Genomic DNA, 115,343 nt, shown 5'->3' on the forward strand with positions numbered 1-115,343 from the left:
ATAAAGATTGAAATGTTGAAACACGATACCGATATCACGACGGAAATAATTAATATCAATTTTCTTGTCGTGTAGAGGAACCTCATTGACGACCAATTCACCATCTGATATCGTCTCAAGTCGATTAATACATCGAAGTAGGGTGCTTTTTCCTGAACCGGATGGACCGATGATGACCACAACTTCGCCTTCTTTGATCTGGAGGTCAATGTTCTTAAGTACGTGAAAAGGCCCGAAGTACTTATTTACCTTTTTGAATTCAATCAGTGTTAAGCCCCCTCGCCAATTAGAATTGAAATAAAAGTAGGATAAGCGTGTATTTTCATATTATATGAGGAAGGAAATAATACCATGCCACATTGTTATAAATCAGAATAAAGTGGGTATAATATATAGAGTGAGAGTGAATGCCTCGTTAGTCGCATGCCATTTTTATGCAATATCGAAAAAAAATACCTTGAATTTAGCAAATGCTTTTAGCACAGCCTTGCGTTTAGTATATCCGTGTGGTACACTTATCTCAGTTAGAAAATATTGATGACTTTCACTTATTGAAAAGTTGATTCAACCATAGGTCATTGGAACACTTTTCAATGTGTGAAACTTTTTTATATGTAAGTGTAAAAAAAGATCAGCATTAAATTATATTTTTTGGAGGAATTACAAATGCAAACAGGTACAGTAAAATGGTTTAACGCAGACAAAGGTTTCGGTTTCATCGAAGTTGAAGGTGGAAGCGACGTTTTCGTTCACTTCTCCGCTATCACTGGCGACGGATTCAAAACTTTGGACGAAGGCCAACGCGTACAGTTCAACGTAGTTGAAGGAAACCGTGGACCACAAGCAGAAAACGTAGTAAAACTTTAATTAACACAAGACTGCCCTTAACGTCTGTTAAGGGCAGTTTTTTCTATACTATAAGTTTAGAACGTAAAGGTATGATCTATCTTGCGGATGCCGCTTTTCTAGGTTGGGTATCCGTCTATACTTGTTGGTTTTTAAAGTCTTTTAAGGAGGTTGAGTATGAACTATCGCAAAAAATCGTTAGAGGAAATTCCAGAGGAAAATACTTCGATTTGGTCCTGTACGGATGAGGGCTGTAAGGGATGGATGCGTGATAACTTCGCGTTTGAACATGAACCGACTTGTCGGTTATGCAATGCCCCTATGGTTCGTGCTACCAAGATGCTTCCTATACTTAACAATTCCAATGGTGACTTGAAGGCAATCAAGAAGGGCGTTCAAATTGACTAAGTAATACGTCTAGGGAGACTTCATTAGTGAATGTGACCCTTCTGATATGTAAAGAAAGAGACCGTAATCTTTAAGATTACGGTCTCTTTCTTTTGCGTAATAAGGATGAACTAGAGTTTTCTTCGATTATTTAGGGCTATGATGAGTGCAATTACAGAAAGGATTAAAGCTACAATAGATATGATCATAGTGACAATATTTAAGGTTGGGGAAGTTTCGCTTGATTCGGAATGACCCGATGTATTAGTTGGCTGATTCTCTACAGATGGTGTACCTGTTGAAGTGTCATGATCCCCATGTGCTTCATTATTCACAGCTCCACCTTCAGAGGGTAATGGTGCGGGTGCAGTGGTAATCTGGGTAATAGAATGAGGGGTTGCGGAGTCCTCGGCTCCCGTCCATTCTACAATGCTTCCATCATTATAGTATTGGTAAGCGTCCCAAGCTAAAGATGCATCTTCTTTGGGATTCTGGACTACGAAGTTAAATATTTGGAATTCTCCAGCAGAGATTCCTTCCCCTACCGCCGTCCACGTAATAGAGCTGACTTTATCTGAACTATCTTTCTCTGTACTGACCTGCCAATCAGGTACAGGTTGATATTGCTTGAAGTCTACAACATCCGGGATTTTTAAAGAAACTTTCGTGGTGGGAATGTCTTTTTCAACCGGTACTTTAATCGTATATGTCTCCCAAGCTCCCGGAGTAGATGTGGATGGATTGACGGATACATGAGCACTTGCGATGCCGGAGAAGAGTAATAAGCTTGTAGCGGCTGACATGAATAGGATGGTTAATTTGGACTTTTTAAACAAAGTAATACCTCTTTTCAATGGTGATTTGTATTTTCTTTTGCTAAGCGATGGTTACTTGGTTCCCACCCTGATCTTAAATTCCGTATCCCAACTATCAAGTGTAGAAGTTAAGATATGGACTTGAACATTCCACTGTCCAGCCATGCTGATGAGATCTTCGGCTATAAAGTTGGAATCTGCTTGATGTGGAATAAGGATTTCGTATGGGTTCATGTCCATATCTAAGTTAATTAGAGTAAGTTTAATTTGGTCAATATTAGTAATGTCATAGCCACTAGGATCTTGTACATGGATTTCAAATTGATTATTACCGATTACATTTGGGCTAATTTGTAGTGAAATGGTGTTCCCGTTCTCTAAAGTTTGACTAAGGTCAACGGGACCTGGCGATGACATGGCTGTTGGTATATTGGTAAGGATTGCAGCAAGGACAAGGGTAACCACACCGATACTTAATTCAATCCATACACTCTTACCCAGTAGTTTGTTGCGTCTTCCGCGTAAGGTGTTGTTGGCAGCGAAACCTAGCATGATGAGTACAAGACCACATTTAGTCAGTAGTATTTGCCCATATAACGTATTAAATAAGGAATACATTGTGGGTACATACTTCAGACTGGCATACGTCCCACTAAGTATAAGAATGGCCACAAGGCCGGTTCCCCAGATGGAGAACGTACGAATGACACCAAAGATAGTCCTCTTTCGATCCTCTGGTTCAGAAGGGAGTGAGGCTTCACCTGGAAGAATAGCAGCTATTACAAGTAATGAACCGATCCAGATACATATAGCAGTTAGGTGAAGAAAGTTCATCGTTATAGATAATACTTCGGATTCAGAAGCAGCTGCATGACCAATGAATGACTTCGTTAAGAGAATGCCAAGACCTAGGATTAATGAGATATAGTAATAGATATTTCCAGCATAGCTCTGTTTCTTTGAAGTACGATTAGCTATATACAAGAAGCCACCTAGTACAATCACTATAATGAACTGAATTAACCATATCGTACCAAAGTTTGTATTCATCAATGGAGAGAACCATGGTGTTGACCCTAACTTAGTCCAAGGTAAACGTGCATCAATGGTAGCCTGTAATGGTAGGCTTAGGATAATGCTTGTAGCTATACCACCGTAAGATATCCAACATAACGTACGACTACGTGGTGACAAGGGGGATATCCCCTTTTTGCTCGAATCTGGGCGATACATAAAGAGGTAGAAACAGAGAATACCGATAAACAAAGACATGCTTAAGTACAGTAACCATCGGGTAACAATCAGATCTAGTCCAGGTAATCTATCTGAAGAACTAGCAGGCGGTGCGTTAATGGAGCTGCTGGACTGTCCAATTTGAAAAGAAAAACTTCCATCAATCGGATGGCCATCTCCTGAAATGATGTACCATGAAATAGTGTAGAGCCCATCGGGTAGATTAGGTCTGACGCTACCTTCAAGTGTCTTCGGTTGTTGATCAGGTATATAGCTGTCATCTAGATCCACTCGTTCTCCTGAAGCATTCATGACCTGAATCGAATGGAAAGCAGGCTGAATGGTCTCATTGAACTGAAGGGTAATCTTTGTTGGAGATTGTGTAAGGATATCGTTCGCAGAGGGCGTAGACTGCTGAAGATATGCATGTGCATAACTAAATGAAGGAAATAACATACATACCAATGTTAATGCCAAACCAAGTCCCCATACTCTTTTATAAAAGTGCACTGTTTTCACCTACTCGCTTGATGTATAGATCTATTCTATCGTGCTGTTCATGGAATTGTAATGACTCTAATGGGCTATACAGGTGAAATAAGTTGTTGTAGGTCCCTGTAATGAATGTTATTATAGGCGGCGAACGTCTAAGCTGTGGTTAGAGAAATTCGTTCAATTGACATTTAGGAGTAGAGATATTTGACATCTTTAAGATCGAAGGACACCTATTCTCTGTACAACTTAGCATGGCCAATTATGCTGGAAATGTCTCTGCAATTTATGATTGGGACTGTCGATACAATCATGGTTAGTAAGATATCAGATGAGGCAGTGGCGGCTGTGGGGATATGTAATCAATTTTTTGCGGCTTTGTTTGTATTATTTACGATGATTAGCGGTGGGGCGGGGATATTAGTAGCTCAGAAACTTGGAGCAGGTAATGAACTAGAAGCACGTAAAGCGGCATCTCTAGCGTTCTCCTTTAATGTAGTTATTGGGGTTGGAGTCAGCATCGGACTTCACTTCTATACGGACGCCATACTCACTTTAATGCATGTGCCGATGGAGATCCGTCCTTTGGCTCAACAGTATCTTCAGATTGTGGGTAGTGGTGCAATAATGATGGCGCTTCTTCAGGCGTGTAGTACGATTATCAGGAATACGGGGAATACAAAAGCTACGATGATGATTGCTATAGGCATGAACTTCATTCATATTTTGTTTAATTACATATTTATTTTTGGGAAGCTTGGTTTCCCGGAAATGGGCATGGTAGGAGTAAGTATCTCAACCGTTCTAAGCAGATCGATTGCTACAGCAGTGCTATTCGTAATTCTGCTTAATAGCTTTAGTTCAAGACTGACCTTTGGAGAGTTTGTGAGATGGAATAAGAAAATCGTTAAGGAAATCGCAAAGATTGGTATTCCGCTTTCGCTAAGTGGTGGATCCTATTCGATTACGCAGTTAGTGATCGTATCACTTATTGGGACTATGGGTGCCGTAGAATTAGCAACGCGTTCCTATATGACGACCGTGGAATCCTTTGCCTTTCTACTTGGGATGTCGGTTGCGATGGCAGTGCAGATTCGTACAGCACATTTATATGGATCTGGGAAACGCATGGATGCATACTCAGGTGCATGGAAGGCTCTGAAGTGGGGGGTTATCCTTGTAGAAGTAAACACAATTATTCTCGTTATATTTGGTAAATATATATTGAATTGGTTTACAAGCGATGAATCAATTATAGCTATGGGAGTCTTCCTATTGCTCGTAAATATCGTTCTTCAACCCGGTAAAATGATTAATATGACAATGGGTAATGCTCTGAATGCGATTGGACAGACGAAGTATGTTATGACGACTAGTATTATTTCGATGTGGATTGTGTCGGTAGGATTAGCGTACCTATTAGGAATTGTGCTGGATATGGGACTGTTTGGTGTGTATATTGCCATGATTGTAGATGAATATCTGCGTGGAGTTCTTGTTTCCTTAAGATGGCGAAAATGGAGGGGACATATGAAGGATGTCCAATTGCAAAGTGCAGATGGCGTAGTTATGTAAGGAAGATGGAGCATGAGGGAGGATATCTATGACTCAGTTTGGTCAGGGACTCTCTTCCTTGCTGACCCTGATTTTCAAGTAATGAATCATTTTCAGTAAGTTTTCACTATCCTTGAATGTTCTTTATAATAAAGGGAGAACTTTTAACTGCAAGTTCAAAAACAAGTCTGGAGTGATTTAGTTAATGAACCATGCTATGTTGGAACGTCGAAGTGAAATATTGAAGAAGAATATTCACCAATTGCTCATTCGGGATAACCAGTTCGGTATTAGTAATCAGCAAAATATGTTAATGCAACATATGATTAAAGAGCTTCACCAAACTTCTCATGAAATGAATTCAGAAAAAGCTTGAGATAACAACTGATTACACATTACAATAATAATAACCCGTTGCTCGGAGCTATCCGTACAACGGGTTATTTATTATTTATGAGAGTGAAATCGTTCTTACTTTCAATGTAACCGATGAATAGCTCCGTCAGAACAGGATCGAATTGAGAACCAGCACACATACGAAGTTCTGAGATAGCTTCTGGTATGGTCTTCGTTCTTTGGTATGGTCTTTCGGATGTCATCGCATCAAAGGAATCTATAATGGTTAACATACGGCATAACCAAGGAATCTCCTCATTTTTAAACCCGTGGGGGTAACCTTTACCATCGTAATGCTCATGGTGAAGGTCTGCAAATGGGGCTAAATCTTTGAATTTCTCTTGGCTTAATATGATTTCTTTCCCCCAAGTGACATGGCTTTTAATTTGGTTCCATTCATTTGAAGTGAGTTTCTCCGCTCTGTGAAGCAATTCGCGAGGAATTTCTATTTTGCCAATATCATGAATGAGGGCACCTAATACAAATTTTCTATAAAGGGTGGAATCAAGCTGTAGAATGTCACTCATATCGATGGCATATTGGAACACACGCTTAGAATGAGTATACGTTGTAATATCTTTGTACATAAAAAGACTCAGCTGCTGTTCGATATCTCGTACATCTTGAGAAATATCGATTTCAGTTTTCATTTTCGGTATATTACCATGGATGTGGATGCTGTTCTTACCTTGATTCTTTGCATAGACTAGAGCTTGTACAGCTCGATCAACGAGATCAGATTTATGATGTATATCCATGTGGACAGAGGCGATACCCGCAGAGAAAGAGAGACAATGATGAGGGAGTAACTCAACACCTTCGATATAAATATCGTTTAACTTTTTACGAAGACTGTTGATAAAGAGGAAGGCTCGATGTGAATCATAACCTGGCAAAAGAATGGTGAATTCCTCACCTCCATAACGAGAAGCTATAGCGGAGACGGCGTTACATTCTTTTTTCAGATATTGTCCAACAAAAGCGAGTAACTTATCGCCAATAAGATGCCCGTAATGATTGTTATATATTTTGAAATCATCGATGTCGATCATGGCGATGGAAAGGATTGTATCATTCTTGATGGAATGGGCTAGTTCCTTCTCGAGACTGTCCTCAAAAAAGCTATGGTTATAAAGCCCTGTGCGTTGATCTTGATGGGTTCGTTCCTCTGTTTGAAGATAGAGATTGAACATTTGAATATATGAACGTGAGAGGAGTATACTTAGACCAGTAAATAATAATAGTCCTATAATGCCGTTATGGACAACCAGTACGGTAAGGACGACAGATAGAATCATCGTGCAAGCATATACTTTTAACGATTCTTTAAACAGACTCTTGAGGGTGATCCGAAGATGGATTCCGCGTTGCAGATAATAGTACATACCAATACTCAAAGTGTTTACCGTGAAGTAGATCGTTAGTGAGAGTGCATAAGCAAATAAATGTCGGTTCTCAAAAGCTCCAGTGGTCCCGCCTGCCCAGTAATATACGGACGAAGAACAGATGAGCGTAATAGCGTATATCGAGAAATTAATTAGATGTTTCTTAAGCGTTAATTCTCGTTCGCAGATTGCAAAGAATAATGTATTAACAAGTAACACGGATAAAGCAAATGAAATGTCATACATAAATACACATGCCAAATATACTGCTGAATCCATGGACTGTTTGCTTCCTGTGGGTGGTAATTGAAAAGTGAAGAAATCAAGAACAAAGGTTGTACCCACCATAGATAGTAATAAGACCCAAGTAGATATGGAGTGCTGGAAAGGTGTTGGTCTGTAGGTTGTAATGAATAGATAAATGCTAGCGAGGAATAGTAAACAGGTAAAGATCTGACTCCATGTCATACCTTTAATCCATAAGCGAGGGGTAAACATGGTTAACCTTCTTCCTAATTAAGGTGTCATAATCTTGCAAATGAAATATGACCATAATATATAAATTCGGCAATTAATTGGTAATTCCTGCTATCATAAATGATATTTATGAAAATAATCATCATGGAAGAAAAAAGTGATCGGGCAATCTTATTATACCTATTGAATACCCAAGGGGGGTATGGTATTGTTAAGGGGTAGAAGAAATACAGATATTTTCGAAAGAAGTAGGAGGAAAGCCTATGGAAGATCACAAGTCAGACCGCCTTATAGAAGGACTGAAAACTTCTGAGGCAGGACCTGATGTATGTCATACGGATTCAAATACACGAAAAAGTCATCACTCTGAACAGACAAAGAGTAAGTTGGTCGCGCGATTGAATCGTATTGAAGGTCAGATCCGAGGCGTTAAAGGGATGATCGAGAAAGATATATATTGCGACGACGTGTTAAATCAGATCGCAGCAATTCAGTCAGCTATGAATGGTGTAGGGAAATTGTTGTTAGAAGGACATATGAGAAGTTGTGTAGTGGAACGCATTGAAGCAGGAGATCATGAAGTTATTGATGAATTATTAGTTACCGTGAACAAATTAATGAGATAAAGTCAAAATAAGCTTAACCAATAGGAGGAATATAACATGCAACATGTAACATTAAACGTAGAAGGTATGTCTTGTAATCATTGTTTGAACGCTGTCGAAGGTGCAGTTAAGAGTGTAGGAGCAACAGGCAAGGTAGATCTGCCAACAAAGAAGGTTACCGTTGATTTCGATGAGAACAAGGTTAGTCTAGAAGCAATTAAACAAGCTATTGTTGATCAAGGTTACGACATCGTATAAAAGGATTTCATATTTTTAAATAACGGAATGAAAAGCTATGGTTCACAAGAGCTTCTGTCAGAACGTTAAATGAGGAGCGGGGCAGGGGATAGGTCATTTCCACGCCTCGCATTTTTTTGAAGTAATCGATACCCTACCTGGGTATAGAAAATGATGAATAAACGAAAGGGAGGTGACCATGTTGTCATCTAATACCTCTGGAGAACAGCAAACAACGTTACAGATTACCGGTATGACGTGCTCTGCATGTGCTACACGGATTGAAAAGGGACTATCACGGTTGGAAGGTGTAACCAAGGCCAATGTTAATCTTGCCTTGGAGCAGGCATCTGTTACCTATGACCCAATGCAGATGAATGTGGATACAATTGAACAAAAGATTACATCTCTTGGTTACGGGACAGTGAAACAATCCATGGACTTTGAGATTACAGGAATGACATGTGCCGCTTGTTCTACACGCATTGAAAAAGGGTTAAATAGGTTAGAGGGAATTTCTCATGCAAATGTAAATCTTGCTCTGGAGACAGCTCATGTGGAATATTCTCCAATGCACACGAATGTAAAGGAGATTATTCGAAAAGTAGAGCAACTTGGCTATAAAGCTATACCGAAGCAGGAAGCACAAGATACAGCTGATCTTCGAAAACGAGAAATTGATCGAAAAAAATGGATGTGGGTGATCTCCGCTATTCTTTCTCTGCCCCTTCTATGGGCGATGGTAGGACACTTCTCCTTTACCTCGTGGATTCCTGTTCCAGTTTTGTTTATGAACCCATGGTTTCAACTGATCTTAGCGACGCCAGTACAGTTTATTATTGGGGGACAATTCTACGTTGGAGCCTATAAAGCATTGCGTAATGGTAGCGCCAATATGGATGTGCTGGTCGCGTTAGGAACATCAGCAGCGTATTTTTACAGTGTATATCTCACGATTCAGTCTCTGGGTATGGGTAATATGGAACATACGGTTGAGATGTACTACGAGACAAGTAGCGTATTGATCACATTAATCCTTGTGGGTAAATGGTTTGAGGCTCTGGCAAAAGGGCGTTCGTCAGAAGCTATCAAAAGTTTAATGGGACTACAAGCCAAAACTGCACTTGTCGTGCGTAATGGAGAAGAAGTTAGTATCCCGATGGAAGAGGTCATCGTTGGGGAGATCATTATTGTCAAACCAGGGGAGAAGATCCCTGTGGACGGCCGAGTTCTTGAAGGAATATCTTCTGTAGATGAGTCCATGTTGACAGGGGAGAGTATTCCCATTGAGAAACATGAGGGCGATAAGGTTATTGGGGCAACTCTGAACAAGAATGGTGTTCTTCGTATCGAAGCGACGAAGATTGGTAAAGATACAACATTAGCACAGATTATACAAGTGGTAGAAGCTGCACAAGGATCCAAAGCACCCATTCAACGAATTGCAGATGTGATCTCAGGGATCTTTGTTCCTGTCGTAGTAGGGATTGCTCTCATCACATTCTTAGTATGGTATTTTGGAATAGAACAGGGGCAATTTGCTAGTGCATTGGAAAAAGCTATTGCTGTACTCGTTATTGCGTGTCCTTGTGCACTTGGTCTTGCGACACCTACGTCTATTATGGCAGGGTCAGGTCGTGCCGCTGAATTCGGAATTCTGTTCAAAGGCGGAGAACATTTAGAATCGGCACAGCGAATAGGTGTTGTAGTCTTAGATAAGACAGGTACAGTGACGAACGGTAAGCCAGTATTGACCGATGTTCTTCCGATTGCGCCAATGACGGAAAGTTCATTGTTGCGAATGACAGCTGCTGTTGAGAAGCACTCCGAGCATCCACTAGCAGATGCTATTGTGAGTGAGGCGATTGATCGAAGTAAGGGATTACCCCTTCCTGTTGCGAAACAGTTCGAGAATATACCAGGTTATGGTGTAACAGCTTGGGTAGATGGTAGAAAAATGCTGGTGGGTACACGAAAGCTGATGTCTGAGAATGGACTTGATATTGGTACAGCCCATGAGGACATGAATCAACTTGAGGAATCCGGTAAAACGGCTATGCTTGTTGCTGTTGATGGAAAATATGCAGGAATTGTGGCTGTTGCAGATACCATTAAGGAAACATCTAAAGAAGCCGTTAATCGTTTGATAAATATGGGCATTGACGTCGTTATGATTACAGGAGATAACGAACGCACAGCTAAAGCGATTGCTAAGCAGGCGGGGATCACTACAGTGTTAGCTGAAGTTCTTCCTGAAGGTAAAGCGGAAGAAGTGAAGAAGTTACAGCAATCTGGAAAAGTCATTGCTATGGTAGGTGATGGCATTAATGATGCACCTGCTTTAGCCACTGCAGATATCGGTATGGCGGTTGGAACTGGAACAGATGTTGCTATGGAAGCAGCCGACGTTACTTTGATGAGAGGCGATCTGAACGCTGTTGCGGACGCTGTTATGATGAGTCGAAGAACGATGAGTAACATCAAACAGAATCTATTCTGGGCGCTAGCATACAACGCTATAGGTATTCCAATAGCTGCTTCAGGTTTCTTAGCTCCTTGGGTTGCCGGGGCAGCGATGGCTTTCAGTTCTGTTTCCGTTGTGCTAAACGCCTTACGTCTACAACGGGTGAAGCTATGAGTTTCTTCGAATACTAATCAAAAAATCTAACGAGATATCCAAAAAGATTAGGAGTGGTAGTGCTATGAACAATACAACAAACGAAACCATTTCACTATTAATGAATCATCGATCTGTCCGCTCTTTTAAAGATACACAAGTTAGCGATGATCAGCTTGCTTCAATTATAGCTGCGGGACAAATGGCTTCAACCTCTAGTAATGTGCAAGCTTACAGTGTTATAGCTATAACGGAACCAGAACTCAGAGGAAAGTTAGCTGTACTCGCCGGAAATCAGGCTTACGTAGAACAATGCTCCGTTTTCCTAGTCTGGTGTGCGGATTTATACCGTCTGCAGCAAGTAACTACACCCCATTTGGGGGATCAGCCTTCCTATGAGGATACGATGGAGAACTTCATCGTTGCGACAACAGATGTAGCTCTAGCAGCTCAGAATACAGCGATAGCTGCGGAATCGTTAGGTCTTGGCATTGTATATATTGGTGGCATTCGCAATCGTATTGCAGAGGTCTCCGAACTCCTTGAGTTACCGGAATTAGTCTATCCCGTATTCGGTATGTGTGTTGGATACCCCGATCAGGAGAACGGTCTAAGACCTCGATTACCAATGGAAGCAGTACTCCACAAGAATAGTTACAATAAGGAACAGAGCGTAGAACAAGCTGGAAAGTACGACGTTACGACGAAACAATATATGCTGGAACGAACAGAGGGAAAGAAAGATAACCCATGGTCAGAGATCATGGCTACTCGCTTATCCCAACCTACTCGTCTTCACATGAAGGAGTTTCTAGATCGCAAAGGATTTATGAAAAAGTAATTCATAAAGGTTCATTTAATTCCATAGAATCTTTGAGTATTGTCGTAGATCAATTCACGAGCTTCCTCTACACTCATATGGTGTATTCTACTCCATTCTTCTATCACATCTGAGATCATGCGGGGATGGGTCATCTGTCCAGTAAAGGGTCCTTCAAAAGGCCATGGACCATCCGTCTCCACCATGATCTGATGTGTAGGATAAATACGGGCTAGCTCTTGAATCTCGGCTTCATATAGAAGATCAGGTGTGAAAGAGATATAATATCCATTACGGGCCATTCTTTCAATGGTATCTGGAGAACCCTTAAACCAATGAAAATGTGCACGTGTTACGTGATATTGTTCAAGTAAGTTACATACGATGTTGGCGTCTTGATACACAGCATGGAGTACGATAGGCTTATTATGGATAGCTGCAAAAGAAATAAACTTCTCCAGTAGGTTAATATAAGGTGTTTGGTCAAATGAAAAATCATTCTCTTCTGCCTCAAGTTGAGAGTAATAGGGTAGTCCTACCTCACCAACAGCAACCATGTCTTGAATATGGAGCTCCATCCAGGAGAATAATTGCTGGGTCTCCTCTTCTGTCGGCAAGGGTTGTTCAGGATGATAACCGAAGGCAGGGTGAACGAGTTTGGGATACAATTGTGACAACGCTAGGTTCGTTTTACTCGATGCAAGGTTCATGGATACAGCAATGACTCCCGTTATGCCTTCGCTGGGCAAATGTTCAATGTGCAACGGTGAGTTATAAGTATCAAGATGGATATGGGCATCAATTAGTGGTATGTTTATGGAATTGTTCATAGGTGACGTTTACTCCTATTCTGGATTCGGTAGAACCTTGTACACTTTTTTAGGAAGTATTGAAATGGAGTCGGTTGGGATATATGACAAATATGATAGACCAAGCCATTGAATGGCTTTTGAATTTTACTGGATTGGAAGGTATTTCAATTCTATTTCTTACGACTTTCTTGGCGATTATTCAAGGTATTCTAGGATTCTTTCCATTTGCAACATTAATAGTACTGCACATTTCCACTTTAGGATTAACGGTTGGATTAATAGCTAGCTGGTTTGTAGCAACCGTAGCTTCCATTGTAGTGTTTACCATTTGTAGATATTTCTTTTACGAATGGTTCAATCGAAGATGGGGTAAAAAATTAGAACGTTATGAGAAATGGCAACATGGCATGGACAAATACGGCGCATGGTCGATTATATTTCTACGAACCTTACCCATTATGCCTAATAATCTAATCTCCTTTATGTCTGCTTTATCTCCAATAAAGAATTCAACATATGCATGGGCATCGATTATAGGTACACTATCACACATTTGGTTGTTTGGTATTATAAGTTCGTCCATCATTATGCCGGATATGAACATCAAGGGACTGACAATATCATATATCTTGTTTTGTATTGCTCTTATTGTCATGTTCGGAGCGAGTCAATATAGAGGTTATCGTAAAAGCCACGGCTAAATGGTATATCATTAGCGTCCTTATTTAGCTTGAACTTGGGTTTTGCGCTGTTCTTCTTTCATCCATTCCGATAGTTCACGTCTTAATCTTAAGAAGGTAGGATCCTCCGTTATCTCCTCTTTACGTGGTCGAGGAAAAGGCACATCAATGACCTCTAATACTGAACCAGGCCGGCTTGAGAACACATAGATCCGATTGGAGAGCAGTAATGCTTCTTCAATATTATGTGTGATTAGTAAGATAGAGCGTCGGTTTTCTTCCCAAATATCGAGTAACCAGCGTTGCATATCACTTCTTGTGAGTGTATCTAGTGCACTGAAAGGCTCGTCTAGGCACATCAATTCCTCAGGACTGAGTAGGGCGCGCAGGAAAGCAGCTCGCTGTTGCATCCCACCGGATAACATATGTGGGTAAGCTTGCTCAAATCCAGATAGACCAACTCTAGTGATCCACTCTCGAGCCTCTGCTCGAGCTTCTCTTTTGGACATTCCCTTCACTTCCTGCGCGAGAATCACATTATCCTCAATAGTCCGCCATGGAAACAGTGCCGGTTGTTGAGGCATGAAGCTTATATGACCTCTCTCACCCGTTACTTGTTGTCCATTCATCCATACTTCCCCTGCATCGGGTTGGACTAATCCACCAACAATTTGGAATAGTGTGCTTTTTCCACACCCAGAAGGTCCCACGATCGAGACAAACTCTCCTTGCTCCACCGTGAGTGAGACCCCATCCAGTACAGGTAGACTTTGGCGTCCCCTTTTAAAACTCTTATGAATATCGGTAACCTTTAATACAGGATATGTCGAGGTAACTTCATGTTGAGAGTTACGTTCTTCTTGCTGTATAAGGGATTTCAACAATAGTAACACGCCCTTTATGATGTCATAGGATTATCTTTGTTGCTGTCGATTCCACCGAACAAGCCATTTCTCAATCAGAGCAATGATGGCAAACATGATAAGACTAAGAATAACAATGATGGAAATCGCAATAAACATACGGTCCGTACGATAACTAGCTTTTTGAAGCATCATATAATAACCAATACCTTTATCCGAACCGATCCATTCAGCAATGACGGCACCCATCACGCTATAGGTAGCTGCAATCTTAATTCCTGAGAAGAGTGAGGGTAGGGCATGAGGAAGCTCTAATTTAATAAAAATTTGTCTCTTACTTGCTCCAATCATGTGCATATAGTTAAGCATCATACGGTCCGTCTGTCTGAGTCCTCCCATCATAGCAACAGCTACCGGAAAGAAACAAACAAGGGTAATGACGATGATTTTAGGCAAAAGACCGAAACCGAACCAGATCATAAGGAGTGGTGCAAGAGCTATGGTAGGTATATTTTGACTGAGAATCAGTAGGGGGTACAAGGCCGATTTAAGAAAAGGAATAAGGTGTAACACAACGGCGATCATAAGGCCTACGGAGGTTCCAATGATGAATCCGACACCTGTTAATTCTACTGTAGCCAAAGTATGTTCCCATAATCCAGATGATTGAGCTGAAGCTTCACGAGTAATATCTATCGGAGAGGGTAGAATCCACTTCTCAATCTCAAAAAGTGAAGTACATAGTTGCCATAACCCTAACAAACAGATGACCGCCACAAGGGGCGGCCAGATTTTGTTCCACCCCAATCTCATGGACGATATTTCTCCGTTAACTTATCCATGCTGATCCCGTTTGGATTGTGGGCGATTTTGATCTGAGAAATAACACTTGGACTCCCTGCTTCAACAAGAGCCTTATGCATGTTCTTTACGATGTCTAGTAACTGACTAAGCTCACCTTCCATGGTGGTCTCAAGGGAATGAACCTCGTGTTTCACACCGGATTGTTGGATAACCTCAATAGCACGATCTACATAAGGAATAGAATCCTCATTTCCAGGGGTCTTCGGAATAACTTGAATACTTAATAGTGTGTTTGCCATAATTCATAATTCACCCTTTCAATATTTAATATGGGATTAACGGTTGATATATATCACTCAGCTAAAAAATCATTAGTATATGCTTGCTTCATATCCATTTGTTTATCAAGAAGCTTATGGCTGAACATCCAATCGGCATAACCTTGCCATACTTCTTCCTTTTGTTCACCCCAACGAGGTGCGTCGTCGGTATAGCGGGGACTAAGCCACTTTTGGCTTGCTAGAACTAAACCTTTATCCAGCTCAGGAACTGATTTACTAAGGATCCCAGCAGCTTCTTCAGGGTTATCAATGGCAAGTTGGTATCCTTTGGCTGTAGCTTTAAGGAAAGCTTTTACTAGCTCAGGGTCGTCTTTGATCTGCTGCTCATTGGTCACAATAACAGGTGTGTAATAGTCTAACTCTGGAGCATAATCCTTCACATATAACATATCGAGCGGCTCTTTACGTAGTTCAGCTTCTATACCGGTCCATGCATAGAATATCCATGCGAAATCGATGTCACGCTTAACTGCCGTAAAGTAATCAGCATCACCCATATTGATACTCTTCACTTTCTTAACATCCGAATTTTCTTTCTCCATGATTGAACTCATGATGGCTTCTTCTACAGGAGAACCCCATCCGCCGTATGATTTACCTTCGAAATCCTTCGGTGATGTAATGTTCCGATCTACAGGTGCAGCGAAGCCTGAGGTATTGTGTTGGATCACTGCCGCAATAGACACGAGAGGTACATCCTGCGTTCTTGCTTGCGTTACGCTCTCTTGGTAGCTAATTCCAAAAGGAACTGCGCCTGATGCAACCATCGTATCGGCACCACCCGATCCTGGTTGGACAATATCTACGTTCAGACCCTCTTCTTCATAGTAGCCTTGATCCTTCGCAACGTAGAGCCCGGTATGATTGGTGTTAGGAGTCCAGTCCAGCACAATCTTTACATCTCTTAATTTCTTAGGTTCTGTTGATGATCCGTCATTAGGTGATTCTGTAGACTGATTACTTGCTTGTGTTGTTGGATCATTCTTGTTACCTCCGCAGCCAGCTATTACGATCAATAGTAGGCACATTAGAAGTAGTGTCAGGGGGTGTTTCTTTCTCATCTGATTTCTCTCCTCTGTTGAGCTTGGTATGTTCCAAGTCCCGTTAGTATTCAACAAAAAAGCGCCCCGTAATCGGGACGCATGTGGGCGCAAGATAGATATGATAGATCACATATCGGGTTACGTTCCTACGCTGGCATTACCCAGATCAGGTATAAGGGTCAGTGTCTTGTGGGACACACTCTCAGCCGGCCAATTCCAGCACCCCTGTACATATGAAGTTAGGGTATTTCTACAAGAATTATAATCCAATACGGTATAAGTGTCCAGTAACCTAGAGAATAAATGGATATTGTGAATTGTGTACATGGTTGCGGTTCTTATGTTTAAAAGGTGGGTACAATAAGCATATGTGAGTCTTTTTCATACAACATGAGGAAAGGGAATGATTTTCTATGGAAAGAACCTTAACTGAGCAGGAAATATCGAAAGCACTAGACCATAATAAGATTTGTTCTCTCGCAACAATAGAAGGCAATAAGCCAAAGCAGAGATATATGGTGTTATATAATGAAGGATTGAGTATTCATTTAGCTACCAACAAAAAAACACATAAAGTTGAAGAGTTGAAGGAAAACCCTTACGTTTCATTGCTTATTGGATATGAGATAGGTGGAAGTAAAGAGGTTATTGAAATAGAGGGAACTTGTACCATCTGCACGGACGAAAGTCTAAAAGAGAAAGTATGGAATGATGATTTGAAAAAGTGGTTTGATGGTCCTGAAGATCCTAATTATGTCATTCTTGATATCTTCCCTAAACATATTTATTACACGGATAAGGATGACAAACAAAGACAATGGTTTGCATAGAGGGGAGAGTCGTGTGGTCTGAGACAAGGTCTCAGGCCATTTTTTGTCGATAGCAAGAGTTCGTGATAACAAATGTATCATCTAATAACAGATTAGCGTGGTATAATTAACTCAACATTTTTCGCCAATATATGTAAGGAGGAAATTCATGAGTTGCAGCGGATGTTCTGTCATACGACCAATAGAAGACCAAGGAATTGTACGTATCAAGCCCCTTAATAACTCACTGACACATATGCTACTACAACAAGGAATAGGTGCCGAAGTGATCGCTGATTGTACAGTTGTTCCTTACAACCAGAAAGAAGAGATATTCGACCTGTTGCATGTCTTGAAGACGCTTCCTCAAGAAGAGCGTACGCATATAAAAATCTTCATCACAGGACTGGGAATACATACGGAAGACAAGCATAGCTGGATTCCATTAGTTCAGTTGGAAGCAAGATTAGAGAATCAAAGCGTTGTAGATATGATTAGTCATGATAAATTTGCAAGCCATATGCAACCTATTGTAGATACAAATGAACAGATTATAGGTTTTGAGTTCTTGTTACGATCGGCACCAGGGTATCAATCATTCCAGCCTTATCAGTTATTTGAGGTAGCAAGACAAACGGGGTTACATTCCTTTCTTGATCGCGTAGCACGAATTACCGCTATTGAGACGAGTGCACAGTGGGTCCCTAATGGACTTAAGAGATTTATTAACTTTCTGCCGTCATCTATATACAACCCTAAACATTGTCTTAGTCATACATTTCAGGCGATTGATCGTTTGAATTTAATTCCTGGGGACTTTGTTTTTGAAGTTGTAGAGACGGAGAATATAGAACATTTACCACAGTTATTACATATATTTGATCTGTATCGAGAAAAGGGCATGTCCGTTGCATTAGATGATGTAGGATCAGGGTATTCTACAATTGAACTCATGTCGGAATTAAAGCCTGATTATGTGAAGATCGACCGTAGTTTAGTTGATCACTGTGATCAAGATCCAGTAAAACAGCGGGAAATCAATAGAATAACCGAAGCTGCATTACAGTTCAAAGGTCAAGTATTAGCAGAGGGAATAGAACGATATGAAGACTTCCAATTCTGTAAGGACGTAGGTATTAATCTGGCCCAAGGATACCTGTTTGGTAAACCTGCTGAGCGGCCACCACTTGATATGATGATATAAATTATGTTCTAGAATGATGGAATACCTATATAAGAAAGGGGCTTATCCCACAGGTCAAATGTTGACCTTCTGGGAGAGCCCCTTTGTATAAATATAAGACAATGGTGCCGTCTTTGAGAGAGGACGGCACCCGTTCTATTTGTGTGTAATTACAGACTAACTTTAATGTGACTTAATCCACCAACAGTATAATCATTGCCGTATACATTCACGTTAACAGATGCTTCAGTCTCATTACTAACGGTTACATCGTGTTCACCAACCGTAACTTTAAGACGAGAATTACGGAACATGACTTTGAAGGAGAATGAATTCCAGTGTCCAGGGTTGAATGGGTTCAAGCATAACACGCCATTCTTCACTCGAAGTCCTCCAAATCCGTGTACAACCGACATCCAAGTTCCTGCCATACTCGTTGTGTGACAGCCGTCTTCTGTATCATTGTTATAATTGTCGAGATCTAGACGAGAAGTACGTAGATACATCTCATAAGCTTTCTCTTTATATCCCAATTCACAAGCTAGAATGGAATGGACACATGGTGAAAGGGATGACTCATGTACTGTAAGTGGCTCATAAAAGTCGAAGTTACGCTTAACTGTATCTAGGTCGAACTGATCTCTTAATGTAAATATGCCTTGCAATACATCCGCTTGCTTAATGTAAGCAGAACGAAGGATACGATCCCAGGACCATTGTTGATTCAAAGGTAAGTTGGAAGGATCTAGTTCTTTCACTGGGGTTAGATCTTTATCTAAGAATCCATCTTGTTGTAAGAACACTTGACGTTCTTCATCGTAAGGATAGTACATTTTAGCAATGATATCTTTCCATTTGGATGTTTCTTCTTCCGTAAGATGTAACTTCACGATAAGTTCTTCGTATACACTTGTTTCATTCTTCTGTAGAAGATCAAGTACTTCCAAAGTGTACTTCATAGTCCATACCGCCATACTATTTGTATACCAGTTGTTATTTACGTTGTTCTCGTATTCATTAGGCCCGGTGACACCTAGCATCATATATTGATCTTTGGCAGGAACATAATTAACGCGCTCTTCCCAGAATCGTGAAATTTCTGCGAGAACTTCAAGGCCATATTGACCCAGATAAGCTGAATCCCCTGTATAATTAACATAGTTATAAATGGCATAAGCAATGGCACCGTTACGGTGAATTTCTTCAAACGTAATTTCCCATTCGTTATGACATTCTTCCCCATTCATCGTAACCATTGGATATAATGCGCCTTTGCTAAATCCAAGCTTCTTAGCATTTTCCTTCGCTTTTTCAAGGTGCTTATAACGATAGATTAAGAGGTTGCGTGCAATGGATGCATCCGCTGTACTTAAATAGAAGGGTAGGCAATAGGCCTCTGTATCCCAATAAGTACTTCCGCCGTATTTCTCTCCTGTAAACCCTTTAGGTCCGATATTAAGACGGTCATCCTCACCCGTATAGGTCTGATCAAGTTGGAAAATGTTGAAACGAATCGCCTGTTGTGCGGCTACATCGCCTTCAATGACGATATCACTTTCACGCCATTTCTCAGCCCATGCCGTAACATGTTCTTTAAGTAGCTCTTGGAAACCTAGTTCCATAGCTGATGTAAGAAGTGTACGTCCTGCCGCTAATAATTGCCCAAAACCATGATCACGTGATGTCACATTCGCAACATATTTGTACAGAACAACCTGTTCCTTTTCTTGAACATCAAGTTGGATCTGATGAGCGACATATTTATCCTCATGGATTAATTCAGGTGTTACTGTGACAGGTTCGCCATTCTTAAGCAGCGTGTAAGCCATAACAGATGTAACGTGGAAGTCTAGCTTCTTTGTCTTGATCGTTAGAGCAGCATCTTCAGGAGTAGCTTCTTTCAACACTTCTAACCAGAACTTCTCATCATAGTTGGAATCTTTATTAGATACATCGCCATCCAAGTACGGAGTCAAAGAAATGGAACCACTGAAGTTCAGTGGTGTTACTGCGTATCGAATTGCGCCGATCTCTTTCTGTGCAATGCTGATGAAGCGTAAAGCCTCAATCTTTACTTCTTTACCTTCAGGAGTCTCAGCGATAAAGCTCCGTGAAAGGGTTCCTTCTTTCATATTAAGGACACGTACGAAATCCTTAACCTTGCACACAGCTAGATCAAGTGTTTCACCGTCAATAACAACATCTATACCAATCCAGTTGGTTGAATTCAACACTTTTGCGAAGTATTCTGGGTAACCGTTCTTCCACCAGCCTACACGTGTTTTATCTGGATAATATACACCAGCCATGTAACTACCTTGAAGTGAGCTACCGCTGTATGCTTCTTCGAAATTAGCACGTTGTCCCATATATCCATTACCAATACTGAAAATACTTTCTGATATTTCATGATTATGAGGATCGAATCCTTCTTCAATAATGCTCCACGGATCTAACTTTAAATATTGCTTCACATGAATCGTCTCCTTCAGAAGTTGTGATATAAGTATGATTAATACATTTCTAGAAAAAAAGATAGAATAAGTGTTTAAACGACTATTGTGCTGACATCATACGTTGTAATTTCTCAACAGACATTTCTTTAAGTGAAGATACGACAAGTTCTGCTTGAGTCAGTGTACCAGGAGATCCAATACCAATCGAACGCATTCCTGCACGAACCGCTGCTTCTATACCAGCTTCAGCATCCTCGAATACGACACAATGTTCAGGTGCTACTTGAACAGCTTCTGCACCGAGTAAGAACACTTCGGGATCAGGTTTGGCATTGGATGTCTTGGTTCCATCAATGATGGCATCGAAATAAGGAACGATGTTAGCATTATTCAGTATAGTCATAGCATTTTTGCTAGCAGATCCTAAGGCTACTTTAATTCCGTGTTGCTTCAATTCTTTCAGAAAGGAGAGTGAGCCAGGTAAGATCTCTGATTCATCCATGGATGAAATGTAGTCGACGTACCAAGCATTCTTCTTCTCAGCGAGCGCAATCTTTGTATCATCATCGAGTTGAACGTTACCAACCTCAAGTAGAATGTCTAAGGAAGCCATACGGCTGACGCCTTTTAGTCTTTCATTGTCTTGCTCCGTAAACTCAAATCCTAGCTCATCAGCTAGACGTTTCCATGCTAAAAAGTGATATTTCGCAGTGTCAACAAGCACACCATCTAAGTCGAATAAGCAAGCTTGAATAGGGGAATTTGTAGCGTTCATTATAGGGTTCCTCCTTATTGTGCAAACGTTTGTATCATGAGTAAAAATATAATGAAGCAGTAGCTGCTTCATTTATCTCTAATATGAGGGAATATCTACTTAAAAGTCAATGCAGAAAGACCCATATGTTAGTTTTGATGGCTTTTATCCGTTACGGAGATCATAGAGGATTCCCTTACCATAAGGCGATGCGGGATAATATGTCTCTTCTGAAACTGCTTTTCTCCGTCGTGTTGAATACATTGAATTAAAGCTTGTGAAGCGGTATAGCCTAGATTATAAATACCAATATCGATGCTACTTATCGGTGGTGTTGAGAGTTCAGCAATTGATATATTATTAAAGCTGACGATACTTAGATCATCAGGAACTTTATATCCCAGTTCATGTAAACCACGTAGTACACCAAACGATACAAGATCATCCACCACAACTAAGGCTGTCGGACGCTCAGGCAAGTTCATGAAGAACGACATTGCTCGGTATCCACTTTCTTGTAAGAATTCTCCTTCAACAATCCAGTCCTTGCGCATTTCAAGACCACTTTCTTCAAGAGCTCTTTGGTAACCCTTAAGTCGATCCAATGAAACGACGTGATTCGGAGGTCCACTGACAAATCCAATTCTTCTATGTCCAAAGGAAATCAAATGCTTGGTAGCATCATATGCGGCTTGAGCATTATCATTATCGACGGATAGTAGGTCGGGATATTTCTCACTGCGCCCAATTAAGACAAAGGGGTGATTATTGGAATGTAGAAATTCGACCACAGGATCATCTTTACGCGAATAGAGTAGAATAGCACCGTCGACTCTTTTCCCGTTAATTAAACGAGATACAACATCGACTTCTTCTTGCTCACTACCTCCAGAACTAAGTACAACATCATAGCCGGAACGGTTAGCTTGTGTCACAATCCCACGTACTAACTCCATGAAAAATGAATTCAAGAATAGTTCTTCAGCAGATTTAGGAAGTATAACGCAAATGCTGTTCGTTGTCTTAGACACGAGGCTCTGAGCCATGATATTGGGGTGATATCCCATTTCCTCTAGAATGACCTTTACCTTCCGAGAAGTTTCACGGCTAATTCTTGGGTGATTTGATAGCACTCGGGATACCGTGGAGGGAGATACGCCAGCTTTTTTAGCAACATCTTTAATCGTTACAGACATAATGACCTCCCGGATGATACCGTTTGCGTAAATAAGTTAAATCAAACAAACGAGAAATTCATTTTTACACTTGATATCTTAATCTAATGTCTACGGCTTGTAAATAACAAACCTTTCATAATGATAGTAAGTATACCATAAATAATAGAAAATTAGATCATTCGTGAGAAAAACGGAGAAATAAATAGATCTAATCTGTTTATATTCACTAAGTCAATGAATATAAGGATATATAACGCTACCATCGTTTTGACTTCAGGTGTTCCTCCGTTATGATGGTACCCATAAACGACTATAAAAAGTCAATTAAGGGAGGGATAATTTGAAAGTTATAAAACCAGGAAAGGCAGATATTCGTGTGAAGCATCTAGCTCTTGGATTAATAGGAGTTTCGATGCTAAGTACATTATTGGTAGGCTGTACTTCTAAAGATAACACTCATGTGACACAAACAGAACAGAATAAACAAAATACGACCACATCTACGACAAGTTCACAGAAGAAAGCACCATCTGTTTCGAAATCAAGTCAACTAATTGATGAACAGCACTCAACCGTCTATTACGAGATTTTTGTGCGTTCTTTCTATGATTCAGACGGAGATGGTATTGGTGATATACGTGGCATAATGGAGAAATTGGATTACTTGAATGATGGAAATGAAGCGACGACAAATGATCTGGGTATAGGTGGAATCTGGCTCATGCCCATTCAACCTTCGCCAAGCTATCATGGATATGATGTAACAGATTATAGAAGCGTGAATCCTGATTATGGGACTATGGAAGATATGGAGATGTTGATCGAAGAGGCTCATAAACGTGGTATTAAAATTATTATGGATTTGGTTGTTAATCATTCGAGTAATGAACATCCGTGGTTCATGGAGTCCGCTCAAGATAAGGAGAGTCCTTATCGGGATTGGTACGTATGGGCAGAAGATCACGGAAGAGATACAAGTGGGACTAGTGCCGCATCAGGTGAAAACCCTTGGTATCCAATGAAGGATACTCATTATCTAGGTACATTTTGGGAAGGAATGCCTGATCTTAATTTCGATAATGTAGCGGTGCGAACAGAAATGAAAGATATTGGGCGATTCTGGTTATCCCTAGGAATGGATGGGTTTCGGTTAGATGCAGCCAAACACATATACGAGGATTTACAATCAGATCGTAATAAGGAGACGGAAGATAAGAATATAGCATGGTGGCAGGAATTCCGAAGTGGTATGAATGAGATTAATCCAGAAGCTTATATTGTCGGGGAAGTGTGGGAGAATTCGGCTGCTTCTGTGGCTCCTTATCTGAATAAGGCATTTGACTCTACTTTTAATTTTGGTCTAGCGGAATCCATCATAGGTAGTGTTATGACGGAGAGAGACAACAATATGGCATTTACGCTAGAACGAACCTATAAGTTATTCAATGATAAATCTGAAGGGAATTATGTTGATGCCATATTCTTAACGAATCATGACCAGAATCGGGTGATGAGTCAATTAAATGGCAATGTAGATCATGCGAAGATGGCGGCTTCTATTCTTCTCACGTTACCAGGGAACCCATTCATTTATTACGGAGAAGAGATTGGAATGTTAGGTGCGAAGCCGGATGAACAGATCCGTGAACCTATGATCTGGTATGAAGGTGGAACGCAAGGAACGGGACAGACGACATGGGAAGAACCTACTCTAAATCGTGGAGAAGAGGTAGCGAATGTGGAGGAACAAATCAACAAGCAAGATTCCTTGTTCTCTCATTATCGGGAGTGGGTGAGATGGAGAACTGAAATTGTAGCGCTTCATGATGGGGATATCCAATATTATGATACGGGGATTGCACAAATTTTATCCTATGTTCGTCGTACGCAATCAGAACAAGTGTTGGTTGTACATAATTTATCCGATCAAGTGCAACATGTGGCACTTGAAGGAACGGAGTATGAATACACAAGTATTTTAAAAACAACAAATAAAAATACAAATCTCACTCCGGGTTTATTGGTAATCCACCCATATTCCTCAACAGTTTTGAAGTAAGTGGAAGTAATGGGGAGACATATTGTGAAAATGGAAGATTGAGATAGATTATATTTATAAAACGGTAAAATTTAGGCATAATCTCCATGTGCAAACGTTTTTACAAAACAAATTCTATTGTGTATGATAAACCCATGAATAAAGCGCTTACTTCGCTCCATAACTTCATATAACCAGATATTTACGCATGTAAGCGGCAATTCAACAACTATTATGAAATCGTTTGCGCAATATTCAAGCCTTTATGTCGATTTAACCGGTATACCAATTAGAGAGGGGTTAGTTTAGAAATGAAAATGAACAAAGTAATGACCTTAGTTGCGGCTTTAACGATGGTTACATCGATTACGGCATGTGGTTCCAACAACAATGCGCCACAAAATGCAGAGCCTGCTCCAAGCACCAATACGACGACTGAACCCGCGGCGACACCAGAAGTGGTGGCTGAACCAGGGCTTCAACCGGAAGATGGCGCGACCTTGATCGTATGGGAAAGTAGAGAAGAACGGGCATTCACAGATGAAATTGCGAAGCAATTTGAGGAAAAATATAATGTTACTGTCAAAGTAGAAGAAGTACCTGCTACTGATCAAGTTACCAAATTAACGCAAGATGGACCTTCAGGATTAGGCGCAGATGTGGTTATGTTCCCACATGATAACTTGGGTAGAGCAGTAGCTGCAGGGTTGCTATTACCTAATGATGAGTTCGGGGAAGACACAGTCAAGAATAACACTGAAGCATCGATTCAAGGTGTAACTGCAGATGGCACATTGTACGGATACCCAAGAGCAGCTGAAACGTATGCCCTTTTTTATAACAAGGAATTAGTAAAAGAAGCTCCTAAGTCGTTTGATGATGTTATCGCTTTTAGTAAAACATTCACAGATAAATCTAAGAACAGATACGGAATCATGTGGGAAACAGGTAATATGTATTTCAATTATCCGTTTATCGCAACGGGTGGTGGATACATCTTCGGTGATAATGGCACGAAAAAAGATGATATCGGGATTAATAATGATGGCTCTGTTGCCGGATTACAAACGTACGTGAAACTTAAAGAAGCACTGCCTATTAAGAGTGGTGATATCACACCAGACATTAAACGTAGTTTATTCAATTCGGGTGATGTAGCTATGGATATTAATGGCCCTTGGGAAATTACAGGTTACAAAGAAGCATTAGGAGATAACCTTGGTATTGCTCCAATTCCAACGATTGATGGTAAGCCTGCCATTTCATTCTCGGGGATCAAAGCATTCTATGTAAACTCCTTCACGAAATATCCAAATGCAGCTAAACTATTCGCTAACTTTGCATCTTCGAAGGATGCACAATTGATGCTAAATGAAAAGGTCGGTTCTGTTCCAACGAATTTAGAGGCATTAGAGGCAGATCAGGTTAAGAATGATCCAATGGTAGCTGGATTTGCTTTACAAGTTATTAACTCTAACCCTATGCCTATCCTTCCAGAAATGGGTAACACTTGGACACCTGTTGGTGCAGCCTTGACTGAAATCTGGGATAACAATAAAGACCCTAAAGAAATGATGGATAAAGCAGCGCAACAAATTAAAGATTTGAATAATGGTGTTACGAAATAATCTTTAAAATGTTCGAGGAGTATTGATTAGAAATCACCCGCCGCAGGTTGTGGCGGGTAATTCCTTGGTTTCCTAGGGAGAGGAGAGAGCACTGTGGACAGACATCGAAATAAAGCCACCCTACTGTCAGTTATAATCATGGGACTGGGACAAATATATAACCGCCAGTTTATTAAAGGCTTCATATTTCTGTTGATCGAAGCTTATGGGATTATTTATTTCGGTAGTAATCTGTATAGAGCGGTATGGGGTGTTGTCACATTAGGGGAAACAGTTAGAAACACTGCAGCTAAACCGGTGATTGTCGGGGATAATTCGATTATTATCTTAATTCAAAGTTTGATTATAATGCTATTTTTCGTACTATTTATCCTTCTTTATATTATGAATATCCGTGATGCACGTAAAATTGCAATGAATAGAGAACAGGGAAAAGAACCGAATAGTTTCAAACAAACGATTCGATATACGTTAGATTACAAATTCGCACAAGCATTTTTGACTTTACCTGCTATAGGTATTCTATTCTTCACGGTTCTGCCTATTATTTTCATGATTATGCTTGCCTTCACAAACTATTCTTCGCCGAACCATATTCCACCGGCTAAACTAGTCGATTGGGTTGGTTTTAATACTTTTAAAGAATTGCTAACTCTCAAGACATGGAGTCATACATTCTTTGGGGTTCTCATCTGGACGTTCATCTGGGCGATTCTTTCTACCATAACCACTTATTTTGGAGGATTGCTTGTTGCATTGCTTATTAATCAACAGGGAATTCGATTTAAGGGGTTGTGGAGAACGCTGTTAATTATTCCATACGCTATACCGCAGTTGATTTCGCTACTTGTTATGAGAAATATGTTCAATGGTCAGTTCGGACCCATTAACCAGTATCTCAAGTACTTCGGGCTAGATGGACTTCCGTGGTTAACTGATCCATTCTGGGCAAAAGTTACCGTTATTGTCGTCAATATGTGGGTTGGTATTCCAGTCTCCATGATATTGATTATGGGCGTCTTAACAACGATTCCACGTGATATGTATGAAGCTGCTGAGGTAGACGGCGCAAGTAGTTATCAGAAATTTCGAATTGTGACATTGCCGATGGTACTTTTCTCGACTGCACCTATACTTATCATGCAGTTCGCAGGTAATATTAATAACTTTAACGCTATCTTCCTGCTCACGAATGGAAATCCAGTTGTAGGTGACTACCAGTATGCAGGAGCTACGGATCTACTAGTTACCTGGCTGTACAAATTAACACTGGATCAGAATAAGTACAATATGGCTTCTGCTATAGGTATCATTATTTTCCTAATTATTGCCTCGTTCTCGATTTATAACTATCGTCGAACGAAGTCGTTTAAAGAGGAGGATATGATCCAATGAGTAAACGCAAAGTAAAGAAAATAATTCAATTAACGCTAAGTTACATTACGCTGATTATTATGGTGATTGGTGCTATATATCCAGCCTTGTGGGTCATCATGGGATCTGTTCGGCCAGGAAAGTCACTGTATAGTAAAAATTTGATTCCGGATCAGTTCACGCTAGATCATTATCGCGAGTTATTCACATCTAAAAGTTATCTGTTCGGACAATGGTATATGAATACGTTGAAAATCTCCATTGCATCGATGTTGATAGGGATTGCATTAACCCTATTGACTAGCTACGCAGTGTCACGGTTCCGTTTCCGTGGACGGCAGACCGCGCTCTCGATCGTATTGATTCTAGGGATGTTCCCTGGATTCATGAGTATGATAGCGATCTTCCTATTACTGAAAGAATTCCGTATGCTTGATACACATCTTGCACTGATTATTGTATATGCAGCAGGTGCCCCCTTATTAGGGACCTTTGTTGCTAAGGGATTCTTGGATACGATCCCACGATCCTTGGATGAGGCAGCGAAAATTGATGGAGCAAGTAACTTTAGAATCTTCACCCGTATTATCCTTCCGCTATCTAGGCCGATGATCACCTATATGGCTCTAACTCAATTTGTGGGTCCATGGGTAGACTTTATCTTTGCTAAGATGGTACTTCGCTCTAAGGAACAATGGACGGTGGCTGTTGGATTGTACGAGATGGTAAATTCGAATACAAATAGTAATTTCACGTTATTTGCAGCAGGTGCTGTATTGATTGCTGTTCCAATTACACTTCTATTCATGTTCCTTCAACGCCTTCTCGTGGAAGGCCTAACATCGGGTGCAAGTAAAGGATAGATTCATACAACGAATAACAACTATAATGTAATGTGATAACTGGGTACAAATCTCGCATAAGGTGGAGTTGTACCCAGTTTATTATGTCAACAACATGATGAATGATCGAAAGGATTATTCGTTCTTGGTAGGCCTATCGAATAGATTGGAAGGAATGTCGGAGTCACATAGGAATGACAAAGCGGCCAAGGATGAGATCCTTAGCCGCTTTGTTGTGTGCGAAACAGTGGTCTGAAGTACAGGAATCGATGAATGCTACTCTGCGATCACCTGGAAGATCATATAACTGTAAGGGAGTAGTTCTACATTCAGGACTCCGTTCTTGATCATATATGTCTCTTCAGAGTGAACTTCCTTCAATCTAGATTCTGCTAAGGAAACCGTGATGGGTTGTTTCTTAGGATCGTTATTCATAACGATGATAAATTTATCTTGTTCGTCTTCACGAGCATATGCTAGTGTTGTACCACCTGCTTCAGAAGATAGGAACGTGAATGTACCCGTACGAAGTGCTCGGTGGTTCAGACGTAACTTAATGAGGTCTTGGTAGAACTTAAATAATTCATGATCTTGCTTAGAAGGATCCCATTCCATACACTTCCGGCACTCCGGATCATGCCCACCGGTTAGACCAATTTCATCACCATAATAAATACATGGGGTTCCCGTAAATGTGAGCATAAATACCACGGCAAGCTTCATTTTACGTTGATCGTCTTTACAGAGTGTAATTAGGCGGGCTGTGTCATGGCTATCGAGTAAGTTGAAGGCAACTTCATTCGCTTGACGTGGGTAGCGGGCTACTTGTTTGCCGATGGCATGTGAGAATCCTTCGGCATCGGTTGATCCATCTACAAAGAAATCATGCGTTGCATGGGTAAAAGGATAATTCATGACCGCATCAAATTGATCACCTTGCAGCCAATTGGAGGACTCATGCCATATTTCACCTAGAATATAGGCCTCAGGATTGGCCTTCTTAACCACTTGTCTGAACTCTCTCCAGAACTGATGATCGACTTCGTTAGCTACATCTAGTCTCCATCCATCGATGCCAACTTCTTTAATCCAATATTCAGCGACATGAAGAAGGTAGGACTTAACCTCTGGATTCTCAGTATTTAGTTTTGGCATCAACGGTTCAAAGGCAAAGGTATCATACGTTGGAATCCCATTCTCGATACGGATAGGAAATTCAGAGACGTGGAACCAATCTTTGTATTTAGATGATGCACCATTCTTCTGTACATCAACGAATGGTGCAAATGTTCTTCCGGAATGATTAAATACAGCATCCATAAGGACACGTATTCCCCGTTCATGGCAGAGCTTCACTAACTTTTTCAATAAACTGATATCGCCGAACTGGGGGTCGATCTGTAGATAATCCTCAGTATCATATTTATGGTTAGTCGTTGCGATAAATAAAGGGGTGAAATAGAGTGCATTAATACCTAAATCGCTGAGATGATCTATGTGATCAATGACTCCTTGTAAGTCTCCTCCAAAGAAATTATCTCGTTCTGGTGCTCCACCCCATGGAAGCGTACCTGGGGGATCTATGCTAGGGTCTCCATTTCCGAATCGTTCAGGGAAAATTTGATAGAACACAGCGTCTTTGACCCAATCAGGAGTCATGAATACATCAACCATGTTGATATATGGGAACTCGAATAGTCGATTTGGATCGGCAGGTTGTTCATCCAAGAAAGTATATTCTGTCATCCATAACTTCTGCTCATCTTTGTGGAGCAAGAAGCCATATTTCAAGCGGCGGTAAGGTGGGATAACTTCGCACTCCCAGTAATCAAATAATTCATCTGATGCTAGGATAGTCATGGGAATATACGTTATCGTCTGATCCCAAGCATATTTATCACCTGTCATTGCTTCAACTGAGGTGACATCATTCCTTTTGGTGCGAATTCTAATATGTATCGTGTTCCCATCATAAGCATAACACCAGTTTTGTTTCGGGCGATGATATATAGCTTCTAATAACATCATGATCTCCTCCTGTTTACGCTACACACAAAAAAAGCACAACTCAAGACTAGGAAATAGCCGAGGTTGTACCTTTTTATATAGGGTAGCATTGCCTTTTTGTTATATTATTATGGTCTTTCCATTCGAATATACCATAAAATTCAAGGAGTGTACATTGTTCTTAATCGGTTAACCTAATCAGGGAAACATAACTGCATGCTATAATGACGGTATATGAATGAGAGGATCGATGGGTGCATGAGTGTACAAATTTTATACATAGAAGATGATCGAGATATTGGTAAATGGGCGAGTCAAGACTTGATGGAACGCGGATATGATGTGATATGGCTATTAAATGGAGAGGGTGCCATTGAGAAGGCAGCACTTTGTAGATTAGTTATCTTGGATGTTATGCTCCCGGGTCTCGATGGATTCACAATCGGTCAGCGACTGAAGAAATCCTATCCTGCATTACCTATCCTTATGTTGTCTGCACGAACCTCGATTGATGATAAACTACAAGGCTTAGAATTTGCAGATGATTATGTAACGAAGCCATTCCACCCGGATGAATTAGCTGCACGAATAGAAGTATTGCTTAGACGTTCGGGTGCACATTCATCTGAACCGATGGAAATAAAGCATTTACAGATATACGAGAAAGAGAATCGCATAATGAACCGTGAATCCGGTGAAGAAATCATATTAACAGGTAAACAGTTTCAGATATTCACATACTTGTTGCAGCATGTAGATCATATTCTGACGAAGGAGCAGATTTACGAAGCAGTCTGGGGTGATCCGTATATGGAAGGGGATAAGTCATTAATGGTTCACATTCGTTATCTTCGTGAAAAGATCGAGCGCGACCCGGCTAATCCCGAAATCATTGAAACCGTCCGAGGCCTCGGTTATCGTGTGAAATCATGAAGAATTGGCTTATCTTTCGATTCGGACGTTCATTGTTGTCTAGGTATTTACTAGTTGTACTCATGGCGCTCCTATTTATACCTATCTTATCTATAGTACCTACCTTAGCCTTTATGGTTTTCTCTGAGGCCCCAACAGATAAGTCATCGGATACTTCCCTCTATGAGACTTGGACTGAACTAGAGGAGAATTGGCATCATGAAGCACGAAGTCTGAATGGTGTTTCTAACGTAACGATGGATGCGAGTTTAAAAGAATTAAAAAGGAAGTATCCTGATGCTTCGATGTTCTGGGTAGATGAACAAGGGAATACGCAATTGGAACTTCCACATCAGGAATCCATCCCTACACATTGGAATGCATCGGATGCTGTCATGTTTATGAAGAACAGTATATCATCAGACCCATTTACAGTTGTCTCTTTTATTGGTGGAGGAAAAGAGGATCAAGAACAAGGGTTCATGTGTCTAATGGTTTCTCGATCTTTGCTTAACGAGCCATACGGAGGAATCAATATTTCCTACTATGCGACGTTTAGTGTAATCTGGTTTGTTCTTTTTATTGTCATGTCCTGGATGTTTTTTTCTAGGTTTCGAAAAAGGTTACTTCATTTGCAGTCCTCCATGACTTTGGTAGGAGAAGATGGTATTCCTGAGCCTGTCATGGTTAAGAAACATGATGAGATTGGTCAATTGGAAGAATCATTTAATCACATGGTTGTTCAACTTCGAGATAGTATGCATCGTGAGCGTGAAGAAGAGAATCTGCGCAAGCAATTAATAGCTCATTTATCTCATGATTTGCGCACACCGCTAACGGTTATTCGAAGTCATATTTATTCGTTACAGAAAGAAAGGCTATCTGTCCAAGGGGAGGAATTCCTTCAGCTCATTGATGCTAAAATTCATGATTTATCTGGATTGATTGACAACTTATTATCTTATAACCTGCTAACGAGTGGTCGGTATACTTTAAATACTCAGAACCATGATGTTCTAAGAATAGTTCGAGAAAGTGCTGCGGCTTGGTATCCCCTATGGGAGAGGGAGAATTTCGAAGTCGATGTGAATGTACAAGAGGAGCCTTTATTCTGGAACGTGGATGAGGGATGGTTCAGACGTATTCTTGATAATTTATTTCAAAATGTGGTCCGTCATGCGCGTAATGGACAATTTATCGGAATATATAATGAAGTGCGACATGGTGAGGTAGCCATTGTAATTGCTGACCATGGGGAAGGGATGTCTTCTCCATCAGTTACGAAAGGTGTGGGAATAGGACTGGCCATCGTGGAGTTTCTAACGAAGGAGATGGGTTTAAGATTAGAAACGATTAGTTCACCCGAAGGTACGACCGTATATCTCTATCGAGAATCGGAACCTAATCACCAATCTTAAACAAAACTTAAACGAAATTTAAACAAGAGCGTCGCGTGATTTTAAACTTCAGAATGTATTGTTAGTTCTAGAGGTGATCTTAATGAGCGAACTCGTAATACAGACGAGGAATTTGAATAAGAGATATCGCGGCCGTTCGGCTGTAAGTAATCTGAACCTAGAGATAGCTAAAGGTGAAATCTATGGTTTCTTAGGACCTAATGGAGCGGGCAAAACGACAACCATTCGTATGTTACTGGGGTTAATTCGTCCGACAGAAGGATCCGTTCAAATATTCGGTAAAGATTTAAAAAAGGAGAAGCTAAGTATTCTCCGACGTGTCGGTTCATTAGTAGAATACCCCTCCTATTATGGGCATTTAACAGCTGTTCAGAATTTGGAGACGGTTCGACGCATTCTAGATGTTCCCAAATCAAGGATTGATGAAGTTCTGGACATCGTCGCTCTGACGAAAGAATCTAAGCGTGCCGTGAAAGGCTATTCTTTAGGCATGAAGCAACGACTAGGTATTGCTAGTGCTCTCTTAGGTAATCCTGAATTACTGATTCTAGATGAACCTACCAATGGCCTTGACCCCGCAGGTATTCAGGAGATACGTGAATTGATTAGAGAGATGCCCCAGCGGCATGGAATCACAGTGCTAGTATCGAGCCACTTATTGAGTGAAGTTGAGCAAACGGCCAGTAGAGTGGGAATCATCCGTGAAGGTGAGATGGTATTTCAAAATACAATTCAAAACCTGAAGGATCAAGCATCTGAAGGGATACGGATTGTCGTATCTGATCCGGAGGAAGCCATTCGTCTGGCGAATGGACAAGGGTATGAAGGAACACTGCAACAAGGCATGTTACATTTTCCTAAGCTCAATGATGATATTCAAGTGGCATTGTTGGTGAAGAGGTTAGTGGATCATCATCATGCTATTTATCGCGTTGAGGAGAAGAAGAAGTCACTGGAGGATATTTTCCTACAGGTGATTGGAGAGGGTGGCGTCTCATGATGATGGGGCGTGTACTATCTACAGACTTCATGAAGATACGCAAAAAAGGGATTTGGTTCCTCGTGTTCTTGGGCCCTCTTGGTCTTACAGCGATGCAGGCACTTAACTTCGGGCTGCGTTATGATTACCTGATGAAGTTATACAAGGAAGATGTGTGGGGAGGACTTATTGATAACTTTCTGGATTTCGTTCCCCTGACAATTCTTCTAGGAATAACCTTAATATGTTCACTTATGGCGAATGTGGAGCATCAGGTGAGTTCGTGGAAGCAATTGCTTGCACTGCCTGTTTCGAGGACGACGGTCTTTAGCGCGAAGTTCTGCCTTACGGGTATTGTATTGTTAGTGTCCTGTGTGTTACTTGTACTCGGAATAATAGGCTTAGGACTTGCCTTAAAGTTCGATGCGGACATACCTTACCTTCATATTGTACAAATATGTTTGCTTCCCTTTATAGGGACGCTACCGATATTAGCGCTACAACTCTGGTTATCATTAACCTATTCGAATCAAGCGATTTCTGTCTCGATCGGCATAACGATAGCGATTGGATCTCTATTTGCAGGTAAATACGCTGAATGGGTGCCTTTGAAATGGCCTAACATGGCTTTAGATGGACCGAACCAAATGGAAGCCATAGGAGCGTCTCTATGCGTTGGTTTGGTTATCCTACTACTCGGAATGGCTCACTTCGGTAGAAAGGACGTGGTATAAATGAAGGGATATCTAAGATTACTATCAGCTGAACGAGTGAAAATAGCTAATATTCAAATCTGGCTTCTTGTCCTACTCAGTCCAATCCTTGCAGTACTGATCGGCTTCGATGTCGATCTGTCGGGCAATATCGAACTTTGGGAGAGGTTACAACTCGAAATGGGCATGGTTCACGGTTCGTTTTTCCTACCGATCTTAAGTGGATTGTTCGCGGCCTTTATATGTCGCTACGAGCATAGCGGAGGAGGTTGGAAGCAACTATTAGTGATGCCTGTAACTCGTTCGAGTGTATACATGGCTAAGTTTACGGTTATCACAGCTCTGCTTGCTATAACACAATTGCTATTCTTAGTAGGCGTGTTCTTCGTTGGGTGGATGCAGGGCGTTGGGACACCTATTCCTTGGGAATTCTTGATGAAGAGCATCTTGGGAGGATGGGTAGCTTGCTTGCCACTTGCTGCACTCCAGCTTGCTGTCTCTGTCATGTGGAACAGCTTTGCCGCACCGCTTGCCCTTAATGTTGTGTTTACCATTCCGAATATGCTGGTTATTAATTCTGTTAAAATTGGCCCCTATTATCCATGGGCACAACCCCTGCTGTCGATGCTTCCTAATTCTAAGGATTTTGGAGCATTTAATCTGCCGATAGCTAACATCATGATTGTTGTTTTAGGCAGTTTCATCGTGTTTTTTGTCGCAGGATGGCTTGTGTTCAGGATGAAAGAAGTTTGATCCTTATGTCATTAGGTTAATTGAAGTTAAGGCGTCTCCAGTTATGGAGGCGTCTTTCTTGTTTTGTCGGAATAGAAAAAAAGGGTTAAGCGTTAGCTAACCCCATAATGTTGGTGCGTATAATATCGCAAGAAGCATTAAATAATGACGTTTCCTCATCACTTAAGTTTAGTTCGATAATTTCTTGGATTCCCGCACTTCCAATAATAGCGGGAACACCGATACATATATCCGATTGTCCATATTCCCCGTCGAGTACGGCAGATACAGCAATAATTTTGCGGTCGTCGTTAAGAATGGAATGAGTGATGAAGGCGAGGGCGCTACCAATACCGAAATGAGTAGAACCTTTACGAGTGAATATTTCCCAGCCAGCATCTTTCGTCTTGCGAGCGATGTCGGCAAGATCTAAGTCCTTAAATCTTTCTCTATGTTGAGAAAGAATGTGTAGAATGGGCTTGCCTCCAATTGTAACATGGGACCAAGCTACGAATTGAGAATCACCATGTTCGCCCATAGCGTACCCATTGACACTCCGAGGATCGATAGAGAACACATCTGATAATAGCGTCTTGAGGCGCGAGGAATCAATGGAAGTTCCAGTACCAATAACCTTGTGTCGAGGGAAGCCCGATATTTGGCATACCATATAAGTGACGATATCTACTGGATTAGCGGCAATGACAAAGATACCGTCGAATCCGCTGTTAATAATCGGTGTGACAATTTCTTTGGTGATGGCTGCAGCTTCTTCTAATACATCTAGCCGACTTTGACCCGCTTTAGGGTTAGCCCCTGCCGTAAGGATGATGACATCCATAGAACCACAGTCTTCATAAGATCCTGCGTATACTTTGGTACGAGTATGCGAGAAGTCCATACAGTGTGACAGATCAAGTGCTTGTGCTAAAGCACGATCATAGGTCCGATCTACCATCATAATCTCATCACATATGGATTGGTTAATCATAGAATAGGCGCAGCTTGAGCCTACCATACCGGATCCAATGATGGCTACTTTTCTTGATTTTAATTTCATAGTTGGTGCTCCTTTTAACGTTGATTATTATATATAATATGGGGATTTGACCTCTATGTTACTTAAAATAACATATCACAGCAATAATGTTGTAATTTGTGGTAGATAAAATAACGCGATAAACCGCCCAACAGATGATCTGGACGGTTATTTACGCAAACATATTCGATTACAAGTTATCATTCAATCGAATGATACGGTTGTATTCTTTGTACATGAATACGCGCCAATGAACGATCATCCCGAAAGCTAATAGGAAGAATAAAGCACCCGTCTGTCCAATGGAGACATACTGCTCAATCACTTGGTGAAGGAGCATACGAACCGCAAGTAGTGCAAACAAGATCACAATGAAGCTTTTAGAGCGTTCGGCGAACACTTGACCTTCAATGACTTTGAAATGAGTACTACGGATAAGTGGGTATGAGAATACAAACCAACCGATTACAAAGGATACTAAAGCCCACCATAGTGGGATATGCGTAATTGGGGCTACGAACATGAAGAATCCCGTTGACATACCTAAGGGTGGAATGATGATTTTCTTAATTGTAACAGGGGAACTACTTGCCTTGAGCCTAATAAATATGGTGAGTAAAGCCATAATAATAGCACCGATCGTTGTTCCAATTTGAAGATATGAGGGACTGATATGAGACAATTCAAGTACCCCTCTCTATTTTTTTATAATCTGTTACATTTATTATAGCACATGGTTTATGACATTCAATTTCAGTATGTTTCTTTACTAGTCTTTACCTTACACGAGAATGATTATACTTGAGATTATGCCACAATAGAGATGGGGGACAAGACCTATATATGGAGATACGGTTCATTTTAAGACAAGGTAAAATGGATGATAAACAAGTATATAAAAAAAGCGTTTTTAAAAATGGGATTTCATACTATAATGATAAATGTAAACCCTTTCATATGTCTAATCTGTATGGGGCCCTTTCAATCGAAGGGGCTCACTTTTTGTTCATTTAAGCGTGATTCTTCTAGTAGATAAGCGCTAAACTTGACATTTAAAAACTGTTATGTATATAATTACAGATGAGAGGGAGCGATGAAATGAATAGTGAGTTTAATATTGCCGTCCATTGTTTAACCCTTCTTAGCTTAAAGAAAGACCATATGGCTAATAGTGATGAAATTGCTAAGAGTGTATGTACACATCCTGCACGTGTTCGTAAGGTATTGGGATTACTTCGGAAACAAGGTTATGTAACCACGAAGGAAGGTGTCGGTGGCGGGTATCTACTGAATGTAGATAGTGCGAAATTGACATTAGGCGACTTATATCGTCTGCTTGCACGTGGTTCGTTACAACCGAGTTGGTGTTCTGGAGGCGGAGAGTCAACATGTGTCGTATCCGGACATATACAAGAGGTTATGGAACGGATTTATAAAGGTGGAGAATTGGCACTTGAACTTCATTACGATACCATCACATTATTAGATGTTACTCGTGATATCCAGTCAGAGAACCATCATTAAAAATGAACTTAGCTTGATTAACTACTAAATTGGACGAGTCCTGCATAATACGCAGGACTATTTTTGTATAGGGATAAAGAATACATATGGAGAACTTAAAGTAGCGTTATGAGGAGAATTTACGGCAATTGTGATGTAAAAGCTTAGTAAATGGGTAATGATGTAGAGACAGTTATAAGGAGGGAGTATCTTCATGAATACTCAAAACGAAACGATCTTTTACACAGGAACACAAACAGAGGAAACAGAAAACGGTATTTTTCGATGCTCTCTTAACCAATTGGACGGATCAATGCGGGTTGTGAGTAGTATCGGTGGTATAGAGAATTCATCATATCTAGCTGTGAACTCAGTAGGTGATCGATTATATGCGGTTAGTGAAAAGTCAGAGGGCGAAGTCTTTGTCTATGCTATTGATAAGGAGACTGAAGAATTGCACTTATTGGATCGCGTGCCTACAGATGGAGCCGATCCATGTTATATAAGCTTATCCTTAGATGATCAATATGTATTCGTATCGAATTATTCAGGTGGGAATGTCAATGTATTCAGAATTGGCGATAATGGGACATTAAGTGAGCAGACAAGTATGGTAACCCATAAGGGCAGTGGTACTCATTCAGAAAGGCAGGATGCCGCGCATCCCCATTCTGTCTTCTCCGATTCATCGGGGGATTACGTCATGGTGTGTGATCTGGGTTTGGACCAGATCGTAATCTATCGTCTCAAAGAGGGGGAATTAGTAACCCATCGTGAAGTGGATCTACCACCAGCATCAGGACCACGCCATTTTGACTTTCACCCAACGAATAAATGGGCATATGGGCTAAATGAGCTAAGTAATGATATCACGGTGTTCAATTATGATGTGCGCACAGCTGATCTTCAGATCATACAGTGTATTTCAACACTTCCTGATGATTATCATGAAGAGAATACATCGGCTGATATTCACGTATCACCTTGTGGACGGTTCTTATATGCTTCCAATCGAGGGCATGACAGTATCGTATTATATTCGATAGATCAGGACACGGGTAAATTAACCGCGGAGGAGTGGATTACGACCTATGGGGTCTGTCCGCGCAACTTCTCCCTTCTGGATAGTGGATACCTTCTTGTTGCGAATCAAGAGAGTGGAAATATTATTTCTTACTTTATGGATCCTGACACGGGTCGCCTAACTGGAACAGGATTTCTATTAGAGGTTCCCAAACCAATGTGCATTCAACCTCTAGCAGCTATTGAAGAGTAAAAATAAGTTGAAGTAGACCTGATGCAGAATGTTTGCATCAGGTCTTTTTTATGCATTTTATCAATCGTGAAGAATGACTAGAAGTTGTTCGATATCTCGTTGACAAACAGGCATAACGTCGTTATATTCATAATATAATTATAAATGTATTACAAATATATTAATAAATATATTAATGAATGTCATGTGAAAGGATGTTAATCTATGAGCGCACAACTTCGGGCAAAAATGGTCATCGACAAAGATTTTCAAATTGGACGTGTGGATAAACGTATCTATGGATCTTTTATTGAACATTTAGGACGAGCGGTATATGGGGGATTATATGAACCAGACCACCCACTTGCGAATGAGCAGGGGTTCCGCAAAGATGTCATTGCGTTAGTACAAGAACTTCAAGTACCTATCATCCGATATCCGGGTGGGAATATGGTGTCTGCATACAACTGGGAAGATGGCGTGGGCCCGAAGAGTGAGCGTCCTAGACGGCTTGAACTAGCATGGCGGACAATTGAGAATAACCAAGTGGGTACGAACGAATTTATGGATTGGGGCAAAGCGGTCGGGGCTGACGTTATGATGGCGGTCAATCTGGGCACTAGAGGTATTGATGATGCACGTAACCTAATTGAATATTGCAATCATCCAAGTGGTTCGTATTATAGCGATTTGCGACGTAAACATGGGTATGAGCTACCGCATAAGATTAAGACTTGGTGTCTAGGTAATGAAATGGATGGTCCATGGCAGATTGGACATAAGACAGCAGAAGAATATGGTCGTCTAGCAGTAGAGACAGCGAAAGCTATGCGGTTAGTAGACCCTTCTATAGAACTTGTTTCATGTGGTAGTTCGAATACGATGATGCCGACGTTCCCCGAGTGGGAAGCAACGACGTTGACACATACTTATGATGCCGTAGATTTTGTGTCTCTTCACCAATACCATGGGAATGCAGAGAATGATTCCGCTAACTTTTTGGCAAAGAGTATGGAGACGGACCATTTCATTCGGACAATTATATCTACATGCGATTATATTAAGGCTAAGAAACGTAGTAAAAAAACAATGTATCTAAGCTTCGATGAGTGGAATGTATGGTATCACTCCCACGATTCCGATTCAAAGATAGACCCATGGACCGTGGCGCCACCGCAGCTGGAAGATGTGTATAATTTCGAGGATGCGTTACTTGTTGGAAGTATGTTAATTACGTTTCTTAAGTTCGCTGATCGTGTCAAAATGGCGTGCTTAGCACAACTTGTGAATGTTATTGCACCGATCATGACGGAGAATGGTGGCCGTTCATGGAAACAGACGATCTTCTATCCATATATGCACACATCTGTATTTGGACGTGGAATCTCGTTACATACCGTTAATTCTTCTCCGAAATATGACAGTAAAGACTACACAGATGTCCCTTATTTAGATGCAACAGCAGTATATAACGATGAAGAAGATCAGGTGACGGTATTTGCAGTCAATCGCCATTTAGAACAATCACTGACTCTATGTGCAGACGTACGTAGCTTCGAGGGATATGTCATCGTAGAACATATTGTGCTTGAGAATGATGGTGACCTTAAGGCTGTGAACACAGCGGATCATGAAGCGGTTATACCACATCATCATGGTCAATCGAAGATCGATAATGGGTCGTTAGAAGCCATCTTACCGAAAGCTTCATGGAATGTGATCCGCTTAGCAAAAGCTTAATTTCATTTCATGAACTATTTATGTCTTGAACAATACAAAAAGGGCTGTCCCAAATGTCATGAAGATGACTAGGGAAGGCCCTTTTTATTGTAGGAAAAGGTTGGGGAGAACTGGAGACTACTAGAGACTACGCTTCTATCTCTTTTGTGTGATGTGTTTCTTGGGTGTAGAAGAGCTTGAATATAATGTCCTGATTGTAGTTGCCGAACCCTGTGCCGAATAAGGTTAGGCCACCAATGTGTTGAGCGTCATCCAGAACGGCAATGCGGAACGTCCATTGTTTGTCTTCTATGGATAGCTGATCTAATCTCACATTGGAAATAAGATGACCATCCATGAAGGTACCTTCATCTGTAATTCGGATGCGCTTTAAGAGACCGTATTGGTTCACAATACTTGGCCACCAGGCAGGCGTGTGTTTCCCTCGCTTATCGCCGAAATCTCCTGGGCTAGTCCATGTTCCAAGGTGGATGTTATTTATATAAAAAGAAAGATCAGAAGGCCAATTATCATTCGTGAAAGGGGCCTCAGATGCTATTTCTAGTGAAATTTCAAGTTCTTGTGCCTTTTGACTCGAGAGTAGAAAATTAGGCACTTTGTATTCAATGAAGCCTTGTCCGAACCATAATATTTTGGCTTGAACCCGTTTCGAATCCAAGAAATAGCGAGGTTCGTCAAATTCGCCAATGACATGATCGATTGTAGCAAGACCACAGGTAGGTGTAATCTTGAAGTCTGTGTAATGTCCAACAGATACTTCCATCTGATGAAATTCACGAACTTCATCTAATGCACTGGGCATCATTATTTCTATTTTATCAGCGGCAAGGGAACAAATTTTTTGTACGCCACCTTTACCAGGAACCATACGGGTTGTGATCAGTTTTGCCTTTTCCAGCTTCTTGACATGCATCGTCATAATGGCACTACTGAGTCCTAGTGCTTCTGCTAATTCGCGAATGTTCATATGTTGTTTGGCTAATAGTTGAATCATATTTAATCTGACCTGACTTGCTAAAGCTTCATAGACAGGTAGGGAATGCTCCGATATGTCTAATTCCATGTGAAACGCTAACCTCCACTAATAGAATATAATTGATTAACAAATATATAAAGATTATACACTGATCTATGGATTGATAACAACGACATCGACAAGTAGTAGGTCTAATATATAATATATTTATCCTGCTTTAACAAAAAAAAGGTTTGACACTTTCCTACATGCTTATTACAATATCATTATACCTCACTAAACGGGTAGGAATAATTAAATATATTTCTTACCGTACAGACGGAGGAAGTCACGCGCATGCATTGCAGACACAGTTCTTTGAGAGCTGGTTTGACAGCAGCGATAGGGTGATTTTCCTGCGTCTGTTTTGCGTTCCTTTAGTCATAGGTGAGTAGAACAATTAGGAGTGATAATGATTATGAAAAAGGTGTTGAAGCAAGGGGTTCTCGTAGGTTGTGCATTACTAATGACAGCGGTGATAGCTGCATGTGGAAATAAAACGACAGAGAAAGAGAATGCGGCTCCAGCTACTACCGATACAAAGGTGACAGAAAAACTGAAGGATGTTGAAATTCTGAACGTATCCTATGACCCGACACGTGAGCTGTACGAAAATTACAATAAAGCGTTCGCTGCCTACTGGGAGAAAGAAAAGGGACAAAAGGTTACGATTAAGCAATCCCATGGGGGTTCAGGCAAACAGAGTAGATCGGTTATTGATGGATTAGAGGCAGATGTAGTCACATTGGCACTTGGATATGATATTGATGCACTTCAAGAGGATGGCCTCATTAACGAAGGTTGGGAAAGCAAATATGAGCTTAATAGCTCGCCCTACACATCAACGATCGTATTCTTAGTGAAGAAGGGAAATCCTAAGAACATTAAAGAGTGGTCTGATCTAATCAAGGATGATGTGGAAGTCATCACACCTAATCCAAAGACTTCGGGAGGGGCACGTTGGAACTACCTTGCAGCTTGGGGATATGCTTTGAAAGAGAACGGAAATGATGAGGCAAAAGCTCAAGAGTTCGTTAAGAATCTATTCACACATGTGCCTGTTTTAGATACAGGTGCACGTGGTGCGACAACGACTTTTGTAGAGCGTGGTATTGGTGATGTTCTGATCGCTTGGGAGAATGAAGCGATCCTATCCGTGAAGGAATTAGGTCCTGATAAGTTCGATATTGTGTATCCATCGGTAAGTATTCTTGCGGAGCCTCCAGTAGCTGTCGTGGATAAAGTGGTAGATAAGCGGGGAACACGTGAAGTATCCGAAGCTTATCTGAAGTATTTGTACTCAGAAGAAGGCCAGACCATTGCTGCTGAGAACTTTTACCGTCCAACACTCGACAGTGTGAAAGAGAAATTTAAAGATTCCTTCCCAAGTATTGAATTATTTACTTTAAAAGATGTGTTCGGCACATGGAAAGATACACAAGCGAAGCATTTCAATGATGGCGGCATATTTGATCAAATATATGTACCTGGTAAATAGATAGATCGCTATTAGCTGATCGACTCGTTGAGGTCGAAGGCAAGGAAAGGACACAAGGCTATGAGTCAAGTTAGAACGGTCCAGCGTAAAGTCATACCCGGGTTTGGACTTACGATGGGGTTTAGTGTTTTTTATCTAAGTGTGGTTGTTCTCATTCCTTTAGCTGCGTTGCTCTTTAACTCTACAGGATTAACTTGGGATAAGTTCTGGCAAGTAGCTACAGATCCACGTGTGTTAGCTTCTTATCGTATTAGCTTCATGACTGCGGCAGTAGCAGCATTGCTAGATACTGTGTTGGGACTCCTTCTTGCATGGGTACTAGTACGATATAACTTTCCTGGTAAAGCATTGTTTGATGCTTTGATTGATCTACCCTTTGCGTTGCCTACTGCCGTTGCGGGTGTATCATTAACGGCTCTGTACTCGCAAAATGGTTGGATAGGTTCCTTGTTGGAACCTCTTGGAATTAAAGTAGCCTTTACACCCTTAGGTATAACTTTAGCACTGATGTTTATCGGTATTCCTTTCGTAGTTCGAACTGTGCAACCAGTACTAGAGGATATGGAAAGAGATGCGGAAGAAGCGGCAGCTACTTTGGGAGCAGGACGCTTACGTACATTTTGCAAAATCATATTGCCTGCTATGCTGCCACCACTTCTAACTGGATTTGCTCTAGCTTTTGCAAGGGGGATTGGGGAGTACGGTTCTGTTGTATTTATCTCTGGTAATATGCCAATGAGAACCGAGATCGCCCCACTATTGATTATGTCGAAGCTCGAACAGTTCGATTACGCAGGTGCCACAGCTGTCGCTATTCTTTTATTGCTAATATCTTTCTTATTATTACTGATGATTAATTCACTACAACGCTGGGTGCGCCGAACCTCCCGTTAACCAAGGGATTCATTGCAACCACTTTGGGTAAAAGGGGGGGAAGGACAGATGGCGGAAACTGAGCATATCATAGCTTCACCAATTGGAAAAGGAGTCGTCTCTCCAGCAACAACCGAAGCGGGATGGGTGAAATGGCTACTCATCGGTACAGCGGCTGTGGTGTTACTGTGGTTGATTGTACTTCCACTCGTCATTGTATTAACAGAAGCTTTGAAAAAAGGTTGGTCGGTGTATGCCGCCGCACTAAGTGATCCGGATGCCATGTCCGCCTTAAAGCTAACGTTACTTGTTGCACTTATCACGGTTCCGTTGAATACTGTGTTTGGTGTAATCGCTGCATGGGCAGTCACGAAATTTAAATTCCGTGGTAAAGGATTATTAATTACCTTAATTGATCTTCCCTTCGCAGTCTCACCCGTAATTGGAGGATTGATTTATGTCTTGGTATTTGGAGCTCATGGTTGGTTCGGCCCTTGGCTCGACGCTCATAATATCAAGATTATATTCGCCGTACCTGGTATTGTGATCGCTACATTATTTATAACGTTCCCCTTCGTAGCCAGAGAACTTATTCCATTGATGGAGGATCAGGGCGTACAAGAGGAGGAGGCTGCGGTAACTTTAGGTGCTCGGGGTTGGACCATCTTTTTCAAAGTGACATTGCCTAATATTAAATGGGGCTTACTTTACGGGATTATTCTATGTAACGCTAGAGCGATGGGGGAGTTCGGAGCGGTATCTGTTGTATCGGGTCATATTCGAGGAGAGACAAATACGTTGCCACTTCATGTCGAGATTCTATATAACGAATATCAGTTTTCAGCCTCCTTTGCAGTCGCCTCTCTATTGCTTCTATTAGCGATGGTAACGTTGCTTTTAAAGAGCTGGTTCACAAGGAAAAATGCCCATTGACATCTCTTTCCAGTTCGTGCTAAGGTTAATTCATACTAATCAGGTTGGATAAGGTTGCTTTAAAATGAAACTTAATATAAGTCCAGTCTTGAGACATAATCATTATCCTGGCGAAGGAGGCGATACTGTGGCAAAACCACTTCAAGTGGATGAAGTATGGTTGGGGCGAATTGCAGAGCTCTTGAATAATATGGAATTTGGCTCACTTCAAATCGTGGTACACGAAGGACAGATCGTTCAGATGGAACGAACAGAGCGGAAGCGATTTGAGAATAAGCCCTCAGGAGTCGCCAAGGCCAGTTCTGCTCCTCGCTCAGGCACACGACATTTTAGAGAATCAAGTTCTCATTAGACGATGAGTTAAAAAGAATAGCCCCGCTGTTTAGAACGAACGTTTCCTTCATGATAGAAGCGTTCGTACGGCAGCGGGGCTATTTCGATTAGAGAATCAATGTGTCTTCTAGACATCATTATTTATTGTGCTTTCGTCTGGAACGTGTTGGTAATTTTGATAATTCTGGTTCCTGAGTGGACGAAGGATAGAATAACGTCTCTTCTTCTATCAACGAGGATTTATCGGGCATAAGATCACGACCTGCATAAGGGCGTTCACGACGTGTGCGTTTTGTAGTGAGGCTGAATCCCGCTATATAAAGAAGTACCTGAACACCGATAATATAAAGTGCCACATTTAATCCTAACCCATGGAATACGGCGACAGCCGAGATCAATACATACAGAGTTGTATGAATAAGATGATGTAGAAATCGGTGAGTGTACATAAAGACGAGGTAAAGTGAACCCGTTGCGAACATACAAGAGATAAAGCGAGCCCATGCATTCACAATCCCCCACGGAGAAGAAGCGAAGCTTGGTAGTTCTATAAGAGTCTGATATAGCTGTAAACTCCATACAAGAATTGCAACGACGGCCATAAAGGGTAGAGCTGGTTTCAATAATACCCAGAAGCTAACCCCCCAGTTAGGGCGATCCCATTTGCGCAAAAGGGTGCTTTGCTCCCCAATCCTTTGATTAACCTCATATACCCAAGACTTATAGAGTATCGACAAACGAGATTGATCTCGTTCTCTTATATAAGCATCAATCTGTTCATGAAGACCTCTTGTTAGTAGGGGTGCGGCCTTGCATTCCTCCAGAAGCGTAATAAGTTGACTTACTTCCTCTGGGCTATGGCCCTCATGTTCCATCATTTCACCAAGGGGAGCCGTTACACGACTATATAGTCTTAAAGAATGCTGTAGACGTTTTAATTGTTCCTTGCCGGTACTTTGGAGTTGCAGAGCTGTGCGTATGTACATCCATATAAACAATACAACCGCTAGACCAGCCATGATAAATCTTTCTATTGTAGAGAGCGTGTTGATGAAATCAGTCACGGTAAGGAGCAACCTTGATCCCCCCTTCATTATTCTACTTTCACTATTGCACAAGGACATTAATATATCAAGGAGATGAAGGCATGGGACAACTCCCAACCCATTTCCTACGGTAGAGGCTCGATCTCTCAAGAGGAAGACAATAGCAATGACATGCAAGATCAGAGCAAGATCTAGCGGTGACTAGCCGTGAGGGAGAATGTACGTCCCACTATAAGTGGATTAGCGAAGAAGGCTTCAGTGCAAACGTGATCCATTTTAAAAGCTTAGATATAGTTTGCATTTAATGGAACCAACCGTTTCATTCTTTATTGAATAGGGGATTCTAAGCTAATCAGCTTATATAATCATTCCGTTGATATTACCTCCCTAATGTAATTATATGATTGACGTATAATTATATATATATAACCCAGTCTTTACTTTTTAGGAACAGATATGCATATTAGGGGTGTAACGATGAGCTCAAGGTGGTAAGATAACAGGACGAATTAACATAACTTATGGCTTGTAAGCCTGAATATATAGAAAGAAGGAATAGAAATGTTGGATGTTAAAATGGTATTGTTCGGTGCAAATGGAAGGATAGGACAACTTATTATGAAAGAGGCTTTAGATCGAGGGTATCAAGTCACTGCTGTGGTGCGTGATCTGACCCGTATGCAAGAGCAATATGAGAATCTGAATGTGGTGGAAGCCAATGTCATGAACGTAGACGATGTAGCTTCCATTTGTGAAGGGCATCAACTCATCATCAGCGCAGTAGGTGCATCCCTTGGAGCAGAAGAGGAATTACTGACTGTAGCTCATTCACTCGTTGAGGGCGCGCGTCGTTCAGGCGTATCTCGTCTTATGGTGGTGGGTGACGCTGGAAGTCTTGAAGCGGCACCAGGAGTCCTATGGATGGATACGGATGAATATCCTCTAGAGAATAAACCAGTTGCTGTAGCCCATGCCAAAGCGTATGAGATCATTAGTCAATCTGACTTGGAGTGGACATATTGTAGTCCACCAGCGGAAGTCATTTTTGGACGACGTTCGGGTCATTTCCGTATTGGAACGGACAAGCTTATTCTAGATGAGAGTGACAGAAGTGCTATTTCAGCAGAGGACTATGCTGCTGCGATTATTGATGAAGTGGAAGATCCATACTTCGTACGCGCTCGATTCACGGTGGCATACTAGCTTTAATACCTTGTGTAGGTAAAGGAGAGATGCTTGATGTATGTAGTCACATCAGAACAGATGAGAGAGCTAGATCACGATACGATATGTTCGGTTGGCATTCCTGCTGTTGCGCTAATGGAGAATGCAGGTAGAGCCATTGCGGAGGAAGTTATCGCTTGGTGTCGTCATCGACATCAGCAGGATCATGGATATCAAGGGCATCATCAACAGGCACCTACACTGACTTCCAATAATCATATGATTTCGGCTGATGAGTCACTCTATCTAGAAAATGCGAAGAGGGAGCATTGGTTCATTATCATTGGCAAAGGGAACAACGGTGGTGATGGATTGGTAGCGGCCCGTCATCTTCATGAATCTGGATTCAAGGTCACCCTAATCTATGCAGATCATCCTGATCGGTTACAAGCAGAAGCAGCTATACAACGCGATGCGGCAACTGCAATGGGGCTATCTTCCCGTATCTTCGGAGTAGATGAGGTCGATTTCAGCGATTGCACGGGCATCGTAGATGCATTGCTAGGTACAGGTTCAAAAGGTGCGCCCCGTGCGCATTACGCGGAGTTGATTCATGCGGCTAATCAGAGTGGAAAAGACATTGTAGCGGCAGATATTCCAAGTGGATTGAACGTCAATACGGGCGAACTCTATGATCCGTGTATGAGAGTGGTTAGAACGGTTTGTCTTGCTTTTCTAAAGCGCGGACTTGTGCAGTATCCCGGTGCTGAGGCAGCCGGGGACATCGCTGTCCGCTCGATTGGTATTCCTTCGGATTTATGTAGGAAGCAAGGGATTGCTACCTACTTATTAACGAAGGAAGTTCTGCGTGATGTCCTGCAAGTGGACATCACGCGGAGACGCACGCCCGATGCCCATAAGGGCACATTTGGGCATGTGCTTCTTGCCGCAGGCAGCCTGCCGATGAGCGGAGCAGGCTTGCTGTCCGCTCGCGCCGTCCTTCGGTCTGGCGGCGCGTTGGTCACTTGGGCGCTACCCGGGAGCGTGCTCCCGCATATGGTGGGCGCCGCCCCAGAAGTGATGCTGGCTGAAGCCGCATCAACTGAGTGGGATGAAGCATCAGCTAGAAACGTGCTGAAGCTTGCAAGTAGTCGTGATGTATTGGCTGTAGGTCCTGGGCTGGGTCGTTTCAATGGGGACTTCAATTGGCTACGCACACTATGGGAAGAGGCGACTTGTCCTATGGTGGTGGACGCAGATGCACTAAATATGCTTGCAGCAGCTACGGATGTCCCATTCTGGAAGCCTCGAAGTACGAGTACGGTACTCACACCTCATCCCGGAGAAATGGCCCGCTTAGTGGGCAAATCTACGAAAGAGATACAGAATGATCGAATCGAGGTTGCCGTGAACTATGCGGTATTGCATGGCGTTACGCTCGTCCTTAAAGGGGCGAGAACCGTCATTGCTACACCTGATGGCAATGCCTACATCAATACAACAGGACATGCCGGTATGGCAACAGGTGGAGCTGGAGACGTACTTACAGGTATTATAGCCGGATTACTCGCACAAGGATTTAATGGTCCACAGGCAGCCGCATTTGGGGTATATTTGCATGGACTTGCAGGTGAGATCGTATCAAGTCAACGAGGGAATCAAGCTTCTCTGATCGCAAGTGATCTGATTGAAGCATTATGATAGGGGTTTACATCTCAAATATTATCTCAAATATCTTTTCTAAGGGTTCAATACATCTGTGGTTCTCATTACACAAATAGCCATAAACATACGATAGGGAGTAGCCACGCTAACATGACTGAGGTGAAATAGCGCTCCCGCAATATCGTTCTACCATAGTAGAACAAGAGAAGGATTCCTATTCCTAGTACACCACTGAACCATAAGCTTCCGCTTCCATACACGGTGGAGAAGGAACCTATAACATATCCCCAAATAGACAACAAAAAAAGGGATTTCGTTCTGTTGAGTGGAGGAATTAGAGCATATACGGCATCCCAAGTAACGGATGCTATCATAATTATGCTATAGATCCATTGTTCAAGAGAGATTGAAATGATCCGAGTTGTGATGTAATCATCCGTTACGGTCGCTATAAGATTCAATAATAGAAAGGCAATCGCTCCACAAGCAAGCTTATTGATCACGTAAAACCCAATGCGTATGCGCCACATCATAGGTGTGTAATTTTTGGTTTGCATCATGTCATCCTCTCTACATACGTACAATAATATAAGTATCAATTCCTTCCCAATAGTATAGTCATCTGCCCATCTTAAGGTTCTAGGCGTATGCCCAGATACAAGCCATGTTTAGAGCATAGAAGAGTAACCTTTTAGACACATATTAAGCGCTTACATAGTTAACAATGGCGTGTATCTGTGTTATCATGAAAGCGTAAACAAAATTGTATAGCAAGCAAGACCTTGCTGTATTCCTTCAGTGACTGAGGATGGATTCATAACGGCAGGGCGAGGCTTGCAACCATTCAGGAGGTTGAAGGATATGTATGAAGGATTTATTGAAATGCAACATGTGGTAACACGGGTTCAGTATTTAAGAAATGAAGGTCAAGGATTGGATGAATATCATAGAATTGAATTTGGATATGAACGTAACAATCTTCACACACCAGAACTTTTAGGATCCAGAGAAGATTCCGAAGTGTCTAACGAAACAACTAAAGCAAAAAAATGGTGGCAGCATTAATCTGTACCATTCATCATCATAGATTGCTAAATTTGAATGCTCACGAAATGTTAAGCTAGTGGGATCATTTTGGAACAATATTTATATAAAAAGGGGAAATACGGAGAAAGGCTATTTACCATGAATGACGTGGTAGATAGCCTTTTTGGTTCGATCATTATTATTTATGAATATATGGATGGTTAATCATATTAATGAATGTTAAAGTCTCCTAGACCTAAGAAATGGCTAGAGATACCTTCCGTGAAATTAATAGGGGTAGCTTTATTCGAATGTATTACCCTGTGGTGAGATTAATCGTTCCATTCCTCCCATATAAGGGCGTAGTGCCTTGGGAATATAGATAGATCCATCCTCTTGTTGATGATTCTCAAGCAAAGGAATTAGAATACGTGGTGAGGCAACGGCCGTATTGTTTAGCGTATGGCAGAATTGAAGCTTACCCTCAGCATCTCGGTATCTAATATTAGAACGTCGAGCTTGGAAATCTAGGACATTAGAAGACGAATGTGTCTCACCATATGCCTGTCGGCTAGGCATCCATGTCTCGATATCATATTGTTTGTACGTTTTTTGAGACATATCTCCTGTACATACCGACATCAGACGATAGGGAAGCTCTAATAGTTGAAGGATCTCCTCTGCATGTCCTGTAATTTCCTGCAGTATTGCCTCTGATACCTCCGCATTATTCTTACAAAGAACCACTTGTTCGACTTTGGCGAACTGATGAACTCGGTATAGACCTCGCACATCCCGTCCAGCCGATCCAATTTCTTTACGGAAACAGGCAGACATGCCAGCTAATTTAATGGGTTCGGATACGTCAATGATTTCATCGCTGTAATACGATACTAACGATACCTCTGATGTACCAACTAACCATTTATCTTCACCCGTTATTTCAAAAGTCTGATCGGCTCCCGTTGGGAAAAATCCCGTTCTTGTGAGTGCTTCCGGACGGACCATAACCGGAACATCCATGGCGGTAAATCCATAGCTAGTAAGTAAATCCAGTGCTAAGCGTTGAACCGCTAGATGTAAATATAGACCAGATCCCTTGAGAAAATAGTTTCGACTTCCGGCAGCCTTGACGCCACGGGGAATATCAATAAGATCATGGAGTTCACCTAGTTGCACATGATCTAACGTCTCAAAGGCGAACACTGGGGGAGTCCCAACTCGTCTAATCTCGACATTGTCATCATCATCTCTTCCTACAGGGGTGTCAGGAGATACAATGTTAGGGGCCAATATCATCCTTTGTTCATATTGATCATTTGCTTGCGTTAAAGCCGATTCCTGAATCGTTAGTTGTTGATTAATCTGTTTGACTTGTGCTTTAAGAGGTTCTGAATCTGCGGGATTTCCTTCATGAATGATTGTAGCGATGGTAGTTGTCATGCGATTACGCTCGGCTCTTAAATCCTCTATCTGTTTCAAAAGGTCGCGTCTTTGCTGATCCCAGTAGAGTAAATCCGTTACCGAGAGTGTTATCTTTTTCTGTTCGGCAGTTCTTTGTACCAAGTCTGGATGGTTACGAATAAATTGAATATCTAACATATCTCACGAGCTCCTTTGTCTAAAAAAATACAAAAAACGCCCTCATCCTTTGGGACGAGGAGCGTCTGCTCGCGGTGCCACCCAACTTGATTCAAGCTGTTTATACAGTCTTGAATCCTCTTGGTTCCGTTATAACGGTCGGATGCCGGTTAACTTAGGGAGAGGGAACACCTTCTCCGGTCGCAAACGCCTCCCAGTTGGATTCTGATCATAGGCGTAATATCACTGTTCAATTCGTTGTCGTTCAGTATAGCTTATACAAAACATAAATTCAACAACCAGTTCAAAGAGCGTTCAAAGAGAAAGAAATCACTTACGATATAACCCGGTACATATAAGATTAAATGTAATAAATTAGTGTTTTAAAAAGGAGCACTTATGAAAAAAGTGTTATTATTCGGCCTATTATCTGTAATTATTTTTTTCGCACCTAGTTATGTGCAAGCTTCTGCCATTGTGACTGCGGATGAGCAGGATTTCGTCACTCAACTTGGCGCAGAGCAGATACAACAATTTGAAGACCTCTACATAAACAATAATAATAACCATAACCAATCACTGAATTCAGCTGATAAGCGACCTAGCGTTGGGGCTATTGTGATCGCTACTGATTCGGAAGAGTTGAGACTGATTACCGAACATATCGCTTTGATGAAACATTATGATATATATATGTATCCGGATCTTCCGAAGGAACATCCATATGAGGATGTATTAATCATTGGTAATGTGAATGTCGTTGGACAGAAATATGTAAAGAGATATGTAACCGAACAAGAAATACGAGATTTATATAATGAATTGCTACCTTCTCCTGACTTATACGTGTATGTGGAGAGTAAGGAGTATCGTAACGAAGTACTGTATATGGCGGTACTCGCAAAGGAAGGCTCATTTTTGATTTAGGAGAGATTCCAAATCATAAGACCTATTTGGCATGGTTCGTCACTCCGAAGCAATTTAGTGGGGAGAAGTATGCTGCGATGTTCCATAGATTTGACCAGGTACGTGGGATAGGTGTTCTGATGGCTTCCACACCAGGTGAAGTCAATTTGCTACTGAATAGATCCTTTTATTATGATGATCTGCAGGTTAACAAACTTTTATATCGTTATAGTGATTCCAATTGGGTAGACACGAATACCGAGAAGGAAGGAGATTGGATTCGAATTACTCAAGGCGAAAGGGCAGGCATAGATCTTCATTGGCTCGAGAAGGCCTCGTATATCAACATTTTTGCGCATGGTGCTCCATCGGGTTTAAAGAGGGGAATCTCATATTGAGCACCCGTTACAGTGTTAAAGGAGTCATTTATAAATTCATATCCACGTCGGTGGATTATGTACAGGTTGGTATTTCGCAAGTCATAGAAAACATATTATTCATAGGTGGGTTGTTGGTCTTGCTCACTCCTTTTATGATCGAATGGTATAGGTACGGAGCAGGTATCAAGATTGGCATGTATTGTCTCTTCATAGGATGCTATATCTGGCACTAGAGAATGTGATGTTTGGTTTACCGATTATTTCTTGGAAGAGGTTAATCATATATAGTATAACGCTGTTCTTATTCAACACTTCGCGCCGTGGGGTCACTTTTAAATCAATCTATATGCTTTTTCGGTCGTATTGTGTGGATTGATGGTATTCATTGTATTGGTTGTAACCCTGTTGTACTATTCATTGTTGTTCGTAGTTCAGTACTTTATTTATAGATATATAGGTCCACGGCTAGGCATCCAAAAAGTGCACTCTGAGATGGAGAACTTAAGGTAGAGGGCCTTTACCCTCGAATAATTGACAATAGGTACATGGATTGGTACGATCATTTAAGCATAGTGATTATATCGGAATTGGAATATCTTTAGGTTTAAATCGTTATAAATATTATAAATAGAGCATGATATCTATATGGAAAAGGAGAATGAAATCATGGCTAAAATTGTTATCATAAATGGAAATCCAAGTCTGACTTCAAGACTTACGGCAATCATTGAATATGTAGAGAAAATTCTCGAAACATCAGGATTCGAGGTAAGTCGTATTGATGTGGCTAAGCTTCCGCCAGAGGATCTTATTCATACAAAGTTTGAAAGTGAATATATCGTCAAAGCGAATGGGCTCGTAGCCGAAGCAGATGCGGTTATTATTGCAAGTCCAGTGTATAAGGCATCTTTTACGGGCGTCCTTAAGACATTCTTGGACCTTATTCCTGAAAAGGGTCTAGCAGGTAAGATTATGTTACCTTTGTTTATCGGTGGGAGTCTTGCACACTTACTTGCCATTGATTATTCCTTAAAGCCTGTACTCTCCGCGCTTGGCGGCCGTCACATTCTTGGTGGGGTCTACACGGTAGATTCCCAAGTGGTACGTACAGAAGATGGGGGTATGGACATCGCTGAAGAATTACGCTCACGTCTGCACGATGCGTTAGAGGAATTGGTAAAGGAAACAAGTTTAAGAAGCGAGTATAAACATACAGAGAACGAATACAAGTTGTAAAAAATAATTGCTGCCCGTGCTGTTAGAATGAGGCGGAGTTGGGACTGGTAACAGTTCTGCTCCGTCTTTTTTTAAAATATAAGAATTTATAAGTGTTTCTGCTTATAAATAGTCTTATATTTCAACGCTAAACGTGATTCAGGTTCCTGCTATTGAAAAGGAAAATACTACGGTCGAGCAGGAGATTCAAGATATACTGAAGGAACAAGAAGAGTATAAGCCATTCTTAACAGAAAAAGGTTATGAAGCATTCGCAGTAAATAGGCAAAACGCCATAGCCACAATATACGCAGTTAAGAATAAGGTGAATATGAAGATAAATAAAATTGATTTTGAAAATATGAACCAAGCAAACATGGAAAAGGACACTTTTTCTTTTAGATACAGTATAGATATCGAACTAAGTCCTTCAGAACTGACTTCCTCTAGAGGAACAAGTGTTGTAACCAAGACAGGAAACATGACAGTGGTTAAAGAGAATGATGTATGGAAAGTACTCAAGGATAATGATAAAGGGTTTTTGGGCGAAGAATGACAGGAGATATATGAGAACCATGAATGGTGGTTCCTACATGTGTTTGGCCGCCATCATGTTACGCGACTCCGCGCTGGGAGTTAATGAAGAAGGGGAATATGAATAAAGGAGTGGGATGATGAAAAAGAGAACTTACTTAGCTATTGGATTGGGATTATCCATTTTTATAGGAATGGCAAACGGAGGTATCCAGGCCGTTGAAGCATCATAAAAACTAAAAGGGAGGTAGCCTATAAGAACAGGCTACCTCCCTTTTTTAACGTTACCCATGAAATTAAGAATTACAAATCATCAAACCCGTTATCGTCTCCGACCTTACCGTAGTTACGGGACTTCGCTTCGAAGAAATCCGTCTTCGTTGAATTCAAAGCATCGTCTGAGAAAGGCTTAATCCAAGGCATACAGTTTACATCCACACCTTGATAAGCTTTGTCCATTCCCATTAATGTAAGACGTTTGTTCGCTGTATATTTGATATAATCCTCAAGCTCATTTAGATCGATACCAGCTACGTTAACGAGTGTGTAATGTGCCCAATTGGTCTCTAATTGAACAGCTTCATCAATAGTCTTGTAGACGTAGTCCATGTTTTCTTTGGTGTTGAGCTCTGGGAAATCAACGAGCAGCTGTTTGAACACCTCTGCGAAGAAATAGCAGTGTTGATTCTCATCGCGTTGAATATAGGAGATCATCTGGCTTGTACCCATCATTTTCTGATCACGTGCCAAGTTGTAGAAGAAGGCAAATGTACTGTAAAAGAAAATACCTTCAAGAATCAAATCCGCTACCATAGCATGGAAAAATGTCTGTGGCGTCTGTTCATTGCGGAAGCTTTGATAAATATCTGAAATGAAACGATTGCGTTCAAGAAGAACCGGATCATGTTTCCAATATTCAAAAATTTCTTTCTGCTCTTGATCCGACACAATGGATGAAAGGACATAGGAATACGATTGATTATGGACAACTTCTTGTTGACCAATAATAGCCGAAATGGCTTCTAAAGATGAGTCCGTGAAATAACGTTTCACATCTCCTACAAACATCGTCTGCATAGAATCTAACACAGCAAGTAGTGAAATATTAATCTTGAAGACGCGTTGCTCTTCAGGATCCAATCTTGCGAATTGCTGTGCATCCTTGGACATCGGAATTTCATCTGCAATCCAGTGATTCAATAATAGTACCTTATAAAGTTTATACATATGAGGCATACGGATATCGTTCCAGTTCAGAATACCTGAACATTCACCTTCGATAATCCGTGTAGATTGATTGGGTGCTTCCGTATTGAAAATTTGTTGCAATTTCATATCTATATACTCCTTCATAAATATTTCTGGGTTGACCCCTTTCCGCATTTGCGAAGCAAACAGGAGGGATGGAGCTAAGTGTTAACGCTATAGGCTCGCTCTTATCTGTGTGATTTCCCGCATTTGCGGAGCAAACAGGAGGGGTTTAATCACTTCCCGCATTTGCGGAGCAAACAGGACCTGTAGCTCGAGGATGCCGAGAGCTACTCACTCTCTTCTCGCATTAGAGCGGGTCCCCGCTAACGCATTCGCGAAGCGAACAGGGGGACCAAACGCTCCTACCACGAAACGATCCTCACACAATGCTCCTAATTCTCTCGTTCCACCAAAAATTTTCAGGTGTCCAGAGGGCAGAGCCCTTGGGGCCCTCCCTTGGCAAGGGAGGGTTTGGGAGGGATCGAAAGGGGTTGGTCAAGGGAGCCAATCCCTTACGATGAGCAACTCTCACAATCATCAATCGTCAACGCCCGGCTTCTTACATAATAAGTTGATTTCATTCCTGCTTTCCAAGCATGAATATGCAAGGATAGGAAGTCCGTTGCCTTAATATCTGGACGAACATATAGATTGAAGCTTTGTCCTTGATCGACATGACGCTGGCGTGCAGAAGCCATGTTGATGGACCAATGTTGGTCTATATTAAATGCTGTTTTGTAGTACCACATCGTCTTATCAGATAGGTCTGGTGCAGGATTAGCAATCTTGTACGTTGTTTTCTCTTCATAAGATAGCAACTCATACAATGGATCAATGCTGGCTGTAGAGCCGGCAATAATAGAAGTAGAACCATTCGGTGCAATCGCGAACATCCAGGCATTACGTACACCATTCTGTTGTACTTCTTGTTGTAGATCTTGCCATTGGGAAGTCGTTACGAACTGACCTTCATGTTGTCCGTCTGTGTAACCACGTTGTGTGAAATAGTGACCACTTTCCCAATCAGAACCTTTGAATTTCGGATAATGACCCTTTTCTTTAGACAATTCCATGCTGGAACGAACAAGTAAATAGTTGATTTTCTCATAAAGATTATCGTTATAAGTGACAGCTTCATCGGATTCCCAACGAATACCTTCGAGTGCAAGTAAATGATGAAGCCCGAAAGTTCCTAGACCAATGGCGCGATATTGACTGTTTGTATATTGCGCTTGAAGGACTTCAATATTATTGATGTCGATGACATTATCAAGCATACGTACTTGAATAGGAACGAGTCGATCCAATACACCAGCTGGAACAGCACGTGCCAAGTGAATGGAGTTCAGATTACAAACGACGAAATCACCAGGGATTTTGGAGATAATAATCCGAGTCTGGCCGTCTTTCGTAACCAATTCCTCCTTTTCCACAACCGTAGCGGATTGATTCTGCATAATTTCTGTACATAGGTTGGAGGAATAGACCATACCATGTGCACGATTGGGGTTAGCCCGGTTAACGGTATCACGGTAGAACATATATGGCGTACCAGTCTCAAGCTGCGATTTCATGACACGTTTCATAATATCGATGGCAGGGACGGTAATACGAGACAATAAAGGATGATTCACAGCTTCTTCATATTTATCACTGAACGAACCTTGTCCAAGACTTTCATCATAGAAATCTTCAAGGCCAAGAGGGCGACCGTTGTTGTCTGTCCAACCCATCACTTTCTTAACTTCATGAGGACAGAATAGGTTCCACATTCCGCGATTCTCTACAGCACTCATGAACAAGTCAGGAATACAAATACCGTGGAATACATCGTGCGCTCTCATACGCTCGTCCCCGTTATTTAATTTGAGGTCAAGGAATGCCAGGATATCTTTATGGAACACATCGATATAGACGGCGATTGCACCTTTACGTGTACCTAACTGATCTACACTAACAGCCGTATTGTTTAATTGGCGTATCCAAGGAATAATTCCTGAACTTGTGTTCTTATGTCCGCGAATATCTGAACCACGTGCTCTAACTTTACCAAGGTAGACACCGATCCCACCGCCCATTTTGCTAAGACGAGCTGTATCTGTGTTAGAATCGAAGATTCCCTCTAAAGAGTCATCTACCGTATCAATGAAACAACTGGATAGTTGTCCAGCTACTTTTTTACCTGCATTCGACATGGTTGGTGTGGCAGCAGTCATATAGAGATTGCTCATAGCCCAATAAGATTCTTTGACAAGCTCCATACGTCTCTCAGCAGGCTCTTTGTGCATAAGGAACATCGCAATGATCATGTATCTTTCCTGCGGAAGTTCCATCACATGTCCATCAAAGTCTGTTGTAAGGTAACGTTCTGTTAATGTTAAGAGTCCAATATAATCGAATAGAAGATCGCGCTTGTAGTCAATAAGTTCAGCAAGTTCTTCGATCTGTTCTTTTGTATAGTATTCAAGCAATTCTTCGCGGTATATGCCTTTTTGTACTAAATCTGTGATCAACGGGTAAAGTGCGCCGTATGGCTCATCTGCATATGATTTATAGCGACGATGATGTGCAGCTTTTTTATATAAAGAAGTAAGTAGGGAACGAGCCGCAGCAAACTTCCAATTCGGTTCTTCTTTGGTGACAAGCTCTAAGGATGACATCGTAAAAGCATTGCTAATGTCTTCTCCTGTCACTTCATCACGGCGTAGCTTAGATAGTACCCCTCGGATTAATTGTTCCTTATTAAGCATGTCCAATCCTTCTAGCAGGCGATCTGCATAGACGGAGAGACGTTGCTCATCAAAGGCAAGTTGGCGATTATTTGGTTTAACGACGGATTGTGGCATAGGTAGGGGTCTTCCTTTCAATATATGTTTTTCAATTTTGAATATTTAAAATTACAACTGCATAGCATCTTCGTGGCTCAAATTTGCCTGAATATCTATAATACGCTGATTTGAACTTCCACGATAGGGGAGAGTGATATTTTTTAAAGATTCTATATAAGGACCATCGATGACGACTTGGCATTTCCGAAGTAGACGGTATTCTGCTGATTCAGGTTGTGCTATAAGATCCTCATATATATAGCCTGTATAGATCCACACAGAGAAGTTAGGAAGAGACTCCCGAACTTTATCGATAAAATGAGCAGCCTCATCAGCAGAGAAGAAAGGATCTCCTCCAGCTAATGTCATGCCTTCAAGTAACGGATTATTAACCATTTCAGTAATGATCTCTTGTTGACGTTGTTCCGTAAAAGGTTCTCCGTAGTTGAAATTCCACGTTTCCGGATTGAAGCAACCTGCACATCGATGACGACACCCACTTAGAAAGATGACGGTGCGTAGGCCATCACCTTCATTAATGGACTCAGGATAGTAGCCACAAATATTCATTGGTGTTTGACCCGATCTTGTACTTCGGCTTGCTTAGCTGCGTTAAAACGAGTCTGATAGTCACCCGTTAGGTAGCCGGTTACCCGGCGTAAGCGATACATAGGGATGTCTGATTCATGAGTTCCACATTGCGGACAAGTATCTCCGATGATGCCTTCATAGTGGCATGATCCGCAACGATCAATTGGATGATTAATACTGAAGTAGCTGATATTCTGTTGTAATGCATATTGCACTATTTTGAGAAAAGCACTCGGGTTGCTGCGTACATTTCCATCTAATTCAACATAAGAGATGGCACCTGCATTGCATAATTCATGAAAAGGAGCTTCAAGTGAAATTTTACGTGCAGCCGGTAGCTTATAATACACCGGAACATGAAAAGAATTCGTATAATATTCACGATCCGTTACACCCGGAATGGAACCAAATACTTCTCGATCCTTTTTAGTGAATTTACCTGACAATCCTTCAGCTGGAGTGGCCATCAAAGTGATGTTAAGGTCATATTCCTCACTCTTATCATCACAATAACGACGCATCGAAGAGATCAGAGCTAACGCCTTAGCATACACTTCATCGCTCTCAGCATGATGTTTACCATACATAGATTTCATACATTCGGCCAGACCAATGAATCCTATGGACAAGCTACCATGTTTCAAGCAATTTTCCACGGTATCGTCAGGATTAAGCTGTTCTCCACCTTCCCAGACTCCTTCACGCATCATGAAGTCGGAGGCTTTGGCAGGTTGTCGAGATTGAATCTTGTAGCGGTGTAGAAGACCATCAAGAGCAATATTTAAGAAATGATATAAATCTTGATAGAACCCTTCTTCATTAGGTGTTGTGCGGCCATTGACCATACCGTGTTGAATGCCTAATTTAACAAGATTAATCGTATTAAAGGAAAGATTGCCCTTACCTGCCAAGTGATTACGCCCATGTCGATCTGCAAGAACGCGAGTGCGACAACCCATTGTAGCAAATTCGGTGTTAGGATCAGTCGGATCATAATACTGCAAGTTGAAAGGAGCATCAATGTTAGCGAAATTAGGATACAAACGTTTCGTTGAACATTCGATTGCCTTTAAGAAAAGATGATAGTTTGGATCTTCTAGCGATTGATTAATACCCCGTTTACATTTGAAAATTTGAATAGGGAATACAGGTGTTTCTCCATTACCGAGTCCGTTCATTGTTGCGCTGAGTAAGCTGTCAATAATCATGTGTCCCTCAGGGGAGGTGCAGGTGCCATAATTGATACTAGTGAATGGAATCTGCCCACCAGCACGACTAGACATCGTATTTAGATTATGAATTAAACTCTCAGCAGCTTGGAGGCATTCTGTCTTCGTCTCTTGCATGGCAAAAGCGTAAGAATGGGGGTGAGAAACGGATAACGTTATATTATCTATAGTGATGTCTTGTTCTTCTATGGAATGATTCTCATTGAAGTATTGTACCCCTTTATTAAAATGCTTCGCAAATGACATGGCGACATATGGAGCCAAATCATGATCCAATTTGCTCCCTGAAACTCCACCATATTGAGAATTCTGCTGACATTGAAATATTATCGCAACTAAGGCCATAGCGGTTGAGATCGACTTCGGGGAACGGACGCTGCCGCTTCCTGTACTAAAGCCTCGCGCTAGGAGTTTGTCGAATGGGATGAAGATACAATTCGTACTTCCTACCGCATATTGATCAAGGTCGTGCACATATAGATCATTATGATCCACAGCAGCCATGAGTTGTTCAGGTAATATGTAATATCTGGCGTACCATTTAGCATATTCGCTACCGAATTTACCTATTTTCCCTGAAAAGCTTTCTCCATTCAGGTTGGCGTTCTCACGTAGCATCTCTACATTAAGACTCTCTGAAATATCGTGCCCAAGACTTGCTACCTCTCGTAACATTACCTCTGCTTCAGAGGTGCGATTTCTTGATTCCATAAGTACCATTGAACTGATTCCACCCTTCGGTTAAGAAATGCCATGATTGTCGCGTCATGTTGTATTCCATCTGACAATCCATCAGACAAAAAAAGCACTCCTAGGAGGTTGCTCAGGACATGCTACTATATTCTCCTGGTTACAAAACCGAAGTGAAAAGTAACAATTCCTATGTCCTCGTAGGATTTGTTGAATTATGTCGAACAGGCAGGTCTCCTGACTCTCTCAAGTAAACGACCCTTGTCCATTTAGGAGGTAATCGTTTAAGCGACACTAGCGCCTTCCCATAAGTTTGTGCTCACAGTGGCAATTGCCGTGTCTATTGGTCTGCAATATGCAGGTCAATTCTTGAGTTACAGTGGCGGGACCGTGATGGATTTGCACCATTCTTCCCTTTTAAGATCCGTATGTGATGTACCAACCGGATCACCTGTTTTTACTATATTTAGTATTGTTATATAAATCTAACTCAATATATTGTGTTTGTAAACAGTCGATTATGAAATAATATCTATAAAAAAGTGTGAAACTTTTCCCAAGCCCGCTACCACTAACCTTTGGAGTGTTTTGATTTGTGATATGAAATTTTTGTGTCTTCATTTTGCTAAATATTTGCGAGTTGGCTAGAATAAGAACATATAAATAATTATAAATAGCTTTGGAGGTATGATGAGATGGCAATAGCTGAAGTTACTATTATTCCGATTGGAACGCAGACGACAAGCCTAAGTGCTTACGTTGCGGATATGCAACGGGTTCTAAAGGAACAGCAAGGTATAACGTATGAACTAACATCCATGAGTACAATTATTGAGGGGCCTCTTGAATTAGTATGGAAAGCTATAGCTACATTACATGAATCTCCATTCCTAGCGGGAGCAGAGCGGGTCTCAACTTCGGTGAAATTGGATGATCGTCGTGATAAATTTTCTTCTAGTGCACAGAAATTACAGTCTGTTCAGGATAAGTTAAAGTAGGATCTATCTACCAGAGCATATAATGTGAATTAGCAGTACAATAATCATTGTGTAAAGGCAAGTTAGGTTCTTAGGCTGGTGTAGCTCAGGGGTAGAGCAACGCACTCGTAACGCGTAGGCCGGGGGTTCAATTCCCTTCACCAGCATTTTTGAGAAGGCTTACGGGGCGCGGTTTTCCGGTTGTGCGGAGATCGCGTTTTATTTATGTCTTTTTATAATGTCCCTATAAGGAGTTTGGAGACTACAGCAATTGGATAAATGAACAACCCTTTTCTGACTAATATTAAACACTCTTTCCCCGCCTCTAGTCCAGTAATTTACTAGTCCACAGACCGGTGTTATTAATTACCTAATATTGTATAATAATGACAACGTAACATCGTGAGACTGAAATGCAGGACTATCAAATGAAGGAGCGATTATTTAATATGGGGATCCATTATAAGCCAATGCTGATTGCAGCATTCGTATTCGTAGGTTTGTTGTCTGGCTGTACGAATAATACCGAAACGATTCAGAGCGGAATTGGTGAAGCAGTAGAAGGGATTAGGGATAAAGTACAAGATACAGCCTTAGATTTGAGTGATGAGTTGAAGAGGAATGGCATTCACCAAGAGATTTCATACACACAAGAGGTGGATAATTCAGTATCGGCACTTCAGGTGGACCATGAGGTAGGTAACATTGTGGTGAAAGGAACTTCTGGTGATAAGATTAACGTGACTGCTACAATTTGGTCTCTAGACAAATCATCCCGTGATGATAAATATCAAGAGATCATGGATCACGCGGAAATTGCTGTCGTTGTAAATGGAGATCAGTTAGAGGTCGTTACACATCCTAAGGGGAATGAGAAGCTTAATATGTGGAAGTGGGCAAAGAAAGAGTATGGATTCTCAAACTTCAGTATTGATTATGTGATAGAGATACCAGATCGGGTTAAAAATTATGACATCTTCAGTGAAGTTGGTGAGATTAATTTAAGTAACCTGAGAGGTGTATATGATGTTCATAATAACGTGGGTTCAGTAAGTATCGAAGGAGCTCACATTGAAGGGAAATCTAGTATAGTATCCGAAACGGGTAGTCTTCAACTGGGTATTGATCAAATGAAAGAAGATAGTAGTCTCAAAGTGAAGACAGAAGTAGGTGCCATTGTTGCGAACCTGGCTGAATCCCTTCAATGTAGTCTGGAGACGAAGACTGAGGTGGGTAGCATCACAGGAGTTTCTAAAGGGAAAAGCGACATCAATGGCGGCGGTCCACTGTTGTCACTAACGTCCTCTGTCGGTTCAATTACGGTGAATTAGGCGTTTAAATCGATATTCATTAAAGGATATATCAATAAAGACATATAAATATATTGACAAAGTCATCCATTTGGATGGCTTTGTTCGTTTTTGAGAATAAGTAATTACAATAATTGCGTAATATTGAGATATAGAGAGCATGAATGAGCAAGGAGTTGATTGTTATTTTTGTAACCGTTACCATCAACCTAAATGCTTCTTATTTCCTTCTAGGTGGGGTTCAAGTCACCTTTACACTCATTTGGAGCGGGTGTATGATTCATAACGAAATATAAATTGTTATTATTTTCAATTCATAATTTCGCTGAATTTCCACTCTATCGTGGGAAGCGGGGGAACCAAATGTAGTCAACTTTTTTCGGTGTGAGAGTCGAAATTAGATGCTACAGGGGTGAATCCTGGTCAAGGCATTTCATGTCTTTACTAGGTAGAGCGACTCTCACCGCTCGAATCCGACAGCTAACCTCGTAAGCTTAAGTCTGAGAGAGGAATGATGAAGCTTGTGATCGCAACTACCGATCATAGGGTACGTATGTTACTCTGTGATTTTTAAATGTGATGGATTGTCAATCAAGTGTGGTAGGAAACGATAATCCGTTATATAAAAGTAATTTGATCCATTGTCTTGAACGCTGAATTCTGTGTAATTCAGAAACGGGGGAACCAATCGGAGATGTCTGCTGCGTAAACGCCGGATATTTCCATGGGGTGAATTTTTCGGTTATGTATCGACATGCCGAGAATAGGGCGACTCTCTCGCCCGAATCCGACAGCTAACTTCGTAAGCGTGCAGGGAGAGGCAGCAAACCGCCTTCTGGCTGGTTCATGACTTTATTTTGTCATGGAATCCTAAAGAAGCTCTGGGAAAGCTACTTTTTCGCTGAGCTTCTTTTTTGTTGTCTTTAAACGTATAGGAGGACCTGATTAATGGAAGATGGAGTCACCTTGGTTATCGCTCCTAATGAGGACGGGCGGAAATTTATAAACCAATTAATTTATAGTAAAAAGTCATTTGCGGTACTGACGAATAGCCGTACGGAAGAACTGGATTATCTAAAAATGGGTGCAAAACATGTGGTTCGTATTGATACAAGTATGACTAGAAAGTGGATTGTCCCGCAGGTAGCGGTAGGTAGAATCTATATTTTTGAAAGTAGTCTTAACTTAAGTTGTCGCTATCTCCAGATCTGTCGCCCATGGACGACACATGAGATTTACATTATCACTCGATATTCTAGCCCACGTGGAGTTTACAGAGGAATGGGTGCAAACCATGTCATCTATACGAAGAATGGGGACGTTGGATTTCTACTCGATAAATAGCATGAAGATGAATCATCAAAAAATCTACATGAGAGGGGCATTCCCATAATGACGGATGTCTATATGATCATCACGTTAGTAGTTGGATTTGGATTATTGTTATTGTTCACGCATTGGTGCGGAACGTTGGTAGATAGAGGGGGCGGGGAACAATGATCGTTATACTTGCATTGACCTTAGTCATCTTCATTTACCTGATCTATGCATTAATCAATCCAGAGAGATTCTAGTTAACATACCAATTAAGAATTCATCCCTATAAGGAGGATATAAAGTATGGACTTACTGCAAATAGGAATTGTGATTGTCGTACTACTGTTGCTGGTGAAGCCACTGGGTACCTATATGTTTCATGTATTCTCCAATGAACCCAACCGAACGGATAAGATTTTTGGTTCAACGGAAAATGTGATCTACAAACTGATCGGATTAAGAAATCGTAATAGTATGAACTGGAAGAAGTATGTACTAAGTTTTATTGCGACGAATGCGGTATTACTAGTAATTAGTTACGTACTCCTACGTCTTCAAGGATCACTACCAGGGAATCCGAGTGGGAACGAGAATATGGAGGCTTCCCTCGCCTTTAATACGATCATCAGTTTTATGACAAATACCAATCTGCAGCATTATAGCGGCGAGAGTGGTGTGACGTATTTAACACAAATGGCGTTTGTTACGATGATGATGTTTACTTCGGCAGCGTCAGGCTTATCGATTGCGATTGCCTTTATTCGCGGAATTACTCGACGTGGTGAAGGATTAGGTAACTTTTTTCAAGATTTCACCAAAGCCATTATTCGTATCTTCTTACCTCTAGCATTTATCGTTACGATCGTATTAGTCGGTTTAAAAGTACCCCAAACGTTCGATCCAACGGCTGCAGTAACAACGTTTGAAGGTGTGGAACAACAGATAACGATGGGTCCTATCGCTTCATTGGAATCCATTAAACATCTCGGAACGAATGGTGGTGGATTCTTTGGGGCCAACTCGGCACATCCATTTGAGAACCCAAGTCCATTAACCAATGTTATTGAAATATTAAGTATGTGGATGCTTGCTGCTGCACTACCTTATACGTTTGGGCTATTTGCGAAAAACAAGAAGCAAGGATGGGTCATATTCTCAAGCATGATGATTCTATTCTTAATATTCCTTACGCTTAGTTATACGTCAGAGAAAGCTGGGAACCCGGTAATCAATACGTTAGGTATTGAATCTTCTCAAGGAAGTATGGAAGGAAAAGAGGTTCGATTCGGTATTGCACAATCCACACTCTTCTCTACTGTCACGACGGCTGCGACAACGGGATCCGTCAACAATATGCATGATACATTAACACCTCTTGGAGGAATGGCAGCACTTGGTGAAATGATGCTGAATGTCGTCTTTGGAGGTAAAGGTGTCGGGCTGGTTAACATGTTGATGTACGCCATACTAGGTGTCTTTATTTGCGGACTTATGGTTGGACGAACGCCTGAGTTCTTAGGACGCAAGATTGAAGCCAGGGAAATGAAGTTAATTGCACTCGTTATTCTGGTACATCCATTTATTATCTTAGTGCCTACGGCGCTCTCATTTATAACATCGATGGGTTTTGATTCATTAAGTAATCCGGGATTCCATGGTTTAACCCAGTCCTTATATGAATACACTTCATCCGCTGCCAACAACGGATCTGGTTTCGAAGGACTAGGAGATAATACGGTATTCTGGAACGTTTCAACAGGACTGGTCATGTTCTTTGGTCGTTACATGTCGATCATCGCGATGCTTGCGGTGGCAGGTTCGCTTAGTACTAAGAAACCTGTTGCTGAAACAATCGGTACATTCCGTACAGATAACAAGCTATTTATTGGAATATTGATCGGTGTTGTCTTATTGATCGGTGCGTTAACGTTTCTTCCGGTCATTGTTTTAGGCCCTGTGGCCGAATTTTTAACACTCCATTAGAATGAGGTGCTTGAACGATGAATGATAAAGGCAAGAGCATGTTCGATGGTGAAATAGCCAAACATGCTGTTAAAGAAAGCTTTATTAAATTGAACCCGATATTTATGATGAAGAACCCCGTGATGTTTGTTGTTGAGATGGGAACGTTTGTAGTACTTATGATGATTCTATTCCCAACCTATTTCGGAACGAATGATCAGATGGGGTTTAATATTACGGTGTTCTTGATATTGTTATTTACGGTCTTGTTCGCTAACTTTGCTGAATCATTAGCAGAAGGGCGGGGGAAGGCGCAAGCTGACTCTTTGAAGAGAAGTAAGCAGGAGATCAAAGCTAATAAACGCGTAGGATCCGAGATTAAAGTAGTTAATTCTACGGAGTTGCGTAAAGGTGATATCATCATTGTCACAAGTGGTGAGATGATTCCGGGAGATGGCGAAGTCATTGAAGGATTGGCATCCGTCGATGAATCGGCCATTACCGGTGAGTCTGCTCCCGTGATCAAAGAAGCTGGGGGAGATTTCAACTCCGTTACTGGTGGAACTCGGGTAGTCAGTGATGAGATCACAGTGCGTATTACGGCGGATCCGGGCGAGTCTTTTATCGATAAGATGATCTCACTCGTAGAGGGTGCACAGAGACAGAAGACTCCTAATGAAATAGCACTGAATACATTACTTACTTGCTTGACGTTAATATTCCTAATCGTAGTGGTTACCTTGGCTCCTATAGCCAAATATTTCGATATTGATCTTCCGATTCCAGTTCTGATCTCATTGTTAGTGTGTCTAATACCAACAACCATTGGTGGGTTATTATCCGCTATTGGTATTGCAGGTATGGACCGTGTGACGCAATTCAACGTGTTGGCGATGTCCGGGAAAGCCGTTGAGGCCTCGGGTGATATCAACACGATGATTCTTGATAAGACAGGAACGATCACATTCGGTAATCGGATGGCAAGTGAATTTATCCCTGTAGGTAAAATGACTAAGAAAGAGTTGGGTTATTGGGCAGCCATAAGTTCCTTGAAGGATGAGACACCTGAAGGAAGATCTGTTCTTGAACTTATGAGGAAACTTGATTATTCCATAGAGGATCAGCTTGCAGTAGGTGGCGAATTCATTGAATTCACAGCACAGACACGTATGAGCGGTATCGATCTTAAAGATGGACGCCATGTACGTAAAGGAGCCGTTGACTCTGTAAGACAATGGGTTCAATCCCAAGGGGGACTTGTTCCTGCAGATTTAGAGGATAAGGCGAATATGATTGCTTCTGATGGAGGTACGCCTCTTGCAGTTGCAGTCGACGGTGTTATCTATGGATTGATTTATTTAAAAGATACAGTAAAACCAGGTATGAAAGAGCGGTTTGACCAGTTGAGACAGATGGGGATCAAGACCATCATGTGTACGGGCGATAATCCGTTAACTGCAGCGACCATTGCTTGCGAAGCAGGCGTTGATAGCTTCATTGCGGAAAGTACGCCAGAAGATAAGATTGAAGTTATTCGTCGTGAACAAAGCGAAGGTAAACTGGTTGCCATGACAGGTGATGGTACCAATGATGCTCCGGCACTCGCTCAAGCTGATGTGGGCTTAGCCATGAATAGCGGAACGTCAGCTGCGAAGGAAGCAGCTAATATGGTCGATTTGGACTCCGATCCTTCCAAGATCATTGAGATAGTTGCGATCGGTAAACAGTTATTGATGACACGAGGTGCACTAACGACCTTTAGTATTGCGAATGACGTAGCCAAATATTTTGCTATTATCCCAGCCATGTTTATGGTCGCTATTCCAGAGATGAATGTGCTTAACGTGATGAGTTTAGGGTCACCGCTCTCGGCAATACTCTCAGCACTCATCTTTAATGCTGTGATTATTCCCCTGCTCATTCCGCTTGCCATGAAAGGTGTCAAATACAAACCTATGGGTGCGAGTAAGTTACTCAGTCGGAATTTACTTATCTATGGCGTGGGTGGGGTTATTGCTCCCTTTCTCGGGATTAAAGTGATTGACCTAATTGTACACTTGTGGATTTAAGTGCGAAGGAATAAGATGGCATGCGTTATGTGCCGTAGACTATAATAGGGAAAGGAAGGAAATACCAATGAATAATGTAGAGTCATCCAATAAAAGTTCAGTGATAGGAGTTGCCGCACGCATCAGTATCGTGATGATTGTGATTTGCGGTTTAATATATCCATTGGTTAGTACCGGGATAGCCCAGTTCATTTTCCCACAACAAGCGAATGGAAGTATGGTGAAAGATGGGGAGGGTAAGGTCGTAGGTTCAGAGCTGATAGGACAGACCTTTACTAATCCTGCATTCTTCCAAGGGCGTGTTTCAAGTATTGAGAATAATGGAGCAGGTTCTGGATCCATGAACTATGCGCCCTCTAACCCAGATTTGGTGAAACGGATCCAAGAATCCATGGTTGCGTGGGAAGCAGCTAATCCTGATGTCCCTTTAGAGAAGTTGCCCATTGATCTAGTAACGAACTCTGGTTCAGGATTAGATCCAGATATTTCACCAGCCTCAGCTACAGCCCAGATTCCACGAATCAGCAATTTAACGGGATTAGATCAGGCTGAACTACAGAAGTTAGTGAACAACCATACCAAAGAACGTGACTTAGGCGTATTCGGGGATCCAAGAGTCAACGTATTACTGCTGAACCTCGCTTTAGGAGAAATGATAAAATAAAAAAAATGCGATCCATTCACTCACAAAAAGCCAAGGCATTTCGGATTTAATCCGCTTGTTTTTGGCTTCTTTTTTAATTCTTGACGTCTAGCAAAGGATGGAAGAACGATGGAAACTTTCAAAAGAAAAACGCCTGAAGAAATACTCATGTCGATTTACAAGTTGCATCGAGGACGATTAAAGATTCTCATCGGAGCTGTAAGTGGTTCAGGAAAGACATATCATATGCTCAGAGAAGGGCAACTTCTTAAGGAGCAAGGAATCGATGTCGTGATCTGTGCCGTTACCACATCTCAGCGGTCTGAAACGGTGGAACAACTTGCCGATTTGGAACGTGTGCCCAGTATTCATTGGACTAAGAATGGGATGGAACAGAAGGATTTGAATGTAGATATGCTGTTGGAGAGGAATCCAGAAGTTGTTCTTGTAGATGCCATTGCTCACCGAAATAGACCGGGTGCACCCTTTCACACAAGGCTTGAAGATATTCAATTTTTGCTCAGCCGTGGGATAAGTGTCATCACCACAGTTAACATATATGATCTAGAAGGTGTTAGGGAAGTCGCTAGTCGAATGACGGGTGTTGAAGTGGATGAAACAGTCCCTGCCAATACGCTTGCGTTAGCGGATGAAGTTCGACTTATTGATGTGACACCAGAAACGTTATTGAGCCGTATTGCCACGGGGAAACTGCAGTTAAGCCGAGCAGAGACAGATACTGTTTTTAAAAGAGGAAATTTAGCGATATTACGTGAATTGGCACTACGACATGTTGCTGAAGGTGTTAATGATTCCTTGGAGAAGCATAATGAGGAGATGGGGAACTACGGTCCGACAGGCGTAACCGAGAAAATTCTTGTGTCCGCACAATATCATTGGAACAGTTCCATTTATGTTCGGCGTGGTCAGCAAATTGCGAAAAGACTAAATGGGGATCTGTGTGTGATCACCTTTAGGAATCCCCACAAAAAAATGAGCAGAGAAGCGGAGACATTTAAACGTTCACTCGTGAAATTAGTTAAAAAGGTAAATGGTGAATTTGAGGAACTTTCTTTTAGCTCTAGACGGTCGCTACCTAACGTATTAGTTAAATATGCTATGGAACATCGAGCGACACGAATTGTGTTGGGTCATTCGAAGCAAACACGTTGGCAGGAATTCTGGCAAGGGTCAATTATCCATGACATCTTAAAAAAGATACAGAACATAGATGTATTTGTTATTGCTGACCGTGCAGAACATGAGGGAGAACGTATTATACCCACAAAAGTAGAAGGTCCAAGAGCAAGCTCGATGTATCGGCGCTTGAGCTCTGAAGAGGTAGATAAGCAGATTGAAAGAATCAGAAGAGGACAATTCAAGGTATATATTGGAGCCGCACCAGGTGTAGGTAAAACCTATACGATGCTTCGAGAGGGAAATGATCTACAACGTATAGGGACGAATGTGTTGATCGGACTTTTAGAAACACATGGTCGAAAAGAAACTGCAGCGCAGGTAGGCGCACTTGGAACGATTCCGAGAGCAGTCATAGATTATCGTGGCGCAAGGCTAGAAGAGATGGATACCAAAGAAATTATTAGGCAGGCACCTGATGTGATCTTGGTTGATGAATTAGCACATACCAATGTTCCTGGGAGTAAGAATAAAAAGAGGTATGAAGATGTTATTGAAATTCTGAATGCAGGTATCTCTGTGATTACGACCATGAATGTGCAACATTTAGAAAGTCTTAATGATGCCGTTGCGCAAATAACAGGCGTCCGTGTTAGAGAAACTGTACCTGATCACATCTTAAGGTTAGCTGATGAAGTTCAATTAATAGATGTAGCACCTCAGTCGTTGCAACAGAGATTAAGAGATGGGAAAGTGTATGCACTCAATAAGGTGGAACAATCGTTAGGTCACTTCTTTAAGACAGGTAATTTAATAGCATTGCGTGAGCTGGCTCTAAGAGAAATTGCAGACGATGTAGACGAACGATTGGAAGCTTGGGAGCGAACAAGTTCTTTAAGAGGACCTTGGCGGAGACAAGAAGTGATATATGTATGTGTAGAATTAACAGCTCATGCGGAAAGTTTAATACGAAGGGGATTCCGAATCGCGCATCGCCTCAAAGCAATCTGGTATGTGACATATGTTCAGCTTGAGAAATCAGGATGTACGGAACAAGATAGGTTACGGATGGGGACGTTAAAAAAGTTAACAGAACAGTTGGGTGGTCAGTTTAACATACAACACGCGAGATGTCGTAGTGACATTGCAAAGGTGCTTATTACTCAAGCCAATGAGCATACGGCCACCCAAATTATTGTGGGTCAGTCCAAGCTTCCGCTATTTGAAGTATTATGGAAAGGATCTGTTGTGAAACGACTACTCCGTGCAGGGCGGCATGTAGATGTACTTGTTGTTGCGAGATTCTAAACTTTATAGATACTAGCAAATATATTAAAATATGCTCCTATTAAACAATAATAGGGGGAAGAAGGAGACATGCTCCTTCTTCCAAAGAATATAAGTTCTACGAACTAACAGTCTCTGTGATGACGACGACGTCTTTTTGCTTCAACTAGTACCTTTTGGCCTGGTCTAAGAACGATAACATCAACGCGTCTGTCATGTCTTTCGTGTCTTTCGTGTCTGTCGTGTCTGTGGTGTCTACGGTGTTTACAGTGTTTGCGGTGCTTACGGTGTTTATCACATTTATCACACATGGAGTTTCACCTCCTTTTCTAGTACAATATATTAATCATTTTGTTATCAGGTGTGGGTTTCTAGAGAAAATGGGGAGATGGATTAGCTGACCGGACCTGGTTTTACAATGTTCGATTTTAAGGGATTAACAGAAGTCTCTTCTGTGACGGCGACGGCTCTTTCTAGTTGCTACAACCAAAACCTTTCTGCCTGGTCTAATGCGAATAACAATCGTTCTTTTGTGGTCTTCCCGGTGTCTATTGCTCATGGAATATCACCTCTCTTTCTAGTCTCACTATATTAATCAATCGATGTTCTAGTGTGGGTTTATCATAAAAATGAGAATTCTGCCCTTTTTAGGCTTGATAGGAAACTATTTTCTCTATCCGAAAACATAAAAAACCACCGATTATCTAAGCCTGAAGTGGCTATGATGATCGGTGGTTTTTTGATGATTATTTATAAATTTAAATTTTAGAATCCTTTGTATTGAGGTTCTTCGTTCTCTAACTGTTGTACACGAGATTCTACTTGTTGAACGATCTGTTGAGCTTGTTCTGCGGCATTTGTAAATGTTGTTTTGGCTTCTTGATTCTGTGTTTCTAGAGCGAATTGTTCAAGATTGGCTTGAGCACCTTTCAACGATGCTAGGCATGTTTTTACTTGAGAAGCAACGGTCATCTGTTTCACCTCCTTAATTATTTGGAGTCTGATAAGGAAGTAACGAAAGATATCTTATCCTATTTTTGATAAACCCATACATCAAATGTGGAACAAGAAATAAAGCCGACGCTGGTTAAAACAATAAGTTAGAGGACATCTTATGTGTAATCACTTTAAAAAAAACGAACAGGAAAGAGGTATACCAATATGCAGGATTGGTTAGTTGTTGCTCTACGTACCATCTTAACTATTGTTGTTCTTTTCTTTTTGACCAAACTTCTCGGTAAAAGGCAAGTATCCCAGCTGTCCTTATTTGAGTACATAACGGGTATTACGATCGGAAGCCTAGCAGCAACGATTCCTATTGAAATGGATGGTACTTGGCATTTAGGTCTCATATCGTTAGTCGTATGGGTGTTATGTTCCTTAATAATTGAATTCTCAACAATAAAGAGTAAAAAGGCGAGAAATCTCCTAGATGGTAAATCCACCATTCTCATTAAAGACGGAAAGATACTCGAGGAAAATCTGAAAAAAGAGCGACTTACGACAGATGAACTAATGGAACAGCTAAGAAGTAAAAATGTATTTAGAGTTGCAGATGTGGAATTTGCTCTGATGGAGTCCAGTGGTGAAGTTAATGTGCTGTTAACCAAAGAAAATCAACCTCTAACCTCAAGCCATCTGGGTATACAAGTCGCGCCAGAGCAAGAACCACAAGCTGTCATCATGGATGGAGAGATTATGGATGAACCCTTAGCTACCATTGGCTTGAACCGAAGATGGTTAAATACAGAGTTGGAGAAAATAGGGGTTGCGATCGAGAACGTCTTCCTTGGTCAGGTTGATTCATATGGGCAATTATTTGTTGATCTGTTCGATGATCAGATTATTGTTCCGAAACCCCAGAATAAAGCGGCGTTATTTGCAACATTGAAGAAATGCCAAGCTGATCTAGAAATGTTCAGTTTGTCGACGGATAATCAAGAAGGAAAGCAAATGTATGAGGAATGCTCAAAAAACTTGGATCAAATCATTAAAGACGTTAGACCTTCGCTTACTCGTTAATTTGAAAAAGGATGGAGGCCATGCTCATGGCAAATAACAAGAAGAAAAATTTAACCCCCACACAACAAGAATATCAGGAACTAGCCAAGCGAAATGAACCGCCAAGACCTGTTCTCAAAAATTGTCTTCGGGCTTTTATCGCGGGTGGCATACTGTGCTTAATAGGACAAGCGGTTCAAGAAATGTTTGTTCATTGGGCTGGATTTACGGAAAAGACAGCTGCCGACCCAACGGTTGCCGTCATGATCCTAATCTCTGTTATTTTGACCAGTTTTGGAGTATACGATAAATTGGCTCAATGGTCAGGAGCGGGTACGGCCGTCCCAGTTACTGGATTTGCAAACTCCATGGCTTCCGCGGCAATCGAGCACCGAAGTGAAGGCATTGTGCTAGGTATAGGTGGACAAATGTTTAAAATTGCTGGTCCAGTCATTGTGTTCGGTACCGTTGCCGCTTTTATCGTTGGTATACTGACGTGGATATTTCAAGGTGGAGGAGGTTCATGACATGTTAAAGGGACATCAAAGTTGGGTGTTTGAGAATAAGCCGGTGATTCTTGGAAAGGCAACGGTTGTAGGACCTTTCGAAGGAAGAGGGCCGCTAGCCGAGGACTTTGACATTATCCATGGAGATTCCATGTTGGAAGAGAAAAGTTGGGAGAAGGCCGAGAAGGTATTGATTGAAGAGGCGTCTAAACTTGCGATAGAAAATGCAGGGCTGACAAAAGAACAGGTCCAGTTCTATGTTGGTGGGGACCTCATGAACCAGATCATTAGTAGCAGCTTCGCGGCACGCACCTTATCTATCCCGTATCTTGGTGTATTTGGTGCTTGTTCGACTTCTATGGAGAGTTTGGCTCTCGCTTCCATGATCGTCAATTCCGGATCTGCTCATTATGCATTAGCAGGTACTTGTAGTCATAATGCAAGTGTGGAGAAACAATTTCGCTACCCAACGGAGTATGGATCACAGAAACCACCAACCGCTCAATATACCGTAACTGGAGCAGGTGCAGCCATAGTGTCAGATAAAGGGGAAGGGCCCGTTGTAACCTCAGCTACGATCGGAAGAGTTATCGATATGGGGATCACGGATCCATTTAATATGGGTGCGGCTATGGCTCCAGCTGCTGTTGATACTATAGAGGCTCATTTTCGTGATTTAGAAATTCAGCCCAGTTATTACGATTTAATCGTAACAGGAGACCTATCGAAGATTGGATACGAAATTGCTTGTGAATTGTTGAAGAAGCATAACATTCCGATGCAACAAACCGAATACAGCGACTGCGGAATGATGATATATGACTATGACACACAGATGGTGCAATCAGGTGCAAGTGGATGTGGATGTTCTGCCGTCGTGACCTATGGTCATTTACTTAATCGCATGCAACGTGGGGAACTTAATCGAATTCTTGTTGTTGCAACGGGGGCTCTTTTATCCCCACTTAGCTTTCAACAAGGAGAAACGATTCCTTGTATCGCTCATGCCGTATCTATTGAAGCAGGGAGGAACATTTCGTGATATTCTTATGGGCATTTTTAGTTGGTGGAGCTATATGTGTTTTTGGACAAATATGTTTCGATGTATTTAAGCTAGATCCTGCACATACAATGACCTTGCTTGTGGTGATAGGTGCGGCTTTAGATGGTTTAGGGTGGTATGAACCATTGATTGAATTTGCGGGTGCTGGGGCTTCTGTTCCCATTACGAGTTTTGGTAATGCACTAGTGCATGGTGCTATAACTGAATTAAACAAAAATGGATGGATTGGGATTATTACTGGGATCTTTAAAGTAACAAGTGCGGGGATATCATCAGCGATTATATTCTCATTCTTGGCTGCTTTATTTGTGAAGCCCAAGGGATAAACCATTCCTATTAGGCTGTGATTAAGGATGATTCATGTCCTTGGATCACAGCATTTTTTTAAATTATACGGATCCTTTGTAAAAGGGGCATTGCCGGGTCTACTTGTAATTAGTGCTTAAACGTGCAAATACTTGTCGCAAGACCCCCTGAAACAATTGAAATAACCGAGTAGAAGAAGGTTTCCCAAGAAATAAGAAGTCCACCCATTCCGATGATAAGCCCATCAATTAAGAATATAATTACCCCTACGTTCAAATGAACATATTTGGATATTAATTTAGCGAGTAAGTCTGTTCCGCCGGTACTTGTCTCAAATCGCAACATCAAGCCAAGTCCAGTTCCGAGCAGAAATCCACCTAACATAGAGCTCGTAAGGGGTCCTATTTCAATATAATAGAGGAAGTAGTACTGAAAGGGTGCTACTAACTCAATAAAGAGTGATGAGACAAGCATTCCAGTTAAGCTATTATAAAAAATGTCGCGATCTTGCTTCCATGCAACGATGAAGATTGGAATGCTGAACAATAGGATAACTAGTCCGATTCTGTAGGAGAACATGTAATTGATGATTAGTGCTATACCGATGACTCCACCATCTAATACTTTATAGGGGACGAGGTAGAAGTCTGTGCCTATAGCGATAAGTAAACATCCAAATATAATAATCGCGTATTTACGAAATGAATTCATGTTCACAGCTCCCCAAAAAGCTTCCCGATAACTTGTCTAATATATATGCTAGTTATAGCTAATACATGATATGTAGTGGATACCTCTTTTTGGTATGTAGAATTTGAATTAGTACACGGAAGCCGCACTTCTCGGTAGACTTGTCAGAGTACTGTCACGTGGAAATGGTTTACTAGTATTAATTAGGACTATTATAATGTTATTCGTCATGTGCATCTGGGGTAAATGTATTGTATGATAAATAAATCAAATACTAAATATAGATCAAGTGAGTATATTAAAAATGCAACTGAGAAGTTGAGAGAGGAAGTGGAGTTGTGCAAGGGAATGCTGCATTACTTAAAGATGCGAAGAAAGTATTAGGTCAGACTAGCCGGACATTTATTATCCCCATAAGTCATCTAGGATCAGGCCTTCAAGAAGCTGTTACGGCAGGATATCTGAGTATGAGAGCTATTGATGAAATTGAAGATCACGAGACACTTCCTAAGGAAGATAAAATTTTTCTATTACAGTCGATTTCTACTTTATTAAAAGAGAACTATACAAATGAAGATTTCGTATCTTTATTTGAATCGTATAACAATTATTTACCTGAGGTTACTCTGCGAATAACAGATTGGCTCAAGCTAGCGCCCTTGAAGACAGTAGATTTGGTGTGTCATTATACATCGGTTATGGCACAGGGAATGGCTGATTGGGTGGTTAAGAACTGGAATATTCAGAATAAAGAGGATTTAGATGATTATACTTATTATGTTGCGGGATTAGTAGGAATCATGTTGTCTGACTTATGGGCTATGTACGGCGAGAGTAACGTAAACAAAGATCAAAGTGTTGCCTTTGGCCGAGGATTACAACTGGTGAATATTATTAGTAATCGTTCTATAGATTCAGAGCGTGGAGTGAACTTCCATCCACCAGGTTGGAGTTTTGATGAAATGCTTGATTATGCTCGTCAGAACTTGAAGATCGCGGAATCTTATACAAGTCGGATTAAGCTTGACCCCATTTATAATTTCTGCAAAATACCCCTTGCACTAGCCAACGGAACACTAGATGCTATCGTTTCTGGGAAATCTAAACTCAACCGTATTTCTGTACTTAAAATTGTGAGTGGAGCGGTTAGATAATTTATAAGCATGATACAGATGTGTTTAAGGTCGAATAGTTACACGTGTATTTATAGGGACTAAGGAAGACAGAGCAAGGACATCGCTATTGTACATTCGAATACAACCATGGGATACGTCTCTTCCAATGGAGGAAGGATCATCCGTACCATGAATACCATAGTGAGGTTTGGAGAGACCCATCCAAAAGGCACCAAATGGTCCTCCTGGGTTCGGTTGTTTATTTATAATCGTGAATTCACCTGTTGGTGTTCTGGTTAGCATCTTTCCAATGGCTATGGGGAAAGACCTAACAACACGATTAGCATCAAGTAAATATAAATTTCGATCTGAGAGATCTACAATAATTCGATAATTGGGCATATACATGATCACTCCTTTCATTTAAGGATATGTAATCAGGTGTCTGGGTGTGAATAGATAAATGAAGTGCAAAAACGGCTGTGCCATCCTTCAAAGAGGATAGTACAGCCGTTTCTTTTTGAATTGAAAAAGCACCCGAAATATGTATTCAGGGTGCTTTGGCTTGCAGCATGACAAGCTATATATTTAATCCCTGTGAGCCATTTGTGTTACGGCTACAGCTGGTCCCTTTAGCAGTTGGGTTACAGAATAAATGACTTCTAACACAACAAAAGCCCTACCTCTCTTTTGTCCTTACGGCTCCAATGACCGCGCCAGTGTGAATCAGATACGTCTTTAAAAATCTACTTGATTTGGGTTTAATAAAATAGAAATTTCAACTTCATTTGGTGAAGGGTTATTCTAATTGCGAGGAACGCTAGGGGATTAAAATATTTAAACACTTTAAATATCATATCACATATAAGTTCAGATATCAACCTATTTTCGCAACATGGATCATTTCAACAGATTTATAGGTATGTGAATGGTAATGTGATAATCGGTTATACCCACAGATCGGGATAACAGGAGTCATAATAGTACAATTTTGAAGGAATTTAGGAATTTTACTAAATCACCGCTCAATTTGGACATGAATTATATCAAAATTTTCCGGATTCATTTGTGATAAAAATCATGTTTTGAATTAATATTGACGTATTTTAGCTGTAAATTGATCGTTCTATGACAATCGTAAAAAAGTACCAATATTATGTAATTTTCGTTGATGCATTTCCAGAAGATAGGTATAATTAAAGCGTCTAAGATTTAGACAATTAAAATATAAGGGAGTTTAACCATGAAACGCGGAGACCTGCTGATCATTGTTGTTATTGCTGCTGTGGCATTATTTTTTCTGGTTCCCAGATGGTTGCCTGAGAATGAAAGTGAAAAAAATCACAATGAAATCCTTACAGTCGATATTACTTTGAATGGAAAGTTGTATAAAACGGTTGAATTAACTAAAGAGGAACAAATTATCGAGATTAAGTCGATGCGCGGATCCAATGTAATCAAAGTACATGACTATGGAGTTGAAATGTACGATACAGATTGTCCTGATAAAGTATGTCTTACTTTTGGCTTTATTACGAAACCGAAACAGACCATTATTTGTTTGCCTCACCGCGTTATGGTTGAAATCAATGGATTGCAGGATGTAGGAGATGAGCCAGATGCTATTGTCAACTGAACAATCTACACGATTGTTGAAGAAAACAGTTATTATTGCAATCTTTGCTGCCGTAGCCGTTGTTCTAAGTATTGTGGAATCCATTATTCCTGTTAATTTACAAATACCAGGTGCCAAATTAGGGCTTGCGAACATTATGATTCTAACCTGTCTCTATTTCTTACGAGGTCGAGATGCCTTGATGTTAGTAGTATTAAAGACCATTATTACAGCATTTATCTTCGGGACGTTCTCAAGTATGCTGTTCAGCCTATTTGGGTCATTGTTTAGCTTCATCGTGATGTATCTAGTGATGAAATTAGGTCGCAATCAAGTTAGTTTGATTGGTGTGAGTATCATCGGGGGAGTAGGACACAACTTCGGTCAAATCACGGCAGCATCGATTGTCTTCCAAAGCTCTAATATTTATTATTATATGCCATTGCTCTTAGTAACAGGTCTAGTAACGGGTATCCTCGTTGGAATTGCTGTCAAATACTTAGTACCTTCTTTAACGAAGTTATCCTTATTTGAAGAGTTTCAGTCACAGGTTAAGGATGCGAGGGACAACAGGCAGCAGCGCGATGAGGAGATACCTCCTGTTCTGGATCCAGGTGAGTATGACTCAGCGATTGAACTTGTCGGAGTTGCTTATACCTATGATAAGGAACATCCAGTGATCGATAATATATCCGTAAATATTCTACAAGGACAATGGGTGACATTGGTCGGTGCAAATGGTTGTGGTAAGTCAACTCTCGTGAAGCTTGTTAATGGCCTGCTTCCGAAAAGTGCAGGTTCAATTAGGGTGAAGGGCATAGAGTTACAACCCAATACTATAGGGAAGATTAGGCAGACGATCGGCATGGTGTTTCAGAATCCAGACAATCAATTTATTGGAACGACGGTTGAGGATGACATCGTATTTGGTCTTGAGGGACAATGCCTTCCGATAGATGTAATGGAGGATAGAGTTAGGACGTATGCATCTAAGCTTGGCATCTCAGATCTACTACATAAGCATCCAAGCGAGTTGTCCGGAGGACAGAAACAGCGAGTAGCGATTGCATCCATTCTGAGCATGGAACCAGAAGTCGTTATTTTTGATGAAGCTTCATCTATGTTGGATGAGAAGACGCGTAATGACCTTCAAGTTATTCTGTCAGACATGCATCAGAGTAGAAAGTACACAATTCTGTCTATTACACATGATGCACAAGAGATTGCAGCTTCAGAGCGAGTCCTCGTGTTACATGAAGGCAAGTTCATTGCGGATCTAACACCAACGGAACTGTTCCAGGATGAAGAACTTCTTGAAATGACTCATCTGACTGCGCCGTTTGCTTATCAGCTTACGAGAGAGTTGCATAAGCATGGTTTGGATATTTCGATTCCCAAATGCGAGAAGGAATTTACGGAGGCACTATGGCCATTACATTTGATCAAGTGAATTATGAGTATGACGCGAACAGCATGTGGAGACAATCAGCGCTTCAAGGGGTAGATTTACAATTGGATTCCGGGATACTGGTAGGTATAGCTGGGGCCACCGGCTCTGGTAAGTCTACATTATTACAGATGTTCAATGGGATATTAAAGCCAACTTCAGGCACAGTTCAGGTACTCGACGTTACGATAAGAGGGGGAGAGAAGGCGCCCAAGCTTCAGCAATTACGCAAAAGAGTCGGACTCGTCTTCCAGTTTCCTGAGCAGCAGTTATTTGAAGATACAGTAGAGAAAGATCTATGTTTCGGACCGATGAACTTCGGGGCTAGCCTAGAGGAAGCTAAAGAACGTGCGCGTACGGCCATGGAGAAGATGGGGTTAGACCTAAGCTTACTTTCTCGTAATCCATTTCAACTTAGCGGTGGACAAATGCGAAAGGTAGCCATTGCATCCGTGTTAGCTATGGATCCTGAAGTGCTGGTGCTTGATGAACCGACGGCAACACTAGATCCAGTAAGTAGGGCAGAATTAATTCAATTATTACATCGTCTATGTCTAGAGGAAGGCAGAACAGTCATTATCGTAACACATCGCATGGATGAGCTCCTTCCTTTTGCTAACCAGTGGATTGTTCTACACGAAGGAAGTACTGTATTTCAAGGTTCAGTTAAATCCTTAGTTGAGCAAGCAGATCAAATGGAAGCTTACGGTATTGCGATTCCACAATCGATACGTTATTGGCGAGCTCTATCCAAGAAATTCGGGTTGAGTAACGAAGAGCCCTGTTTGAGTGCCGAAGCGATGTCTAATCGAATTGCACAAATTGTCAATGCAGAGGAATTCATGGAGAAGAGGGATCATCATGAGCAATAAATTTCTGATCGGTCGAACGATTGATACAGGTTCATGGATACATCGTCTGGATCCTCGTGCAAAGATGGTAGCGATGATGTTGTATGTAGTGATTATTATTATGTCCAATACATGGTTAGAAATGGCTTGTGTCGTTGGATTTTCCTTAGCCATTATTGCGTTAACACGTATTCATATCAAGTATTTCATTCGGGCTGCTAAGCCGTTATGGGTATTAATGCTCTTTATATTTATTGTTCAAATTATAAAAGTAGATGACAAGAATGGTCCCATCCTCTTGAGTATGGGTTCTTGGAATCTTTATGTTGAAGGATTCAAGATTGGATTATTCTCCGTGTTACGAATGGCGTTTCTTGTATCCTTTACAGCCATTCTAACTTTTACAACGACGCCGGGTCGCCTTAATCAAGGGCTAGAGGGGGTTCTGAAGCCACTTAAGCTTATCCGAGTATCGCCGGATCGGTTCACGCTGATGGTCAGTATTGCGCTTCGGTTTATACCCTCAATTCTAGAAGAGACTCAGATTATTATGAAAGCTCAAGCATCTAGGGGAGCCGATGTAAGAGAACTCCCATGGAAAGAGAAGGGAAAGATGCTTGTATCTTTGCTTGTTCCTGTTACGGTGGGGGCTTTTCGAAGGGCAGAGGATCTGGTCCATTCCATGGAATCTCGGGGATTCCGGATGGGAGAGTCCCGAACAAAGTTTCACCGTCTCATCTGGAATAAGAGAGACACAGTATTTATTACCTTTTTTATTGTCATGCTCATGGCTATGGTGTGGATGTCGGGTTATGGAACGGGAGAACTGTGGACGCTTTAAAGAATTCATTACTTCTTGGTGGAGGGGACTATCATGGCACGTTTTTTTAATGGGAAAGAAATCGAACTACTTGCACCTGTCGGTACATTTGAAATTTTTAAGGAAGTAATTCAGGCACCTTGTGATGCTGTTTACCTGGGTGGACCAAGTCTAAATATGCGTATGATGCGCAAAGGATACAATTTCACACTTGAAGAGATTGTTGAAGCAACAGCAATAGCTCATGCATTACATAAAAAAGTCTATGTCACAGTGAATAACTTGCTGAGTGAGGAAGATGTTGAAGAGGCAAAAGAATACCTGCGTTTCCTTGAAGGAGCGCATGTTGATGCATTGATCGTTCAAGACTATGCCGTAATCATGTTGATCCAGGAAATGAATCTTCATCTCAACGTCCATGCCTCAGTCATGATGAATGTCCATAATCTAGAGACGGTTCGCATGTTACAAGAACTTGGTGTGACTCGTGTTGTGACATCTAGAGAAATGGATCTACAGACAGCGCGACATATTTGGACTAAGAGTGGAATGGAATTAGAGTATTTCATTCATGGTGATATGTGTGTTGCTCATGGTGCTAACTGTCATTTCAGTTCTACGGTTTTTGGAATGAGTGGAAGTCGTGGTAAATGTATGAAGCCATGTCGATGGGAGTATCGTGTGAAGAAAGATGGGAATGTCTATCCAGCGGATTATCCCCTTGCGGTGAAAGATATGTATATGTATGAGAACATTCCGGAGCTTATAGAGTCTGGTATTTGTTCGTTCAAAATTGAAGGCCGGATGAGAGATGTCAACTTTATTCTTTTATTGATTAACAGTTATGGAGATGCCATAGATCGATATATTGAAGATCCGGTCGGGTACGATCGTACATTGGATAGTGGCAAATTGTATGAGAATCGAAAAAGAGACTTCTCCACAGCTTATGCCTTCGGTAAACCAGGATTATCTAATATGAATCGACGGTATGAAGGTACAGGGAAGTTCTATAGTACAGGTAAGGTATTCAGCACACCAACGGCTGAACGTTCAATGACGAAAGCGCGTGTGACTGAGCTACAGGAGCAACTAGCACAAGTGCAACAGACGAATTCATCTTCTCGCCCAGGCTTAAGTGTTCGTGTGAATAATATGGAACAAGCTCGTATGGCGATAGAAGAAGGTGTTGATGATGTATATCTTTCAGGTGATGTGTATTTGCCAGATGTCCCGTTCACGAAGAATAATATGATGGAACTAAGCAGTATAAAAGGTGCAACCAAGCTGTATCTTGGATTGCCTCGGATGATGACGGAGTTACACTTTGAACAGTACAGTGAGTTACTTTCCCGAGATCCATTAGGTATTGATGGACTTGTAGTAACGAATATCGGTGCTATTCATGCATTTGCCGATAAAGGGTATCCGATGGTTGGAGATACCAGCTTGAATATATACAACCACTTAGCAGCTGAGATGTATGCTGATCTAGGTATAGAGAGAATGACAATATCCCCAGAGATGACAGCAGGACATTTCACAGAGTTACTTAAGAGATCTACAGTACCTCTAGAAGCTGTGGTACATGGGTCTCCAACGGTTATGTATATGGAACATGATCTATATGAGAACACGGAGGTACATGAATCTGTAGGAGAAGAAAATAATCGGTATGTCGATAATTCAGTGCTTGTTCTAATGACGGATAAGGGAGAGAACCCAGTGTACCGTGACCAACATGGTCGCAATCATCTCACCTTGGCTAAAGAAATCTGTTACCTACCTATGGTAAAGGAACTAGCGGAGGCAGGCTTATCGCATTTCCGAATTGAAGGTGCTACCTACAGTGTAAGTGAGTTACGTACAATCATATGTGCCTACAAAGCAGCGATTCATGAACAATCTTCTTCAGGCGAGCTGTTTGAACATCTTAATCCTGTATATGCTGGATATACACTGGGCTCATTGCAATTTAACTGATTGGACGGACAATACGGAATAAATAACACTATTTAATCATCTGCATCAGACGAGAGGGAGATTTCGCATGAAGGTTATGACAGAACATGATATTGGACCCGAAGAAATCAAGGCTAAGCGAGCATCCTATTTTTACCCTTGTACTCAACACTTTTACCAGAGACCTCCACAGATAGTTAAAGGATCGATGCAACACTTGTACGATGAACAGGGACAGGAATATATAGACTTTTTTGCAGGTGTCTCTGTTGTAGCTTGTGGACACTGCAATCCTTCTATTATAGGTGCAACAATGAACCAGCTTCAGAAGCTACAACATACGTCTACTATTTATTTAACACAACCCATTGTCAATTTAGCTGAACGACTTGCACAATTGTTGCCAGGAGATCTTCGACGGACATTTTTTGTGAACAGTGGCACCGAAGCCAATGAGGGAGCACTTCTATTAGCTAGAATGCATACGGGACGTAAAGGGTTTATCGCTCTTGAACACGGCCTACATGGTCGAAGTAATCTGACGATGAGTGTTACAGGGTTGTCCATGTGGCGTACAGACCCCTACTTAGAGGATGAAGTATATTTCATTCCACGTCCCTACTGCTTAGGGGTGACTCCAGAAGAGGCCGCTCAAGAGTCCCTTAAGGCGCTTGATCGGATACTCGAGACTAAGGGAGATACCATTGCTGCATTGATCATAGAACCCATTCAAGGCAATGGGGGGATCATCATTCCTCCAGAGGGTTACCTACAGGAAGTGAAGACGCGTCTTGAGCGATATGGTGTGCTGATGATCGCTGATGAAATTCAGACAGGATTCGGCCGTACAGGTCGGATGTTTGCTATAGAACATTTCAATGTCGTACCTGATATCATATCGATGGCAAAAGCACTGGGGAATGGTGTTCCTATTGGAGCTTTCGCTACGACCGATCACATTGCAGCGTCTTTAAATCGACCTTCAGCATCCACATTTGGAGGTAATCCTGTATCTTCTGTTACAGGAATGGCTGTACTAGATTACATCCGTGAAGAGAGCCTAGTTGAACGCTCCGCGGAACTTGGTGATCTTCTCATGCAGGGACTAGAAGAGCTTATGGATAGGCATGGGGCTGTAATCTCAGAAGTTCGTGGCAAAGGATTAATGATTGGTGCGGAACTCATGACTGGCAAGCCAGACCTTGGGGCTATGCTTGTGGATCAGGTGCTTGAGGAGATGAAGGATCACGGATTCCTTATTGGGAAGAACGGGATTCATCGTAATGTATTGGCATTTCAGCCACCTCTAGTGATTCAGCATAAGGACGTACAGAAGATGTTGACGGAACTGGATATCGTATTAACGAGAATAGAACAAGAACAATCTGGAGCGGTAGAAGACTTGCCAGAAAGGGATCATCATTGAGGATGAATGGTGTATAACCTATGACTACGAAAACAATAATTCAAAAAGGTAAACAATTTAGTGAACTCGTAATGTTCTCACATACGTTATTTTCTTTACCTTTCGCTGTGATTTCAATGGTATGGGCAGCGGGTGGCTGGCCGTCGTGGTGGATTATGATCTGGGGGTTAATTGCCCTAATTGGTGCACGTAACGGAGCCAATGCCTTCAATCGATTAGCTGATCGTAAGATTGATGAACAGAATCCACGTACGGCTACAAGACATCTTCCACAGAAACTACTTAAGACACGTGAAGTGACTCTTTTTGTAATTATTAATTATTTTATTTTTGTAATTGCGGCTTCTATGCTCAATCCATTGTGTATGGTATTGTCTCCGGTGGCTATTGTTCTGATCACGGTGTATTCTTACACGAAACGATTCACTTGGCTTAGCCACCTTTATCTAGGATTTGTAATTGCGTCTGCACCCATAGGAGCATGGTTTGCCGTGACTGGACAGTTTGCCTTTACACCCTTTGTGTTAGGGACAATTGTAATGCTCTGGATAGCGGGCTTTGATGTTATCTATGGAACACAAGATATCGAGTTTGACCGTAAGTATGGCTTATGGTCCATTCCTAGCTTTTTCGGGCTAAAGATGGCTCTATGGATGGCTAAAGGAATGCATGGTGTTATGCTTATCCTTTTAGTATTTCTTTATTATTTCAGAGATTTAAGTTGGATGTATCTAATTGGACTAGGTATTGCAGCGATATTACTCATGACGGAGCATGGTATTATCAGACCGAATCAACCTAAATTAATGAAGATTGCTGCCTATAATCTAAATCAAGTGATTAGCATGGTGATCGTAATTTGTACGTTAATCGATTTCTTCTTCATTGCATAAATAATTAAGCATCTAAACAAGGACTATAATGAACCCGAAAGCCCAAACAGCAGGTCAAGGATAATCACCTTGACCTGCTGTCTTCTTGTACATCATTTTATTGTGAAATTCAGCTACATCTTCCGCCAATCCATGTACTCTGTAAGACATCACTTACAGAGAATCTATTGTATTAATGGTCACGTCCTGCGAAATAATCAAGTAAAGTTTGAAGATCATGATGTGCAGGGAAAGAGGATAGCTGATCAATAATAGCTTGAGCTTTATTTAAATACTCCTGATTAAGTTCTTCTGTTTGTTCTAGCGCTCCAGATGAACGCACCGCGTCTATGGCCTCTTGAATTTCTTCAGGGGTGGAACCGTCATAGACCGCTCTAATGATGCCTGCTAGTTCAGGTTTCTGTAGGGCATATAAGACGGGTAGTGTGACTTGTCCCTGAATAAGATCACTTCCAGCAGGTTTCCCAAGGACATCAGGAGTCTGGGTGAAATCGAGAAGATCATCTTGAATCTGAAACGACATCCCTAGATACTCGCCGAACTTGTACAGTTGGTCTGCAATTTCAGGATCAGCTTCTGTAGATAAAGCTCCTACGCGTAGACAAGTAGCCATTAATTGCGCTGTTTTGTTCATAGATTTCTCTAAATATTGATCTAACGTTAGATCATAATCATATCGGTGTTCAAGTTGCTCATACTCTCCAAGACAGAGTTGAGTGGTTGCGATAGCAGATAAGTCATGAATATAATGCTGTCTCTTTGTAGAATAATCAGAGAGGAGTTCTATCACCCGGGCAGACATATAGCCCCCAATATGAATAGCTTCAGATACACCTGTCGTTGTATGCATAGAGGGTTGCCCCCGTCGCATATCTGATCGGTCAATAATATCATCATGAATCAGAGAAGAAGCGTGGATGAATTCTGCAGCAGCAGCTAATTGAACTTGTAGCTTGCCAGTTGGAAGGGTACCGAACCGACTCCCTACAATGAGCATCAAAGGGCGTACTCTTTTTCCACCGGATCGAACAAGCTCAAGGATACTCTTAGAAATAACAGAGGAAGCAGGTACATCTCGATCCAATCGAACGATATCTTCAATGGTTTTGTTGATCCGTCGTAAATTAATATTCAGGCTCTCGTGTAGTTTCATGTTGTTACCCTACCTGTTCTACGGTTGTGGAGTCCACATCTCGTCTGAGTTCATGATTTAAGAACTGCTCCAAACAGGTGAACAAGAACTCAACTTCAGAATGCCCCTCAGCCCCTCGAATTTGCCACTTCTTGATGTGGGGTGCTAGGTAGGTTATCAGATCTATTTCATCATACTGGACGGCTAATTGAATATATAGACTGTATAAATAATCACCATCTAATACCTTACGGGTAAGGTTAGGATCAGAATAATGGCAGTCTTTATGCCGACTTGTCGCTATCTTAAGGATAGTATAAAGTGCGAGAAGACGAACTTTACGTTCATAAAGTAAGTCGTAACTATTCAATAAGGCTTCCGTAACCAGCATTTCTGTACGATCGATATCCAACATAATTCCCGCCTTTGGAGAACACTCAGCTTGGAGTAAGAGGAAGGTTTCATTCATAAGTTGTGTGTGCATATTCTTCACCCCTTGGATCGGTTTTCTTATGCCAATAAACCCTTCTAGATCATATAAAATAAGGAGAGTAATGTGCGAATTGCACATTACTCTAATGTATCTATATAGATTGAACTAAAGTGATCTCCCCAAATTTCTACAGATTGAATAGAAAATCAATCATTTAAGGTCGGTAGTTAGGTTCAAACTATCTAGCGTTGCTAATTTAAGAAATGGTAAGGACATCAGTCCGTAAATAAGTACCATCTTCTGACGAGCGGGATCTTCTTCCAATGGCGTTTCAACCAAGGAAGTACATAGTAATCAAGACCCAATACGCTTCCTGAACCGCCGATTAAGGCGATAGCAGCCGTTACATACCATATCATTTCAGTTGGTGCCATACCTGAAGTCCAGATCATAACGCCCAGACCGATGGTTGCAATCGATGAGATAGCTGAGAATAGACCCAAGATAAGTAATGCACCCAACGTTATTTCGGCAACAACCATGCCAATTTGGAATATTTCAGCGAGTACGGTGTAACCACCATCTGAGGTATAGAAGAATATATCCATAAAGGTATTCATGATGCTAGTAATAAATCCAGGTACAGGGAGAGCGGTTAAGGTCTCACCAGTTGTAGCAACAGCAGAAGCTGCAGCTTGAGCATCGACTGTTTCTGCAACAGCATTGACAGCTTCACTCGCAGCGGATGTAGCATCAGCCAATGGGGAGGCAGGAATCAGGAATATTCGAGATGGATCCTCGATCAGATTACTAACCTTATCCCAACCTTCTTTAATCCACATGAACCCAACAAAGATACGGAGTGGGAAGAGCCAGAAGTTAGGCGAACGTTTGGAGAAATGACCACCAAGGAAACTTCTGCGATTCTCAACATGGAAGAACTCATGCATCAGGTAAGTCCATATTTTATTAAATCCAGCAACGGTAGAAAGATAGAATAAATTAATAAAGTGCTTAGATACCATGGCCATAAATCCAGTAAGCATGAACATCTTATTAGGAAGTCCTACATTGGCCACACCATAACGGCTTCCGATGGAGACCATCGTACCATGAAATGCAGGTTTGTATGATTTCTTCTCTGTACCCATTACATCGGCATGGATGTTATGAGCAATGAGTGGAGCTGCGTGTTCGGCATTCTCGACCATTTGAGGTACAGGACGAGTCTCACCTTCAGGAATGAAGAAAATATTATCTCCAACAACATATACATTCTCATGATCCAAGCTTTGTAACTTGTCGTTAGTTTCAATACGTCTGCGACCTTGTTGCTTCACATCTAATGAACCTACAAGGTCAGATCCTTCAACCCCAGCCGTCCATACTATTGTATTGGCTGCGATCTCTTTATCTCCAAGTAGGACAGCAGTTGGATCAACACCCGTAATTTTGGCATTCGTAATGATCTCGACACCCAATTTACGAAGACGCTTCTCTGATTTAGCAATGAGCTTATCTGGAAGAATAGGTAGAATCTTAGGAGCCATATCCGCAACGACCAAGCGAACGTCATGCGTATTAATATAGAACTCCTTACACAGTTCATCGCGGAATTCAGCCATTTCACCGATCAGTTCCACACCTGTGAATCCAGCTCCAACGACAACGAAGGATAGCTTAGTTTTACGGATAATAGGATCCGATTCTTTGGCAGCTTCACTGAACATGTTGCGAATCTGTTCCTTCAATCGAACTGCATCTTCGAAGGACCATAGAGAGAATGCATTTTCTTCTGCTCCAGGAATTCCGAAGAAAGTAGGTTTACTACCTGTACCTATGACTAAATAGTCATAATCATATTTTGCTTTCTCTGATGATAATGTTTTAGCTTCAAAATCAATTTTTTGAATATCATCAAGGACAACATCGACCTTCTGATTGGCAAATATCTTCTTGAGATCGATCTTAACGGCATCTTCAGGAGTACGATTAGCCGCTACCTCATGAAGTTCTGTTAATAATGTATGATATGGATTACGATCAATCAATTGAATCTGAACGTCTTCGTTCTTCTTAAATTTACGAGCTAATTTCTTAGCTGTGAGAACGCCACCGTAACCTCCGCCCAACAGGACAATTTTCTTCACTGATAGTCACCTCGTTATATATCTAATATGTTCCAGCGCTTAATAGTACCTATAATTCTCTAGTGTTTATAAGAAAGATTATTTAGCACCTTCAAGAGCTTTTTGGGACAATGTAACAAAGTCAGATACGTGAATGGTTACGCCAGAGATAGCATCTGTTTTACCTTCTGCATTCATAGTAATTGCAGCTGGATCTTGTTTCTCAATCAAGAAAGCTTCTGCAGCTTGAGCTTCTTCGTGCCATTCAGCAACCGAACCACCATTGGCTTTCATACCATATTTTCCTTCTATAGAGTTCGTTTGTTTATCTTCTCCTGCTTCATTTACACCACTGAAGAATGCGTACATGATTTTTCCGTTAGCAACAGTAAGATCAACGGTACTCTTCCAACCTGAATCAGCTTCGAATGCATCTGCTTCAGCATGATAGGATCCATCTTTGTATGCTCCAGGTTCAGCAGGACCAGCATCTAATGCTTTTTTAGCTAAAGTAGTCATGTCGCTAACGTGAATAGATACCCCAGAGATGGCATCCGTTTTACCTTCAGCATCCAAAGTAATTGCAGTAGGATCTTGTTTCTCAATTAAGAATTGTTCAGCAAGAGCTGCTTGTTCATACCATTCGGCTTGAGCTTTACCATTGGCCTTCATACCGTATTTACCAGCTTTATCTAGTGCTTTCTTATCTGGTCCGCCTTTAGAACTAACGAAGTTCCAATCTGCAGTAGCGATTTTTCCTTCTTTCACAGTAAGAACGATGTAAGGCTTCCATCCGCTCTCAGCATCGAATTCTCCTTCTGCATAATAAGCTCCATCTTTATATTGACCTTGTGTCTCTGTTGTCGCTGGTGTAACAGCTTCTGTAGAAGTAGCTGGCTCAGTAGTAGCAGGTGTTGCTGCTTCATTATTGTTGTTCCCACATGCTGCCAGTACACCAACCATCATCAAACTGCACAATAGGATAGACCATTTCTTTTTCATTCGTATTAACCCCCGTAATAATTGAATTTTATATATTAAAATGTGAACTATTGTGACAATAGAGCACACTTCGCTATCTGAGAAACTCACCATATTGGAAAAATATAAGGAGATATTGCGTTAATCCTCACTTACAAGAAAATGTTACCATGATTAATGTCTCAATATATGTGAAAAAAATCACATAATTCAAAATATATTACTAATTTTAAATGTTTTTTTTCCCTCAACGGTCTCTTTTTATCAATATCTGTCGATTTGAGGGAGAAAGAGGGAAAAAAACATAAAAATATAAGGGAATTTTAATCGCTATACCGCTCATTCCATTTGGTACGAGCCTTTTTGCGGACCTTTAAGCTAGAAGTAATTAGAATGAAGACGGCTTCTCCTAAGAAAATAGCAGCGATTGCGTCATAAATGACATGTTGCTTTATCATAAAAGTTGCCAAGATGATGGTTAAAGAGCATACAGAAAAAATGATCTTTGTGCGGAGTCTTAATTTTTTTGAATTCCAAGAAGCTCTCATTACGAGAAAAGAGTACAAGGAGTGTATACTCGGAAAGCAGTTGAACGGTTCATCGTGTCCATAGATCCACTGCAACATTTGAATATCCAAGCCGTCTCCCATGACCATAGGACGAGGTACCGTTGTTTGGAAAAAGTAATATATCAAATAGCATATGGTAACACTAATATTCATTGATAGAAGTGTTCTGAAATAAAGTTGACGATCTTTCCAACACAAAATGGCCATCGTTAGAAAAATATAAGGATACCATCCCAAGTAAGGTAGACTCATTGCAGGTACTAGTGGAATCAAATTATCGATAGGTGAGGAAAGAACGAAAGAATCGTGCGTGAATGCATTTAGAACATTATAGAATAGACCCATAATCCCGAGTGAAAGAAGAAGACTAAGAGATCCTATATATGATTTATTTAACCGAGATAACACGTCAATAACCCCTTTATTAGTTAATAATGATAATAATACAATTTTAATCAAAACATATACAACACAAGCATAACAAGAAAAGTTATTATACTACTATAAATCGTTGTAAACAAACGAAGTATAATGATAGGAACCTAATGATACAATTTGGATTAAATAACAATATAAGATATTAATGGTATGATGATTTTGTTGGTTTTTTTTGTGAGTGACATCATAGGAGTGAGTAAATGGATTACCTAAAGCAATTTCTTATCAATACATCAATTTTAATTACAGTTGCCTATCTAGCAAATCTGGTATATAAATACTTGTTGAATTTCACATCGGCACTAACCAAAAATGTTAGTTATGTTCTGTTGGTGATTTTTTGTGGATGGCTTACCATGTTTTTTGGGTACCATGTATCGGATACGGTTATTATGGATCTTCGTTTCTTACCATTAGTAGTAGCGATTGTGTCGTGTAGAGAACCCTTTTCTCTGATTGTTATCGGTTTGGGAATAGGACTCTCCAGATATACATTAGGTGTTAACGAAGCAGCAACTGCGGGATTTGTGAATTTAACTATCTTGGGTATTGTGGCGGCAGGATTGTACATTTGGATGAATAGACAACAGTTTAGCTTGATAAAAAGAGGTCTAATTGCAATTGTCGTTATTAATATAGTGAACGGAATTAATATCGCCATATTTGGAGTCATTCCGTTTAACGTGTATATTCTAGAAATTCTTCCGATCACGATGTCATTAGGTATTGTAATTAGCTTGATCTTTGGTCTTATCCTACTTGATTTCTATCAAGAGCAATTGCGTATGATTAAGGTCAAACATTCAAACGTATTATTGTCTAATCAAGCTGAAGAGTTACGTAAAGCTCAAATCATCCTGAAAGATAGAGCAGAAGAGCTATTGCGTTCATCACAGTATAAAACGGAATTTCTCGCGAACATGTCGCATGAGCTACGTACACCCCTGAATAGCATTATTAACCTTGCAGAGATGGTTAGCGAAAAGGATGAGTCCAGAACAGTGGATGAAACAGCGATGTATGGCAACATTATTTATAAATCGGGGCATGATCTATTAAGGTTAATAAATGATATTTTAGACATGTCTAAAGTGGAAGCTGGACAACTTGAAATATCGAATGAAGATATGAATGTAAGTGAAATTCCAGAATTATTTCAGATGCAATTTGATGTCATTGCAGAGAAGCAGAATATCCGATTTGAAATCTTAATGGGTGACAATTTACCAGAGACGATTTATTGTGATCCACAGCGAGTACAGCAAATCTTGTTGAATTTGTTAACCAATGCTTTCAAATTCACTCGTGAAGGGGCTGTTACGCTCCAGCTTCATAAGCAGGTACAACTTGAGCAGGGTAGTGAGTTAGGATGGATGGTGTTCTCCGTTACGGATACGGGGATTGGTATTGCACAAGATAAACACCAGGTGATATTTGATGCTTTTCAACAAGCAGATGGTACCATAAGTCGCAAATACGGTGGAACTGGACTTGGGTTGTCTATTAGCCGTAATTTAGCCTATTTATTAGGGGGATTCCTAACCGTGGAGAGCATAGAAGGGAAGGGTAGTACCTTTTCATTATTTTTGCCTCTTAAATAAGATTGACAGATTATTACTTGAGTGTAGAATGATGAAAAAAGAGAGATTTGCAAAGGAGTGCATCACGATACCTACTGCTTCTAAGAGAAAGCGGAAACCTTCGCTTCAACGCAAACATTTGTTTATTGCAACAGGAGAAGGAATACCTTCTACTATTTTTCAAACATTACTTGGAGGCCCCTTTCTCACGGGATATTTATTGTACTTAGGTGCTAACTCGAGAGTAGTGGGATTCGTAATTGCCATCACGACGTTAGTGAACGTTGCACAACTATTTATTGCATTCATGATTCAGAAATTACAGAGTCGAAAGTGGACACTGGTTATATTCGTCACACTTCATAGGATACTCTGGAGTTCTACAGGACTTATTCCCTTTATATTCGATAAAGAATGGTGGGTCCCCGTCTTTATTATTCTGTACACCTCAGCATTTATGGCGAATACCGTAGTGGGGGTATTATGGGCATCATTGATCAGTGATATCGTACCCGCGGGCGTCAGGGGCAGATATTTTGGGATTCGTAATACATTTTTAAATGCTTTGGGAAGTATTATGTTGTTTGTTGGCGGAAAAATATTGGATAGTAACCCGGAAAGTACGGGATTTCTAATCTTATTCATATTGGTATGGATTTTTGCTATATCTAATATTGTGATGTTCATTTTTTATCCGGATGTCCCTTTTGAACGTTCAACGGAGAATCGGATGTTGCCTATGATGAGAAAACCACTCCGTGATGGGCCATTTATGAAGTCTACTATTTTCCTAGCGATCTGGTTATTTCTTCAGACACTAGTGGTGCCTCTATTTTCCTACGTTATGCTAGATTTATTACATATAAGCTATCAGATCGTATCCTTGTTAACTGTCGTCCAGACGGTCTCTATGATGGTTAGTTTCTATATTTGGGGTAACCTGAATGCTAGATTTAGCAATAAGACACTCCTATTCTGGACACTACCGATTATTGCACTATCCTGTTTAGTATGGGGATCTCTATCCTTTCTTCCTATGCTTCTCGTGCTGATTATCTCACATATTCTGCTAGGGGTAGGCGTTGGTGGGTTCAATCAATTAGTATTTAACTTCACGATTGGAGATACGCCGAAAGGCGAACGACCTATGTTCATAGCTATGTATGCTGCAATAACGGGCGTAACTTCTTTCCTTGGACCTGTGTTTGGTGGTCAAATCTATAACATGATGGAAGGCTTCCCAGACTGGGTTCAGCATTACGGCTTCCAGACCGTTGTTGGTTTTGCTATGCTAATTGTAGCGTTAACATTCGGACGTCGAATTCTCAAAGAGGGAAACAAAGCGAGTAGACTATGAAGCTAGTTATTATCGAAGTATCCCAAGATGCGGCGCTCTAATAACTTTAAGGGTTATGCTTACGATGCTAGTTATTGCGAAGTGGCAAAGTAGTTATTACAATGCAATAACTTTAAGAGACATGCTTACGATGCTAGTTATTGCGAAGTATCACAAGCAGTCCTTACAATGCAATAACTTTAAGGAGGATCCCATGGGAGCTCAAGCCGTGGTACTAGGTGCCACTGGATTAGTCGGAGGATTTGTAGTTAAGGAATTGTTAAAGCGAAAGGAATATGATGTAGTCAAGGTACTTGTTCGAAAGTCTCTAGGTATACAGCATCCCAAGCTGATGGAGGTTGTGGTGGATTGGGACCACTTGGATCAACGCCCGGAGTTGTTCACGGATGTGCGAGATGTATTTTGTTGTTTGGGAACAACAATCAAGAAAGCTGGATCTCAAGAACAATTTCGAAAGGTGGATTTTGAATATCCACTTGTTGCAGCGGAACTAGCACATGCAGCAGGGGCTCACCAATTTATGTGTGTGACTGCGATGGGGGCTGACTCTTTATCTCGGGTATTCTATAACCGAACCAAAGGTGAAGTAGAGAATGCTATATCGGCAGTAGGAATGACAGGGGTTCACTTTTTTCGTCCCTCTTTGCTACTAGGGAATCGTGATGAGAAAAGGTTGGGCGAAGGAGTAGGTGCATTCTTCATGACAACGTTTGATTTTCTTTTCCGGGGTAAAGCGGCTAAATATCGGGCAATACCTGCAGAAGTGGTGGCAAACGCGATGGTGAGGATTGCGATAACGGGTCCGACCGGAGTACATATTTATCCGAATGATGTTATTTATACAGTTTGGGCTGATACAATAAAGATTATCAAGTAATCTTCACTTAACAAATAAACGACATTGAGAGGGGATGCAACTATGAGTAAACAAGCCATTTCAACGGAATCTGCTCCAGGAGCAATCGGGCCTTATAGCCAAGCAATCGAAGCAGGTGGATTTATTTTTACATCAGGACAACTAGGTCTTAACCCAGCGACTGGAGAATTTGGACAGGGTATTGAGGGACAGACACGTCAATCACTTCAGAACCTGAAGGCTATTCTAGAAGCTGCAGGAGCAGAAATGGACCAAGTCGTGAAGACAACGGTCTTCCTTAAAGATATGAATGACTTTGTTGCGATGAACGAAGTGTATAGCTCATTCTTCTCACAACCGTTCCCTGCACGTAGTGCTGTTGAGGTTGCGCGTCTTCCTAAAGATGCATTGGTTGAGATCGAAGCAGTAGTATTAAAGAAATAGTATTGAAATAGTATCTGTAGTTTAAAAAAGCTGAATTACGCTGGTGTTCCCGCGTAATTCAGCCTTTTTTTTGTGCATTTAATGATGGCCAAGTGAAACGGCCAAATATATCTGTTGATGTTGTTCCTTGATGTTGATGTTGTTCCGTTGGTGTTGTTCTGTTGATGTTGTTCTCGTGCAAGAAGAGAGGGTTGTGGGATGGAAAGCGGAGCGGCCGCCTTTGAGATCATATTCTAACCACTTTAGTCTAATTAAGAGAATACGATGTCAACAGCGGTGTAATCGCACAACCCGATCTTCCCTAATCACGATCCCGATTACGTATAAAGAACAACCAGATCGCATACAAGAACAGGATGCCAGCAAGAATACATGCAGCGAGGAATACGGATTCGACATCTTGTTGTTTCACCGCGATAGCGATATATGCCCATACAAAGACCAAAGGAAAAGCACTGTCACGGTAGGGATAGCTTACGAGTATAGCAATTATGCCTCCAACACATAACATGATAATGGCCCAGGTCACATCGTCTAGACCGAATCCTCCCCAATTATGTTTCGTGAGAGAAATTGCAATATTTAATATCGTTGCAACACTGATCCATCCTAAATATAGGCTGAAGGGCAACTTAATGAACCAGAATTCACCTTTTGTAGGATGAGCTATACCCCGTGTGCGTTGATATATGACACCAAGGGTCATTAATAGGAGTATCATGACTATCACGGATAGTTCAATATAGAGATACTGCCATAATAGAATCCACACGATATTAAGAATGCAACTGATGATGAACCATATACCAACGGTCCTTACCGAATCCCGGCTTTCATTATTTTTTCTGAACTGATAATAAATGAATCCTGCTAAAAGGATATAAATGACGGACCAGATGGCAAAGGCGTATCCAGCAGGTGTTATATAAGTTGGATACATATCTGAGATTTCGCCAGTTGTTTTGCCCCCCAGCAGTGAGGTGTTAGCTAGAACATTGATTACAATCATGGCAAGAAATGCAATCAGGTTCCACCACTTATAAGGATTTCTTTTGAGCATAAATATAAACCTCCTTGTTAATAAACAACGGATTGTTATATGTAGTATCGTTGCTTACTTCTAAGATATACCCTAAATAGGGATAATAAGACTCAACTTGTCTAAATTATATAAATATATATTTACAGATGAAATAGAGGAACATTTGTTACAGATTTTCTGCAGGAAACGAAGTTCGGTTGTTAATGCTTCTTTGCGTATGGTATGATAAACAGTGGTAAATGGGGTTATATTACAATCATAATTGAAATAGCTAATTTCCAGTTTTGAACCTAAAGTCCACAAATCCACCTTTGTGATAGTAAACTTGGGTGTTTTTTTTTACACTTTTAAAACGCTAAGTAAGTGTCAGTTTAACTCGTACGAATTTCTTTTATAAAAAGTAGCATTATTGTAATTAGATCTTAAGAAAAAGGGAATAATTTGCTTAGTTCTAATTTGAAGTAGTTTTTAAATATTCCCTTTTTCGTATAAGATGTAATTAAAATATGTGAGCAGTGAAACGACAGGAGACAACGATGAATCAACCGCTATATGGCGTATGGCTAGGCGATGTGTTTTTTTGTTTTTCCGGTGAGGTATCTGAACCTAGAGTAGATGCTTGGAGCCGTGTAGTTAAACAGTTTGAATGGAAGGGTGGAGCGCGTCCATTTGCGAATGCAATACTTCGCCTAGCAGAACTCCGATACCCTTCTTCGAATTCGAACCCCAAAGCAAGCAATAAACGGGGAGAAAGACGTCAGTTAATGGGTAGGACTTTAGAGGGTCTTGCTCTTTCTCCACGGGATGCATTCTTTATGCTTCTTGCATGGGATGATGAAACTTGTTTGGCACAGGGAATACAACCAGGCGCAGAAATGGGCTACTGGGTGAAAGTAGCCCGGTTCGCACTGGATCTGATGCTTCATGGTCGGATTGCCCCTGGTACAGCCCCACTCGTTACAACAGGCACACGCAGACGGACGGGTGAACAGGTCGTGACGGCCCGATGGAAACCTAAATTTAAGGATAAACATGATGCAGAGATCTTCTTACAACTCGCTGCTTCGATGCCACCACTTGCATTTGGTGTGCCTGCTTTCGGGGGATCGGAAACCAAAGAAGAAGCTGGTGCTGCTGTGTTGCATTCCTTCCTTAGTGCCATCATTCATATTGAGGTTAAAGATGTGGTACAAGGATTAGAAGCTAAACTTACAAGATATATGGCTAATTATCGCAGAGGCCATTCACCGCTGTCTGAATTATGGTGGGATGGATTATTGACGGTAAGTCGCGATATATCCGTGCAGGGATCACCTGATGAAATCGAAGAATTAACGAGTACTGTTGCAAGAATTGGAGGAACCTCCATTCCTGCGATCGGAAATGAAGAAGAGCAATCTCGACAGACGGGGCGTCTAAATTTAGGATTACGGATGGAGCCTAGAAGTATTGAGGAAGAGCAACGATGGTATGTCTCCTTTTGGGCAGAGATTCAAGATGATTACGGGACTTGGCTACCTTCAAGTTTTATTTGGGGTAGAAAAGAGAAAGATCTAGAAGTTCGTGGGAGACATTACGAAGCTGTTCAGGAACAACTACTCATGGCCCTTGGGGATGCCGCGTTGGTGTCTGACGAAATTCGTAATGCCTTGCATGTTCAAGCGCCAATCGGAATGGAACTTACGCCAGAACAATTGTTTGTGTTCGTTCGGGAATCTGTTCCGTTACTAACTGCAGCAGGGGTTACTGTTCAGCTACCCTCACGTTGGAGCCGGGAACGTCGTCGTGTAGGATTATCTCTCAAAATGGTACAGCCTGAGATGGAGAGCAGAGAAGGGCTTCCTGTTTCATTAGGAATGGAGCATTTAGTCTCTTTTGAAGTAGAGGCTGCATTAGGTGGAATAACGCTTACCCTTGAGGAAATGGCTAGATTAGCAGAGTCTGATGTTCCTTATGCAGAATTCCGTGGCGAATGGATTGAAGTGGATCTGAAAGAAATTCGTCAAGTTATGCGATATATTAAGAAACATGAGAAAGGCCAGATGGAAATATCCGATTGGATGCACCTCACAGCTGAAGATGGCGATGATCGGATGTGGAAGGGTCTTAACGTCATGGGTATGGAAACAGTGGGGATGTTATCTTCTCTTCTAGAAAGTAACAGTTCACGCCGTGTACCTGTTCGTCCCATACCTGAGTCACTACATGGTGTCTTACGGCCTTATCAGGAGCGCGGATACCAATGGCTAGCAGCGATGAGAGATCTAGGGTTCGGAGTATGTCTAGCGGATGATATGGGATTAGGAAAGACTGTTCAGGTCATTACTTGCCTTCTAGAACGTATAGCTGAGCATACGCATCCCGTATTGATTGTTTGTCCTACATCATTACTTGGGAACTGGCAGCGGGAGTTACAACGTTTCGCACCGGATTTGTCTATCTATATTCATCATGGAAATCGACGGCTTCATGGAGATGAATTCCTTCGGGAGGCTGGAGAACATGATGTTATTCTGACAACATATCATTTATGCGGTAGAGACGGCGGCGATTTGGCACGGGTATCGTGGTCAACTATTGTATTGGATGAAGCGCAGTACATTAAGAATTATCGGACGAAGCAGGCTCAAAGTGTGATGAAATTGGCAGCTCCTCATCGGATTGCGATGACGGGTACACCTGTGGAGAATCGATTGGGTGAATTGTGGTCTATCTTTCAATTCTTAAACCCTGGCTATCTAGGAACATCGTCGTCCTTCCGGCATCGGTACACGGGGGATGATGAGCAGGGACACTTACAGGAACTTCATAAACTGGTTGCACCATTTATGTTGCGTCGTCTCAAGAGTGATCCGGATATTGCGAAGGATCTACCTGAGAAGATTGAACTTAAATCTTACTGTACGTTAACAGATGTTCAGGGAGCGATGTATCAAGCGGTCGTTGATCAAATGTTAGTGCAGATTGAGCAGCAGACAGGAATAGCTAGAAAAGGCTTAGTGTTATCTTCGCTTACGAAGTTGAAACAAATCTGCGATCATCCACAACTTCTCGGTAGAGAGGAGAGTCGGGTAACCAAACAGGAGGCTTCCGGTAAAATGGAGCGTCTACTCGAGTTGCTTGACAGTATCGAAGAGATTGGTGAATCTGCGCTAATCTTCACTCAATATGTTGCCATGGGACAATTGCTTGTTTCTCGTCTAGCAGCAAGATATGGTAAGGCACCTTCATTTCTTCACGGAGGTGTACCGAAACAAGAACGAGATGAGATGGTCCGTGCTTTCCAAGAGGATGAAGGACCTGCGTTCTTCGTGCTTTCGTTGAAGGCAGGGGGCGTAGGGCTTAACCTGACACGCGCCAACCACGTACTTCATTATGACCGTTGGTGGAATCCCGCGGTAGAGAATCAAGCGACAGACCGTGTATTCCGTATTGGACAACATAAGAATGTGCAAGTTCATAAGCTGATCTGTCAGGGGACTTTGGAAGAACGGATTGATGAACTTATTGAGAATAAGAAGGCTCTTTCTGAACAAGTGGTAGGTTCAGGTGAGACATGGTTAACAGAGATGTCAGATTCAGATCTGAAGGATCTCATTGCTCTACAGGGTGAGGACTGGATGTAACTCTGATCAAGTTAAAGAAGAGTTACTCTACAATGTGATTAACGGCAGGAGGGGATAGGTTTGACAGATATAGCAGAGGTCGTACTAGATGCCCGTCCAGGCTTGTTGAAAGGGACAATCGCTAACGCACAAGATGAATCAGAGGGAGCTAGCACACATGAGGTGAACATATCGACAGCGTTGTGTTCACCCCTCATTCGAGAGGAGATCTTTGCTGAATTACAGCATTCTCCTAATGATCTATATGATCTTATAAAAGGGATTACTCCTTCATGGCTTAACGGAATACTGCCTTCAATAGCAGATACATTGATGAAGGATACGACTTGTACTTGTGGTGTAACTAACTGCGAAGAGGGATTGTTCATGCGTGAATACGCTGGGCAACAGTTGTTAACGGACCCAATCATGAGATTATGCTTAATGGGGTTACCACGTCAGGAGCTACTGTCTAGTGTGTTTGGTGCTTGGTCATCGTTAACGTTCCAGGATGCGAAGGAAACTGCTGCAGTGGAGGCATCCCTCATGGAGGAAAAGGGGAAGAGTGGGCCTTCTCCAGGAGAATGGTTAGCAGAGGCTGCTGAGCAAGGGCGCATGCATGAGCCGGGTCCTCTCTTTCGTGATGTGACGTTAAATCTAAACCCACCTGAGGATTCTGAGCTTCATCCAGATGACTGGAATTCCGTGTTGCCAGGGTCTCCTGGCGTCCAAAAGGCACTTCGAATGATCTTGAAAAAGACATCAGACATAGCTGAAAAACACCGTCGCCAAATGGAGAAATAACAATAGAGTACGTGTGAATTAAGTTCATGTGATGTATGATATACAGGACAAGAAGATATCAAAGGAGAATCATCAATGAAAATACAGACATGGAGAAAGAGACGTCGAATACGCGTTTTGGGTCCGGTGCTCATACTTTCAGGTATTCTACTTCTAACGGGATGCGAATCCGATACAGGAGGATCCGCCCAACAAGAAGGACAAGCACTCCAGGCTTCTCCGGCTGGTCAGGGAGATTCAAAGGAAGTTACAGAGGGACAAGTCTCTGACCCGGTTATGGCCTTACGAAGTGAGAGTTCGCTTCAGGCAACGATTCAAGAGGCAGATGGGAAATCTGTCGTAACGAATCCGGAAGCTATGACGGTTATCGTGAACAAACAACGGGCCCTGCCTGAAGGATATGAACCGAAGGATTTGGTAGAGCCGAATGTTACCTTCTCTTTTGACGAACCAAATGAGAAGCGATTTATGCGTAAAGAAGCTGCTGAGGCTTTAGAGAAATTGTTTGCTGGAGCAGATTCAGAGGGTGTTGAGTTACGTGCTGTATCGGGATACCGTTCTTATGCTCGACAAAAGGTTATTTATGATACTAAGGTTCGTAAGAGTGGAGAGGAAGAAGCCTCTCGTCTTGTTTCCATTCCTGGAAATAGCGAACATCAGACGGGTCTTTCTATTGATGTGTCGAGTCCAAGTGTTGGCAATGGGTTAGAAGAGAACTTTGGCGACTCCTCAGAAGGCAAATGGTTAGCAGAACATGCTCCGGAGTATGGATTCGTGATCCGGTATCCTGAAGGTGATGAAGCGAAAACAGGCTATGCATATGAACCATGGCATATTCGATATGTAGGTACAGATATAGCTCCTGATTTAGCCGCTAGTGAATTAACGATCGAAGAATACTTCGATGATGCATTTATTAAACTTTAAGTAATAGCCATTCATATATTCAATAAGGGGTTGTCCCAAAAGAGATTAATCTTTTGATAAGGTTGCCGACTGTTAAAAAAAATACTGATACACAAAGATAGCAGGTAGTAGTCCTTGACCTGCTATTTGGCGTCTTTGGTCCACATAAATTAGCGCAGTGGACGGAATCATTTCGTAAAAGCGTAGCGGTCGCCTTGGTCTCCGAATTTCAACCGCTGAGTCGTTTCAATTCAGAAATTTGGAGACCACAGCGATTGGAGAAATGATCCGTTCGCGGAGCGTTCTCTCAGAAAAATGGGGTGCCCCTAGCCATTTTCATGACTTATGGCTGCTACTATTTACAGATAATGCGTGTTAGGTTAAGTCAGAATGTTTATCTACAGGAATGATATCTTTGGACCTCCGATTGTTCTTATCTGACAGAATCTCTTGCTGGATTCTAAGCATCTTCTGATCTAGTGCATAGGCAGCCTCAGAAGCCTCTTTCAACTCGACGTGTACCTGCTCAGGTACCTGTTTGTCATACTTATAGAATAAGATATGTTCCATGCTTGCCCAGAAATCCATGGCCAAGGTGCGCATCTGAATCTCTACTTTCATCCAACGGGTTCCTTCTAATAGGACGAGAGGCACGGCTAGAATGATATGAAGACTCTGATAACCATTAGGTTTCGGATGTTCTATATAATCCTTGACCTCTAGAACACGAATGTCACTACGTTGTTTGAAGTGCTCCAGAAGGAGATAAATATCTTTGACGAAGGCGCATACAATTCTCATACCAGCAATGTCATGGATTAAGTTAAGCATATTATCAACTGTGAGGTCACAGCCCTTACGTTTCATTTTCTCAAGAATACTCTTAGGTTCTTTAATTCGCACTTTAATATGTTCAATAGGACTGTAACCATCTAGTTGTTTCAGCTCTGTCTTGATGACCTTAATCTTATTCTGTAGCTCTTCTAGAGCCAGTTGATATAACGTAGGAAGTTTGTTCCATTCATCGAGTTGGAGGAATAGTTCGTTGTCTAATTCCCTTGTTTCAATATCCTGTAGATGGATCTGACGCATCACAAGTTGACTACCTTCATGTTCTTTCAATAGGTCTTCTCCTATACTTCAAAATATGGTGATGATTCTATTTTAACTGAAAAAGAAGGGGATTAGCAAAAAAACAAAGAGAAATCATCCTCTGAATTTCCTGCAAAGTTATAGCCAAAAAAGGCTGAGCCATCCTTAAATAGGACATGTTCAACCTCATTTGGATACATCCATTTTATTTGTTAAAAGGAGATTATTCATATCCTTTATCGTGATAATTCGTATTCTTCAGCTTAGGCAGTATATTCATCTCCGTGATGGTTTGCTTGGTTACCTGATCACCATATCGATAAATGGCTTTATAGACCTCTAATATTTTATCGTCAAACTGTTGGGTTGCCTCGTCGTGATCAGCTGACTTATAGGGCACGAAAGCACGTCTGAAGGAATATTCATCATCCTTAGCTAATTCACTCATTTGATTGCGTAGTAGTGCCAATTCTTCATTGTTCATTAACACAGTGAATTCTGTGGAATCGTTAGGAATATCCTGAATTAACTGATGATGGACAGATACATAATAAGTTTTAGTGGAAGTTTCCATAAACACAGCCTCCTTCATTCTATACTGCTGTACAATACAACGTTATGAATGGGTTTACTGTGTCTTACACATGCACGGCCTATTTGAAACAGCGTCTACCAAGCGCGTCATATGTTGAACAAGAGCTAAGTAGTGATATATGAGTTCATAAGACCGTATAGAAGGCATATTTGTTTACTTGGCACGAAGTACACCGAATGCCTCTAACAAGAAACGTGAGGGTTCGGCAGCTTTGCCATGGTAATGTAAGGGTGATGTAATATACAGGCGTTCTTTGGCACGAGTCACGGCCACGTATGCTAGTCGGCGTTCTTCCTCAAGCGCTGCTTTAGCAAGTTTCGATTCAAGCATCTGTGGGTGAGTAGCCTTCATCTCTTGCGTTACTTGTTCCTTTAATGCGGTACTATGCGGGAGAATTCCTTCGCTTGCGCCTATCCAATAAACTTGGCGGAATTCCATTCCTTTGGCTCGATGAATGGTCATTAGCTGTACAGCGGTGTCACCACCACTGTCACGCAGAGCTTCCATTTGTTGATGCCTTAATGTTAATTCATCTGCATGAGCAATGAATTGCTCAACGGTATCAAAGCGTGCAGCAGCACTCTCAAGTTCGTCCAGACCATCTGTCATGGTTTCTTTATATTGGGTATGGAGCAAGGGATCTCCCGCTTCTAAATACTTATCATAAAACAGTCTACGCATCTCCTGTATAGCATACACAGGCTTCAGTGACGTAAGTTTCTTAATTAATCGAATTCTTTCTTTGACTGCATCTTGTTGGAAGGGCTTAAGACGATCCCAACGCGATAGGTGAATAAGAGGATACTTCTTCGGTTGTCTCTGCTCTTGTTCCGTGAGATAACTCATGCCCTCTTCACGAGGAATATAGAGTGGGCCAAGGGCGCTTTGATAGGCCTCTTTACATCGTGGATTTAAAGATAGTCTTAGGTGATCCATCAATGTTTTGATCAGATTCTGATCATAGAATACGGTATTATTCCCATATTGGACAAAAGGAATTCCACGAAGTAACAGTTGTTCTAACATGGCGCGGCTACTACCTGCTGTACGGTGGAGGATAGCTATGTCTGAGTAGGCTACTTCTCCAAGTCGTATTTGCTCTTCCATGTGATCTGCTACAAAAGCAGCTTCTTCCTCCACATTAGCAGGCGACGCGTAGTGGGGGGATAACCCTACAGATCCTGCAGCTACAAGTTGTTTCGGTCGTCGGAATTCATTATGGGTAATAAGTGCTGTACCTAGACCGAGAATGCGACTATCACTACGATAGTTAATGGGAAGCGAAATGACCGTGGCGTCGGGATAGACTTTATCGAAATCGAGAATGGAATCTTGACGTGCACCGTTAAAGGAGTATATGGTCTGATCATCATCTCCAACAACCATTAGGTTGCGGTGTCCCTCAGATAACTTCTGCACCATGTTGTATTGTACTGTATTGGTATCTTGAAATTCATCGACCATCATATAGGTGAATCGCGATTGCAATTGCGTCAACCGATGAGAGTTGTTTAATAATTCAGACGTGTGTAACAAAATATCATCGAAATCCCATTGGTTGCGTCCTTGTTTCCACTCCTCATAGGTGAGTAGTATGTTCTTGATCTTTCTTTCATCTTCGGTGTTGGATGGAAGATCAGATGGCCAAGCGCCGCTCATTTTCCAAGAGGATAACGCGGCTAAGAGAGTCTCAGGTTGATAAGTTTCACCTGCCTTTAACCGACGTAATATAATCTTCATGATCGTATGTCGAGTTGTATAATCACTGAGAATTTGCTCATGTTGTCCAGCTTGACGTAATAGAGCTAGACCGAATGAATGAAATGTTCGCGCTTGAACCGTACGTGCTGCACTAGATGTAATGCAAGGAATACGAGCAATCCGTCCTTTAATCTCTGAAGCGGCTTTACTAGTGAAAGTGACTAATAGGATCTGAGATGCAGGTATCCCTCGAACGGCGATCAGATAGCCTGTACGTGCTGCTAGAACGGTAGTCTTCCCACAGCCAGCTCCAGCAAGTGTGAGTAAAGGACCCTGTCCGTGCCGCACGGCATCAATTTGCGGACCATTTAGGAGAATGCCTTCTTCCTCAAGCGCACGGAAGTAAAAAGCATCTTCCATGGACGAGTGAACGAGATCTTTACTTGTTGTTGTAGGAGCGGATGCAGTCTGTGGCAATGGTGTAATTATAGGTATACTGCTCGGATGTGTTTGAAATCTAGTAGTAGATTGGTGCAATTTCGGCCTACCTTTCGGAATTGTTTGGGATATCCCCTTTCACAATCCCTCTATAAATTTGGTATGATAGAGTAAGATACAATATATTAAGACATATGGTTAGTTCAAATGTAAGTAGTTAAACAACTCGTAACTAATATTATAACGCTAATGACAAGGGTGAAGACAACAATTCCTTTTTCCAACAGCCGTGAGTATAATCCCTGCTTACTATCATAGGGATATTATAGGAATGAAATCGGAAAGTATTGTAATTAACGAGGAGGAGAAATGATATTTATGAATATTATACAACGTATCAAGAATGGGGCGAACCGCGCTACGGGTAAGGCTCAGAATATGGTAGAAGTGAACAAAATAAAGGCACAAATTACGGAGATTGAACAGGAGATGGATATTCATTTCTTAGATATGGGAAAAGTATTCTATGAAGGATATCAATTAGAGGATATGAGAGTTGCTGAGACAGAGATGGTGAAGTTGTCGAAGGCCTGTGATAACCTGAGTGGAGAAATAGCTGGACTTCGTGGACGTATTGCAGAGTTGAAAAATGAGATACTGTGCCAATGTGGCCATGTAGTGACATTGGATGTTAATTTCTGTCCTCATTGTGGCACAAAAATGTCAGAAGGTGAGCCGGAGCAACGAAAGGGAAAGGTAGCCTTCACAGAGAAGAAGACTATACCGCCTGAAGATTTGGAGATACTTAATCCTGTGTACAACGATTCGGTTAATGAAGAAGAATCTGTAGACACTATGGATGATGAGCCAATGGATTCAGAGAGAGAGCGCAAACAAGCCGCAGATTTAGAACGAGAGCGTGAGAGACAATTGGAACTTGACCGTCGTATCCGATACTGGAAGGATAGTACACATACCGAAATTAGTATGGAAGAAGAGGAAGAGTCCTCTACAGATGCGTTTAAATGTCAGATTTGTGCGGTTGACCTACAAGCAGGCTCTAAATGGTGCCCTCGGTGTGGTGCAGAACAGATTTAATAATCATAGGTTAACTAATGGGTTCAGAAGTGGAACACGTTCATGCAACTTGGGAGGACAGAAGAATGGAACAGTTGTTACATCACCTTCGGAATCTAGGATTTACGGAGATGGAAGCCAAAGTGATGGTTGAATTGGCTGGAAGTGGCCCTTCATCGGGCTATGAGGTAGCCAAAAGGTTGGGCGTATCGCGTTCCAATGTATATACGACGTTGCAACGGTTAACCCAACAGGGTTTTCTACATAGTAGTCATGGAGAGCCTGTACGTTACAATATGCTAAAGACTGAAGAGTTAACGCACATGATCTCAGGTCAGATGCGCGAATCGCTATCATTCGTTGAGAGTCAAATGCCCAGATCAGAATCAGATCATCCACCTTTCTATTCTGTCGAAGGAGATAACCATGTTCTAACGGCACTTGCGAAAGAATTGGAGCGTGCAGAGCGCGAAATTGTCATTGATGTGTGGCATGAGGAAGCGGCACTATTACGAAATGAACTAGAACGTGCTGAAGGTAGAGGAGTGAAGCTACTCTGGTCAACAGATGGAGGAGAAACCTCACTAAGTCGGCACATGTTATGGCCAGGGTGGGATTCCTCTTTCAAGGAAACATCTGCAACAGAAGGTCGTAAATTCTCATTTGTTATCGATCGAAGCTGGTGCATGCTGGGTGTACGTGGAGATCATTGTTCAACGGTTGCCATGGTAACGGCACATCCAGTCATGACCGAGCTACTGCTTAGCCATTTCACACAAGAAATGGTCTTGTATGAAATGGAGAATGATATGGGCAACGTACTAACAGATCGTTATGGCCCCCATTATGAGCAGATCCTCAATAAGTACGTGGGTGCAGATACGAGCATGGAGAATAAGGATATAGACAGTACATTGCAACAATCGGATAAGTCAGAAAATAATGAATCACTATAGGAACAGGAGGAGTAATGATATGAAAGAATGTTTAGTTCATTTTGAGGTGAAACATAAAGAAGAGGTCAAGCAATTAAGAGGGTTAATCTTTCTTGATGAGAAAAAACAGCCAGGTAATGAACAACTTCTAGAAATGTTTAAGGACATGGGTTACATGGTCATGGTGTCCAAACCTGACGATTTAGTATTTAAGCCAATTGATCCAGCTGCAGATTACCTATCTATCAGAATTACTGAACTGGACATGGGTGAAGATAAGTACACGGAAGATAGAGAACTTAAGTCTATTTTAAGCAATTTCTTATAGGCGGGAGAGTCACCCTAGCATTTTCCTCTTTATTTTATGCTATGTAATGAGGTATACTTTCTCAAGTTACATTTTATATGATTATGATTATATTGCTCTCGTATAGGTGCAGGAATAGGCCTGCATGTCTCTACCCGATCACCGGAATGATTGGACTACGGGTTAACACTATAATATCCATTCCATCTTTGTGATCGGTTTATTTGACTGTGAATCATAGCGTAGCATGGTATATTTGTTAATCTAAAGCCCTCGATTCTCGCTTAAAGTTAGCGGTGACGAAGGGCTTTTTTTGTAATGGTATAAGGACAGGTAAACTAACTAAGGGGGATATAAGATGCAATTATTGAGAAAAAAAGTCATAGACGAAGGCATCGTCCTGAGTAATCAAGTATTAAAGGTGGATTCCTTCTTGAATCACCAAATGGATCCAGTATTGATGAAGGAAGTGGGTAAGGAGTTTACTCGTCGATTTGAAGATCAGGCCATTACGAAGGTGTTGACGATTGAATCATCCGGCATTGCACCAGGGATTATGACGGCGCTTGAATTGAATGTGCCTATGATTTTTGCTCGTAAACAGAAGTCATTAACGCTGAAACACGATATTTATGTAGAGAAGGTATATTCTTTCACCAAAAAAGAAACCAATGAGATTACTGTAGCTAAGAAATTCATACAACCAACGGATCGTGTATTGATCATTGATGATTTTCTAGCTAATGGGGAAGCAGCATTTGGACTAGCTCGGATCGTTGAACAGGCAGGGGCTGAGGTTGTGGGAATCGGGATTGTTATCGAGAAATCTTTCCAACCCGGACGTCAATTATTGCTTGATGCAGGCTATCGTGTAGAATCGCTTGTACGTGTTGCTGCGTTAGATGATGAGAAAGTGACCTTTGTAGAAGAAGAGGAAATTCAAGCTTAAGTGGTAAGATTGACTACGTTCCTGGGGGGTAACACAAGTAAATGCAACAGCATGATCAAGGTCACGAACCTATTTTTCAAAAAAATAGAAATCCATTACAAACATTCTCGCTAGGACTTCAACATGTGCTTGCCATGTATGCAGGTGCAGTTATTGTTCCTCTTATCGTAGCAGGACAACTGGGACTTTCTACAGAACAATTAACGTATCTCATTTGTATTGATTTGCTGGCTTGTGGTGTGGCTACATTGTTGCAGGTATGGGGAAATCGATTCTTCGGAATTGGACTTCCGGTCATGTTAGGATGTGCGTTTCAAGCTGTGTCTCCAATGATTGCTATCGGACTGCAGTATGGTGTGTCTGCGATATATGGCGCCATCATTGCATCAGGTATCTTTGTACTCTTATTCGCAGGTCTATTTGGTAAGTTAATTGCTATATTTCCACCCGTTGTCACGGGGTCGGTTGTAACGATCATTGGAGTGACGCTTATTCCAGTGGCTTTAACGGATCTTGGTGGGGGATCAGGAGCGGAGGACTTCGGAAGTCTGACAAATCTAGGTCTTGGATTCGGTGTACTGGTATTTATTATTCTAATGAATCGTTTCACCAATGGGTTCCTTAGATCGATCTCCGTTCTTATTGGGTTAGTGGTAGGGACGTTAGTAGCAGCGATGTTTGGTCAAGTTGATTTGACACCATTTAGAGAAGCGAGTTGGTTCCATTCGATTCAACCCTTTTACTTTGGTAAACCAACCTTTCATCCTTCTGCTATCTTAACGATGATCTTGGTCGCTGTTGTGAGTATCGCGGAATCTACGGGTGTTTTTATGGCACTAAGTAAAATAGTGGATAAAGATCTAACTTCTAAGGATCTGACTCGTGGGTATCGTGCTGAGGGACTAGCTATTGTGCTAGGAGGAGTATTTAATTCCTTTCCATATACGACTTATTCCCAAAATGTAGGACTCGTACAAATGAGTCGCGTTAAGACGCGTGATGTTATCGTCGTGGCAGGTGGCATTCTAGTTGTGATCGGGTTTGTGCCCAAGATTGCAGCGCTAACGCAGTTAGTACCTACGTCTGTTCTAGGCGGGGCGATGGTCGCTTTATTCGGTCTGGTGGTATCATCTGGTATTCGTATGCTTGGTGAGCAAGTAGATCTGAATCGTTATGAGAACTTATTCATTATTGCATGTTCAGTCGGTATGGGTCTTGGAGTTACGGTAGTGCCAGACTTATTTGCGCAATTACCGAATGGGGCTCGTATTCTCGTAGATAATGGTATTGTTGCGGGTAGCGTAACGGCTATTGCAATGAATCTTATTTTCAACGGGTTAAAAGGTGCAGTCCGGCACGATAATCAATCTGTCGAACCTTAACTCAGGCTAAATATTTAAGGGGCTTATGCCAGAAGATCTATATGGATCTTCTGGCGTAAGCCCCTTTTGTTCAAATATAAGAATATATAAGTATTTCTATAAATAGGCTTATATTTCAACGCTAAACGTTTCTTCCCCGCTAAAGGACGACGAAGCCGTTTATGATTGATTCAACTCGTTAACGATTTGGCACGAGGAACCATCATCTGTAACATGCCAGGACACACGATAGAATGATGAGGAAGGTTGGACATATCTTCTCCATCACCAAGGGCAAGTTGTTTCATCTCGCTTTTAATGGAAATTTGACGTCCCCGTAGCATCGTGACGAATGGAAGGTTGACGTGTCTTCCAATAAGAACTGTAGGAAATAAACGCAGTAACTGTAACCTCGTGCAGCCATGAACGACACAGATGTCTAGTTCTCCATCATTCGGATGGGCTTGAGGGGAAATCTTAAACCCACCGCCATAATAAGGCATATTCGAGATCGCTGTCATCCATGTCGAGTCATACGTTAGGGTATGGTCGTCACAGGTAACGCTAACCCTTCCAGGTTTAAATGTAAGCAGGGTATGCAGAATACCAATAACATAAGCTACTCTACCTACTCTAAGTGTATTACACCACTTCTTATAGGAGCTATCATTGACGTTAGCTGCCACTTGAGCATCAAAGCCAATGGCTAACGCTGTTAATGTTAAGGTTCCTGAGGTTGAGATCAGATCAATGGCCTGAGATTGACCTGTAAGAAGAATGTTTAACGAAGCAACCGTGTCAAAGGGAATGCCGAAGCTGCGGGCTGTATCATTACCCGAACCAGCAGGGATGATCGCTAAGGGTATTCCGGTTTCTTTTAGAATAGGTAACACACTATGAAGGGTACCATCCCCACCGATAACGGCAACGGCTCTCCAAGGCTCAGGTTGTTGCAACATTTCTGAGATTAAGTCTACAGCTTGATCCGAGTTCTCTGTGAAAATATAGCGGTATTCAATCTGATCTGATTGAAGTATGGAGCGGACCTTGAGCCAAGTACGTAACCCATTTCCATTACCAGACCTTTTATTTATAACGAATAGATACATTTCTTCTCCTCCAAGTAATGGATCATTCCATTTTAAAAAGAAAATAGAGAAAAAGAAACTGCAAATTATGGTAATTCTAAAAGTGCCGCAGCTGGCTTTCCGCAATCTCACTAATCCACGGTATTCTAAACCATCTCCCTTGAAAGGCATTCACTACCAAGAGCACCCACATAATAATAGTAAAAATGGATAACATTGAAGCGATCAGGGGACCAATAAGAGGGATCAATCCAACAATCACATGCACAATTAATATGCCACAGAAGAATATAACGGACTGCAACGCATGAAATAGAACAAATCGACTGCGGTGTTCTACAGCTAGAAAGACGATTCCACCAACGAAAGAAAACAAGTAACATAATGCGGCTGCAATATTCTCAGGTAAACCAGAGGAAGATTTGAATGGGGACATGATTAGACCACGCTCCTTATTATCTAGACCCATTGTTTCCTTTTACCCTATGTAGATAGAAGACAAGTTATGAGCAAGTTTTTTGATGAAAGTGGATTATTATATAGTCGGCAGATGGTAGGGTTGAAATGGTGTGAAGCAGCATAACATGACAGTAGAACGAGTAAGTAGCATGAGGATAGGGCGATGAATAAAGATTATAAAAAAAGAAAAAAGAATCAAATGAACCAAGTTATTGGGAAGTATGATATAATGTGGATGAGTGATTCAGCTACACTGGTTCAGGGTAATTATATTTTTAGATGCCCGAGCGGTGATCGAAGAGCTTTCTATCCACCTCATATTGTATACTACTTCACGATGTTTTAAGGAAGATCTTTTCGGCATTCTCTTAACCCGTGCTTTTCATTCAGCGTTTTGGGAGGGAACAATTATGGCAAGTAAAGGTCATAACGAAGTCAAGGAAAGTCTGAGGGAAATGACGCGAATATTCCGGCCCAAGGATCCTAAGAAATTTGTAAAGGATTATGTCCGGAAATATCATATTATGGGAGGATACGAAGAGGAATTGACCTCAGTGGTTGAACATGAACTGGGACGTATAAATTCATCCGTTTCATAGATGTAATGAATTGAACATAATGAATTACCTTTATAGACTGTTTTCTGCGGTTACGAACCGTAGAATACGGTTTTTTTATGCGTTAAATTTACTGGAAATGAATAGGATAATAATAGATTTGTAAAAGATTAGCAGACACAAAATGGGCAAATATACAGAAAGAAAGCCTTAGTGTAAGGAATTTTGGTAGCTAGATTCTAAGTCGTTTTAGATATTTCAAAAGTTTGAAATCGGTTACAAAAGCTTGTGTGATGCTGTTTTTTTAATATTTGAACATTTTGTGAACTTAGTTCCAATCATTGACAAAGTAGTACCTTAAACTTATATTAAAATAGGTGATTATTGTAATTGACAGATCGATATTTTGCGTAAAAACAAAGCTTTTACGGTGATAATGTTTTATAAAATATGTAAAATCGTAACAGAAGTGGGGTAGATCATTTATGAAACGGTGGCAGGTTATGAAACGACTTCTTCCAATGCTAGCAATGTTTTCCTTGCTCTTAGCGGGTTGTGGCCGCGAGGACTTGTCCGTATTGAAACCACAAGGGCCTGTGGCACAAGGTCAATTCGATTTAATTAAGCTTTCTATCTCGATTATGTTTGTTGTGTTGGTCGTTGTGTTTGCTATTACAGCGTATGTCCTCATTAAATTCAGAAGAAAAGCTGAACAGACAGAGATGCCTAAGCAAGTAGAAGGTAATTTCAAACTGGAGATTATTTGGACAGTTATCCCCTTAATATTGGTTCTTATCCTTGCAGTACCTACGGTAAAAGAGGTATTTGCATTTGGTGAAGATCATTCCAATGATAAGGAAGCGATCCAAGTGAAGGTGACTTCACATCAATACTGGTGGGAGTTTGAATATCCTCAGTATGATATTACGACAGCACAGGATTTGATTATTCCAACGAATAAGAAAATTGCTTTTGAACTGAAGACTGAAGATGTTATTCACTCCTTCTGGGTACCATCACTATCCGGGAAAATGGATACGAACCCCGATGGGACGATAAACCGTTTCAGCTTTAGCGCTCCAAATGAAGGGGTATATCGTGGTAAATGTGCAGAATTATGTGGACCTTCCCACGGTTTCATGGAATTCAAAGTGAAATCCGTAAGTCCGGAATCCTTTGAGAATTGGGTTGCTGCTATGAAACAACCTATGATAGCTATTGAAGATGCTGCACTAGCTGAAACATTTAAGAATCAATGTTTAAAATGCCATGCTATCGGTGATCAAGGTGGTATGAGTGGGCCAAGTCTTACTGGTATGGGTTCTAAGGAATCCGTCGCAAGTATGTTGCTGAATTCGGAGAGTAATGATGAAGGAAATCCCGTTA

General features: G+C 41.3%; 105 protein-coding genes, 1 tRNA gene and 5 riboswitches (2 of these 111 cut by a window edge). Of the genes, 69 read left to right on the forward strand and 37 right to left on the reverse strand.

What is annotated here, in order from left to right:
* Positions 1-267, reverse strand: the 5' portion of a protein-coding gene (locus AC1D7X_RS05655; RefSeq protein ID WP_495456059.1) for an amino acid ABC transporter ATP-binding protein. Its footprint begins 462 nt before the window's first position; the window shows 267 of its 729 coding nt (coding positions 1-267); it begins with the start codon at positions 265-267; its stop codon lies beyond the left edge, outside the window.
* A gap of 399 nt (positions 268-666) precedes the next feature.
* Between AC1D7X_RS05655 and AC1D7X_RS05660 the strand changes: the two genes are divergently transcribed.
* Together AC1D7X_RS05660 and AC1D7X_RS05665 are read left to right on the forward strand one after the other, a co-directional pair.
* Complete coding sequence (locus AC1D7X_RS05660) at positions 667-867, forward strand: cold-shock protein (protein WP_036651712.1); 201 nt, start codon at positions 667-669, stop codon at positions 865-867.
* Positions 868-1,023: 156 nt separating this feature from the next.
* Positions 1,024-1,254, forward strand: coding sequence for a cold-shock protein (locus AC1D7X_RS05665; protein WP_495455820.1), 231 nt, complete (start codon positions 1,024-1,026; stop codon positions 1,252-1,254).
* A 110-nt stretch (positions 1,255-1,364) separates the two neighbouring features.
* Here the strand turns inward: AC1D7X_RS05665 and AC1D7X_RS05670 are convergent, their stop codons facing one another.
* Complete coding sequence (locus AC1D7X_RS05670) at positions 1,365-2,069, reverse strand: YcnI family copper-binding membrane protein (protein ID WP_495474827.1); 705 nt, start codon at positions 2,067-2,069, stop codon at positions 1,365-1,367.
* 51 nt (positions 2,070-2,120) lie between these two features.
* Positions 2,121-3,758: a copper resistance CopC/CopD family protein gene (locus AC1D7X_RS05675; protein ID WP_495474828.1), complete on the reverse strand. Its 1,638-nt coding sequence runs from the start codon at positions 3,756-3,758 to the stop codon at positions 2,121-2,123.
* A 222-nt stretch (positions 3,759-3,980) separates the two neighbouring features.
* Between AC1D7X_RS05675 and AC1D7X_RS05680 the strand changes: the two genes are divergently transcribed.
* Together AC1D7X_RS05680 and AC1D7X_RS05685 are read left to right on the forward strand one after the other, a co-directional pair.
* Positions 3,981-5,348 (forward strand): MATE family efflux transporter, encoded by a 1,368-nt coding sequence (locus AC1D7X_RS05680; RefSeq protein WP_495474829.1) that lies wholly within the window; start codon positions 3,981-3,983, stop codon positions 5,346-5,348.
* Positions 5,349-5,532: 184 nt separating this feature from the next.
* Positions 5,533-5,703 carry a hypothetical protein gene (locus tag AC1D7X_RS05685; RefSeq protein ID WP_495455824.1) on the forward strand — a complete coding sequence of 57 codons (171 nt, stop codon included), beginning with the start codon at positions 5,533-5,535 and terminating at the stop codon, positions 5,701-5,703.
* Positions 5,704-5,767: 64 nt separating this feature from the next.
* Here the strand turns inward: AC1D7X_RS05685 and AC1D7X_RS05690 are convergent, their stop codons facing one another.
* Positions 5,768-7,606, reverse strand: a complete 1,839-nt coding sequence (locus AC1D7X_RS05690; RefSeq protein ID WP_495474830.1) for a bifunctional diguanylate cyclase/phosphohydrolase — start codon at positions 7,604-7,606, stop codon at positions 5,768-5,770.
* A 242-nt stretch (positions 7,607-7,848) separates the two neighbouring features.
* Between AC1D7X_RS05690 and AC1D7X_RS05695 the strand changes: the two genes are divergently transcribed.
* The 4 genes from AC1D7X_RS05695 to nfsA all read left to right on the forward strand — a co-directional run bounded on the left by AC1D7X_RS05695 (position 7,849) and on the right by nfsA (position 11,885).
* Positions 7,849-8,211, forward strand: a complete 363-nt coding sequence (locus AC1D7X_RS05695) for a metal-sensitive transcriptional regulator (RefSeq protein WP_495455826.1) — start codon at positions 7,849-7,851, stop codon at positions 8,209-8,211.
* 36 nt (positions 8,212-8,247) lie between these two features.
* Complete coding sequence (locus tag AC1D7X_RS05700; RefSeq protein ID WP_495455827.1) at positions 8,248-8,448, forward strand: copper ion binding protein; 201 nt, start codon at positions 8,248-8,250, stop codon at positions 8,446-8,448.
* Between the two features lie 178 nt (positions 8,449-8,626).
* Positions 8,627-11,065 (forward strand): heavy metal translocating P-type ATPase, encoded by a 2,439-nt coding sequence (locus AC1D7X_RS05705; protein WP_495455828.1) that lies wholly within the window; start codon positions 8,627-8,629, stop codon positions 11,063-11,065.
* Positions 11,066-11,129: 64 nt separating this feature from the next.
* Positions 11,130-11,885 (forward strand): oxygen-insensitive NADPH nitroreductase, encoded by a 756-nt coding sequence (nfsA, locus tag AC1D7X_RS05710; RefSeq protein WP_495455829.1) that lies wholly within the window; start codon positions 11,130-11,132, stop codon positions 11,883-11,885.
* 11 nt (positions 11,886-11,896) lie between these two features.
* Here the strand turns inward: nfsA and AC1D7X_RS05715 are convergent, their stop codons facing one another.
* Positions 11,897-12,694 (reverse strand): TatD family hydrolase, encoded by a 798-nt coding sequence (locus AC1D7X_RS05715; protein ID WP_495455830.1) that lies wholly within the window; start codon positions 12,692-12,694, stop codon positions 11,897-11,899.
* Positions 12,695-12,777: 83 nt separating this feature from the next.
* On the opposite strand from AC1D7X_RS05715, the gene AC1D7X_RS05720 reads away from it, so the two are divergent.
* A complete protein-coding gene (locus AC1D7X_RS05720) occupies positions 12,778-13,377 on the forward strand; it encodes a TVP38/TMEM64 family protein (protein WP_495455831.1) in 600 nt (199 codons plus the stop codon).
* 20 nt (positions 13,378-13,397) lie between these two features.
* Here the strand turns inward: AC1D7X_RS05720 and AC1D7X_RS05725 are convergent, their stop codons facing one another.
* From AC1D7X_RS05725 to AC1D7X_RS05740, 4 genes are read right to left on the reverse strand one after another with little or no spacing between them, the layout of a single operon-like run.
* Positions 13,398-14,237, reverse strand: a complete 840-nt coding sequence (locus AC1D7X_RS05725; RefSeq protein WP_495456060.1) for an ABC transporter ATP-binding protein — start codon at positions 14,235-14,237, stop codon at positions 13,398-13,400.
* Positions 14,238-14,270: 33 nt separating this feature from the next.
* Entirely contained in the window at positions 14,271-15,032 is a 762-nt protein-coding gene (locus tag AC1D7X_RS05730) for an ABC transporter permease (protein ID WP_495455832.1), read from the reverse strand.
* Entirely contained in the window at positions 15,029-15,322 is a 294-nt protein-coding gene (locus AC1D7X_RS05735; protein ID WP_495455833.1) for a thiamine-binding protein, read from the reverse strand. The genes AC1D7X_RS05730 and AC1D7X_RS05735 overlap by 4 nt, the downstream gene beginning before the upstream one ends.
* A 53-nt stretch (positions 15,323-15,375) precedes the next feature.
* Positions 15,376-16,425 carry an ABC transporter substrate-binding protein gene (locus AC1D7X_RS05740; RefSeq protein WP_495455834.1) on the reverse strand — a complete coding sequence of 350 codons (1,050 nt, stop codon included), beginning with the start codon at positions 16,423-16,425 and terminating at the stop codon, positions 15,376-15,378.
* Between the two features lie 107 nt (positions 16,426-16,532).
* A riboswitch (TPP riboswitch) is annotated at positions 16,533-16,644 on the reverse strand.
* A gap of 176 nt (positions 16,645-16,820) precedes the next feature.
* Between AC1D7X_RS05740 and AC1D7X_RS05745 the strand changes: the two genes are divergently transcribed.
* Entirely contained in the window at positions 16,821-17,237 is a 417-nt protein-coding gene (locus AC1D7X_RS05745; protein WP_495455835.1) for a pyridoxamine 5'-phosphate oxidase family protein, read from the forward strand.
* A gap of 148 nt (positions 17,238-17,385) precedes the next feature.
* Positions 17,386-18,420, forward strand: a complete 1,035-nt coding sequence (locus AC1D7X_RS05750) for an EAL domain-containing protein (RefSeq protein ID WP_495455836.1) — start codon at positions 17,386-17,388, stop codon at positions 18,418-18,420.
* 149 nt (positions 18,421-18,569) lie between these two features.
* Here AC1D7X_RS05750 and AC1D7X_RS05755 read toward each other — a convergent pair whose 3' ends face one another.
* The 3 genes from AC1D7X_RS05755 to AC1D7X_RS05765 form a co-directional block, all read right to left on the reverse strand.
* On the reverse strand, positions 18,570-20,873 hold the full coding sequence (locus AC1D7X_RS05755) for a glycoside hydrolase family 65 protein (RefSeq protein WP_495455837.1): 2,304 nt from the start codon (positions 20,871-20,873) through the stop codon (positions 18,570-18,572).
* 82 nt (positions 20,874-20,955) lie between these two features.
* Positions 20,956-21,630 carry a beta-phosphoglucomutase gene (pgmB, locus tag AC1D7X_RS05760; protein ID WP_495455838.1) on the reverse strand — a complete coding sequence of 225 codons (675 nt, stop codon included), beginning with the start codon at positions 21,628-21,630 and terminating at the stop codon, positions 20,956-20,958.
* Between the two features lie 128 nt (positions 21,631-21,758).
* Positions 21,759-22,805 (reverse strand): LacI family DNA-binding transcriptional regulator, encoded by a 1,047-nt coding sequence (locus AC1D7X_RS05765; protein ID WP_495455839.1) that lies wholly within the window; start codon positions 22,803-22,805, stop codon positions 21,759-21,761.
* 322 nt (positions 22,806-23,127) lie between these two features.
* On the opposite strand from AC1D7X_RS05765, the gene AC1D7X_RS05770 reads away from it, so the two are divergent.
* The 4 genes from AC1D7X_RS05770 to AC1D7X_RS05785 all read left to right on the forward strand — a co-directional run bounded on the left by AC1D7X_RS05770 (position 23,128) and on the right by AC1D7X_RS05785 (position 28,690).
* Positions 23,128-24,846, forward strand: a complete 1,719-nt coding sequence (locus tag AC1D7X_RS05770) for an alpha-amylase family glycosyl hydrolase (protein WP_495474831.1) — start codon at positions 23,128-23,130, stop codon at positions 24,844-24,846.
* A gap of 290 nt (positions 24,847-25,136) precedes the next feature.
* Entirely contained in the window at positions 25,137-26,453 is a 1,317-nt protein-coding gene (locus tag AC1D7X_RS05775) for a sugar ABC transporter substrate-binding protein (protein WP_495455841.1), read from the forward strand.
* Between the two features lie 93 nt (positions 26,454-26,546).
* Complete coding sequence (locus AC1D7X_RS05780; RefSeq protein ID WP_495455842.1) at positions 26,547-27,848, forward strand: carbohydrate ABC transporter permease; 1,302 nt, start codon at positions 26,547-26,549, stop codon at positions 27,846-27,848.
* Positions 27,845-28,690: a sugar ABC transporter permease gene (locus AC1D7X_RS05785; protein WP_495474832.1), complete on the forward strand. Its 846-nt coding sequence runs from the start codon at positions 27,845-27,847 to the stop codon at positions 28,688-28,690. Before AC1D7X_RS05780 ends, AC1D7X_RS05785 begins: the two co-directional genes overlap by 4 nt.
* Positions 28,691-28,945: 255 nt before the next feature.
* On the opposite strand, the gene AC1D7X_RS05790 is transcribed toward AC1D7X_RS05785, so the two are convergent.
* Positions 28,946-30,694, reverse strand: coding sequence for an alpha-glycosidase (locus AC1D7X_RS05790; RefSeq protein ID WP_495474893.1), 1,749 nt, complete (start codon positions 30,692-30,694; stop codon positions 28,946-28,948).
* Positions 30,695-30,934: 240 nt separating this feature from the next.
* Between AC1D7X_RS05790 and AC1D7X_RS05795 the strand changes: the two genes are divergently transcribed.
* From AC1D7X_RS05795 to AC1D7X_RS05815, 5 genes are all read left to right on the forward strand, one after another.
* Positions 30,935-31,609, forward strand: a complete 675-nt coding sequence (locus tag AC1D7X_RS05795) for a response regulator transcription factor (RefSeq protein ID WP_495474833.1) — start codon at positions 30,935-30,937, stop codon at positions 31,607-31,609.
* Positions 31,606-33,006: a sensor histidine kinase gene (locus AC1D7X_RS05800; RefSeq protein ID WP_495474834.1), complete on the forward strand. Its 1,401-nt coding sequence runs from the start codon at positions 31,606-31,608 to the stop codon at positions 33,004-33,006. The genes AC1D7X_RS05795 and AC1D7X_RS05800 overlap by 4 nt, the downstream gene beginning before the upstream one ends.
* An 82-nt stretch (positions 33,007-33,088) precedes the next feature.
* Positions 33,089-34,006 carry an ABC transporter ATP-binding protein gene (locus tag AC1D7X_RS05805; RefSeq protein ID WP_495455846.1) on the forward strand — a complete coding sequence of 306 codons (918 nt, stop codon included), beginning with the start codon at positions 33,089-33,091 and terminating at the stop codon, positions 34,004-34,006.
* Positions 34,006-34,719, forward strand: coding sequence for an ABC transporter permease (locus tag AC1D7X_RS05810; protein WP_495456062.1), 714 nt, complete (start codon positions 34,006-34,008; stop codon positions 34,717-34,719). Before AC1D7X_RS05805 ends, AC1D7X_RS05810 begins: the two co-directional genes overlap by 1 nt.
* On the forward strand, positions 34,720-35,451 hold the full coding sequence (locus AC1D7X_RS05815) for an ABC transporter permease (protein ID WP_495455847.1): 732 nt from the start codon (positions 34,720-34,722) through the stop codon (positions 35,449-35,451).
* A gap of 85 nt (positions 35,452-35,536) precedes the next feature.
* Here AC1D7X_RS05815 and AC1D7X_RS05820 read toward each other — a convergent pair whose 3' ends face one another.
* Positions 35,537-36,490, reverse strand: a complete 954-nt coding sequence (locus AC1D7X_RS05820) for an L-lactate dehydrogenase (protein ID WP_495455848.1) — start codon at positions 36,488-36,490, stop codon at positions 35,537-35,539.
* Between the two features lie 169 nt (positions 36,491-36,659).
* Complete coding sequence (locus tag AC1D7X_RS05825) at positions 36,660-37,151, reverse strand: CcdC family protein (RefSeq protein WP_495455849.1); 492 nt, start codon at positions 37,149-37,151, stop codon at positions 36,660-36,662.
* A gap of 416 nt (positions 37,152-37,567) precedes the next feature.
* Here AC1D7X_RS05825 and AC1D7X_RS05830 point away from each other — a divergent pair, with 416 nt between their 5' ends.
* The 3 genes from AC1D7X_RS05830 to arfA all read left to right on the forward strand — a co-directional run bounded on the left by AC1D7X_RS05830 (position 37,568) and on the right by arfA (position 40,967).
* Complete coding sequence (locus AC1D7X_RS05830; protein WP_495455850.1) at positions 37,568-37,993, forward strand: Rrf2 family transcriptional regulator; 426 nt, start codon at positions 37,568-37,570, stop codon at positions 37,991-37,993.
* Between the two features lie 193 nt (positions 37,994-38,186).
* A complete protein-coding gene (locus tag AC1D7X_RS05835) occupies positions 38,187-39,248 on the forward strand; it encodes a lactonase family protein (RefSeq protein WP_495455851.1) in 1,062 nt (353 codons plus the stop codon).
* A 204-nt stretch (positions 39,249-39,452) separates the two neighbouring features.
* Positions 39,453-40,967 (forward strand): arabinosylfuranosidase ArfA, encoded by a 1,515-nt coding sequence (gene arfA / locus AC1D7X_RS05840; protein WP_495455852.1) that lies wholly within the window; start codon positions 39,453-39,455, stop codon positions 40,965-40,967.
* Positions 40,968-41,094: 127 nt separating this feature from the next.
* On the opposite strand, the gene AC1D7X_RS05845 is transcribed toward arfA, so the two are convergent.
* Positions 41,095-42,030: an ArsR/SmtB family transcription factor gene (locus tag AC1D7X_RS05845; protein ID WP_495455853.1), complete on the reverse strand. Its 936-nt coding sequence runs from the start codon at positions 42,028-42,030 to the stop codon at positions 41,095-41,097.
* 370 nt (positions 42,031-42,400) lie between these two features.
* On the opposite strand from AC1D7X_RS05845, the gene AC1D7X_RS05850 reads away from it, so the two are divergent.
* From AC1D7X_RS05850 to AC1D7X_RS05865, 4 genes are all read left to right on the forward strand, one after another.
* Positions 42,401-43,480 carry a sulfate ABC transporter substrate-binding protein gene (locus AC1D7X_RS05850; protein WP_495455854.1) on the forward strand — a complete coding sequence of 360 codons (1,080 nt, stop codon included), beginning with the start codon at positions 42,401-42,403 and terminating at the stop codon, positions 43,478-43,480.
* 60 nt (positions 43,481-43,540) lie between these two features.
* Positions 43,541-44,374 carry a sulfate ABC transporter permease subunit CysT gene (cysT, locus tag AC1D7X_RS05855; RefSeq protein ID WP_495455855.1) on the forward strand — a complete coding sequence of 278 codons (834 nt, stop codon included), beginning with the start codon at positions 43,541-43,543 and terminating at the stop codon, positions 44,372-44,374.
* Positions 44,375-44,422: 48 nt separating this feature from the next.
* On the forward strand, positions 44,423-45,286 hold the full coding sequence (cysW, locus tag AC1D7X_RS05860; RefSeq protein WP_495455856.1) for a sulfate ABC transporter permease subunit CysW: 864 nt from the start codon (positions 44,423-44,425) through the stop codon (positions 45,284-45,286).
* Positions 45,287-45,413: 127 nt separating this feature from the next.
* Positions 45,414-45,638 (forward strand): YezD family protein, encoded by a 225-nt coding sequence (locus AC1D7X_RS05865; RefSeq protein ID WP_495455857.1) that lies wholly within the window; start codon positions 45,414-45,416, stop codon positions 45,636-45,638.
* A gap of 118 nt (positions 45,639-45,756) precedes the next feature.
* Here the strand turns inward: AC1D7X_RS05865 and AC1D7X_RS05870 are convergent, their stop codons facing one another.
* Positions 45,757-46,695, reverse strand: coding sequence for a hypothetical protein (locus AC1D7X_RS05870; RefSeq protein WP_495455858.1), 939 nt, complete (start codon positions 46,693-46,695; stop codon positions 45,757-45,759).
* Positions 46,696-47,226: 531 nt separating this feature from the next.
* Here AC1D7X_RS05870 and AC1D7X_RS05875 point away from each other — a divergent pair.
* Positions 47,227-47,868, forward strand: coding sequence for an NAD(P)-dependent oxidoreductase (locus AC1D7X_RS05875; protein ID WP_495474835.1), 642 nt, complete (start codon positions 47,227-47,229; stop codon positions 47,866-47,868).
* Between the two features lie 36 nt (positions 47,869-47,904).
* Positions 47,905-49,530, forward strand: coding sequence for an NAD(P)H-hydrate dehydratase (locus tag AC1D7X_RS05880; protein ID WP_495455860.1), 1,626 nt, complete (start codon positions 47,905-47,907; stop codon positions 49,528-49,530).
* 68 nt (positions 49,531-49,598) lie between these two features.
* On the opposite strand, the gene AC1D7X_RS05885 is transcribed toward AC1D7X_RS05880, so the two are convergent.
* Positions 49,599-50,054 (reverse strand): hypothetical protein, encoded by a 456-nt coding sequence (locus AC1D7X_RS05885; protein WP_495474836.1) that lies wholly within the window; start codon positions 50,052-50,054, stop codon positions 49,599-49,601.
* A gap of 301 nt (positions 50,055-50,355) precedes the next feature.
* Between AC1D7X_RS05885 and AC1D7X_RS05890 the strand changes: the two genes are divergently transcribed.
* Positions 50,356-50,559, forward strand: coding sequence for a hypothetical protein (locus tag AC1D7X_RS05890; protein WP_495455862.1), 204 nt, complete (start codon positions 50,356-50,358; stop codon positions 50,557-50,559).
* Positions 50,560-50,823: 264 nt separating this feature from the next.
* Here AC1D7X_RS05890 and serS read toward each other — a convergent pair whose 3' ends face one another.
* On the reverse strand, positions 50,824-52,122 hold the full coding sequence (gene serS / locus AC1D7X_RS05895) for a serine--tRNA ligase (protein WP_495455863.1): 1,299 nt from the start codon (positions 52,120-52,122) through the stop codon (positions 50,824-50,826).
* 378 nt (positions 52,123-52,500) lie between these two features.
* On the opposite strand from serS, the gene AC1D7X_RS05900 reads away from it, so the two are divergent.
* The 4 genes from AC1D7X_RS05900 to AC1D7X_RS05915 all read left to right on the forward strand — a co-directional run bounded on the left by AC1D7X_RS05900 (position 52,501) and on the right by AC1D7X_RS05915 (position 55,158).
* A complete protein-coding gene (locus tag AC1D7X_RS05900) occupies positions 52,501-53,028 on the forward strand; it encodes a hypothetical protein (protein ID WP_495474837.1) in 528 nt (175 codons plus the stop codon).
* A 77-nt stretch (positions 53,029-53,105) separates the two neighbouring features.
* Positions 53,106-53,405, forward strand: a complete 300-nt coding sequence (locus AC1D7X_RS05905; RefSeq protein ID WP_495474838.1) for a hypothetical protein — start codon at positions 53,106-53,108, stop codon at positions 53,403-53,405.
* A 648-nt stretch (positions 53,406-54,053) separates the two neighbouring features.
* Positions 54,054-54,623 carry an NADPH-dependent FMN reductase gene (ssuE, locus tag AC1D7X_RS05910; RefSeq protein WP_495455865.1) on the forward strand — a complete coding sequence of 190 codons (570 nt, stop codon included), beginning with the start codon at positions 54,054-54,056 and terminating at the stop codon, positions 54,621-54,623.
* A 310-nt stretch (positions 54,624-54,933) separates the two neighbouring features.
* Positions 54,934-55,158 carry a hypothetical protein gene (locus AC1D7X_RS05915; RefSeq protein WP_495474839.1) on the forward strand — a complete coding sequence of 75 codons (225 nt, stop codon included), beginning with the start codon at positions 54,934-54,936 and terminating at the stop codon, positions 55,156-55,158.
* Between the two features lie 281 nt (positions 55,159-55,439).
* On the opposite strand, the gene AC1D7X_RS05920 is transcribed toward AC1D7X_RS05915, so the two are convergent.
* The 4 genes from AC1D7X_RS05920 to AC1D7X_RS05935 form a co-directional block, all read right to left on the reverse strand.
* Complete coding sequence (locus AC1D7X_RS05920; RefSeq protein ID WP_495455867.1) at positions 55,440-56,471, reverse strand: ribonucleotide-diphosphate reductase subunit beta; 1,032 nt, start codon at positions 56,469-56,471, stop codon at positions 55,440-55,442.
* Positions 56,472-56,899: 428 nt separating this feature from the next.
* Positions 56,900-59,233 (reverse strand): ribonucleoside-diphosphate reductase subunit alpha, encoded by a 2,334-nt coding sequence (locus AC1D7X_RS05925; RefSeq protein ID WP_495474840.1) that lies wholly within the window; start codon positions 59,231-59,233, stop codon positions 56,900-56,902.
* Positions 59,234-59,284: 51 nt separating this feature from the next.
* Positions 59,285-59,785, reverse strand: coding sequence for an anaerobic ribonucleoside-triphosphate reductase activating protein (nrdG, locus tag AC1D7X_RS05930; protein ID WP_495455869.1), 501 nt, complete (start codon positions 59,783-59,785; stop codon positions 59,285-59,287).
* Complete coding sequence (locus AC1D7X_RS05935; protein ID WP_495474841.1) at positions 59,782-61,755, reverse strand: anaerobic ribonucleoside triphosphate reductase; 1,974 nt, start codon at positions 61,753-61,755, stop codon at positions 59,782-59,784. Before AC1D7X_RS05935 ends, nrdG begins: the two co-directional genes overlap by 4 nt.
* Before the next feature lie 180 nt (positions 61,756-61,935).
* Positions 61,936-62,195, reverse strand: a riboswitch (cobalamin riboswitch).
* A gap of 225 nt (positions 62,196-62,420) precedes the next feature.
* On the opposite strand from AC1D7X_RS05935, the gene AC1D7X_RS05940 reads away from it, so the two are divergent.
* The 9 genes from AC1D7X_RS05940 (at position 62,421) to AC1D7X_RS05980 (ending at position 72,448) form a co-directional block, all read left to right on the forward strand.
* Positions 62,421-62,723 carry an MTH1187 family thiamine-binding protein gene (locus tag AC1D7X_RS05940; RefSeq protein ID WP_495455871.1) on the forward strand — a complete coding sequence of 101 codons (303 nt, stop codon included), beginning with the start codon at positions 62,421-62,423 and terminating at the stop codon, positions 62,721-62,723.
* Positions 62,724-62,797: 74 nt separating this feature from the next.
* Positions 62,798-62,869: transfer RNA gene (locus AC1D7X_RS05945), tRNA-Thr, on the forward strand.
* A gap of 246 nt (positions 62,870-63,115) precedes the next feature.
* Complete coding sequence (locus tag AC1D7X_RS05950; RefSeq protein ID WP_495455872.1) at positions 63,116-64,033, forward strand: hypothetical protein; 918 nt, start codon at positions 63,116-63,118, stop codon at positions 64,031-64,033.
* 292 nt (positions 64,034-64,325) lie between these two features.
* Positions 64,326-64,522, forward strand: a riboswitch (cyclic di-AMP (ydaO/yuaA leader).
* 131 nt (positions 64,523-64,653) lie between these two features.
* Positions 64,654-64,837, forward strand: a riboswitch (cyclic di-AMP (ydaO/yuaA leader).
* A 123-nt stretch (positions 64,838-64,960) separates the two neighbouring features.
* Entirely contained in the window at positions 64,961-65,356 is a 396-nt protein-coding gene (locus AC1D7X_RS05955; RefSeq protein WP_495474842.1) for a hypothetical protein, read from the forward strand.
* A gap of 152 nt (positions 65,357-65,508) precedes the next feature.
* The gene (kdpF, locus tag AC1D7X_RS05960) at positions 65,509-65,586 is read left to right on the forward strand and encodes a K(+)-transporting ATPase subunit F (protein ID WP_495456063.1); all 78 of its coding nucleotides are present in this window, start codon (positions 65,509-65,511) and stop codon (positions 65,584-65,586) included.
* A 46-nt stretch (positions 65,587-65,632) separates the two neighbouring features.
* Entirely contained in the window at positions 65,633-67,312 is a 1,680-nt protein-coding gene (gene kdpA, locus AC1D7X_RS05965; RefSeq protein ID WP_495474843.1) for a potassium-transporting ATPase subunit KdpA, read from the forward strand.
* 17 nt (positions 67,313-67,329) lie between these two features.
* Positions 67,330-69,360 (forward strand): potassium-transporting ATPase subunit KdpB, encoded by a 2,031-nt coding sequence (gene kdpB / locus AC1D7X_RS05970; RefSeq protein ID WP_495474844.1) that lies wholly within the window; start codon positions 67,330-67,332, stop codon positions 69,358-69,360.
* Positions 69,361-69,427: 67 nt separating this feature from the next.
* A complete protein-coding gene (gene kdpC / locus AC1D7X_RS05975) occupies positions 69,428-70,024 on the forward strand; it encodes a potassium-transporting ATPase subunit KdpC (protein ID WP_495455876.1) in 597 nt (198 codons plus the stop codon).
* Positions 70,025-70,132: 108 nt separating this feature from the next.
* Positions 70,133-72,448, forward strand: coding sequence for a histidine kinase (locus tag AC1D7X_RS05980; RefSeq protein WP_495455877.1), 2,316 nt, complete (start codon positions 70,133-70,135; stop codon positions 72,446-72,448).
* A gap of 744 nt (positions 72,449-73,192) precedes the next feature.
* On the opposite strand, the gene AC1D7X_RS05985 is transcribed toward AC1D7X_RS05980, so the two are convergent.
* Positions 73,193-73,399 (reverse strand): DUF1657 domain-containing protein, encoded by a 207-nt coding sequence (locus AC1D7X_RS05985; RefSeq protein ID WP_495455879.1) that lies wholly within the window; start codon positions 73,397-73,399, stop codon positions 73,193-73,195.
* A 189-nt stretch (positions 73,400-73,588) separates the two neighbouring features.
* Between AC1D7X_RS05985 and AC1D7X_RS05990 the strand changes: the two genes are divergently transcribed.
* Genes AC1D7X_RS05990 through spoVAE form a run of 4 tightly spaced genes read left to right on the forward strand, consistent with a single transcriptional unit; the run spans position 73,589 to position 76,323 of the window.
* Complete coding sequence (locus tag AC1D7X_RS05990; RefSeq protein ID WP_495455880.1) at positions 73,589-74,449, forward strand: DUF421 domain-containing protein; 861 nt, start codon at positions 73,589-73,591, stop codon at positions 74,447-74,449.
* Between the two features lie 26 nt (positions 74,450-74,475).
* Positions 74,476-74,955, forward strand: a complete 480-nt coding sequence (gene spoVAC / locus AC1D7X_RS05995; RefSeq protein ID WP_495455881.1) for a stage V sporulation protein AC — start codon at positions 74,476-74,478, stop codon at positions 74,953-74,955.
* 1 nt (position 74,956) lies between these two features.
* Positions 74,957-75,976 (forward strand): stage V sporulation protein AD, encoded by a 1,020-nt coding sequence (gene spoVAD / locus AC1D7X_RS06000; protein ID WP_495455882.1) that lies wholly within the window; start codon positions 74,957-74,959, stop codon positions 75,974-75,976.
* Positions 75,973-76,323 (forward strand): stage V sporulation protein AE, encoded by a 351-nt coding sequence (gene spoVAE, locus AC1D7X_RS06005; protein WP_495455883.1) that lies wholly within the window; start codon positions 75,973-75,975, stop codon positions 76,321-76,323. Before spoVAD ends, spoVAE begins: the two co-directional genes overlap by 4 nt.
* Before the next feature lie 109 nt (positions 76,324-76,432).
* Here the strand turns inward: spoVAE and AC1D7X_RS06010 are convergent, their stop codons facing one another.
* The gene (locus AC1D7X_RS06010) at positions 76,433-77,014 is read right to left on the reverse strand and encodes a YitT family protein (RefSeq protein WP_495455884.1); all 582 of its coding nucleotides are present in this window, start codon (positions 77,012-77,014) and stop codon (positions 76,433-76,435) included.
* Between the two features lie 317 nt (positions 77,015-77,331).
* Here AC1D7X_RS06010 and AC1D7X_RS06015 point away from each other — a divergent pair, with 317 nt between their 5' ends.
* On the forward strand, positions 77,332-78,147 hold the full coding sequence (locus AC1D7X_RS06015) for a squalene/phytoene synthase family protein (RefSeq protein WP_495455885.1): 816 nt from the start codon (positions 77,332-77,334) through the stop codon (positions 78,145-78,147).
* 24 nt (positions 78,148-78,171) lie between these two features.
* On the opposite strand, the gene AC1D7X_RS06020 is transcribed toward AC1D7X_RS06015, so the two are convergent.
* Complete coding sequence (locus tag AC1D7X_RS06020; protein WP_495455886.1) at positions 78,172-78,510, reverse strand: L,D-transpeptidase; 339 nt, start codon at positions 78,508-78,510, stop codon at positions 78,172-78,174.
* Positions 78,511-79,351: 841 nt separating this feature from the next.
* On the opposite strand from AC1D7X_RS06020, the gene AC1D7X_RS06025 reads away from it, so the two are divergent.
* The 7 genes from AC1D7X_RS06025 (at position 79,352) to AC1D7X_RS06055 (ending at position 87,122) form a co-directional block, all read left to right on the forward strand.
* Positions 79,352-79,744 carry a NusG domain II-containing protein gene (locus AC1D7X_RS06025; protein ID WP_495455887.1) on the forward strand — a complete coding sequence of 131 codons (393 nt, stop codon included), beginning with the start codon at positions 79,352-79,354 and terminating at the stop codon, positions 79,742-79,744.
* Positions 79,728-81,173 (forward strand): Gx transporter family protein, encoded by a 1,446-nt coding sequence (locus AC1D7X_RS06030; RefSeq protein WP_495474845.1) that lies wholly within the window; start codon positions 79,728-79,730, stop codon positions 81,171-81,173. Before AC1D7X_RS06025 ends, AC1D7X_RS06030 begins: the two co-directional genes overlap by 17 nt.
* Entirely contained in the window at positions 81,149-82,042 is an 894-nt protein-coding gene (locus AC1D7X_RS06035; RefSeq protein WP_495474846.1) for an energy-coupling factor transporter ATPase, read from the forward strand. Before AC1D7X_RS06030 ends, AC1D7X_RS06035 begins: the two co-directional genes overlap by 25 nt.
* Positions 82,032-82,862: an energy-coupling factor transporter transmembrane component T family protein gene (locus AC1D7X_RS06040; RefSeq protein ID WP_495455889.1), complete on the forward strand. Its 831-nt coding sequence runs from the start codon at positions 82,032-82,034 to the stop codon at positions 82,860-82,862. Before AC1D7X_RS06035 ends, AC1D7X_RS06040 begins: the two co-directional genes overlap by 11 nt.
* Before the next feature lie 33 nt (positions 82,863-82,895).
* Positions 82,896-84,824, forward strand: a complete 1,929-nt coding sequence (locus AC1D7X_RS06045; RefSeq protein WP_495474847.1) for a peptidase U32 family protein — start codon at positions 82,896-82,898, stop codon at positions 84,822-84,824.
* 67 nt (positions 84,825-84,891) lie between these two features.
* Positions 84,892-86,229: an aspartate aminotransferase family protein gene (locus AC1D7X_RS06050; RefSeq protein WP_495455891.1), complete on the forward strand. Its 1,338-nt coding sequence runs from the start codon at positions 84,892-84,894 to the stop codon at positions 86,227-86,229.
* Between the two features lie 20 nt (positions 86,230-86,249).
* Positions 86,250-87,122: a UbiA-like polyprenyltransferase gene (locus AC1D7X_RS06055; protein ID WP_495455892.1), complete on the forward strand. Its 873-nt coding sequence runs from the start codon at positions 86,250-86,252 to the stop codon at positions 87,120-87,122.
* A 172-nt stretch (positions 87,123-87,294) separates the two neighbouring features.
* Here AC1D7X_RS06055 and AC1D7X_RS06060 read toward each other — a convergent pair whose 3' ends face one another.
* From AC1D7X_RS06060 to AC1D7X_RS06080, 5 genes are all read right to left on the reverse strand, one after another.
* Positions 87,295-88,275 (reverse strand): polyprenyl synthetase family protein, encoded by a 981-nt coding sequence (locus tag AC1D7X_RS06060; protein ID WP_495455893.1) that lies wholly within the window; start codon positions 88,273-88,275, stop codon positions 87,295-87,297.
* 4 nt (positions 88,276-88,279) lie between these two features.
* On the reverse strand, positions 88,280-88,738 hold the full coding sequence (locus AC1D7X_RS06065; RefSeq protein ID WP_495474848.1) for a hypothetical protein: 459 nt from the start codon (positions 88,736-88,738) through the stop codon (positions 88,280-88,282).
* 224 nt (positions 88,739-88,962) lie between these two features.
* Positions 88,963-90,837, reverse strand: coding sequence for an NAD(P)/FAD-dependent oxidoreductase (locus tag AC1D7X_RS06070; protein ID WP_495455895.1), 1,875 nt, complete (start codon positions 90,835-90,837; stop codon positions 88,963-88,965).
* Positions 90,838-90,915: 78 nt separating this feature from the next.
* Positions 90,916-91,818 (reverse strand): FMN-binding protein, encoded by a 903-nt coding sequence (locus tag AC1D7X_RS06075; RefSeq protein ID WP_495455896.1) that lies wholly within the window; start codon positions 91,816-91,818, stop codon positions 90,916-90,918.
* A gap of 302 nt (positions 91,819-92,120) precedes the next feature.
* Positions 92,121-92,774, reverse strand: a complete 654-nt coding sequence (locus AC1D7X_RS06080) for a phosphatase PAP2 family protein (RefSeq protein ID WP_495474849.1) — start codon at positions 92,772-92,774, stop codon at positions 92,121-92,123.
* A gap of 230 nt (positions 92,775-93,004) precedes the next feature.
* Between AC1D7X_RS06080 and AC1D7X_RS06085 the strand changes: the two genes are divergently transcribed.
* The 4 genes from AC1D7X_RS06085 (at position 93,005) to AC1D7X_RS06100 (ending at position 97,041) form a co-directional block, all read left to right on the forward strand.
* Positions 93,005-94,405, forward strand: coding sequence for a sensor histidine kinase (locus tag AC1D7X_RS06085; protein ID WP_495474850.1), 1,401 nt, complete (start codon positions 93,005-93,007; stop codon positions 94,403-94,405).
* Positions 94,406-94,436: 31 nt separating this feature from the next.
* Positions 94,437-95,741: an MFS transporter gene (locus AC1D7X_RS06090; RefSeq protein ID WP_495474894.1), complete on the forward strand. Its 1,305-nt coding sequence runs from the start codon at positions 94,437-94,439 to the stop codon at positions 95,739-95,741.
* A gap of 193 nt (positions 95,742-95,934) precedes the next feature.
* On the forward strand, positions 95,935-96,618 hold the full coding sequence (locus AC1D7X_RS06095) for an NAD(P)H-binding protein (protein ID WP_495474895.1): 684 nt from the start codon (positions 95,935-95,937) through the stop codon (positions 96,616-96,618).
* A gap of 42 nt (positions 96,619-96,660) precedes the next feature.
* Positions 96,661-97,041 carry a RidA family protein gene (locus tag AC1D7X_RS06100; RefSeq protein WP_495455900.1) on the forward strand — a complete coding sequence of 127 codons (381 nt, stop codon included), beginning with the start codon at positions 96,661-96,663 and terminating at the stop codon, positions 97,039-97,041.
* Positions 97,042-97,342: 301 nt separating this feature from the next.
* Here AC1D7X_RS06100 and AC1D7X_RS06105 read toward each other — a convergent pair whose 3' ends face one another.
* On the reverse strand, positions 97,343-98,101 hold the full coding sequence (locus AC1D7X_RS06105; protein ID WP_495455901.1) for a TspO-related membrane protein: 759 nt from the start codon (positions 98,099-98,101) through the stop codon (positions 97,343-97,345).
* Positions 98,102-98,619: 518 nt separating this feature from the next.
* Between AC1D7X_RS06105 and AC1D7X_RS06110 the strand changes: the two genes are divergently transcribed.
* From AC1D7X_RS06110 to AC1D7X_RS06120, 3 genes are all read left to right on the forward strand, one after another.
* Complete coding sequence (locus AC1D7X_RS06110; protein ID WP_495474851.1) at positions 98,620-101,709, forward strand: DEAD/DEAH box helicase; 3,090 nt, start codon at positions 98,620-98,622, stop codon at positions 101,707-101,709.
* Between the two features lie 60 nt (positions 101,710-101,769).
* Positions 101,770-102,492 (forward strand): hypothetical protein, encoded by a 723-nt coding sequence (locus AC1D7X_RS06115; RefSeq protein ID WP_495455903.1) that lies wholly within the window; start codon positions 101,770-101,772, stop codon positions 102,490-102,492.
* 75 nt (positions 102,493-102,567) lie between these two features.
* The gene (locus tag AC1D7X_RS06120; protein WP_495455904.1) at positions 102,568-103,419 is read left to right on the forward strand and encodes a M15 family metallopeptidase; all 852 of its coding nucleotides are present in this window, start codon (positions 102,568-102,570) and stop codon (positions 103,417-103,419) included.
* Between the two features lie 354 nt (positions 103,420-103,773).
* Here the strand turns inward: AC1D7X_RS06120 and AC1D7X_RS06125 are convergent, their stop codons facing one another.
* From AC1D7X_RS06125 to AC1D7X_RS06135, 3 genes are all read right to left on the reverse strand, one after another.
* Entirely contained in the window at positions 103,774-104,490 is a 717-nt protein-coding gene (locus AC1D7X_RS06125) for a GTP pyrophosphokinase (RefSeq protein WP_495474896.1), read from the reverse strand.
* Between the two features lie 223 nt (positions 104,491-104,713).
* Positions 104,714-105,064 (reverse strand): hypothetical protein, encoded by a 351-nt coding sequence (locus AC1D7X_RS06130; protein WP_495455905.1) that lies wholly within the window; start codon positions 105,062-105,064, stop codon positions 104,714-104,716.
* Positions 105,065-105,238: 174 nt separating this feature from the next.
* Entirely contained in the window at positions 105,239-107,323 is a 2,085-nt protein-coding gene (locus tag AC1D7X_RS06135) for an ATP-dependent helicase (protein WP_495455906.1), read from the reverse strand.
* Between the two features lie 279 nt (positions 107,324-107,602).
* Here AC1D7X_RS06135 and AC1D7X_RS06140 point away from each other — a divergent pair, with 279 nt between their 5' ends.
* From AC1D7X_RS06140 to AC1D7X_RS06160, 5 genes are all read left to right on the forward strand, one after another.
* Positions 107,603-108,322 carry a zinc ribbon domain-containing protein gene (locus tag AC1D7X_RS06140; protein WP_495474852.1) on the forward strand — a complete coding sequence of 240 codons (720 nt, stop codon included), beginning with the start codon at positions 107,603-107,605 and terminating at the stop codon, positions 108,320-108,322.
* 65 nt (positions 108,323-108,387) lie between these two features.
* On the forward strand, positions 108,388-109,257 hold the full coding sequence (locus tag AC1D7X_RS06145; protein ID WP_495455908.1) for a TrmB family transcriptional regulator: 870 nt from the start codon (positions 108,388-108,390) through the stop codon (positions 109,255-109,257).
* A gap of 19 nt (positions 109,258-109,276) precedes the next feature.
* Positions 109,277-109,564, forward strand: a complete 288-nt coding sequence (locus tag AC1D7X_RS06150) for a hypothetical protein (protein WP_495474853.1) — start codon at positions 109,277-109,279, stop codon at positions 109,562-109,564.
* 78 nt (positions 109,565-109,642) lie between these two features.
* Positions 109,643-109,742: riboswitch (purine riboswitch) on the forward strand.
* A 159-nt stretch (positions 109,743-109,901) separates the two neighbouring features.
* The gene (locus AC1D7X_RS06155) at positions 109,902-110,492 is read left to right on the forward strand and encodes a xanthine phosphoribosyltransferase (protein ID WP_495455910.1); all 591 of its coding nucleotides are present in this window, start codon (positions 109,902-109,904) and stop codon (positions 110,490-110,492) included.
* Between the two features lie 41 nt (positions 110,493-110,533).
* Entirely contained in the window at positions 110,534-111,874 is a 1,341-nt protein-coding gene (locus tag AC1D7X_RS06160; RefSeq protein WP_495474854.1) for a nucleobase:cation symporter-2 family protein, read from the forward strand.
* A gap of 170 nt (positions 111,875-112,044) precedes the next feature.
* On the opposite strand, the gene AC1D7X_RS06165 is transcribed toward AC1D7X_RS06160, so the two are convergent.
* Positions 112,045-112,962: a diacylglycerol/lipid kinase family protein gene (locus tag AC1D7X_RS06165; RefSeq protein WP_495474855.1), complete on the reverse strand. Its 918-nt coding sequence runs from the start codon at positions 112,960-112,962 to the stop codon at positions 112,045-112,047.
* A 76-nt stretch (positions 112,963-113,038) separates the two neighbouring features.
* The gene (locus AC1D7X_RS06170) at positions 113,039-113,377 is read right to left on the reverse strand and encodes a DUF4870 domain-containing protein (RefSeq protein ID WP_495456066.1); all 339 of its coding nucleotides are present in this window, start codon (positions 113,375-113,377) and stop codon (positions 113,039-113,041) included.
* 433 nt (positions 113,378-113,810) lie between these two features.
* Between AC1D7X_RS06170 and AC1D7X_RS06175 the strand changes: the two genes are divergently transcribed.
* The gene (locus tag AC1D7X_RS06175) at positions 113,811-113,999 is read left to right on the forward strand and encodes a hypothetical protein (RefSeq protein WP_495455913.1); all 189 of its coding nucleotides are present in this window, start codon (positions 113,811-113,813) and stop codon (positions 113,997-113,999) included.
* Between the two features lie 443 nt (positions 114,000-114,442).
* Positions 114,443-115,343: the 5' portion of a cytochrome c oxidase subunit II gene (coxB, locus tag AC1D7X_RS06180; RefSeq protein WP_495474856.1), read on the forward strand. The gene runs 146 nt beyond the window's last position; the window shows 901 of its 1,047 coding nt (coding positions 1-901); its start codon is at positions 114,443-114,445; its stop codon lies beyond the right edge, outside the window.

The sequence above is a fragment of the Paenibacillus sp. Y568 genome (genome assembly GCF_059445545.1).

Coding starts and splice junctions, on each gene's coding strand:
- serS (WP_495455863.1), bottom strand. CDS start 52,122: ATGTTAGATATTCAATTTATTCGTAACCATCCAGACTTGGTACAAAGA.
- AC1D7X_RS06090 (WP_495474894.1), top strand. CDS start 94,437: ATGAAAAAAGAGAGATTTGCAAAGGAGTGCATCACGATACCTACTGCT.
- AC1D7X_RS06060 (WP_495455893.1), bottom strand. CDS start 88,275: ATGAAACTACACGAGAGCCTGAATATTAATTTACGACGGATCAACAAA.
- AC1D7X_RS06045 (WP_495474847.1), top strand. CDS start 82,896: ATGGCACGTTTTTTTAATGGGAAAGAAATCGAACTACTTGCACCTGTC.
- AC1D7X_RS06150 (WP_495474853.1), top strand. CDS start 109,277: ATGAAAGAATGTTTAGTTCATTTTGAGGTGAAACATAAAGAAGAGGTC.
- AC1D7X_RS05775 (WP_495455841.1), top strand. CDS start 25,137: ATGAAAATGAACAAAGTAATGACCTTAGTTGCGGCTTTAACGATGGTT.
- AC1D7X_RS06100 (WP_495455900.1), top strand. CDS start 96,661: ATGAGTAAACAAGCCATTTCAACGGAATCTGCTCCAGGAGCAATCGGG.
- kdpA (WP_495474843.1), top strand. CDS start 65,633: ATGGACTTACTGCAAATAGGAATTGTGATTGTCGTACTACTGTTGCTG.
- AC1D7X_RS06105 (WP_495455901.1), bottom strand. CDS start 98,101: ATGCTCAAAAGAAATCCTTATAAGTGGTGGAACCTGATTGCATTTCTT.
- AC1D7X_RS05905 (WP_495474838.1), top strand. CDS start 53,106: ATGTTCCATAGATTTGACCAGGTACGTGGGATAGGTGTTCTGATGGCT.
- AC1D7X_RS05795 (WP_495474833.1), top strand. CDS start 30,935: ATGAGTGTACAAATTTTATACATAGAAGATGATCGAGATATTGGTAAA.
- AC1D7X_RS06120 (WP_495455904.1), top strand. CDS start 102,568: ATGAAAATACAGACATGGAGAAAGAGACGTCGAATACGCGTTTTGGGT.
- AC1D7X_RS06075 (WP_495455896.1), bottom strand. CDS start 91,818: ATGAAAAAGAAATGGTCTATCCTATTGTGCAGTTTGATGATGGTTGGT.
- AC1D7X_RS05800 (WP_495474834.1), top strand. CDS start 31,606: ATGAAGAATTGGCTTATCTTTCGATTCGGACGTTCATTGTTGTCTAGG.
- AC1D7X_RS06140 (WP_495474852.1), top strand. CDS start 107,603: ATGAATATTATACAACGTATCAAGAATGGGGCGAACCGCGCTACGGGT.
- AC1D7X_RS06020 (WP_495455886.1), bottom strand. CDS start 78,510: ATGCCCAATTATCGAATTATTGTAGATCTCTCAGATCGAAATTTATAT.
- AC1D7X_RS05665 (WP_495455820.1), top strand. CDS start 1,024: ATGAACTATCGCAAAAAATCGTTAGAGGAAATTCCAGAGGAAAATACT.
- AC1D7X_RS05700 (WP_495455827.1), top strand. CDS start 8,248: ATGCAACATGTAACATTAAACGTAGAAGGTATGTCTTGTAATCATTGT.
- AC1D7X_RS05690 (WP_495474830.1), bottom strand. CDS start 7,606: ATGTTTACCCCTCGCTTATGGATTAAAGGTATGACATGGAGTCAGATC.
- AC1D7X_RS06085 (WP_495474850.1), top strand. CDS start 93,005: ATGGATTACCTAAAGCAATTTCTTATCAATACATCAATTTTAATTACA.
- AC1D7X_RS05685 (WP_495455824.1), top strand. CDS start 5,533: ATGAACCATGCTATGTTGGAACGTCGAAGTGAAATATTGAAGAAGAAT.
- AC1D7X_RS06055 (WP_495455892.1), top strand. CDS start 86,250: ATGACTACGAAAACAATAATTCAAAAAGGTAAACAATTTAGTGAACTC.
- AC1D7X_RS06110 (WP_495474851.1), top strand. CDS start 98,620: ATGAATCAACCGCTATATGGCGTATGGCTAGGCGATGTGTTTTTTTGT.
- AC1D7X_RS05765 (WP_495455839.1), bottom strand. CDS start 22,805: ATGTCTGTAACGATTAAAGATGTTGCTAAAAAAGCTGGCGTATCTCCC.
- AC1D7X_RS06170 (WP_495456066.1), bottom strand. CDS start 113,377: ATGTCCCCATTCAAATCTTCCTCTGGTTTACCTGAGAATATTGCAGCC.
- AC1D7X_RS05940 (WP_495455871.1), top strand. CDS start 62,421: ATGGCAATAGCTGAAGTTACTATTATTCCGATTGGAACGCAGACGACA.
- AC1D7X_RS05730 (WP_495455832.1), bottom strand. CDS start 15,032: ATGAGATTGGGGTGGAACAAAATCTGGCCGCCCCTTGTGGCGGTCATC.
- AC1D7X_RS05915 (WP_495474839.1), top strand. CDS start 54,934: ATGAAGATAAATAAAATTGATTTTGAAAATATGAACCAAGCAAACATG.
- AC1D7X_RS05850 (WP_495455854.1), top strand. CDS start 42,401: ATGAAAAAGGTGTTGAAGCAAGGGGTTCTCGTAGGTTGTGCATTACTA.
- AC1D7X_RS05900 (WP_495474837.1), top strand. CDS start 52,501: ATGAAAAAAGTGTTATTATTCGGCCTATTATCTGTAATTATTTTTTTC.
- AC1D7X_RS05990 (WP_495455880.1), top strand. CDS start 73,589: ATGCAGGATTGGTTAGTTGTTGCTCTACGTACCATCTTAACTATTGTT.
- AC1D7X_RS06160 (WP_495474854.1), top strand. CDS start 110,534: ATGCAACAGCATGATCAAGGTCACGAACCTATTTTTCAAAAAAATAGA.
- AC1D7X_RS06035 (WP_495474846.1), top strand. CDS start 81,149: ATGGCCATTACATTTGATCAAGTGAATTATGAGTATGACGCGAACAGC.
- AC1D7X_RS05920 (WP_495455867.1), bottom strand. CDS start 56,471: ATGAAATTGCAACAAATTTTCAATACGGAAGCACCCAATCAATCTACA.
- AC1D7X_RS05740 (WP_495455834.1), bottom strand. CDS start 16,425: ATGAGAAAGAAACACCCCCTGACACTACTTCTAATGTGCCTACTATTG.
- AC1D7X_RS06030 (WP_495474845.1), top strand. CDS start 79,728: ATGCTATTGTCAACTGAACAATCTACACGATTGTTGAAGAAAACAGTT.
- AC1D7X_RS06025 (WP_495455887.1), top strand. CDS start 79,352: ATGAAACGCGGAGACCTGCTGATCATTGTTGTTATTGCTGCTGTGGCA.
- AC1D7X_RS05720 (WP_495455831.1), top strand. CDS start 12,778: ATGACAAATATGATAGACCAAGCCATTGAATGGCTTTTGAATTTTACT.
- AC1D7X_RS05845 (WP_495455853.1), bottom strand. CDS start 42,030: ATGGAATTAGACATATCGGAGCATTCCCTACCTGTCTATGAAGCTTTA.
- AC1D7X_RS06010 (WP_495455884.1), bottom strand. CDS start 77,014: ATGAATTCATTTCGTAAATACGCGATTATTATATTTGGATGTTTACTT.
- spoVAD (WP_495455882.1), top strand. CDS start 74,957: ATGTTAAAGGGACATCAAAGTTGGGTGTTTGAGAATAAGCCGGTGATT.
- ssuE (WP_495455865.1), top strand. CDS start 54,054: ATGGCTAAAATTGTTATCATAAATGGAAATCCAAGTCTGACTTCAAGA.
- AC1D7X_RS06175 (WP_495455913.1), top strand. CDS start 113,811: ATGGCAAGTAAAGGTCATAACGAAGTCAAGGAAAGTCTGAGGGAAATG.
- AC1D7X_RS05810 (WP_495456062.1), top strand. CDS start 34,006: ATGATGGGGCGTGTACTATCTACAGACTTCATGAAGATACGCAAAAAA.
- AC1D7X_RS06130 (WP_495455905.1), bottom strand. CDS start 105,064: ATGGAAACTTCCACTAAAACTTATTATGTATCTGTCCATCATCAGTTA.
- AC1D7X_RS05875 (WP_495474835.1), top strand. CDS start 47,227: ATGTTGGATGTTAAAATGGTATTGTTCGGTGCAAATGGAAGGATAGGA.
- AC1D7X_RS05925 (WP_495474840.1), bottom strand. CDS start 59,233: ATGCCACAATCCGTCGTTAAACCAAATAATCGCCAACTTGCCTTTGAT.
- AC1D7X_RS06050 (WP_495455891.1), top strand. CDS start 84,892: ATGAAGGTTATGACAGAACATGATATTGGACCCGAAGAAATCAAGGCT.
- AC1D7X_RS05750 (WP_495455836.1), top strand. CDS start 17,386: ATGAGTTGCAGCGGATGTTCTGTCATACGACCAATAGAAGACCAAGGA.
- AC1D7X_RS05830 (WP_495455850.1), top strand. CDS start 37,568: ATGAATAGTGAGTTTAATATTGCCGTCCATTGTTTAACCCTTCTTAGC.
- AC1D7X_RS05660 (WP_036651712.1), top strand. CDS start 667: ATGCAAACAGGTACAGTAAAATGGTTTAACGCAGACAAAGGTTTCGGT.
- AC1D7X_RS05805 (WP_495455846.1), top strand. CDS start 33,089: ATGAGCGAACTCGTAATACAGACGAGGAATTTGAATAAGAGATATCGC.
- AC1D7X_RS05735 (WP_495455833.1), bottom strand. CDS start 15,322: ATGGCAAACACACTATTAAGTATTCAAGTTATTCCGAAGACCCCTGGA.
- AC1D7X_RS05955 (WP_495474842.1), top strand. CDS start 64,961: ATGGAAGATGGAGTCACCTTGGTTATCGCTCCTAATGAGGACGGGCGG.
- nrdG (WP_495455869.1), bottom strand. CDS start 59,785: ATGAATATTTGTGGCTACTATCCTGAGTCCATTAATGAAGGTGATGGC.
- AC1D7X_RS06065 (WP_495474848.1), bottom strand. CDS start 88,738: ATGCACACACAACTTATGAATGAAACCTTCCTCTTACTCCAAGCTGAG.
- AC1D7X_RS06040 (WP_495455889.1), top strand. CDS start 82,032: ATGAGCAATAAATTTCTGATCGGTCGAACGATTGATACAGGTTCATGG.
- AC1D7X_RS05885 (WP_495474836.1), bottom strand. CDS start 50,054: ATGATGCAAACCAAAAATTACACACCTATGATGTGGCGCATACGCATT.
- cysT (WP_495455855.1), top strand. CDS start 43,541: ATGAGTCAAGTTAGAACGGTCCAGCGTAAAGTCATACCCGGGTTTGGA.
- AC1D7X_RS05745 (WP_495455835.1), top strand. CDS start 16,821: ATGGAAAGAACCTTAACTGAGCAGGAAATATCGAAAGCACTAGACCAT.
- AC1D7X_RS05705 (WP_495455828.1), top strand. CDS start 8,627: ATGTTGTCATCTAATACCTCTGGAGAACAGCAAACAACGTTACAGATT.
- AC1D7X_RS05980 (WP_495455877.1), top strand. CDS start 70,133: ATGGAAACTTTCAAAAGAAAAACGCCTGAAGAAATACTCATGTCGATT.
- AC1D7X_RS06095 (WP_495474895.1), top strand. CDS start 95,935: ATGGGAGCTCAAGCCGTGGTACTAGGTGCCACTGGATTAGTCGGAGGA.
- AC1D7X_RS06155 (WP_495455910.1), top strand. CDS start 109,902: ATGCAATTATTGAGAAAAAAAGTCATAGACGAAGGCATCGTCCTGAGT.
- AC1D7X_RS05785 (WP_495474832.1), top strand. CDS start 27,845: ATGAGTAAACGCAAAGTAAAGAAAATAATTCAATTAACGCTAAGTTAC.
- AC1D7X_RS05715 (WP_495455830.1), bottom strand. CDS start 12,694: ATGAACAATTCCATAAACATACCACTAATTGATGCCCATATCCATCTT.
- AC1D7X_RS05815 (WP_495455847.1), top strand. CDS start 34,720: ATGAAGGGATATCTAAGATTACTATCAGCTGAACGAGTGAAAATAGCT.
- kdpF (WP_495456063.1), top strand. CDS start 65,509: ATGATCGTTATACTTGCATTGACCTTAGTCATCTTCATTTACCTGATC.
- AC1D7X_RS05835 (WP_495455851.1), top strand. CDS start 38,187: ATGAATACTCAAAACGAAACGATCTTTTACACAGGAACACAAACAGAG.
- AC1D7X_RS06125 (WP_495474896.1), bottom strand. CDS start 104,490: ATGCGTCAGATCCATCTACAGGATATTGAAACAAGGGAATTAGACAAC.
- pgmB (WP_495455838.1), bottom strand. CDS start 21,630: ATGAACGCTACAAATTCCCCTATTCAAGCTTGCTTATTCGACTTAGAT.
- spoVAC (WP_495455881.1), top strand. CDS start 74,476: ATGGCAAATAACAAGAAGAAAAATTTAACCCCCACACAACAAGAATAT.
- kdpC (WP_495455876.1), top strand. CDS start 69,428: ATGAATAATGTAGAGTCATCCAATAAAAGTTCAGTGATAGGAGTTGCC.
- AC1D7X_RS06145 (WP_495455908.1), top strand. CDS start 108,388: ATGGAACAGTTGTTACATCACCTTCGGAATCTAGGATTTACGGAGATG.
- AC1D7X_RS05890 (WP_495455862.1), top strand. CDS start 50,356: ATGTATGAAGGATTTATTGAAATGCAACATGTGGTAACACGGGTTCAG.
- nfsA (WP_495455829.1), top strand. CDS start 11,130: ATGAACAATACAACAAACGAAACCATTTCACTATTAATGAATCATCGA.
- AC1D7X_RS05695 (WP_495455826.1), top strand. CDS start 7,849: ATGGAAGATCACAAGTCAGACCGCCTTATAGAAGGACTGAAAACTTCT.
- AC1D7X_RS05880 (WP_495455860.1), top strand. CDS start 47,905: ATGTATGTAGTCACATCAGAACAGATGAGAGAGCTAGATCACGATACG.
- arfA (WP_495455852.1), top strand. CDS start 39,453: ATGAGCGCACAACTTCGGGCAAAAATGGTCATCGACAAAGATTTTCAA.
- AC1D7X_RS06165 (WP_495474855.1), bottom strand. CDS start 112,962: ATGTATCTATTCGTTATAAATAAAAGGTCTGGTAATGGAAATGGGTTA.
- AC1D7X_RS05950 (WP_495455872.1), top strand. CDS start 63,116: ATGCAGGACTATCAAATGAAGGAGCGATTATTTAATATGGGGATCCAT.
- AC1D7X_RS05790 (WP_495474893.1), bottom strand. CDS start 30,694: ATGTTATTAGAAGCTATATATCATCGCCCGAAACAAAACTGGTGTTAT.
- kdpB (WP_495474844.1), top strand. CDS start 67,330: ATGAATGATAAAGGCAAGAGCATGTTCGATGGTGAAATAGCCAAACAT.
- AC1D7X_RS05985 (WP_495455879.1), bottom strand. CDS start 73,399: ATGACCGTTGCTTCTCAAGTAAAAACATGCCTAGCATCGTTGAAAGGT.
- AC1D7X_RS05935 (WP_495474841.1), bottom strand. CDS start 61,755: ATGGTACTTATGGAATCAAGAAATCGCACCTCTGAAGCAGAGGTAATG.
- AC1D7X_RS05820 (WP_495455848.1), bottom strand. CDS start 36,490: ATGAAATTAAAATCAAGAAAAGTAGCCATCATTGGATCCGGTATGGTA.
- cysW (WP_495455856.1), top strand. CDS start 44,423: ATGGCGGAAACTGAGCATATCATAGCTTCACCAATTGGAAAAGGAGTC.